The 111,906-nt window shown below is 71.0% G+C and carries 112 protein-coding genes (2 of these 112 running past the window's edge); 57 read left to right on the plus strand and 55 right to left on the minus strand.

The genetic code is table 11. The features are described 5' to 3' along the window. Both FHU30_RS09125 and FHU30_RS09130 read right to left on the minus strand, forming a co-directional pair. Positions 1–1,003, minus strand: partial view of a CPBP family intramembrane glutamic endopeptidase gene (locus FHU30_RS09125; protein WP_253874018.1) — the 5' portion only. Its footprint begins 191 nt before the window's first position; 1,003 of the gene's 1,194 nt are visible here — the first part of the coding sequence; its start codon is at positions 1,001–1,003; the stop codon falls past the left edge of the window. Between the two features lie 639 nt (positions 1,004–1,642). Then, positions 1,643–2,584: an HpcH/HpaI aldolase/citrate lyase family protein gene (locus FHU30_RS09130; RefSeq protein ID WP_253874020.1), complete on the minus strand. Its 942-nt coding sequence runs from the start codon at positions 2,582–2,584 to the stop codon at positions 1,643–1,645. Between the two features lie 369 nt (positions 2,585–2,953). Here FHU30_RS09130 and FHU30_RS09135 point away from each other — a divergent pair, with 369 nt between their 5' ends. Next, positions 2,954–4,480, plus strand: coding sequence for an APC family permease (locus FHU30_RS09135; protein ID WP_253874022.1), 1,527 nt, complete (start codon positions 2,954–2,956; stop codon positions 4,478–4,480). Between the two features lie 169 nt (positions 4,481–4,649). Beyond that, positions 4,650–5,165: a hypothetical protein gene (locus tag FHU30_RS09140; RefSeq protein ID WP_253874024.1), complete on the plus strand. Its 516-nt coding sequence runs from the start codon at positions 4,650–4,652 to the stop codon at positions 5,163–5,165. A 112-nt stretch (positions 5,166–5,277) separates the two neighbouring features. Here the strand turns inward: FHU30_RS09140 and FHU30_RS09145 are convergent, their stop codons facing one another. Next, the gene (locus tag FHU30_RS09145) at positions 5,278–6,216 is read right to left on the minus strand and encodes an RNA polymerase sigma-70 factor (protein ID WP_253874026.1); all 939 of its coding nucleotides are present in this window, start codon (positions 6,214–6,216) and stop codon (positions 5,278–5,280) included. After that, entirely contained in the window at positions 6,194–6,751 is a 558-nt protein-coding gene (locus tag FHU30_RS09150; protein WP_253874028.1) for a carboxymuconolactone decarboxylase family protein, read from the minus strand. Before FHU30_RS09150 ends, FHU30_RS09145 begins: the two co-directional genes overlap by 23 nt. 196 nt (positions 6,752–6,947) lie before the next feature. Between FHU30_RS09150 and FHU30_RS09155 the strand changes: the two genes are divergently transcribed. Both FHU30_RS09155 and FHU30_RS09160 read left to right on the plus strand, forming a co-directional pair. Then, the gene (locus tag FHU30_RS09155; protein ID WP_253874030.1) at positions 6,948–8,252 is read left to right on the plus strand and encodes a magnesium transporter MgtE N-terminal domain-containing protein; all 1,305 of its coding nucleotides are present in this window, start codon (positions 6,948–6,950) and stop codon (positions 8,250–8,252) included. Beyond that, positions 8,249–8,737: a DUF1003 domain-containing protein gene (locus tag FHU30_RS09160; protein ID WP_253874032.1), complete on the plus strand. Its 489-nt coding sequence runs from the start codon at positions 8,249–8,251 to the stop codon at positions 8,735–8,737. The genes FHU30_RS09155 and FHU30_RS09160 overlap by 4 nt, the downstream gene beginning before the upstream one ends. Before the next feature lie 6 nt (positions 8,738–8,743). On the opposite strand, the gene FHU30_RS09165 is transcribed toward FHU30_RS09160, so the two are convergent. Beyond that, positions 8,744–9,310: a dihydrofolate reductase family protein gene (locus tag FHU30_RS09165; RefSeq protein WP_253874034.1), complete on the minus strand. Its 567-nt coding sequence runs from the start codon at positions 9,308–9,310 to the stop codon at positions 8,744–8,746. 261 nt (positions 9,311–9,571) lie between these two features. On the opposite strand from FHU30_RS09165, the gene FHU30_RS09170 reads away from it, so the two are divergent. The 8 genes from FHU30_RS09170 to FHU30_RS09205 all read left to right on the plus strand — a co-directional run bounded on the left by FHU30_RS09170 (position 9,572) and on the right by FHU30_RS09205 (position 16,025). Next, positions 9,572–10,753, plus strand: coding sequence for a helix-turn-helix domain-containing protein (locus FHU30_RS09170; protein WP_253874037.1), 1,182 nt, complete (start codon positions 9,572–9,574; stop codon positions 10,751–10,753). 199 nt (positions 10,754–10,952) lie between these two features. Continuing rightward, positions 10,953–11,420: a glycine-rich domain-containing protein gene (locus tag FHU30_RS09175; RefSeq protein WP_253874038.1), complete on the plus strand. Its 468-nt coding sequence runs from the start codon at positions 10,953–10,955 to the stop codon at positions 11,418–11,420. A 12-nt stretch (positions 11,421–11,432) separates the two neighbouring features. Continuing rightward, positions 11,433–12,266: a phosphotransferase gene (locus tag FHU30_RS09180; RefSeq protein ID WP_253874040.1), complete on the plus strand. Its 834-nt coding sequence runs from the start codon at positions 11,433–11,435 to the stop codon at positions 12,264–12,266. 80 nt (positions 12,267–12,346) lie between these two features. After that, on the plus strand, positions 12,347–12,778 hold the full coding sequence (locus FHU30_RS09185; protein WP_253874042.1) for a hypothetical protein: 432 nt from the start codon (positions 12,347–12,349) through the stop codon (positions 12,776–12,778). After that, positions 12,766–13,224, plus strand: coding sequence for a hypothetical protein (locus tag FHU30_RS09190; RefSeq protein ID WP_253874043.1), 459 nt, complete (start codon positions 12,766–12,768; stop codon positions 13,222–13,224). Before FHU30_RS09185 ends, FHU30_RS09190 begins: the two co-directional genes overlap by 13 nt. Before the next feature lie 77 nt (positions 13,225–13,301). Beyond that, positions 13,302–13,775, plus strand: a complete 474-nt coding sequence (locus FHU30_RS09195) for a TIGR00725 family protein (protein WP_253874045.1) — start codon at positions 13,302–13,304, stop codon at positions 13,773–13,775. Positions 13,776–13,868: 93 nt separating this feature from the next. Further along, on the plus strand, positions 13,869–14,042 hold the full coding sequence (locus FHU30_RS09200; protein WP_253874048.1) for a hypothetical protein: 174 nt from the start codon (positions 13,869–13,871) through the stop codon (positions 14,040–14,042). Positions 14,043–14,171: 129 nt separating this feature from the next. Next, the gene (locus tag FHU30_RS09205; protein WP_253874050.1) at positions 14,172–16,025 is read left to right on the plus strand and encodes a bifunctional metallophosphatase/5'-nucleotidase; all 1,854 of its coding nucleotides are present in this window, start codon (positions 14,172–14,174) and stop codon (positions 16,023–16,025) included. A gap of 130 nt (positions 16,026–16,155) precedes the next feature. Here the strand turns inward: FHU30_RS09205 and FHU30_RS09210 are convergent, their stop codons facing one another. Next, positions 16,156–16,962 carry an AraC family transcriptional regulator gene (locus FHU30_RS09210; RefSeq protein WP_253874052.1) on the minus strand — a complete coding sequence of 269 codons (807 nt, stop codon included), beginning with the start codon at positions 16,960–16,962 and terminating at the stop codon, positions 16,156–16,158. Positions 16,963–17,026: 64 nt separating this feature from the next. Between FHU30_RS09210 and FHU30_RS09215 the strand changes: the two genes are divergently transcribed. Beyond that, positions 17,027–18,001: an alpha/beta fold hydrolase gene (locus FHU30_RS09215; protein WP_253874054.1), complete on the plus strand. Its 975-nt coding sequence runs from the start codon at positions 17,027–17,029 to the stop codon at positions 17,999–18,001. A gap of 51 nt (positions 18,002–18,052) precedes the next feature. Here the strand turns inward: FHU30_RS09215 and FHU30_RS09220 are convergent, their stop codons facing one another. Beyond that, positions 18,053–19,495 carry a purine-cytosine permease family protein gene (locus tag FHU30_RS09220; RefSeq protein ID WP_253874056.1) on the minus strand — a complete coding sequence of 481 codons (1,443 nt, stop codon included), beginning with the start codon at positions 19,493–19,495 and terminating at the stop codon, positions 18,053–18,055. Positions 19,496–19,720: 225 nt separating this feature from the next. Between FHU30_RS09220 and FHU30_RS09225 the strand changes: the two genes are divergently transcribed. Beyond that, positions 19,721–20,638 carry an aldo/keto reductase gene (locus FHU30_RS09225; protein WP_253874058.1) on the plus strand — a complete coding sequence of 306 codons (918 nt, stop codon included), beginning with the start codon at positions 19,721–19,723 and terminating at the stop codon, positions 20,636–20,638. 199 nt (positions 20,639–20,837) lie between these two features. Here FHU30_RS09225 and FHU30_RS09230 read toward each other — a convergent pair whose 3' ends face one another. Next, on the minus strand, positions 20,838–21,338 hold the full coding sequence (locus tag FHU30_RS09230) for a MarR family winged helix-turn-helix transcriptional regulator (protein WP_253874060.1): 501 nt from the start codon (positions 21,336–21,338) through the stop codon (positions 20,838–20,840). Between the two features lie 122 nt (positions 21,339–21,460). Between FHU30_RS09230 and FHU30_RS09235 the strand changes: the two genes are divergently transcribed. Next, positions 21,461–22,600: an Mrp/NBP35 family ATP-binding protein gene (locus tag FHU30_RS09235; RefSeq protein WP_253874063.1), complete on the plus strand. Its 1,140-nt coding sequence runs from the start codon at positions 21,461–21,463 to the stop codon at positions 22,598–22,600. A 199-nt stretch (positions 22,601–22,799) separates the two neighbouring features. On the opposite strand, the gene FHU30_RS09240 is transcribed toward FHU30_RS09235, so the two are convergent. The 5 genes from FHU30_RS09240 to sigE form a co-directional block, all read right to left on the minus strand. Next, positions 22,800–23,153: a sec-independent translocase gene (locus FHU30_RS09240; RefSeq protein WP_253874065.1), complete on the minus strand. Its 354-nt coding sequence runs from the start codon at positions 23,151–23,153 to the stop codon at positions 22,800–22,802. Positions 23,154–23,348: 195 nt separating this feature from the next. After that, the gene (locus FHU30_RS09245) at positions 23,349–25,508 is read right to left on the minus strand and encodes a S1C family serine protease (protein ID WP_253874066.1); all 2,160 of its coding nucleotides are present in this window, start codon (positions 25,506–25,508) and stop codon (positions 23,349–23,351) included. A 177-nt stretch (positions 25,509–25,685) separates the two neighbouring features. Further along, positions 25,686–26,789, minus strand: a complete 1,104-nt coding sequence (locus tag FHU30_RS09250) for a sigma-E factor regulatory protein RseB domain-containing protein (protein ID WP_253874068.1) — start codon at positions 26,787–26,789, stop codon at positions 25,686–25,688. Continuing rightward, positions 26,786–27,766, minus strand: a complete 981-nt coding sequence (locus tag FHU30_RS09255) for an anti-sigma factor family protein (protein ID WP_253874070.1) — start codon at positions 27,764–27,766, stop codon at positions 26,786–26,788. The genes FHU30_RS09250 and FHU30_RS09255 overlap by 4 nt, the downstream gene beginning before the upstream one ends. A 56-nt stretch (positions 27,767–27,822) precedes the next feature. Then, a complete protein-coding gene (sigE, locus tag FHU30_RS09260; protein ID WP_253874072.1) occupies positions 27,823–28,485 on the minus strand; it encodes an RNA polymerase sigma factor SigE in 663 nt (220 codons plus the stop codon). Between the two features lie 234 nt (positions 28,486–28,719). Here sigE and FHU30_RS09265 point away from each other — a divergent pair, with 234 nt between their 5' ends. Together FHU30_RS09265 and FHU30_RS09270 are read left to right on the plus strand one after the other, a co-directional pair. Continuing rightward, on the plus strand, positions 28,720–29,325 hold the full coding sequence (locus FHU30_RS09265; protein ID WP_253874074.1) for an O-methyltransferase: 606 nt from the start codon (positions 28,720–28,722) through the stop codon (positions 29,323–29,325). 3 nt (positions 29,326–29,328) lie between these two features. Beyond that, a complete protein-coding gene (locus FHU30_RS09270) occupies positions 29,329–30,216 on the plus strand; it encodes a hypothetical protein (RefSeq protein ID WP_253874076.1) in 888 nt (295 codons plus the stop codon). A gap of 36 nt (positions 30,217–30,252) precedes the next feature. On the opposite strand, the gene FHU30_RS09275 is transcribed toward FHU30_RS09270, so the two are convergent. After that, the gene (locus tag FHU30_RS09275) at positions 30,253–31,713 is read right to left on the minus strand and encodes a leucyl aminopeptidase (RefSeq protein ID WP_253874078.1); all 1,461 of its coding nucleotides are present in this window, start codon (positions 31,711–31,713) and stop codon (positions 30,253–30,255) included. 192 nt (positions 31,714–31,905) lie between these two features. Next, positions 31,906–32,073, minus strand: coding sequence for a DUF3117 domain-containing protein (locus FHU30_RS09280; protein WP_083952185.1), 168 nt, complete (start codon positions 32,071–32,073; stop codon positions 31,906–31,908). Positions 32,074–32,500: 427 nt separating this feature from the next. Here FHU30_RS09280 and FHU30_RS09285 point away from each other — a divergent pair, with 427 nt between their 5' ends. Beyond that, positions 32,501–33,298, plus strand: a complete 798-nt coding sequence (locus FHU30_RS09285; protein WP_253874080.1) for an enoyl-CoA hydratase-related protein — start codon at positions 32,501–32,503, stop codon at positions 33,296–33,298. A 47-nt stretch (positions 33,299–33,345) separates the two neighbouring features. Here FHU30_RS09285 and FHU30_RS09290 read toward each other — a convergent pair whose 3' ends face one another. The 7 genes from FHU30_RS09290 to FHU30_RS09320 form a co-directional block, all read right to left on the minus strand. Next, complete coding sequence (locus FHU30_RS09290) at positions 33,346–33,921, minus strand: DNA-3-methyladenine glycosylase I (RefSeq protein ID WP_308211243.1); 576 nt, start codon at positions 33,919–33,921, stop codon at positions 33,346–33,348. Positions 33,922–33,955: 34 nt separating this feature from the next. Further along, positions 33,956–34,693: a FliH/SctL family protein gene (locus tag FHU30_RS09295; RefSeq protein ID WP_253874082.1), complete on the minus strand. Its 738-nt coding sequence runs from the start codon at positions 34,691–34,693 to the stop codon at positions 33,956–33,958. Positions 34,694–34,741: 48 nt separating this feature from the next. Further along, positions 34,742–36,079, minus strand: coding sequence for an alkaline phosphatase PhoX (locus FHU30_RS09300; protein ID WP_253874084.1), 1,338 nt, complete (start codon positions 36,077–36,079; stop codon positions 34,742–34,744). Between the two features lie 149 nt (positions 36,080–36,228). Next, positions 36,229–36,819 carry an LOG family protein gene (locus tag FHU30_RS09305; protein ID WP_253874086.1) on the minus strand — a complete coding sequence of 197 codons (591 nt, stop codon included), beginning with the start codon at positions 36,817–36,819 and terminating at the stop codon, positions 36,229–36,231. Continuing rightward, complete coding sequence (locus FHU30_RS09310) at positions 36,819–37,625, minus strand: LOG family protein (protein ID WP_253874088.1); 807 nt, start codon at positions 37,623–37,625, stop codon at positions 36,819–36,821. The genes FHU30_RS09305 and FHU30_RS09310 overlap by 1 nt, the downstream gene beginning before the upstream one ends. 4 nt (positions 37,626–37,629) lie before the next feature. Then, positions 37,630–38,688 carry a succinyl-diaminopimelate desuccinylase gene (gene dapE, locus FHU30_RS09315; RefSeq protein ID WP_253874090.1) on the minus strand — a complete coding sequence of 353 codons (1,059 nt, stop codon included), beginning with the start codon at positions 38,686–38,688 and terminating at the stop codon, positions 37,630–37,632. 101 nt (positions 38,689–38,789) lie between these two features. Then, entirely contained in the window at positions 38,790–39,626 is an 837-nt protein-coding gene (locus tag FHU30_RS09320; protein ID WP_253874092.1) for a 2,3,4,5-tetrahydropyridine-2,6-dicarboxylate N-succinyltransferase, read from the minus strand. Between the two features lie 44 nt (positions 39,627–39,670). Between FHU30_RS09320 and FHU30_RS09325 the strand changes: the two genes are divergently transcribed. Further along, complete coding sequence (locus FHU30_RS09325) at positions 39,671–40,561, plus strand: hypothetical protein (protein WP_253874094.1); 891 nt, start codon at positions 39,671–39,673, stop codon at positions 40,559–40,561. 114 nt (positions 40,562–40,675) lie between these two features. Here FHU30_RS09325 and FHU30_RS09330 read toward each other — a convergent pair whose 3' ends face one another. Further along, the gene (locus FHU30_RS09330; protein WP_253874096.1) at positions 40,676–41,479 is read right to left on the minus strand and encodes a polysaccharide deacetylase family protein; all 804 of its coding nucleotides are present in this window, start codon (positions 41,477–41,479) and stop codon (positions 40,676–40,678) included. Between the two features lie 179 nt (positions 41,480–41,658). Further along, positions 41,659–43,179, minus strand: a complete 1,521-nt coding sequence (locus FHU30_RS09335; protein WP_253874098.1) for an MFS transporter — start codon at positions 43,177–43,179, stop codon at positions 41,659–41,661. Positions 43,180–43,392: 213 nt separating this feature from the next. On the opposite strand from FHU30_RS09335, the gene sigJ reads away from it, so the two are divergent. Next, the gene (gene sigJ, locus FHU30_RS09340) at positions 43,393–44,355 is read left to right on the plus strand and encodes an RNA polymerase sigma factor SigJ (RefSeq protein WP_253874100.1); all 963 of its coding nucleotides are present in this window, start codon (positions 43,393–43,395) and stop codon (positions 44,353–44,355) included. 34 nt (positions 44,356–44,389) lie between these two features. Here the strand turns inward: sigJ and FHU30_RS09345 are convergent, their stop codons facing one another. Next, positions 44,390–45,001 (minus strand): TetR/AcrR family transcriptional regulator, encoded by a 612-nt coding sequence (locus FHU30_RS09345; RefSeq protein ID WP_253874102.1) that lies wholly within the window; start codon positions 44,999–45,001, stop codon positions 44,390–44,392. Between the two features lie 71 nt (positions 45,002–45,072). On the opposite strand from FHU30_RS09345, the gene FHU30_RS09350 reads away from it, so the two are divergent. Together FHU30_RS09350 and FHU30_RS09355 are read left to right on the plus strand one after the other, a co-directional pair. After that, positions 45,073–46,278, plus strand: a complete 1,206-nt coding sequence (locus tag FHU30_RS09350; RefSeq protein ID WP_253874104.1) for a cytochrome P450 — start codon at positions 45,073–45,075, stop codon at positions 46,276–46,278. 75 nt (positions 46,279–46,353) lie between these two features. Beyond that, positions 46,354–47,082, plus strand: coding sequence for a TetR/AcrR family transcriptional regulator (locus FHU30_RS09355; protein WP_253874106.1), 729 nt, complete (start codon positions 46,354–46,356; stop codon positions 47,080–47,082). 7 nt (positions 47,083–47,089) lie between these two features. On the opposite strand, the gene FHU30_RS09360 is transcribed toward FHU30_RS09355, so the two are convergent. Genes FHU30_RS09360 through FHU30_RS09370 form a run of 3 tightly spaced genes read right to left on the minus strand, consistent with a single transcriptional unit; the run spans position 47,090 to position 49,772 of the window. After that, positions 47,090–47,758 (minus strand): response regulator, encoded by a 669-nt coding sequence (locus FHU30_RS09360; RefSeq protein WP_253874108.1) that lies wholly within the window; start codon positions 47,756–47,758, stop codon positions 47,090–47,092. Further along, complete coding sequence (locus FHU30_RS09365) at positions 47,755–48,882, minus strand: sensor histidine kinase (protein WP_253874110.1); 1,128 nt, start codon at positions 48,880–48,882, stop codon at positions 47,755–47,757. Before FHU30_RS09365 ends, FHU30_RS09360 begins: the two co-directional genes overlap by 4 nt. 35 nt (positions 48,883–48,917) lie before the next feature. Further along, positions 48,918–49,772: a helix-turn-helix domain-containing protein gene (locus tag FHU30_RS09370; RefSeq protein ID WP_253874112.1), complete on the minus strand. Its 855-nt coding sequence runs from the start codon at positions 49,770–49,772 to the stop codon at positions 48,918–48,920. Between the two features lie 79 nt (positions 49,773–49,851). Here FHU30_RS09370 and FHU30_RS09375 point away from each other — a divergent pair, with 79 nt between their 5' ends. The 6 genes from FHU30_RS09375 to FHU30_RS09400 all read left to right on the plus strand — a co-directional run bounded on the left by FHU30_RS09375 (position 49,852) and on the right by FHU30_RS09400 (position 55,355). Continuing rightward, positions 49,852–50,667: an alpha/beta fold hydrolase gene (locus FHU30_RS09375; protein ID WP_253874114.1), complete on the plus strand. Its 816-nt coding sequence runs from the start codon at positions 49,852–49,854 to the stop codon at positions 50,665–50,667. Between the two features lie 20 nt (positions 50,668–50,687). Next, positions 50,688–51,929: a hypothetical protein gene (locus FHU30_RS09380; protein WP_253874116.1), complete on the plus strand. Its 1,242-nt coding sequence runs from the start codon at positions 50,688–50,690 to the stop codon at positions 51,927–51,929. Then, positions 51,929–52,702: an SDR family oxidoreductase gene (locus FHU30_RS09385; RefSeq protein ID WP_253874118.1), complete on the plus strand. Its 774-nt coding sequence runs from the start codon at positions 51,929–51,931 to the stop codon at positions 52,700–52,702. Before FHU30_RS09380 ends, FHU30_RS09385 begins: the two co-directional genes overlap by 1 nt. Positions 52,703–52,714: 12 nt before the next feature. Continuing rightward, positions 52,715–53,851 (plus strand): sulfotransferase family protein, encoded by a 1,137-nt coding sequence (locus tag FHU30_RS09390; RefSeq protein WP_253874120.1) that lies wholly within the window; start codon positions 52,715–52,717, stop codon positions 53,849–53,851. Positions 53,852–53,995: 144 nt separating this feature from the next. Continuing rightward, positions 53,996–54,439, plus strand: coding sequence for a hypothetical protein (locus FHU30_RS09395; RefSeq protein ID WP_253874122.1), 444 nt, complete (start codon positions 53,996–53,998; stop codon positions 54,437–54,439). Between the two features lie 100 nt (positions 54,440–54,539). Further along, a complete protein-coding gene (locus FHU30_RS09400; protein WP_253874124.1) occupies positions 54,540–55,355 on the plus strand; it encodes an SAM-dependent methyltransferase in 816 nt (271 codons plus the stop codon). Position 55,356: 1 nt separating this feature from the next. Here the strand turns inward: FHU30_RS09400 and FHU30_RS09405 are convergent, their stop codons facing one another. From FHU30_RS09405 to FHU30_RS09415, 3 genes are all read right to left on the minus strand, one after another. Further along, positions 55,357–56,313: a hypothetical protein gene (locus FHU30_RS09405; RefSeq protein ID WP_253874126.1), complete on the minus strand. Its 957-nt coding sequence runs from the start codon at positions 56,311–56,313 to the stop codon at positions 55,357–55,359. A 275-nt stretch (positions 56,314–56,588) separates the two neighbouring features. Beyond that, on the minus strand, positions 56,589–56,816 hold the full coding sequence (locus FHU30_RS09410) for a hypothetical protein (RefSeq protein ID WP_253874128.1): 228 nt from the start codon (positions 56,814–56,816) through the stop codon (positions 56,589–56,591). A 138-nt stretch (positions 56,817–56,954) separates the two neighbouring features. Then, a complete protein-coding gene (locus FHU30_RS09415) occupies positions 56,955–57,374 on the minus strand; it encodes an ATP-binding protein (protein WP_253874130.1) in 420 nt (139 codons plus the stop codon). Between the two features lie 343 nt (positions 57,375–57,717). Between FHU30_RS09415 and FHU30_RS09420 the strand changes: the two genes are divergently transcribed. Then, complete coding sequence (locus tag FHU30_RS09420) at positions 57,718–58,599, plus strand: helix-turn-helix domain-containing protein (protein WP_253874132.1); 882 nt, start codon at positions 57,718–57,720, stop codon at positions 58,597–58,599. Then, positions 58,596–58,784: a DUF397 domain-containing protein gene (locus FHU30_RS09425; RefSeq protein WP_253874134.1), complete on the plus strand. Its 189-nt coding sequence runs from the start codon at positions 58,596–58,598 to the stop codon at positions 58,782–58,784. The genes FHU30_RS09420 and FHU30_RS09425 overlap by 4 nt, the downstream gene beginning before the upstream one ends. Here FHU30_RS09425 and FHU30_RS09430 read toward each other — a convergent pair. From FHU30_RS09430 to FHU30_RS09450, 5 genes are all read right to left on the minus strand, one after another. Beyond that, positions 58,762–59,634, minus strand: coding sequence for a thiopeptide-type bacteriocin biosynthesis protein (locus FHU30_RS09430; RefSeq protein WP_253874136.1), 873 nt, complete (start codon positions 59,632–59,634; stop codon positions 58,762–58,764). The genes FHU30_RS09425 and FHU30_RS09430 overlap by 23 nt on opposite strands. Beyond that, positions 59,631–62,018 carry a lantibiotic dehydratase gene (locus FHU30_RS09435; RefSeq protein ID WP_253874138.1) on the minus strand — a complete coding sequence of 796 codons (2,388 nt, stop codon included), beginning with the start codon at positions 62,016–62,018 and terminating at the stop codon, positions 59,631–59,633. Before FHU30_RS09435 ends, FHU30_RS09430 begins: the two co-directional genes overlap by 4 nt. Before the next feature lie 11 nt (positions 62,019–62,029). Further along, entirely contained in the window at positions 62,030–63,559 is a 1,530-nt protein-coding gene (locus FHU30_RS09440; protein WP_253874140.1) for an MBL fold metallo-hydrolase, read from the minus strand. Next, positions 63,546–65,300, minus strand: a complete 1,755-nt coding sequence (locus tag FHU30_RS09445) for an amidohydrolase family protein (protein WP_253874142.1) — start codon at positions 65,298–65,300, stop codon at positions 63,546–63,548. The genes FHU30_RS09440 and FHU30_RS09445 overlap by 14 nt, the downstream gene beginning before the upstream one ends. Positions 65,301–65,433: 133 nt before the next feature. Beyond that, positions 65,434–65,760, minus strand: coding sequence for a hypothetical protein (locus tag FHU30_RS09450; protein WP_253874144.1), 327 nt, complete (start codon positions 65,758–65,760; stop codon positions 65,434–65,436). A 304-nt stretch (positions 65,761–66,064) separates the two neighbouring features. On the opposite strand from FHU30_RS09450, the gene FHU30_RS09455 reads away from it, so the two are divergent. Beyond that, positions 66,065–68,914: an AfsR/SARP family transcriptional regulator gene (locus FHU30_RS09455; RefSeq protein WP_253874146.1), complete on the plus strand. Its 2,850-nt coding sequence runs from the start codon at positions 66,065–66,067 to the stop codon at positions 68,912–68,914. A gap of 54 nt (positions 68,915–68,968) precedes the next feature. On the opposite strand, the gene FHU30_RS09460 is transcribed toward FHU30_RS09455, so the two are convergent. The 4 genes from FHU30_RS09460 to fdxA form a co-directional block, all read right to left on the minus strand. Then, positions 68,969–69,712: a class I SAM-dependent methyltransferase gene (locus FHU30_RS09460; protein WP_253874148.1), complete on the minus strand. Its 744-nt coding sequence runs from the start codon at positions 69,710–69,712 to the stop codon at positions 68,969–68,971. A 113-nt stretch (positions 69,713–69,825) separates the two neighbouring features. Then, entirely contained in the window at positions 69,826–70,968 is a 1,143-nt protein-coding gene (locus tag FHU30_RS09465) for an acyl-CoA dehydrogenase family protein (protein ID WP_253874150.1), read from the minus strand. Between the two features lie 188 nt (positions 70,969–71,156). Further along, the gene (gene dapC, locus FHU30_RS09470; protein ID WP_253874152.1) at positions 71,157–72,242 is read right to left on the minus strand and encodes a succinyldiaminopimelate transaminase; all 1,086 of its coding nucleotides are present in this window, start codon (positions 72,240–72,242) and stop codon (positions 71,157–71,159) included. Positions 72,243–72,381: 139 nt separating this feature from the next. Further along, entirely contained in the window at positions 72,382–72,708 is a 327-nt protein-coding gene (gene fdxA, locus FHU30_RS09475; RefSeq protein WP_253874154.1) for a ferredoxin, read from the minus strand. A 111-nt stretch (positions 72,709–72,819) separates the two neighbouring features. On the opposite strand from fdxA, the gene FHU30_RS09480 reads away from it, so the two are divergent. After that, positions 72,820–73,074, plus strand: coding sequence for a putative acetyltransferase (locus FHU30_RS09480; protein ID WP_253874155.1), 255 nt, complete (start codon positions 72,820–72,822; stop codon positions 73,072–73,074). Positions 73,075–73,276: 202 nt separating this feature from the next. Here the strand turns inward: FHU30_RS09480 and FHU30_RS09485 are convergent, their stop codons facing one another. The 3 genes from FHU30_RS09485 to FHU30_RS09495 form a co-directional block, all read right to left on the minus strand. Beyond that, positions 73,277–74,050, minus strand: coding sequence for a polysaccharide deacetylase family protein (locus FHU30_RS09485; protein WP_253874157.1), 774 nt, complete (start codon positions 74,048–74,050; stop codon positions 73,277–73,279). A 616-nt stretch (positions 74,051–74,666) separates the two neighbouring features. Then, on the minus strand, positions 74,667–75,539 hold the full coding sequence (locus FHU30_RS09490; RefSeq protein ID WP_253874159.1) for an enoyl-CoA hydratase-related protein: 873 nt from the start codon (positions 75,537–75,539) through the stop codon (positions 74,667–74,669). Positions 75,540–76,276: 737 nt separating this feature from the next. After that, the gene (locus FHU30_RS09495; protein WP_253874161.1) at positions 76,277–76,657 is read right to left on the minus strand and encodes a hypothetical protein; all 381 of its coding nucleotides are present in this window, start codon (positions 76,655–76,657) and stop codon (positions 76,277–76,279) included. Between the two features lie 68 nt (positions 76,658–76,725). On the opposite strand from FHU30_RS09495, the gene FHU30_RS09500 reads away from it, so the two are divergent. The 4 genes from FHU30_RS09500 to FHU30_RS09515 all read left to right on the plus strand — a co-directional run bounded on the left by FHU30_RS09500 (position 76,726) and on the right by FHU30_RS09515 (position 80,894). Then, entirely contained in the window at positions 76,726–77,502 is a 777-nt protein-coding gene (locus FHU30_RS09500) for a class I SAM-dependent methyltransferase (protein ID WP_253874163.1), read from the plus strand. 1,348 nt (positions 77,503–78,850) lie between these two features. Continuing rightward, complete coding sequence (locus FHU30_RS09505; protein WP_253874165.1) at positions 78,851–79,489, plus strand: cysteine--tRNA ligase; 639 nt, start codon at positions 78,851–78,853, stop codon at positions 79,487–79,489. Positions 79,490–79,689: 200 nt separating this feature from the next. Next, complete coding sequence (locus FHU30_RS09510; RefSeq protein WP_253874167.1) at positions 79,690–80,208, plus strand: hypothetical protein; 519 nt, start codon at positions 79,690–79,692, stop codon at positions 80,206–80,208. Between the two features lie 203 nt (positions 80,209–80,411). Continuing rightward, positions 80,412–80,894, plus strand: a complete 483-nt coding sequence (locus FHU30_RS09515) for a hypothetical protein (RefSeq protein WP_253874169.1) — start codon at positions 80,412–80,414, stop codon at positions 80,892–80,894. A 256-nt stretch (positions 80,895–81,150) separates the two neighbouring features. Here the strand turns inward: FHU30_RS09515 and FHU30_RS09520 are convergent, their stop codons facing one another. Then, positions 81,151–82,314, minus strand: coding sequence for an FAD-dependent monooxygenase (locus tag FHU30_RS09520; protein ID WP_253874171.1), 1,164 nt, complete (start codon positions 82,312–82,314; stop codon positions 81,151–81,153). Between the two features lie 111 nt (positions 82,315–82,425). Between FHU30_RS09520 and FHU30_RS45915 the strand changes: the two genes are divergently transcribed. The 10 genes from FHU30_RS45915 (at position 82,426) to FHU30_RS09565 (ending at position 92,086) form a co-directional block, all read left to right on the plus strand. Next, on the plus strand, positions 82,426–83,151 hold the full coding sequence (locus FHU30_RS45915) for a TetR/AcrR family transcriptional regulator (protein ID WP_308211247.1): 726 nt from the start codon (positions 82,426–82,428) through the stop codon (positions 83,149–83,151). Between the two features lie 576 nt (positions 83,152–83,727). Beyond that, positions 83,728–84,291, plus strand: coding sequence for a thioredoxin family protein (locus FHU30_RS09525; protein ID WP_253874173.1), 564 nt, complete (start codon positions 83,728–83,730; stop codon positions 84,289–84,291). A 155-nt stretch (positions 84,292–84,446) separates the two neighbouring features. After that, positions 84,447–84,809 (plus strand): hypothetical protein, encoded by a 363-nt coding sequence (locus FHU30_RS09530; protein ID WP_253874175.1) that lies wholly within the window; start codon positions 84,447–84,449, stop codon positions 84,807–84,809. 285 nt (positions 84,810–85,094) lie between these two features. Continuing rightward, positions 85,095–86,150, plus strand: a complete 1,056-nt coding sequence (locus tag FHU30_RS09535) for a trypsin-like serine peptidase (RefSeq protein WP_253874177.1) — start codon at positions 85,095–85,097, stop codon at positions 86,148–86,150. Between the two features lie 216 nt (positions 86,151–86,366). Beyond that, positions 86,367–87,851, plus strand: a complete 1,485-nt coding sequence (locus FHU30_RS09540; protein ID WP_253875280.1) for an alpha/beta hydrolase — start codon at positions 86,367–86,369, stop codon at positions 87,849–87,851. A gap of 91 nt (positions 87,852–87,942) precedes the next feature. Next, the gene (gene ybiA, locus FHU30_RS09545) at positions 87,943–88,497 is read left to right on the plus strand and encodes a riboflavin biosynthesis intermediates N-glycosidase (RefSeq protein WP_308211248.1); all 555 of its coding nucleotides are present in this window, start codon (positions 87,943–87,945) and stop codon (positions 88,495–88,497) included. A 304-nt stretch (positions 88,498–88,801) separates the two neighbouring features. Then, positions 88,802–90,001 (plus strand): alpha/beta hydrolase family protein, encoded by a 1,200-nt coding sequence (locus FHU30_RS46960; protein WP_253874179.1) that lies wholly within the window; start codon positions 88,802–88,804, stop codon positions 89,999–90,001. Further along, a complete protein-coding gene (locus FHU30_RS09555) occupies positions 89,998–90,330 on the plus strand; it encodes a YnfA family protein (RefSeq protein WP_253874181.1) in 333 nt (110 codons plus the stop codon). Before FHU30_RS46960 ends, FHU30_RS09555 begins: the two co-directional genes overlap by 4 nt. A 430-nt stretch (positions 90,331–90,760) precedes the next feature. Then, entirely contained in the window at positions 90,761–91,534 is a 774-nt protein-coding gene (locus FHU30_RS09560; protein ID WP_253874183.1) for a transposase family protein, read from the plus strand. 48 nt (positions 91,535–91,582) lie between these two features. Continuing rightward, complete coding sequence (locus FHU30_RS09565; RefSeq protein ID WP_253874185.1) at positions 91,583–92,086, plus strand: hypothetical protein; 504 nt, start codon at positions 91,583–91,585, stop codon at positions 92,084–92,086. A gap of 55 nt (positions 92,087–92,141) precedes the next feature. Here the strand turns inward: FHU30_RS09565 and FHU30_RS09570 are convergent, their stop codons facing one another. After that, complete coding sequence (locus FHU30_RS09570) at positions 92,142–92,684, minus strand: hypothetical protein (protein WP_253874187.1); 543 nt, start codon at positions 92,682–92,684, stop codon at positions 92,142–92,144. Between the two features lie 205 nt (positions 92,685–92,889). On the opposite strand from FHU30_RS09570, the gene FHU30_RS09575 reads away from it, so the two are divergent. The 6 genes from FHU30_RS09575 (at position 92,890) to FHU30_RS09600 (ending at position 98,590) form a co-directional block, all read left to right on the plus strand. After that, on the plus strand, positions 92,890–93,489 hold the full coding sequence (locus FHU30_RS09575; protein ID WP_253874189.1) for a hypothetical protein: 600 nt from the start codon (positions 92,890–92,892) through the stop codon (positions 93,487–93,489). Between the two features lie 64 nt (positions 93,490–93,553). Then, the gene (gene pip / locus FHU30_RS09580) at positions 93,554–94,504 is read left to right on the plus strand and encodes a prolyl aminopeptidase (protein ID WP_253874191.1); all 951 of its coding nucleotides are present in this window, start codon (positions 93,554–93,556) and stop codon (positions 94,502–94,504) included. 153 nt (positions 94,505–94,657) lie between these two features. After that, positions 94,658–95,278, plus strand: a complete 621-nt coding sequence (locus FHU30_RS09585; RefSeq protein ID WP_253874193.1) for a hypothetical protein — start codon at positions 94,658–94,660, stop codon at positions 95,276–95,278. Between the two features lie 152 nt (positions 95,279–95,430). Then, a complete protein-coding gene (locus FHU30_RS09590; RefSeq protein WP_253874195.1) occupies positions 95,431–96,201 on the plus strand; it encodes a hypothetical protein in 771 nt (256 codons plus the stop codon). Positions 96,202–96,242: 41 nt separating this feature from the next. Continuing rightward, positions 96,243–96,938: a hypothetical protein gene (locus tag FHU30_RS09595; protein WP_253874197.1), complete on the plus strand. Its 696-nt coding sequence runs from the start codon at positions 96,243–96,245 to the stop codon at positions 96,936–96,938. Then, positions 96,935–98,590, plus strand: coding sequence for a serine/threonine-protein kinase (locus FHU30_RS09600; protein WP_253874199.1), 1,656 nt, complete (start codon positions 96,935–96,937; stop codon positions 98,588–98,590). Before FHU30_RS09595 ends, FHU30_RS09600 begins: the two co-directional genes overlap by 4 nt. On the opposite strand, the gene FHU30_RS09605 is transcribed toward FHU30_RS09600, so the two are convergent. After that, positions 98,558–99,331 (minus strand): transposase family protein, encoded by a 774-nt coding sequence (locus FHU30_RS09605; protein WP_253874200.1) that lies wholly within the window; start codon positions 99,329–99,331, stop codon positions 98,558–98,560. The two genes, FHU30_RS09600 and FHU30_RS09605, sit on opposite strands and share 33 nt — an antisense overlap. Before the next feature lie 162 nt (positions 99,332–99,493). Here FHU30_RS09605 and FHU30_RS09610 point away from each other — a divergent pair, with 162 nt between their 5' ends. Further along, positions 99,494–99,676: a hypothetical protein gene (locus FHU30_RS09610; protein ID WP_253874202.1), complete on the plus strand. Its 183-nt coding sequence runs from the start codon at positions 99,494–99,496 to the stop codon at positions 99,674–99,676. A gap of 66 nt (positions 99,677–99,742) precedes the next feature. On the opposite strand, the gene FHU30_RS09615 is transcribed toward FHU30_RS09610, so the two are convergent. Continuing rightward, entirely contained in the window at positions 99,743–100,105 is a 363-nt protein-coding gene (locus FHU30_RS09615; RefSeq protein WP_253874204.1) for a DUF6210 family protein, read from the minus strand. Between the two features lie 141 nt (positions 100,106–100,246). On the opposite strand from FHU30_RS09615, the gene FHU30_RS09620 reads away from it, so the two are divergent. Beyond that, on the plus strand, positions 100,247–101,020 hold the full coding sequence (locus tag FHU30_RS09620) for a transposase family protein (RefSeq protein ID WP_253874200.1): 774 nt from the start codon (positions 100,247–100,249) through the stop codon (positions 101,018–101,020). 68 nt (positions 101,021–101,088) lie between these two features. Here the strand turns inward: FHU30_RS09620 and FHU30_RS09625 are convergent, their stop codons facing one another. From FHU30_RS09625 to FHU30_RS09655, 7 genes are all read right to left on the minus strand, one after another. After that, complete coding sequence (locus FHU30_RS09625) at positions 101,089–102,339, minus strand: RNA polymerase sigma factor (RefSeq protein WP_253874206.1); 1,251 nt, start codon at positions 102,337–102,339, stop codon at positions 101,089–101,091. After that, entirely contained in the window at positions 102,336–102,659 is a 324-nt protein-coding gene (locus FHU30_RS09630) for a YciI family protein (RefSeq protein WP_253874208.1), read from the minus strand. Before FHU30_RS09630 ends, FHU30_RS09625 begins: the two co-directional genes overlap by 4 nt. 45 nt (positions 102,660–102,704) lie before the next feature. After that, entirely contained in the window at positions 102,705–103,328 is a 624-nt protein-coding gene (locus FHU30_RS09635) for a dihydrofolate reductase family protein (RefSeq protein ID WP_253874210.1), read from the minus strand. A 126-nt stretch (positions 103,329–103,454) separates the two neighbouring features. Then, the gene (locus FHU30_RS09640; RefSeq protein WP_253874212.1) at positions 103,455–103,955 is read right to left on the minus strand and encodes a DinB family protein; all 501 of its coding nucleotides are present in this window, start codon (positions 103,953–103,955) and stop codon (positions 103,455–103,457) included. Between the two features lie 9 nt (positions 103,956–103,964). Beyond that, positions 103,965–105,470, minus strand: a complete 1,506-nt coding sequence (locus tag FHU30_RS09645) for a flavin-containing monooxygenase (protein WP_253874214.1) — start codon at positions 105,468–105,470, stop codon at positions 103,965–103,967. Between the two features lie 376 nt (positions 105,471–105,846). Next, the gene (locus FHU30_RS09650) at positions 105,847–107,154 is read right to left on the minus strand and encodes a GH1 family beta-glucosidase (RefSeq protein WP_253874216.1); all 1,308 of its coding nucleotides are present in this window, start codon (positions 107,152–107,154) and stop codon (positions 105,847–105,849) included. Between the two features lie 99 nt (positions 107,155–107,253). Further along, positions 107,254–107,967, minus strand: a complete 714-nt coding sequence (locus FHU30_RS09655; RefSeq protein ID WP_253874218.1) for a TetR/AcrR family transcriptional regulator C-terminal domain-containing protein — start codon at positions 107,965–107,967, stop codon at positions 107,254–107,256. Positions 107,968–108,035: 68 nt separating this feature from the next. Here FHU30_RS09655 and FHU30_RS09660 point away from each other — a divergent pair, with 68 nt between their 5' ends. Next, positions 108,036–109,865 carry an FAD-dependent monooxygenase gene (locus FHU30_RS09660; RefSeq protein ID WP_253874220.1) on the plus strand — a complete coding sequence of 610 codons (1,830 nt, stop codon included), beginning with the start codon at positions 108,036–108,038 and terminating at the stop codon, positions 109,863–109,865. Positions 109,866–109,911: 46 nt separating this feature from the next. Next, the gene (locus FHU30_RS09665; protein WP_253874222.1) at positions 109,912–110,979 is read left to right on the plus strand and encodes a tetratricopeptide repeat protein; all 1,068 of its coding nucleotides are present in this window, start codon (positions 109,912–109,914) and stop codon (positions 110,977–110,979) included. Here the strand turns inward: FHU30_RS09665 and FHU30_RS09670 are convergent. After that, positions 110,881–111,393 (minus strand): PadR family transcriptional regulator, encoded by a 513-nt coding sequence (locus tag FHU30_RS09670; protein WP_253874223.1) that lies wholly within the window; start codon positions 111,391–111,393, stop codon positions 110,881–110,883. The genes FHU30_RS09665 and FHU30_RS09670 overlap by 99 nt on opposite strands. Before the next feature lie 80 nt (positions 111,394–111,473). Between FHU30_RS09670 and FHU30_RS09675 the strand changes: the two genes are divergently transcribed. Continuing rightward, positions 111,474–111,906, plus strand: the 5' end (the start) of a protein-coding gene (locus FHU30_RS09675) for an alpha/beta hydrolase (RefSeq protein ID WP_253874225.1). 509 nt of this gene lie beyond the right edge of the window; only the first 433 of its 942 coding nucleotides appear in the window; the start codon lies at positions 111,474–111,476; the stop codon falls past the right edge of the window.

Raw genomic sequence — 111,906 nt, forward strand, 5'->3', positions numbered from 1 at the left:
GGGTGTCCTCGGCGGCGGCGCTCGGTGAATCCTGGGGGTCGGCGGACGGGGTGCGGTTCGCGATGCCCATGCGGCGGGCCAGCCACAGGACGGCCAGGGCGTACAGGACGAGGGCCGACACGTCCACGACGACCGGCTGCCATCCGACGCTGCCCTGGTCGAGGTCGAGCGTCCCGAGCGCGGCCGGGAAGAGGAACGACATCAGGTTGTTGAAGGTGTGCACGGCCATGCCGGACTCCAGGCCGCCCGTCCTGACGGCCAGGAACCCGAGCACCGCACCGAACATGAAGATGTCGACCGGGCCCCAGCCGGTGTAGTCGTGTCCGGCGGTGAACGCGAGGCCCGCGACCACGATGCCGGGCCACGGCGTCCGCAGCACCCTGCTCAGCGCCCGCGCGATCGCCGGACGGCGCCCCTCCAGCGTGTACGCGCCGACGGCCTGGATCAGCCAGCCGCGGAACACGACCTCCTCGGCGGTCGCCTGGAACGGCACGAGGACGAGCGCCAGCACGGCCGGAACGAGGAACCTCTCCCAGCCCACCCAGTGCCCGTCGTCCCCTCCGCCGCCGTCCCCGCCCAGCGCGCCGACGCCGACCGAGAGGCCGAACGACACGACGAGGAAGGCCAGCGACAACCCGCAGCACGCCAGCAGCCAGCGCCACCGGATCCGGCCCGCCACCGACAGCAGCGTCCCCGGGCGGCGGCGCTGGATCCACCACGCCGCGAACAGCGCGACCGGGGTCATCAGCGCCAGCCCGGCCAGGTTGAAGCCCAGGTCGGCGTTGGTGCTCCCGAAGATCGAGTCCTTGCTGCCCGAGTCGTCCATGTCGTGCCCGGTCGCGGCCCAGACGATCATCATCGGGACGATCAGGACGATCATCGCGAGCAGCGCACCGGCCCCCAGGAACAGCGTCCCGACCAGGGGCCGCCACCACCGGTTCCGCGCCGTCCGCGCGAGCTGGTGGAACCGCTTCCCGGGCGGCGGCTCGTCCGCCCAGGGCACCTTGGGCGCCTGGTACGGCTGCCCGTACGCATAAGGCTGCTGCCCCCACCCCGGAGGCCCATATCCCCACGGCCCCTGCGGCTGCGGCTGCGCAGGCCACTGCGGCCCCGCCGGCCACTGCGCTCCTTGAGGCGCTGAAGGCCGCTGCGCGCCATGCGGACCGGAGGGCCACTGCGGGCCGGAGGGCCACTGCCCTACTTGCTGAGCTTGCGGCCCTTGCGCACCCTGCGCGCCTGAGAGCCACTCCGAATCCTGCGGGCCTTGCGGCCACTCCGCATCCTGCGGGCCTTGCGGCCGCTGCGGATCCTGGGCCCCTTGCGGGCCTTGCGAACCCGGCGGGTCCTGGGGCTGATGTGAGGCTTGGGGGTGCTGCGAGGCCGCGTGGGCGCCGTTCTGCGGTTGCGGGTCGTCCGCCTGCGGAGGGTCGGCGGGCGGACGGCCGGAGTCCTGGGGCGCGGGATCAGGGGGTGCCCAGCCAGGACGGTCCGGCTGCGGGCCGTGTCCGGACGGCGGCCCTGAATGCTGCGACACCTGCGTCTCCCCCGGTCAGCGCATGAAAGGTCCCGGGACGATAGTACGGTCGCGGCGTCCCGGACCCCGGCCGAAGCGGCGAGCTCTCAGCAGGTTCGCAGGTACGGTTCAGCTTTCGGGCGGCTCGAAGGTCCGGGTCCGGGCGAGTCCGGCGGCGCGTCCCTTGGCGGCGATCACGAGGGCCATCTTCCGGGACGCCTCGTCGATCATCTCGTCCCCGAGCATCGCCGCGCCGCGTCCCTCCACGGACGTCGCGTGCGCGTAGGCGTCCAGGATCAGCTCGGCGTGGTCGTAGTCCTCCTGGGACGGGGAGAACACCTCGTTCCCCGCGTCCACCTGGGACGGGTGCAGCACCCACTTGCCGTCGAAGCCGAGCGCCGCCGAGCGCTGCGCGACGCGCCGGAACGCGTCCACGTCCCGGACGTTGAAGTACGGGCCGTCGATGGCCTGGAGATCGTGCGCCCGCGCGGCGAGCAGGATCCGCATCAGGATGTAGTGGTAGGCGTCGCCCTCGGTGTATCCGGGCGGCTGCTCCCCCACGACCAGCGTCTTCATGTTGATGGACGCCATGAAGTCGCCCGGCCCGAACACCAGCGTCTCCAGCCGGGGCGAGGACGCGGCGATCGCGTCGATGTCCGTCATCCCGCGCGCGTCCTCGATCTGCGCCTCGATGCCGATGCGTCCCACCGGCAGGCCCGTCGCGCGCTCGATCTGGGTGATCAGCCGGTCGAGCCACTGGACGTGCGAGGCGTCCTGGACCTTGGGCAGCATCACGCAGTCGAGGTTCGCGCCCGCGCCCTCGACGACCTCGATCACGTCCCGGTAGGCGAACGGCGTGTCCAGGTCGTTGATCCGGACGACCCGGACCTTGCCCGCCCAGTCCCCCTCGTTCAGCGCCGCCACGACGTTCTTGCGGGCGTCCGCCTTGGCCGAGGGCGCGACGGCGTCCTCCAGGTCCAGGAAGATCTCGTCCGCCGGGAGCCCCTGCGCCTTCTCGATGAACCGCGGGTTGCTGCCCGGGACGGCCAGGGTGGTACGTCGCGATCGCATGGCGCGGATGCTACCCGCGGGCCCCTCCGGCCACCGTCCGCGGGTCCCTCCGGCCACCGTCCGCGGATCCCTCCGGCCACCGTCCGCGGGTCCCTCCGGCCACCGTCCGCGGGTCCGCCCGGACCGCCGACCGAGAGGCCGGCTCGACCACCGGCCGGGGCCGCGAGGATGGCCGTCAGGGGCGGTTGCGGTAGTGGTTCGGGGGTACCGCAACGGAATCCGCACGAACAACATGTAAACAAAACGCAAAGCAAAAGTCTTGTGTGTTCGCCGCCGCGGCTGCTTGCATCCCCGCCAAGCCTCTCACCCCACCGTTCTGCGACGGTCCCCCGGCCGCCGCGACGCTCACCCCCGGAGGGCGGCACAGCCGTGAGCACAGTCGAGAGCAATCCCCCGAAGACCGGACAGGGCGAGATCCAGCGCCTCCGCAAGGACGCCGTCGGCCTGGTCGGCGTCATCTTCATGGCGGTCGCGACCGCCGCACCCATCACCGCCATGGTCGGCAACGTGCCGATCGCGGTCGGCTTCGGCAGCGGCACCGGCGCGCCGGCCGGATACATCGTCGCGACCGCCGTGCTGACCGTCTTCTCCGTCGGCTACGTCTCGATGGCCAGGCACATCACGGCCGCGGGCGCGTTCTACGGGTACATCTCGCACGGCCTCGGCCAGGTCGCCGGGATGGTCGCGGGCCTGCTCGCCAGCCTCGCCTACATCGTGTTCGAGGCGTCCATCGTGGGCGTCTTCTCCTACTTCGCCCACGGCACGGTCTCCGACCTGCTCGGCGTGGACGTGCCGTGGATCGTGCTGGCGCTGGCGATGCTCGCGCTCAACGCCGTCCTCACCTACTTCGACATCAACCTGACCGCGAAGCTGCTCGGCGCGTTCCTGGTCACCGAGATCCTCATGCTGGGGCTGCTGGCCTGCTCGGTGCTGTTCAGCGGCGGCGGCCCGGACGGCATCCCGCTCTCCCCGGTGAACCCCGCGCACGCGTTCTCGGTGAACGGCCTGGCCGCCGGGTCGGTCGGGCTCGGCCTGTTCATGTGCTTCTGGTCGTGGGTCGGGTTCGAGTCGACCGCGATGTACGGCGAGGAGTCGCGCGAGCCGAAGAAGATCATCCCGCGGGCGACGCTGCTGTCGGTGGTCGGCATCGGCGTGTTCTACGTGTTCGTGTCGTGGATGGTCGTCTCCGGCAACGGCCTGCACCAGGTCGTGAAGATCGCGTCCGGGAACGACCCGGGCCAGATCTTCTTCGCCCCGACCAAGGACCTGCTCGGCACCTGGGCCGTGGACCTGTTCAAGGTGCTGCTGATGACCGGCTCGTACGCGTGCGGGATGGCGTTCCACAACTGCGCGGCCCGCTACCTGTACGCGATGGGACGCGAGGACCTCGTCCCCGGCACCCGCCGCACCCTCGGCGCGACGCACCCGAAGCACGGCTCGCCGCACATCGCGGGCTTCGTCCAGTCGGCCGTCGCGACCACGACCGTCCTGGCGTTCTGGGCCGCCGGGAAGGACCCCTACATCCACCTCTACACGCTGCTCGCCGTCCTCGGGACGATGGCGATCCTGATCGTCCAGGCGATGTGCTCGTTCGCGGTGATCGGCTACTTCCACGTCCGGAAGATGCACCCGGAGACGGCGAGCTGGTGGCGCACGCTGCTCGCGCCGCTCGCGGGCGGGATCGCGATGATCTACGTGATCGTGCTGCTGTTCCAGAACCAGAAGACCGCCGCCGGAGCCGCGTCCACCGGGCTGTTCTTCAAGCTCATCCCCTACATCGTGGTCGGCACGGCCGCGCTCGGCGCCGCGCTGGCGCTGTACCTGAAGTACCGGCGCCCCGAGCGGTACGCGGTGATCGGACGGGTCGTCCTGGAGGACACGGCCGAACGCGACTAACCAAGCGGCCGGGCGGTCGCGGCCCCTCGGCCGCGGCCGCCGGGCTCCGCGGCCGCGGAGCCCGGCTCCGCGGCCGCCCGGCTCCGCGGGCGTGGCCGCCCGGCTCCGCGGGCGAGGCCGCCCGGCTCCGCGGGCGAGGGCACCCCCCGCGGTGTGAGACGCTGACTGCATGGGTGATACGCGATCGGCTCTGATCGAGGAGGCCCTCAAGAAGTCCGGCATGCTGTGGCTCGTCCTGTCCGGACTGCCGCAGCCGCGCGCGGCCTGGCACGTCTGGCACGACGGGTCGGCGTACGTGCTCACCGGCGGCGAGGGCGAGCAGCCCCTTCCGGGCCTGCCGGACGCGACGAGCGCCACCGTGATGGTCCGCAGCAAGGACAAGGGCGGGCGCCTCATCACCTTCACCGCGTCCGTCGAGATCGTCGAACCGGGCACCGGCCTCTGGGACGAGATCACCCCGGTCCTGGCGAAGGAGCGGCTCAACGCGCGCTCGCACGAGGGCCAGATCGACCGCTGGGCCACCGACTCCTGGATCGTCCGCCTCACCCCGACCGAGGAGGTCGAGGAGGAACCGGGCAACTACGACGAGTCGTACGCCGTGGTCCGTCCGATCACGACGCCCGCGACGACGGCGGGCACCCCGCCCCGCATGTTCGGCGCCCGCCGCCGCCGAGCCGACCGCTAAGGTCCGCCCGGCCGCCGACCTCCGCGCGCCCGCCGACCTCTGCGAGCCCGCTGCCCCGGCCGCCGACCTCCGCGCCGGGCCGGTCGAATCGCCGTCCCGGCGCGGGTTCCGGTCAGTCGGTCAGGGTGCGGCCGCCCTGGACGGCGTGGAGTTTGTCCGGGTTGCTGACCATGTAGGCGGTCGCGATGCGGTCCTGGTCGTCCAGCACGACGCCGATCGTGGCGAGGACGCGGTCCGGCCCCTCCAGGACGAGCCCGGGCGCGCCGTTGATGTCGGCCCACGACAGCCGCCACTCGTCCGGCGGGACGCCCTGGTACGGCCGCCCGATGATCCCCAGGAAGAACCGGACGACCTTCTCCGCGCCGTGGATCACCCGCAGCGCCGCGCGGACCTTGCCGCCGCCGTCCGTCCAGAGCGCGATGTCCGGGGCGAGGACGGCCATCAGCTCGTTGATGTCGCCGCCGACCGCCGCGTCCAGGAACCGGTCGACGGCCGCCCGGCGCGCGTCCGGCCGCGCGTCGAACCGGGGGCGCCGCGCGTCCACGTGCTTGCGGGCGCGCGTCCCCACCTGCCGGACGGACGCCTCGGACCGTCCGAGCGCCGCCGCGATCTCGGTGTACGGGAACCCGAACGCCTCGCGCAGGACGAACACCGCGCGCTCCAGCGGCGACAGCGTCTCCAGCACCACCAGCAGCGCCATGGACACCGACTCGGCGACCTCCGCATGCGCCGCGACGTCCGGCGTGGTGATCACCGGCTCGGGCAGCCACGGCCCCACGTACGCCTCCCGCTGGACGCGGACGGACCGCAGCCGGTCCAGCGCGAGGTTCGTCGCGATGCGCACGAGGTACCCCTCGTCGTCCTGGACGGCCTCCCGATCGTGCGCCGACCAGCGCAGCCAGGCGTCCTGCACGACGTCCTCGGCGTCGGCCACGGTCCCGAGCATCCGGTAGGCGACCCCGAAGAGCCGGTCCCGATGCGCCTCGAACCGCCCCGCAACGGTGAGGGCTTCCCCCTCGGAGGAGGGTTCAGGCCTTGTCGGCAGGGACATCGCACCGGTCCTTGAAGCCCTGGCCGGTCAGCCCGGCGGCGGCGTTGAAGCGGGATCGCAGGTTCTCCACGGCCACCATCATCGTCAACTCGACGATCTGCTTCTCGCTCAGGAACCCCCGGAGCCGGTCGGTCAGCTCGTCCGTGACCTCGGGCGGGTCGGCGCACATGGCCTCGGCGTACTCCAGGACGGCCCGCTCCTCCGCATTGAACAGGCCGGACTCGCGCCAGGCCGGGACGGCCTCCAGCTTCTCCAGCGGGATCCCGTGCGTCGTCGCCGCCCAGGTGCCGAAGTCGACGCACCACGAGCAGCCGATCCGCACGGACGCGGCCATCTCGGCCAGGTCCTTGTACTCGTGCGGCAGCGACCTCCAGCGCTGCACCTGCATCTCGAAGATCGAGTACGCGGTCGCGACGCCCATGTGGTGCCCCATCGCGCGGGCCGGGTCGAGCTCCTTGCCGTACATCCGGCGGGTGATCCACGCGGCCGCGCGGTAGCGCAGCGTCTTCGGCGGGTTGAGAGAGATGCGTGCCATGTCGGTCCTCCTTGCCTTCACTGGGGGGACGAGCCGGCGGACGCGAATGTGACATCCCGCCGCCGCGAAGGCGAGCCGCCGAGCCGGACACCCCCGGCATCGGGGGCCGCGCGAACGCGACATCGCGGGGAAAACGCGTGGTTAACGTTGGTAAGGCGGCTCGGATGAGGTCGAAGATCATGGGTAGGCTCCGGGCATGAGCGGAGTTCCCAGCAGGGTCTTCATCGCGCGGCTGGCGGGGATCGCCGTGTTCGACCCGGCCGGTGACCAGGTCGGCAGGGTCCGCGACGTGGTGGTCGCGCTGCGCCCGGACGACCGCCCGCCCCGCGTGCTCGGCCTCACCGTGGAGGTCGCGCCGCGCCGCACCGTGTTCCTGCCCATCACCCGGGTCACCACGATCGAGGTGGACGCGATCATCTTCGACGGCCGGCTGAACGTCCGCCGGTTCCAGCAGCGCGCGGCCGAGACGCTCGTCCTCGCCGAGATGATCGACCGGACCGTCCGGCTGCGCGAGTCCGGCGACCCCGTGCTGGTCGTGGACGTGGCGATGGAGCCGACCCGCACCCGCGACTGGCTGGTCGGGAAGGTCGCGGTGCGCCGCGCCACCAGCCGCGGCCTGCGCCGCCGCGGCGAGACGTCGGTGGTCGAGTGGGGCGCCGTGGAGGGCTTCCGGACGACCGAGCACGGCCAGGGCGCGGGCGCGCTGATCGCCGCGTTCGAGAACATGAAGCCCGCCGACCTCGCCAACTTCGTCCACGACCTGCCGGAGAAGCGCCGCACCGAGGTCGCCGTCGCGCTCGACGACGAGCGGCTGGCGGACGTCCTGGAGGAGCTGCCCGAGGACGACCAGGTCGAGATCCTCGGCAAGCTGGAGGTCGAGCGCGCCGCCGACGTGCTGGAGTCGATGGACCCCGACGACGCCGCCGACCTGCTCGGCGAGCTCCCGACCGACCAGCGCGAACGCCTGCTGACCCGGATGGAGCCGCACGAGGCCGCGCCCGTCCGCCGCCTGCTCACCTATGCCGACAACTCCGCCGGCGGCCTGATGACCACCGACCCGGTCGTCGTCCCGCCGGACGCCACCGTCGCCGAGGCCCTCGCCATGATCCGCAATCCCGACCTGAACCCGGCCCTGGCCGCCCAGGTGTACGTCTGCCGCCCGCCCACGGCCACCCCGACCGGCCGCTACCTGGGCACCGTCCACTTCCAGCGGCTCCTGCGAGAACCCCCGCCGACCCTGGTCAGCGGCATCGTCGACGCCGAGCTCGACCCGCTCCGCCCGACCATGTCGCTGGAGGCCGTCGCGACCTTCCTCGCCACCTACAACCTGGTCGCGGGCGCCGTCGTGGACGAGAACGGCCACCTGCTCGGCTCGGTCACCATCGACGACGTCCTGGACCACCTGCTGCCCGAGGACTGGCGCGAGAACGTCATGCACGGCACCCCCGACGAGTCCGCCGACCCCGAAGAGGAAGCCCTGCGCGCGGGAGGCATCGCATGACCTCGCGCCTCGACCAGCCCCGCGACGTCCGCCGCACCGTCCTGCCCCGCCCGCACTACGACCCCGAGTCGTTCGGCCGCCTCTCCGAACGCATCGCCCGCTTCATGGGGACGGCCCGCTTCCTCGTCTACATGACGATCGCGATCGTCGCCTGGATGCTCTGGAACATCCTCGCCCCCGGCTTCCTGCGCTTCGACTCCTACCCCTTCATCTTCCTCACCCTGATGCTCTCCCTCCAGGCGTCCTACGCGGCCCCCCTGATCCTCCTCGCCCAGAACCGCCAGGACGACCGCGACCGCGTCCAGTACGAACAGGACCGCTCCCGCAACGAACGCAACATCGCCGACACCGAATACCTCACCCGCGAAATAGCCGGCCTCCGCATGGCCATCTCCGAAGTCGCCACCCGCGACTTCCTCCGCTCCGAGCTAGAACGCATGCTCAAAGAACTGGACACCCGGGACGGCCAGAAAGACCCCGCCTAACCCGGCTCAGCGCTTGGTCTCGTACCTGGTCAGCAGGACGCTGTCGGGGAACGCCCGCGTCTCCACCAGGCTCAGGTTCACCCAGTTGTCCAGAGCGGTGAAGAACGGCGTGCCGCCGCCCACCAGGACCGGATGGGTGGCGATCACGTACTCGTCGATCAGCCCCGCCCGCATCGCCGCCGCAGCCAGCGTGGCGCCGCCGATGTCCATGTGCCCGTCATCGTCCTCGGCCTTCAGCCGGGCGATCTCGGCGACCGCGTCACCGCTGACCAGACGGGTGTTCCAGTCGACCGTGCTGATCGTCGAGGAGAACACCACCTTCGGCATGTCCCGCCAGCGCCCGGCGAACTCGATCGCCGCCGACGTGGCGTCCGGCTCCTTGTCAGCGGCGGGCCAGTAGGAGCTCATCGTCTCCCACAACCGGCGCCCGTAAAGCGCCAGCCCGGTCTCCCCCACCCGATCGGACCAGAACTGGAACAGCTCGTCACTAGGCACACTCCAGCCAAGGTCATCGCCCGGCGCAGCGATGTAGCCGTCCAAGCTGACATTCATCCCAAAAGTCAGTTTCCGCATAGCCCCAGCTCCCAAGAGTCCGTCCTTGCCATACGGACCAACACACAACCCAAAACTCATCGCCAGCCCACCCCGCACCAACCAACTGCAAGGCCCTCGCTACGCTCGGACTCCCTCCTTGGGGCTCCGCCCCAAACCCCAACCCGGGGGCTCCGCCCCCGGACCCCCGAATAGCCTGAGCCGCGAAACCCGCCGACAGCTGCGTTCTTTCTTCTGTTGATGGGCATGAGGGTTCGGCTCATGGATACCTACGATGGACGCATGAGCACGCCCACCGTTGGTGATCGTCTCCAGTCCGTCAGGAAGCGCAGGGGCCTCACGCAGAGGGAGCTTGCGGAGGCGTCCGGCGTTTCCGTCTCGTTGATCCGGCAGTTGGAGCAGGGCGTTCGGGACGACACGTGCCTGGAGACCGCCCGCAAGCTGGCAGTCGCCTTGCAGGTTCGGACGAGTGAACTGATCGTCCGTCCGGATGCCGACGACGCCGACGCGGTCACCGTTGAACACTGGGCTCAGGTCAGGCGGGCGCTGGAAAGGCTGCCGGAGGATCAGCCGTCCGAGCCTCCGACCGTGGAGGGGATCGACGGCGTTCTTCTACGCGAGGCCGTTCCGCTCTACCGGGAGACTCGCTGGAAAGAGCTCGCGCTGATCTTCCCCACCCTCCTGAGAGACGCTGATGTGCTGGCAGATGAAACACCCGAGGCGCGATCGCTGCGCTTCCGTCTCTTCTACATGGTCGGGACGGTCCTGACGCAGACCAGGCAGTACCGGGCTGCGGAACTCGCTTTGCAGCGTGCCCTCGACAGCGCGACCGGACGGCTGGAGAGCGCTGCGGTCGTGAACACGATGGCCTGGCTCCTGATCCGCCAGGGCAGGCTCGCCGAGACGCGAGAGCTTGCTACACGCTGGGCGGACGACATCGAGCCCAGGATGTCCAGGGCGACGCTGGATGACCTGGCCGCGTGGGGCATGCTGCTGATCCGGATCTCCACATCAGCGGTTCGCGACAACCGTCCGGGCGAGGCGGAGGACACCATGCGCTACGCGCGCACGGCGGCCGTCGCGATGGGGCACGAGTACGCGCCGCACGCCGACTACCTCCGAACGTTCGGCCCGACCACATGGCACTTCAAGCGGGCCGAGAACCTGATGATCACCGACCGTCCCGACCGCGTGATCGCCATGGCCGGCCACGAGCCGAGGAGCACCCAGCAGGTGACGGCCAGCAACCGGAACCGCCATCGGCTCGATGTCGCCAACGCCCACGTCCGGCTCAGGCAGTACCCGGAGGCCTTTCAGATCTTGCAGGACATCAGGCGCGACAACCCCGAATGGCTGCCCCACCAGAGGTACGCGCGGGACGTGATGGGAAGGATCGTCGACAGAAGGCGCACCCTAACGCCCGAAATGCGAGATCTTTCCGACTTCATCGGCCTACCCTACTGAGCTGCCGACATAGCGCTCATTGTTACTTCCACACCTGGGGCACCCGAACAGCTAATGACAGAGGATTAACACGCCCTTAGCGTTTCTGTCATGCGCCCCGGACAGACCACGCCACGAACGGACGGCGGACCCGCCGTTACGAAAAAGGGCTGGACTTTCGCCTGGGCTCCCCAAGGCTCAAGGAGGAGCCATGACCCTCATGTCCGAACGAACGTCGCAGATCGCGAAGGACCCGCGGGAGCTGGTCTCATCGGAGGTGTTCGACCTGCTCGTGGCCGACATCATGCGCTACAACCACGTCACCCGGCACTACGCCGAGCGGTTGATGGGCCAGGCGCTGGTGTTCCTCAAGGCGCACGCCGACCTGATCAAGCAGGCCGGGAACGACCCGGACGCCTGGATCAGGATCGTCCCTTCGGTGCCGGTGGACGAGGGCTGGCATGCCTTCCTCAAGCGGACGAAGCCCTACTTCGAGTTCGGTATGGAGCACGCCGGGTCCTACCTGCATCATGTGCCGGTGATGGACGACGACATCCGCTCCGGCGCCGCTCTCGCCCGGACCGTCCCGATCCTGGAAGCGACGGGCTACCAGGTGGACATGGAATTCTGGGAGGCCGGCGCGGGCGCGGGATGCTGCCCGCCTGAGTGCAGCACCATCGGCGACTGACGGAGGGCCTGCATGCGTTGCGCCTGGACGGACCTTCCGGCCGAGCTGCGGACGGCGATCACAGCGCATACGGGCGCCGTCCGCGACATACGAGCGGCGCCCGGTGGCAGCAACGCCGCCTTCGCCGCCACGCTGACCGGCCGGACCGGTCCGGTGTTCGTCAAAGCCGCACCGACCCGACCGGACGGCCGAGACGGCCCTCAGATCCGGGCGCTACGCCGCGAGATCGCCGTCAATCCGTGCGTACCCGAGTTCGCCCCCCGGATTCTGTGGAGCACAGAATCCGGGGGGTGGCTCGCAGTCGCCTTCGAGCATGTCAACGCACGTCACGCCGACTATCAACCCGGATCCCCCGATCTGGATGCGCTCGCCGGACTCGTCCACCGACTTCAGCGGACTCCGTGCCCACCGGTCGTCGGATTGGCCATCGAACGGCGATGGGCAGCCCTGGCCGATGATGTGTCCGCGTTCGCGGGCGGGGCTCTTCTCCACACCGACCTGAACCCGCATAACGTGCTCATCACCGAGGATGGACGCGTCGTGCTGGTGGACTGGGCCTTCGCGTCCAGAGGCGCGGCCTGGGTCGAGCTGGGCCAGACAGTCCCATGGCTGCTACGCGCCGGTCACGAACCGGCCGCCGCCGAAAACTGGGCCGGTCAGTTCCCGTCCTGGACGAATGCCGAACCAGCAGCGATCACGCTTCACGCACGCCTGTCAGCCATCCGCTGGCAACACCGCCACAAGAATCACCAATCACCAGCCATCAATGCTTCAGTAGCCGTCGCCCAGCAGTGGGCCGACTACCGAATGGCGGGAGTCCCGGCCGCAGGTTCAGCCTCTTCGTAGACGAACAAGCGCGTTACCAACCCGCCGTGCAGCCAGGGGCAGGCCGGCAGCACGAGAGCGCCTAGTCGGGAGAACGCGAAATGAGAAAACCGCATTGGGAGGGCCTGCCCGATTTCACGCGCGCTGCTATCGAAGGGCGTTGCGGGGAGATCGCGAAGGTTGAGCCGGTGAGCCGCGGGATCATGCCCGGCCTGGCGGCGCGGCTCCACACCGTCGGCGGCGGCCGGTTCTTCCTGAAGGCTGTACCCGACGACAGTCCGGCGAAGGACCTGTACCTGCGTGAGCGGAAGGCCAATGCGGCGCTCACGGTGACCGAGTTCGCTCCCGTGATGCTGTGGTCGTCGACGGGGCACGGTTGGGTGGTGATGGTCTTCGAGTACGTCGACGGACGCGAAGTCGACCTGTCGCCTGGCTCGCCTGACCTTCCCAAGGTCGTGTCCCTTCTTCGGCAACTCGGCTCCTTGCCTACGTGGCAGAATGCGCGCCCGTCGCCCTCAACGTGGACACGCTGAAGCGGACCGCCGAAACGTTGCTGAAACAGTGCAACAGCGGCGCCCACCGCGAGATGTACTCCCGGGCCCTTGACGGGTTCGACCTGGACGGTCTCGCGGGTGACTCGCTCGTCCACTATGACCTGTCGCCCGGCATCCTCCGGATCAGCGCCGATGGCCTCAAAGCGATCGACTGGTCGTTCGCGTGCGCGGGGGCGGCATGGCTGGACGCTGCCCTGTTGCTCCCCAGGCTTATCGAGGCCGGTCACACTCCTGCCCACGCGGAAGCGCTCATGGAGGAAGTGCCTGCCTGGTGCGCTGCACCCGGCGACGGCATCACCGGTCTCGCCACGCTGTGGACGATGTTCCGCGAGTACAAGTCCATCAATGGCCCAGCCGAGCTACGCGGCTCACGCGCTCAAGCCGCCAAAGCCGGACGAGCCTGGATCAAACACCGGACTCACTAACGACGAACGCTGCCCCGCCGAGATGTGCGGCGGGGCAGCGCCTTGGGCATGAGTCGGGTCGTGCCGGAAGGAGCTGGATGGTTGTGCAGGTTTCGGTTTGCGGGCCTCGGGATTGTTCGGACGGGGAGTGGCGGGACGCGGTTGAGGTTGGGCGGTTGCTGGCTGAGCGGGGGGCGGTGGTGATCTGCGGTGGGTACGGCGGGGTCATGGCTGCTGTGGCGGCCGGTGCGCGGTCAGCGGGCGGGACGGTGGTGGGGATCCTGTCGCGCGACGACGCCGACGGCGCCAACCCGGATCTGTCCATCGTCATCCCGACGGGCTTGGGCGAGGCGCGCAACAACGTCATCGTGAACTCGGGCGACGCGGTGATCGTCGTCGGGGGTTCGTGGGGCACCTTGTCGGAGGTTGCGCTGGCCGTGCGCGGGGGGCGCGTTCCTGTTGTCCAGCTCGGCGGCTGGACGGTCCTCGACCAGGACGGCACCACGGTCGATGGCGTCCGCCACGCCGCCACGCCGGACCAGGCGCTTGGGCTTACTGGTCTCTGGCCCTGATGGCGGCACCGAGCGGGCCGCCTTGCTTTGAGTCGCCCAACAAGCGCGGCGAAGTCGGCACTGCTGACCGGCAGGTGACCCGAGGCAGGAGCCTTGCTGTCCCGGATTGTGAACAACGCGGACGTAGGCGGACGCTTCTGCGAGGACGTCACCGTGGGCGGGGTTCGGCGGTTCCTCTGGTCCTGGGGTGAGGCGGTCGCAGAGGTGGACGAGGCGGACGTCGCGGGGGCGCGGGTTGTTCACGTGATGGTCATGGGACAGGGGTGATCGGGGGTGGGGTGGCGGGACAAGGTGTGACAACTCGGGGTGGTGAAGATTGCGGGATACCGCCAGGTTGTCGGGGGTGCGGGGCGGCTATTGTGTCGCCTTGCCCTCAGAAGATAAGGAACGTGAGATATGGCTGATTCGGGTAGCGGGCCTGCGCCGCGCTGGTGTTCGTGCCGGGTGCCGGACGACGCGGAGCGGTCGTCCGGGGTGAGCCGGCGCGCGGTGCTCGGCGGGCTGACCGCGGCCGGGGCGCTGGCGCTGGCGGGGTGGCCGGGGTCGGCGTCGGCGGAGGCCGCGGCGGCCAAGGACAAGTCGGTCACCATCACCGTGATGGGGACGTCCGACCTGCACAGCCACGCGGTGAACTGGGACTACTACACCGACGCGGCCTACAAGGACAGCGCCGGGAACGTGGTGGGCCTGGCGCGGGTGTCGAGCCTGGTGGAGCAGATCCGCGGGACGCGCGGGCGCGACCGGACGCTGCTGTTCGACGCGGGCGACACCATCCAGGGGACGCCGCTCGGGTACTACTACGCCACGGTCGAGCCGATCACGAAGACCGGTGACGTGCACCCGATGGCGCGGCTGATGAACGAGATCGGGTACGACGCGGTCGCGCTCGGCAACCACGAGTTCAACTACGGGCTGCCGCTGCTGGAGAAGTGGATCGGCCAGATGGACGCGCCGGCGCTCGCCGCGAACGCGGTGCACGCGGGGACGACGCGTCCGGCGTTCGAGCCGTTCATGATCAAGCGGATGCACGTGCCGGGGCACCCGCCGATCCGGGTCGGGCTGCTGGGCCTCACCAACCCGGGTGTCGCGATCTGGGACAAGGCCAACACGTCCGGCAAGCTGGAGTTCCTGGACCTCGTCGAGACCGCCAAGCGGTGGGTGCCGGTCATCCGCGCGCGGGGCGCGGATGTCGTGATCGTCAGCGCGCACGCCGGGGACAGCGGCCTGTCGTCCTACACCGGGGACATCCCGGTGGAGAACGCGTCGGCGATGGTCGCCGAGCAGGTGCCGGGCATCGATGCGATCCTGTTCGGGCACGCGCACCTGGACATCCCCGTCCGGTACGTGACGAACAAGGCCACGGGGCAGTCGGTGGTCATGAGCGAGCCGAAGTGCTGGGGCGAGCGGCTGTCGGTGTTCGACCTGACGCTGGCGCACGAGAAGGGCCGCTGGAAGGTCACCGGGAAGTCCGCCACGACGGTGAACACCAACACCGTCCAGGAGGACCCGAAGATCGTCGGGCTGGTGAGGAAGCAGCACGACGCGGTGGTCGCGTACGTGAACCAGAAGGTCGCGACGTCCACGCAGGCGCTGTCGGCGGCGGAGTCCTGCTGGAAGGACACCGCGATCCTGGACTACGTGCAGCTCGTCCAGACCGCGAAGGTCACCGAGGCCGTCAAGGGGACCGAGTACGCGTCGCTGCCGGTGCTGTCGATCGCCGCGCCGTTCAGCCGGGCCGCGACGTTCCCCGCCGGGCAGGTCACGATCAGGGACATCGCCGGGCTGTACATCTACGACAACACGCTGCTCGGCAGCGTCCTGACCGGCGCGCAGATCAAGGACTACCTGGAGTACTCCGCGCAGTACTTCAAGAAGACCGCGCCGGATGCCCCGGTCGACCCCGCCTCCTGGACGAACGAGGCGAACCGTCCCGACTACAACTACGACCAGTTCGCGGGGGTCGACTACGACGTCGACATCTCCAAGGACGCCGGGTCGCGGATCGCCAACCTGAGCTACGACGGCGCGCCGATCGACCCGAACCAGAAGTTCGTCGTGGCGGTGAACAACTACCGCCAGTCGGGTGGCGGCGGCTTCCCGCACATCAGCAAGGCGCCCGTGGTCTACAACGCCCAGGTCGCCATCCGCGAGGCCATCGTCGCCTACGCGTCGGCGGCCGGGACGATCGACCCGGCCACCTTCCACAAGGAGAACTGGCGCCTCGTGCGCAACGGCACCCCGGTCTTCTAAGGCTGTTCGCAGCGGCGGCCGCGTGGGCGATTTGTCGCCTGCGCTGCCGCCGCTGACGTTTCACTGCTGCGCGGCCGCCGCCGACGATTTCGCGCCTGCGCGGCCGTTCGGCTGCTCGGCCGTTCGGTGTTTACGCGCGGGGACGCCAGGCGTAGTCGTCGACCGCTAGGAACGGCTCGCGGGCCACGGTCACCGGGGTTTCGCCGGAGAAGGCCAGGACGTCCCGGTGCAGGTGGGATTGGTCGGCGTAGCCGGAGTCCGCGGCGACCCGCGCCGGGCTCTCCCCCGCGACCAGCCGGTGGACGGCGTGGTCGAAACGGACGAGCTTCGCCGCCTGTTTCGGCGGTAGCCCGATCTGGTTTCGGAACCGGGACCACAGGCGCTGGCGGCTCCACCCGAGTTCGGTCGCCAGCCCGTCCACGCGGACCGTCCCACGGCTGTGGACGATCTGCCGCCACGCCCACGCGACCTCCGGGTCCGGCGCCCTCGCCGTGCTTCGCCGGGCGATTTCGGCGTCCGTTATTGCGAAGCGGTCCTGCCATGAGGACGTTTCGGCCAGCCGGGCGCAGATCCTCTCCGCGGAACGGCCCCACAGGGCGTCGAGGGGCACCATCGCGCCGTCCAGCTCGGCCGGCGGGACGCCGAGGACGGCATGCACGACCAGCGGCGACAGACGAACCTGCACGACCTCGAAGGCCCCGCCCCGAATGCGGACGCCGCCCAGCGCCAGCCCCAGCCCGGCGACGAGGTTGCCTCGATGCGGACCGGTGGCACCGTCCACGATGAGCGACCCGCGGCCGAACTCCAGGACGAGCGTCACGCTCGGATGCGGGATCGCGCGCCGGCTCGCCGCCGACAGGCCCCGATCCCGGAATCCGGCCATGCTGATACCGGTTGTCCGGGAGGGCCGTTCGGGACGGGCGACCTCCCACTGCATGCCCTCATGCTAAGCGCGACATTTGTTCAATCGCGGACACGCGTCGCCGCTGGACCCTGGTCTCATGACCACCTCTCCGAAGACAGAGCCCGCCCCCTCTCCGCAGTCCGGGCGAGGTCGCAAACGGCTCGGCATCCTTGCGGGTACCGTCGTCGCGGTCGCGGGGGTCGTGCTCGCGAACGCGGTCGTGGTGTCGCGGCAGAGCGCCGGGGCCGCGCGGAACGACGTCGTCCCGGTCGATGGCGGGAAGGTCCATGTCGTCCAGGACGGTCCGCGCGACGCGCCGGCGCTCGTCCTCCTGCACGGGCGAGGCGGGTCGACGCGCTGGTGGGACGCGGTGGTACCGGCGCTCGCGCAGAACCACCGCGTCGTCCGGATCGACCTGCTCGGGCACGGGTTGTCGGGCAAGCCGTCCGGCGGCGCGTACTCGATCCCCCAGCAGGGACGGCGGGTCGGGCAGGTCATGGACCGGCTCGGCGTGCGGCGCGCCGTCGTCGTCGGGCATTCGACCGGCGGCGCGGTCGCGACGTCGGTCGCCGAGCAGCGGCCTGACCTGGTGACCGCGCTCGCGTTGATCGACACGGGCCCCCGCATGAGCGCCTTCGCCTCGGGCGGCTTCGTCGGACATCTCCTGTTCGTCCCGGGCGTGGGGCAGCTGCTGTGGCGCATCCGGACGGACCGGCTCGTCCGCAAGAGCCTGAGCAGTGCGTTCAGCCGTCCCGGGTTCGCGATCCCGAAGGCGCTCATGGACGACGTCCGCAGGACGACCTACCACTCGCTGACCGCGACGTCCCGAGCGTCCGACGACTTCCTCAAGCAGCGCCCGATCCCCGACCGGCTGAAGCCCCTCGGCAAGCCGCTGCTGGTGATCTTCGGCGCGGACGACAAGCGGTGGCGCGTGTCGTCCGCGAACGACTACCGGGCCGTCCCGGACGCGAAGATCGAGGTGATTCCCGGTGTGGGGCACTCGCCGATGCTCGAAGATCCGGCGAAGACCACCGCACTACTACTCGCCTTCAGCCCAACGCCGCACGCATAGAAGAACCCGGTCCGGACGCTGGGCAGCGCGTCCGGACCGGGAGAGCGGGGATCAGCCGGTGGGCTGCGGCTCGGCGGCGGGGAGGAAGCCGTCCGGGTAGATCATGTCGTCCGGGGCCTGGGAGCGCGGCCGGGCCAGCGGGTAGTAGAGCGCGGCGGTGAGGACCAGGCCGATGATCCAGGAGATGTCCGCGCCGCCGATCATCTTGGTGACCGGGCCCGTGTAGAGGGTCTGGCTCAGGAACGGGATCTGGGCGACGATGCCGACGACATAGCAGCCCAAAGCGACGATGTTCCAGCGTCCGTAACGTCCGTTGGGGTCATACAGGGCCGGGATGTCGACGCGCTCCTTCGAGACCAGGTAGTAGTCGACCAGGTTGATCGCGCTCCACGGCGTGAAGACGGTCAGCAGCAGCAGGACGAAGTTCTTGAAGTTCGTGAGGAAGTCGTGGCTGGCCAGCAGCGCGACGAGCACCGACAGCGCCAGGAACCCGGCGATGTACAGCGTCCGCGCCCACTGCGACACGCGCCGCTCGCTGGTGAACGCCGACACGGTCGTCAGGATGGACATGAAGCCGCCGTAGGCGTTCAGCGTGTTGATCGTCAGCTTGCCCACGATGATGACCAGGTAGATCAGCACGGCGATCGCGCTGCCGCCGAGGTGGCCCATGAAGCCGACCTGGTTGTCCAGGAAGCCCGCGCCGGACGCGGTGGGCAGCGCCGCCAGCAGCACGCCGAACACCATCGACCACTGCGACCCGATCACGCTGCCCCACAGCGTGCAGTGGAACGTCGTGCGCGCCGAGGTCAGGCGGGGCAGGTAGCGCGAGTAGTCCGCGACGTACGGGCCGAAGGTGAGCTGCCAGCCCGCGCCGAGCGAGATCGCCAGCAGGAACGTCGCCGCGTCGAACGGCTTCGCGCCGAACAGCCCGCCGAGGTCGTGCGTGGACGCCAGCCGGATCATCAGGTACGTGAACCCGACGACGCCGAGGACGGTGGCGACACGTCCCAGGTTGTGGATGTAGCGGTAGCCGAGCACCGCGACGACGGCGGTCAGCGCACCGAACACTATGATCCCGACGGGCTTGGAGTCGGTGTGGACGATCTCGTCGACGGCCTGGCCCGCCAGGACCGTCCCGGTCGCGGCGAAACCCAGGTACATCAGGATCACCAGGAGTAGCGGGAGGACGGCGCCGAACACGCCGAACTGCGCCCGGCTGGAGATCATCTGCGGCAGGCCGAGCCGGGGGCCCTGCGCCGAGTGCAGCGCCATCACCGCGCCGCCGAGCAGGTTGCCGATGAGCAGGCCGACGACCGCCCACAGCGGGTCGGCGCCGAACACGACCGCGAGCGCGCCGTTCACGACGGCCGTGATCTGCATGTTCGCGCCGAACCAGAGGGTGAACTGGTTGAGCGGCGTCCCGTGCCGCTCGGATTCCGGCACCACGTCGATGGTGCGGCGCTCCAGCAGGCTGGGAGGGGGTTCAGGAGCCATGCTGTCCGGTCCCTTCAGGGGTTCGCAGGGGTCGGGGGGAGAAGGGTTCGAGGGAGAAGGGGTCGCGAGGAGGCAGGTGGCGGAGGGGGGTTCCGGGCATGCTCAAGGTACTCCCAGAACCGCCCAAAACACCGCCCCCCATCCGGACATCCGACCAGGCCCGGGTTGTTTCGCAGGGGTGCGAAGGTGTCGCCAAGCGCCGCCGCCGGACGGGAGGATTCGGACATGACGATTGAGGACATCAACGCCGCCGCATCCGGGACGTGGAAGCTCGGGGACATGCCGGTCCACCGGGTCGGGTTCGGCGCGATGCGGCTGCCGCAGACCGGGGGCGCGCTGGTCGCGGACGCCGTGCCGCGCGACCGCGCGCAGGCGGTCGCGGTGCTGCGGCGGGCCGTCGAGCTGGGCGTGAACCACATCGACACGGCCGCGTTCTACTTCTCGCCGCTGCGGTCGGCGAACGAACTGATCAACAGCGCGCTCGCGCCGTACCCGGACGACCTGGTCATCGCGACCAAGGTCGGGCCGGCGCGCGACGCGTCCGGGGAATGGGCGACGCACGCCATGACGGCCGCGGCGCTGCGCGGCCAGGTCGAGGAGAACCTGCGCCAACTGGGCCGCGACCACCTCGACCTGGTGAACCTGCGCATCGTCCGGGACGACGCGTTCGAGGAGCGCTTCGGCGCGCTCGCCGACATGCAGAAGGAGGGCCTGATCAGGCATCTGGGCCTGTCGAACGTCCGGCCCTGGAACCTTGAGAAGGCGCGGGCGATCGCGCCGGTCGTGTGCGTCCAGAACCCGTACGGCTTCGGCGTCTTCCCCGAGCAGGACGAGATGCTGCGGCTGTGCGGCGCGCACGGCATCGCCTTCGTGCCGTTCTACTCCCTGGCCGGGACGGGACGCGAGGGAGGCGCGTCCGGCGCGGAGGAGGCGCCCGAGATCACCGCCGTCGCGCGGGCGCACGAGGCGACCCCGGCGCAGATCCGGCTCGCCTGGACGCTGCACCAGGGCGAGCACGTCCTCGCCATCCCGGGCACCGGGGACCTCCGGCACCTTGAGCAGAACATCGCCGCCGGAGCCGTCCGCCTCACGGACGACGACCTCGACGTCCTCAGCGAAGCCGCCCGCCCCACCGACCAGTAAGCCATCAGCCCCCGGTCAGGCCGCCACGCCGTCAGCCCGCCACGCCCTCAGCCCCTCACGCGGCCAGCCCGTCCCCCGGTGCCGCAGTCAGCCCGTCACGCGGTCACGCGGCCAGCCCGTCCGCCGGTGCCGCAGTCAGCCCGTCACGCGGTCAGGTCGTCCCGCCGTCGGGCGGTCCCGCCGTCGGGCGGCCAGGGGGTCAGGAGATCAGGCGGTTGAGGATGGCGCCGAAGACGCGCAGGTCGTTCTCGTCCAGGCGGCTCAGCACGTACTCGCGGACGCCGCGCTGGTAGGTCGGGGTCGCCTCGGCGAGGCGGGCCCGGCCGGACGGGGTGAGGGCGGCGAACAGGCCGCGGGCGTCGCTGCTGCATGACTGGCGGCAGACCAGGCCGTCCCGCTGCAGCCGGTCCACGAGGCGGGTCAGGCCGCTGCGGGACAGCAGGACCCGGTCGGCCAGGTCGTTCATCCGCAGCCGTCCGTCCGGGGCCTCGCCGAGGTGCATCAGGACGTCGTAGGAGCCGAGGGCGAGGTCGTGGTCGGCGAGCAGGTCGGCCTGGAGCCGGCGGGAGATCTTGACCTGGGCGCGCAGCATCGTCCGCCAGACCGTCAGCTCGGCCGCCGTGACCTGCCCGTCTGCGGGAGCGGCGGACGGCTCGGCGGGCGGCTGCGGGACCGGCGGGGCGGCGGACGGCACTGTCACGAACCCGATGGTACGCCTGCCCCCGGCCGGTGACCCAGCCCACAGAAACCGCTGTGACCTGCGGCGACAGGGATCACACCCCGGATTCGCGAGCGCCGGTGTGGAGTTCGTAGCATGGGGGTATGGCCTCCCCATTGACAATCGAGCAGGTGACCGCGGCCCTCGCCACGGTGAACGACCCTGAGATCCGCAAGCCCATCACCGAGCTCGACATGGTCAAGAGCGTCGACATCGCCCCGGACGGCTCCGTGCGCGTCGGCATCTTCCTGACCGTAGCCGGTTGTCCCATGAAGGACACCCTCACCAAGAACGTCACCGAGGCCGTCTCCAAGCTGGACGGGGTCGCCTCCGTGCAGGTCGAGCTGGACGTGATGAGCGACGAGCAGCGCAAGGCGCTGCGCGCCAAGCTCCGCCCGGACGAGGCGGCGAAGGAGATCCCGTTCGCCAAGCCGAACTCGCTCACCAAGGTGTACGCGGTGGCGTCCGGCAAGGGCGGGGTCGGCAAGTCCTCGGTCACCGTGAACCTGGCGGCGGCGCTGGCCGCGCAGGGCCGCAAGGTCGGCGTGGTGGACGCCGACATCTACGGCCACTCGATCCCGCGCATGCTCGGCGTCGAGCACCCGCCGACCAAGGTCGAGGACATGATCATGCCTCCGACCGCGCACGACGTGAAGGTGATCTCGGTCGGCATGTTCACCGCCGGGAACCAGCCGGTGGTGTGGCGCGGGCCGATGCTGCACCGCGCGCTGCAGCAGTTCCTCGCCGACGTGTACTGGGGCGACCTGGACGTCCTGCTGATGGACCTGCCGCCCGGCACCGGCGACATCGCGATCTCGGTCGCGCAGCTGCTGCCGTCCGCGGAGATCCTGGTGGTCACCACGCCGCAGCAGGCCGCCGCCGAGGTGGCCGAGCGGGCCGGCGCGATCGCCGCGCAGACCCACCAGCAGGTCGCCGGCGTGATCGAGAACATGTCCTACCTGACCTGCGCGCACTGCGGCGAGCGCCAGGAGATCTTCGGCTCCGGCGGCGGCGCGACCGTCGCGGACGCGCTGACCCGCACGCTCGGCACCCAGGTGCCGGTGCTCGGCCAGGTCCCGATCGACGTCCGGCTCCGCGAGGGCGGCGACGAGGGCAAGCCGCTCGTCCTGTCCGACCCGGACGCCGAGGCCGCCAAGGAGCTGCGCGCCATCGCCGACAAGCTCGGCGCCCGCTCGCGCGGCCTCGCCGGAATGTCCCTGGGCATCTCCCCCAAGCGCCGCTGAGACGCGAACAAGCGCACAAGAAAGGCCCGGCCGATTCGGCCGGGCCTTTCTTCATTTCATCTCGCAGCCCCGGAATCGTCACCGAGCTGCCCCGGCGTTTCACCTTGCGGTCCGGGAAACGTCATCGGGGGGCGCCGGCGTTTCACTTCGGGGACTCGAAGAGTTCGGCGGGAATTCTCAGGTGGCCTCGGTGCCGAACTCAGGTGGCTTCGGTGTCGAAGGGGGGACGCTCGCCGTATTCGAGCTGGCTCGCGGCGGCAGCGGCGTAGGAGGTGTCCGCCAGGGACGCGCCGTTGCGGTGCTCCGGTTCGGAGTCGAGGTCTTCCAGCAGGTGCTTGCGGACGAACGTCTTGGGGTTCAGGTCGGCGATGTCGAAGTCCTTGAACTCCGGCCCGAGCCCGTCCTGGAGGTCGGCCTTGGCGCTGTTGGCCATCTCGCGGAGCTGCCGGAGCGCCCGTCCGGCCTGGCCGGCGACGGTGGGCAGCTTGTCCCCGAAGATCACCAGGGCGAGCACGACGAGCACGACCATCTCGCCGAGTCCTACGTCGAACAACCCGTCCTCCAACGTGCCAGGGGACCGGACACGTCCCGCGGCCCGGTCACCTCAGCCTATCTCCACTCAGGTGAACGCAAGCTCTGCGTCTCCGGCCGGTCAGATCCCGCAAAACCAGCTCGGCCCCGGCATGCGGGCACCAAGCCGGACGGGGAGGACGCGCGGCCGGCGCGCGTCCTCCCCGTCCGGGAGCGGTCAGTTGGTGGAGCCGAGCGTGACGTCCACCGTCGTCTCCTTGCCGCCGCGCTGGTAGGTGACCTTGATCTGGTCGCCGGGGGCGTGGCTGCGGACCTGGGCGAGCAGGTCGGCGGAGGTCTCGATCGGCTGGGTGCCGATCTTGACGATCACGTCGCCGGGCTTGAGGCCCGCGCGGTCGGCCGGGCCGCCCTTCACGATCGCGGGCACGTTGCCGCTGCCCTGCGGCGGGATCCGCACACCGGGGCCCTCGAACTGCGGGTCGATGGCGATGCCGAGCTGCGCCCGGCGCACCTTGCCGGTGTTGATGATCTCCTCGGCGACCCGCTTGGCCTGGTTCACCGGGATCGCGAAGCCGAGGCCGATGGAGCCCTGCGACTCGGTGCCGCCGGTGAGGATCGCGGTGTTCATCCCGATCACGCGGCCCTTGGCGTCCACCAGGGGGCCGCCGGAGTTGCCGGGGTTGATCGCCGCGTCGGTCTGGATGGCGTTCATCACGGTGTTGTCGCCGCTGCCGCCCTCGCCCTTGGTCGGGACGGCGCGGTTCAGCGAGGACACGATGCCGGTCGTCACCGAGCCCTGCAGGCCCAGCGGCGAGCCGATCGCGATCACCGGGTCGCCGACCGCGATCTTGTCGGAGTCGCCGAGGGTCAGCGGCGGCAGCGGGTGGCTGCCCTCCGGCTTGATCACGGCCACGTCCGAGGACGGGTCGGTGCCCTTGACCGTGGCGGGCAGCGACGTCTTGTCGTTGAACACCACCTTGATGCTCGCGCCCGCGCCGAGCCCGGCCACCACGTGGTTGTTGGTGATGATGTAGCCGTCGTTGACGATGAACCCGGTGCCCGCGGCCTCGCCGCTCTGCCCGGTCACGCGGATCATGACCACGCTCGGCAGCACCCGCTGCGCGACGCCCGCGACCGAGTCCGGCGGACGGTTCTGCACGGGCGCGTTGTCGTTGCCGCTGCCGAGCTTCACCGACCCGCCGTTGTCGTTGTTGCGGTCGCCGGTGCTCAGCGCGACGATGCCCGCGCCGAGTCCGCCCGCGACCAGCGCGATCAGCAGCCCGATGACGGCCAGGGCGCCGAGGCCCGGCCCGCCGCGCCCCGCGGACGGCGGGGCGGGCACCGGCGCCCAGTTGGGGCCGCCCGGAGGCTGCCCGAACGTTCCCGGGCCGCCCGGAGCCGTGCCGGGACCGCCGGGCGCACCCGGCCCTCCCGGCGCGGTCGGTCCGGCCGGCCCGCCCGGCATCGGCTGCGGAGCGCCCGGAGGCGGCGGACCGCCCGGGGCGCCCATCGGCGGGCGCGCGCCCGGCGGAGCCGGCTGGGGCGACGCCTGCGCGGCCCAGCCGAACTGCGCCGCGGCGGCGGCCCGCGGGTCCTGGTCGTGCGGCGCGAACGCCGGCCGCTCCACCTGCGGCATCTCCTGCGCGACCGGCCCGGCGGACGGGTCGTGCGCGGCGCCGGCCGACGCGTAGGGCTCCTGGCCCGAAGCCGCGAACGACTCCGGCCCGGCCGCGTACGCGCCCTTCCCGGACGGCCCGTAAGCATCGTGCCCCGGCGCCCCGTACGCCTCCTGAGCGCCCGACGAAGGCGCCCCGTACGGCTCAGCGCCGTGCGTCTCCTGGCCGCCCCCCTGGCCGCCCGCACCAGACGATCCGTAAGGCTCCTGCCCGCCCGCAGCGGACGATCCCTGGCCGCCCGCACCAGACGATCCGTAAGTGTCCTGGGCGCCTGCACCGGACGATCCCGAGGCGCCTGCACCGGTCGGGCCCTGGGCGGACGCGGCGGAGGTGCCGTAGGACGGCTCGTCCGGCGCGTCCGGCGGGGCGAAGCCGGACGGCTCGCCGTCGGTCATCGTCGGGAGCGGTCCGGACACGCCCTCGGAGCGCGCCGGCTCGGCGCCGGGCTCCGGGTCGTCCGCCGGCTCGGGGTCGTGGTCGGTCAAGGTGTCCCGCGTGGCCGCACCGGCCACCGGACGGTCGCCGGGCGGCGGGGAGTCGTCGGCGGAGCCCGCCGCGGCGGTCCCCCGGCCGTTGGCCCGCTCGGCCGCGGCCCCCGCGGCGCTCCCGGCTCCGGAGGCGTCCGGCCGCCCGTCCGCCTGGCCGGGGGCGGGCTCGTCCCGCTCCGTCCCCTCGACAGGTCCGCGGCTGTCTTCGGTCATCCCCACTCTCCTACCGGGCATGAATCTCGTTGATCCGCGCTCATCGTCGCCGAGGCGGCATGTGATGAGCGTAAAGCTCCGGACAACCCCCACCGACCGTCCAATTGTCCCGGATCCCGGGACCGCACGCCCCCATCACCCCCTGCCTCACGGGCACCAGGAGGCGCACTGACGCTGTCAGTCGAAGGGGTTGGCCCAGGAGGTCAGGCGGCCGAAACCGCGGCGCATGCGCGGCCAGAACGCGGGGTGGCCTTCGGGGAAGGCCTCCGCTGCGGCCGACGCGGTGCTCTCCGGAGCGTCGGTGAGGACGGTGTAGACGTACCCGCCGCGCTGCTCGACCACCCAGTTGCGGACGGTGTCGCGCCGGTAGGCGGTGCGGCCGTCCAGCCGCTCGCGGGTCCAGCCCTTCATGCGGCTCTTGTCGAGCCCGCCGTGCTGGACGAACACCGAGACGACGGCCAGGCCGTCGGAGTAGCTGAGGTGCAGGATCTGGTCGCCGGACGGCCCGTCCGAGCGGCGCACGTCGTACAGCGCGAGCCTGCCGGGCAGCGTGCGCGGCATCGGCCAGCCGTCCTCGCGCAGCTGCTTGACCTGCGCGGACGTGAGCGACTCCTCGCTCGGCAGCCTGGTCATCGGGCCGGAGGCGGGCTGGTAGGGCTCGGCGTCGCCCGGCTCGTCCGCGCGGACGGACGAGCCGCGCACCGGCACCGGCGCGGGCGCGCGCTCCGGCGTGGCCGGTCTCACAATCTGGAAGTTGTTGAACCCGACCACGACGACCGCGCGGCCCTCGGTGTCGAGCAGCTCGCGGTGCAGCATCAGGCCCGTGTCGGCGTCCAGCCAGAAGCGCCCGGCGGTCGAGCCGTCCGACCGGCGGGCCTCGACGACGGCGGCGCGGCGGCCGCACATCGTGCCGTCCTCGCGCCGGACGAGCGAGTAGTTCCGGACGAGCAGCGCGAGCGTGCCGCGCGTCACGCCGAGCGGGACGTCCGCGCCCGGCGCGTGCTCGACCTGCGCGGTCGTGGTGTGCGTGCCGTGCCGTCCCCAGGTGGTCAGCACCCGCTCGCCCTGGTAGGACACCGCGCCCGCGGCATCGGCGGCGGCGCGCAGCAGGCGCAGCGCGTCCGGGTCGCTCGGCGCGGGCCGGTCGCCGTGCGCGTCGCCGGCCAGCACCGCCCCGGCGCACAGCGCGCCGGCGATGCCGACGGCGGTGAGGGCGCGGCGGCCCCGGCACCGGGCGTCGCCGCGCGGACGGCGCGGACGCGGGCGGACGGGCCCGATCACGGCTCCGGGGCGGCCGGGACGGCCGTCCGCAGCGTGTCCGGGTCGGTCAGCGGGTCGGTGATGGGCGTGTCGCCCGAGGTCAGGGCGTGCTCGACGGCGAACCGGTCGAACGCGGGCGTGACGGTCGGCGCGTCCTGGTTGCCGCCGGCAACGTAGGACGCGACGCCGAGCCCGAGGAACAGCGAGGCCGCACCGGCCGCCAGGTAGCGCCGCCGGGGCGCCCGCCTGGACCGCGCCGGGCCCGTCCCGGCCGGGCCGGAACGCATGGCCGCCGCTGCCATTGCCGGGGCTCCCGCGCGCCGTCCCGCGGCACGCCCCGCGGCGACCGGCGGACGGTTGTCACGCGGACGGCCCGCGCGCGGCGTCCCGGCAGAAGGCGATACCCAGGGCCCGCGGCCCTTGGGCGCTTCCCACCGGTCACCGGTCCGCCCGGCCTGCTCGTCCGGACGGGTGGCATCGGCCGGACGCGCGCTCTCCCCGGCGTCCGCGCCGTCCGAGGCGGCGAGCGTCTCGCCCAGGCCGCGCAGCCGGGCGAGGAAGTCAGGAGTCGGAAGATCGTCCGGAACCCGTGAGGAAGCGGCGTCGCCGCCCGCCCCCAGCGCCCCGTCCAGGCCGCGGAGGCTGTCTGAGCCGCGCGGGCCGTCCAGGCCGTCTGCGGCGCGTGGGTCGTTGAGGCCGCGGGGGGCGTCCGGGGCGCGGAGGGTGTCGGGGGTGCGGGGGCCGGGCGGGGTGCCGGGGCCGCGGCCGGGGAGGCCGGGGGCGGGGGCTCCGGCGGTGGGTGACGCGGGCGCGGGCACGCTCGGCGCGGACGCGTCGGGCGAGCCGAGGCCGCGGAGGCGGGCCTTCAGGCGGCGCAGCCCGTCGGCCTCGGCGCGGCACGACGCGCAGCCCGCGAGATGGCGCAGGGCGCGTTCGCGCTCCTCATGCCCCAGCTCGCCGTCGACCAGAGCGGTCAGACGCTCCCCCAGACAACTCACGCGGCTCCCTCGTCGATCATTCCAAGCTGTGGCGCTCCGCCGCGCCGGGCCGCCCGTCAGCGGCCCTCCGCGGCCGCCGCCGGCTCGGCGGCGTCCGTGGTTCCCCTGCGGCGGGGCGCCCGGTGCTCCAGTGCGGCGCGCAGCTGCGCCCGTCCCCGGTGGATGCGGCTGCGCACGGTTCCCAGTTTGACATCCAGCGTCGCGGAGATCTCCTCGTAGGAGAGCCCCTCGATGTCGCACAGCACCACGGCGGCCCGGTACTCGGGGGCCAGGGCGTCGAGCGCGGCCTGGACGTCGGAGTCGAAGTTGCGGTCGTCGAACGCCTGCGCCGGGGTGGGCTCGCGGCCCTGGAGGCGCTCGGCGGCGTCGTCGGCCAGCCCCTCGAACCGGATGCGCTGCTTGCGCCGCGCCTGGTCGAGGAACAGGTTGGTGGTGATGCGGTGCAACCAGCCCTCGAACGTGCCGGGCGTGTAGTTCGAGAGCGAACGGAACACCCGGACGAAGACCTCCTGGGTGAGGTCTTCGGCGTCGTGCTGGTTGCCGGTCAGCCGGTAGGCCAGCCGGTAGACCCGGCCGGAGTGCTCACGGACGACCTCGTCCCAGGACGGCGGGGCCCATTCGGCCTCGGGTGCGTTCTCGCGCGCACGCGCCGCGTCGGCCCGGCCCCTACTGGAGCCGACCCCGACAGCGCTCTTGAAGGTAAGTGCTGCCACTCCCATGGTGCCGGGCTGTTCCTCTCTCCACATGGTGGAACGACACGGTCCTGCCTGGGCTGGGGCGGTTGCCGTACTCGCGATCCGCACCCGCCCCGACCGGGGCGAGCGCCATCGTGGTTTAGAACGCGCTGGAACTCCGGTTGGTTCCCCGTCAGCGATATTGTCTTTCCAGCATGAGCCAGGCGGGGGTCCCGCGAGGAGGCAGCCATCGACGCCATTGAGGCCACCCTGTCCTACGTGGAGGACTTCCTCCCCGAGGACGAGGCGATCGTCAACGCCCGGCAGCGGGGGGAGGAGGTCGGCGCCACGCCGATCGGCCCGGCCGGCGGGGCGGCGCTGCGCTTCCTCGCCACGCTGATCGGCGCGCGGACGGTCGTCGAGGTCGGCACGGGCTGCGGCGTGTCCGGAATCTCCCTGATGCGCGGCATGCCGCCGGACGGCGTGCTCACCAGCGTCGACGTCGACCACGAGAACCAGCGCCTGGCGAAGCTCGCCTACCGCGAGGCGGGCCTCGGCTCGTTCCGCACCCGGATGATCGTGGGACGCGCCCTGGAGGTGCTGCCGCGGCTCACCGACGGCGCCTACGACATGGTCTTCTGCGACGCCGTCAAGACCGAGTACCCCGAGTACTTCACCGCCGCGCTGCGCCTGCTGCGCCCCGGCGGCGTCATGGCGTTCGACAACGCCCTGCTGAACCGGCGCGTCGCCGACCCGTCCTACCGCGGCGACCCGACCACCGAGGCCGTCCGGGAGATCCACCACCGCGTCCGCGAGGACGAGCGCCTCGTCCCGCTGCTGCTCCCGGTCGGCGACGGCCTCCTCTGCGCCGTCAAGCGCGACTGACCCATGCCCGCCCCCCGGGACACCGACCGCTACGGACGCCCCGTCCGCGGCGGCCGCAAGCCCAAATGGGCCGACACGGCCCACGACGTCCCCCCACCCGTCCCCGACGACACCCCAGAGCCCCTGGACGTCCCGGGCGAGGCGTCCACGTCCCGCGAAGCGCTGGACGAGCCGGGCGATGCGTCCGAGACCACGTCCACACCCCGCGAGGCGCCCGAGCCGCTTGAGCCCGCAAGCGCCGACAAAGCCGACAACCCCGCGAGCGCCGGCTCAGAGGACGCCAAGCCGCACGGCGTGTTCGCGGTTCGGGCCCGGATGACGTGGCGGACGGCCTGGCGCGCGCTCGCGTTCGGCATCCTGCTGCTGGCGTCGGCCGGGTTCGTGGCGGGCGGCGTCATGGGCGGCGGATCCGGCGTCGGGAGCCTGGTGTTCATCGTGCTCGGCGCGGTCGGGCTCGTGGCCTTCGGCGGCGGGTTCGTGGCCGCGGTCGGCGGCCCGCTGGCCAAGCGGCCCGTCCTGGAGATCGCGGACGAGGGCGTGCGCCGTCCCGCGAGCTGGCCGCTCCCCCGCTCCCGCGACCGCGTCCTCCCCTGGACGGACGTGACGGCCCTGCTGGCGCTGCGCCGCGGCGTGGCGGGCACCAAGCGCGGCGAGCAGGACTTCCTGGTCTTCCTGAGCACGGACGCCGTGGTCGAGCTGGCTCGCGAGGCCGAGCGCGCCGCCCTGATCGTCTTCACCCTCGCGGACGTCCCGGCGACCACCCCCGGCATGCCCGAGGCCACCCGCTGGAGCTTCGCCGTGGACCAGAGCTGGGACACCACCCTCCCGGCCCTGGTCAAGCAGATCCGCCGCCGCCACAAGATCCCCGTAGTGGACCGCCGCACCCGCTGACCGGCGGGTGCGGACGCACGGTCGGCAGGACGCCCGTCAGCCGGTCAGCCACTCCAGGAGGAGGCGGGTGGAGAAGCCGGTGGCACCCTTGCTGATCTCCAGGTCGTCGCTGGTGGATCGGGCGGGGCCGGCGATGTCGAGGTGGGCCCAGGGGCGGTCGCCGACGAACTCGCGGAGGAACAGCGCGGCCATGATCGAGCCGCCGCCGTAGCCGCCGCGCTCGATGTTGGCGACGTCCGCGACGTCCGACTCGATGCCCTTGCGGTACTCCTCGACGAGCGGGAGCCGCCAGAGCGGCTCGCCCGCGGCCGTCCCGGCCTCGGTGAGGGCCGCGGCGAGGGCGTCGTCGTTGGCGAACAGGGCGCCGTGCCGCAGGCCGAGCGCGACCTTGGCCGCGCCGGTGAGGGTCGCGACGTCCACGACGAGGTCGGGGTCCAGCTCGGCGTCGGCGTAGGCGAGCGCGTCGGCGAGGACGAGCCGGCCCTCGGCGTCGGTGTTCAGCACCTCCGACGTCCTCCCGCCGAAGTGGGTGATCACATCGCTCGGCCGCATGGACGACCCGGACGGCATGTTCTCCGCCGCCGCGACCAGCCCGGTGACCTTGGCGCGGACGCCGAGGCCGCGCAGGGCGGACATGACGGCCATGACGATGCCGCCGCCCTGCATGTCGGTCTTCATCGTCTTCATGTTGTCGTTCGGCTTCAGCGACAGGCCGCCGGAGTCGAACGTGATGCCCTTGCCCACCAGGACGATGTGCCGGTCGGCGCCGTCCGGCGCGTAGGTGAGCTCGATGAGGCGCGGCGGGTGCAGCGGCGAGCCGGAGCCGACCGCGAGGAGGCCGCCGAAGCCGCCGTCGGCGAGGTCCTTCTCGTCCCGGATACGGACGGAGAGCCCGCTTTCGGCGGCGAGCTCGCGGGCCCGCTCGGCCAGCCACGCCGGGGTCTTCTCCGAGGACGGCGTGTTGGCCAGGTCGCGGGAGAGCGCGGTGGCCTGGGCGAGCGCGATTCCCCGCTCGATCTGCGGCGCGGCGGCGTCCGGCCCGGACTCGGTGAGGACGGTCAGCGCGCCCAGCGGGCCCTTCTTGGACGCCTCGCCGATGCGGAACTCGTAGGACGCCAGCAGCGTCCCGACGACGAACGCGGACAGGTCGCCCTCGGGGACGCCGACGACGAGGTTCGCCCGTCCGCGCGCGCGTCGGGCGAGGGCCGCGCCCGCCTTGCGCAGGTCGTCCGGGGACGCGTCGCCGACGCCGTAGAGCAGCAGCTCGCGGACCTTGTCACCGACGCGGACGGGTGTGGCGACGATCTCGCCCGGCTCGCCCTTGGCGCGGTGCAGGGCGAGCACCTCGTCCAGCGCGAACGGGAGCGCGGCGGCGATCTCGGCGGCGGGCGCGACCGGGCCCTGCCGCACGGGGACGGCGGCCAGCTCGGCGTCGAGCTCGGTCACGGCCTGCGAGACGGTCCCGCCGGTGGGCGCGACGCGGGTCTGGATGGGCATGCTGAACGCTTCCCCCTGTGCTGCTGCTCTGCTGCTGGTCGGGCTGCTCTTTGCGCTGCCGGATGGGCTGCTCTTTGCCTGCGCCGCCGGACGGTCGGCACGGCCGCCGGCGGGTCCGCGAGGGGCCTCGGGACGGCGAAGGCCCCGGCGTCTCCGCCGGGACCCGCCGTCACGCCGAAGCGAGTGGGGAGGTCAGCCCACGACCTGCTTCAGGGCTTCGCCGAGCTCCTTCGCCTCGTCGGCGGAGAGCTCGACCACGAGGCGGCCGCCGCCTTCGAGCGGGACCCGCATGACGATGCCGCGTCCCTCCTTGGTCACTTCGAGCGGACCGTCTCCCGTCCGCGGCTTCATCGCCGCCATGCGTGCATCCCCTTCCTGCCCAGGACCGCGTGGGGCCTTTCGGGCACCGTTGGCCGCGTGGCCGCCTGTGCTTCCGCGTCATCAGTAGTAGTGGTCCATTATCTCGCCTTCCGAGCGCGAAGTGGTAACGATCAGCCTCCAGATCGCGGGACTCGCCCCAAAAAGTCCCCTTTTGGGGCGGTGACTACCAACCGTTTCGTCCGGGAATCCCACTCTCGGCCGGAGGTCCTCCCCCGGCAGGCCGCCGCGTCCCGCCCGTCCGGTCCGACAGGCCCGGTGAAGCCCGCTACGGCAGGCCCGGCACACCGCCTGGACGTCCCTTCCACGCGGGCCGAGGGCGCGCGGAAGCGGCCGGGGACTTGCCCTCCGGGGGCATGGTCGTCAAAGGTGGCGGAAGCGAGACCGTGAGCAGATTGTGAGGACGACGATGTCCGAGGCGACGACCGAACCGGTGCGGTACGGCGTGGACGGCGGTGTGGCGACGATCACACTCGACCGCCCCGACACCATGAACGCGCTGACCGTGGCCATGAAGGAGGCGCTGCGGGACGCCGTCGAGCGCGCCGCCGCCGAGGCCGCGGTGCGCGCCGTGGTGCTGACCGGCTCGGGGCGCGCCTTCAGCGCCGGGCAGGACCTCCGCGAGCACGCCGGGAACCTGGCCGCCGGTCGCGGCCTGGACGGCACCCTGCGCAAGCACTACAACCCCATCGTGGAGGCGATCACGGGCATGCCGAAGCCGGTCGTCGCGGCCGTGAACGGCACCGCCGTGGGCGCCGGGATGTCCCTCGCCCTCGCCTGCGACCTGGTCGTGGCCTCGGAGAAGGCGTCCTTCGCGACCGCGTTCAGCAAGATCGGCCTGGGCCCGGACAGCGGCCTGTCCTGGACCCTCCAGCGCCTCGCCGGCCGCGCGAAGGCCGCCGAGCTGCTGATGCTCGCCGAGCCGCTGCGCGCCCCGGACGCGCTGGCCCTCGGCCTGGTCAACCGGGTCGTCCCGGCCGAGGAGGTGCTGTCCGCGGCGACCGAGATCGCCCGCACCCTGGCGTCCGGGCCCACGGTCGCCTACGCCGCGATCAAGACCGCCCTCGCGCACGCCGCCGCGCATGACCTCCCGTCCGCCCTGGACCGCGAAGCCGAGCTCCAGGACGCCCTGGCCGAGACCGCCGACCACAACAACGCCACCGAAGCCTTCCTGAAGAAGCAGAACCCCACCTACGAAGGCCGCTGATCCGAGGCCGCAGGGTCTGCTTGCAACTGCAAGCAGACCCTGTTCGCTCAGGTGTAGGCGCCCCGGCGGTGGCAGGCGGCGAGGTGGTCGTCGACCAGGCCGCAGGCCTGCATCAGGGCGTACGCGGTGGTCGGGCCGACGAAGCGGAACCCGTTGCGCTTCAGCTCCTTCGACAGCGCCTTCGAGCCCGGCGTGGTCGCCGGGACGTCGTCGGTCGTCTCCGGGACGGGCGCGTCGGGGTCGGCGAACTTCCAGATCAGCTCGGCCAGGCCGCCCGGCACCTCCAGGGCGGCGCGGGCGTTGCCGATGGCGGCGTCGATCTTGGCGCGGTTGCGGACGATCGACGCGTCCGCCATCAGCCGCGCCACGTCGTCCTCGTCGAACGCGGCGACCTTCTCCATGTCGAAGCCCGCGAACGCGGCGCGGAAGCCCTCGCGCTTGCGCAGGATCGTGATCCAGCTCAGCCCGGACTGGAACGCCTCCAGGCAGAGCCGCTCGTAGAGGCCCTGGTCGTCCCGGACGGGACGCCCCCACTCCTCGTCGTGGTAGGCGACGTACTCGGGCGCCGAAAGGCCCCAAGGGCAGCGGGCGAGCCCGTCCTCACCGATGACCGCGGTATTCACCAGCCCTGTCTACCGCACCCCGCCGACAGAACCGCTAGCGCTTTTGCGACTTCTCGTCTTCCAGCAGCTCACGGCCGCTTTCGAGCAGCTCGTGCCCGCTCCCGAACCCGTCCGGCCCGCCCTCGAACGGCTCCCGCCCGTCCGAGTCGCCGCCGCCCTCGAACCGGTCGCCGCCCGCATCCCCGAACGCCTCGCGCCCACCCTCGTAGCCGCTCTCGCGCCCACCCTCGTAGCCGCTCTCGCGCCCACCCTCGTAGCCGTTCTCGCGGGCTTCCTCGAAGCCGTCCCCGCGCTCGCTCTCGTAGCCTTCGACCTGGCCGTTCTCGCGGGCGGTGCGGGGCGGGGCCGACTCGTCCAGCCGGCGCTGGAGGTCGGCGATGTGCTGCTCCAGCGCGGCCATCCGGGCGTCCCGCTCGGTGAGCGCGTAGGCGAGCCGGTGCAGGGCCTCGTCCGTGATGCCCATCTGGTAGCCCCAGAGCGCGCGCGGCAGCCGCAGCATCGCCACCTCGGGCCCCGTGACCGGGACGCCGTTGATCAGCGGCAGCGGCGGGACGTCCGGGTGCGTGCGGGCCAGCTCGCCACCGCGCCCCATCGCGAGCACGACGACGGCGGCCAGCACGGCGACGCCCGCCAGCACGAGGACCACCATCACCACGGTCTTGCTCCGATCTGTCGACACGGCCGCGTCCGCCGACACGTCCGCACTGTCGATCGTGCCATGACCGGGGCGGTGCTCGCGCGTGACCGCGTCGATGCCGGACGGATCGGGCACCACCGCGAGCGCCCCGGCACCGGTGCCGGGGGCGCCTCACGGGCCGGGTCAGCGGTGGAGGTGGTGCCAGGGGCCGGTGATCGCGAAGGTCACGCCGGGGCCCTCCTGGCGGTTGGCGAACAGGATCCGGCCGTCCGGGGAGAACGTCACGCCGGTGAACTCGCTGTCGTTGAACGCGTTGCGGGCCAGCGCGAAGGGCCTGCGGTCGGACGTGGTGCCGACGAGGTAGTTCTCGCCGTCGCCGTCCTCGGCGAGGATCACGCCGCCGCCGTACGGCGAGACGGTGATGTTGTCCGGGCCGTCGAACCGCCCGCCCGGCTTGAACACCAGCTGGAGCTCGATCTCGCGGCGGTGCGGGTCGTAGGTCCAGACCTGGCCCGCGTGCTCGGCGGCCGCGCCGTCCTTGGTGTGGGAGAAGCTGCACACGAAGTACGCCTTGCCGTGCCCCCACCACGCGCCCTCGATCTTCTGGCTGCGGGTGATCTGGCCGTCCTCGAACTGCTTGCGCGTGGAGACCGTCGCGGCGGACGGGTCGGGCACCTTCGTCCACTGCACCCGCAGCCGGGTTCCGGGCTCCTGCACGACCGACAGGTCCCGGACGTCCGGGACGTACATGGCCTCAAGCGTCCCGCCGGCGAGGTAGGCGTGGTAGTCGCCGCGGTGCGAGCGCGGGGTGAAGCGGTAGAACAGGCCGAACGGGCCCTTCGCGTCCTCGGTGAGGTAGGCGGTGTGGGTGTGCGGGTCGACGGCGACGGCCTCGTGCGCGAACCGGCCCAGCGCGGTCAGCGGGACGGGCTCGGTGCGGCGGCCGGTCGGGTCCACCTCGAACACCCAGCCGTGCGACTTGGTCTGCCCGCTGAAGCCCTCGGTCTCCTCGCAGGTCAGCCAGGTCCCCCAGGGCGTGCGGCCGCCGGCGCAGTTGGTGGCCGTCCCGGCGAGGCTGACGTACTGGGAGATCAGCGTGCCGTCCCGGTCGACCTCCAGCGTGGTGGTGCCGCCGTTGGCCGCCGGGTCGTAGGTGAGCTCCGGCGCCGCGACCGCGCGGGTGCCGTTGTTGCTCTGCTCGTGGTTCCGGACGAGCCGGGTCCGGTGCGGACGGCTTCCGGGGAACGTCGCCGTCCCGTCGTGGTGCCCGGGGACGACGACGCCGTCCTTGATCGGCTCGCCCTCGGTGGACAGCGTCTTGTAGGCGAACCCCTTCGGCAGGTCGAGCACGCCCTTCGGGTCGGCGACCAGCGGCCCGTACCCGAACGCCTCCCCGCCCGCACCGGTTCCGGCGGCGCCCGTCTCGGCGGACGCCCCGGACTGGAAGATCGAGTCGACGCTGCCGGCCAGCGCGATCGAGAGCGCGCCGGCTTTCATCACGCCACGACGGGACACGGCCATGATCAGGCTCCTTCGGGGAGGGCGCCCGTCCAAGAGGGCGCGGATCTCCCCGGAGCCTGGCGACCCCACTTGAATGCAAGGTAAACGGCCCGCTTACCTTGCACGAACCTCCCCGCGCCCGCCGCCCGCGCGCGGAGGCCGGCGGACGTTTACGGTTCGGCTTCGATGTAGTCCTCGGCGGTGGGCTCGACCTGGGGGCGGCCGCGTTCGAGGAGGTCGAAGGCCTCGCCGAGGTCGGCGGTCCAGCCGATCGCGTCGAAGATCTTCGGGCGGGCGAAGCCCAGCTCGGTGAGGTTCTCGGCCAGCTCGCGCAGCGGGGCGAACACGCCGTACGGGTCCAGGACGACCAGGGGCTTGTCGTGCATGCCGAGGGTGCGGGACGTCCAGATCTCGAACAGCTCCTCCAGCGTGCCGATGCCGCCGGGAAGGACCAGGAAGGCGTCGCTGCGCCGGTCCATCTCGCCCTTGCGGGAGCGCATGTCGGGCGTGATGACCAGCTCGTCGCTGTCCTCGTCGGAGACCTCGACGTGCCGCAGGCCCTCGGGGATCACGCCGACGGTGTGCGCGCCGCCGGCCCGCGCGCCGCGCGCGACGGCGCCCATGGAGGAGATGCGCCCGCCGCCGCTGACCAGGGTGTGGCCGCGCCGGGCCAGCTCGGCCCCGACCTGCTCGGCGAAGTCGACGTGCTTGGGATCGATGCGGGTGGACGAGGCGCAGAACACGCAGATCGCGAGCCCCATCACATGCCGTTCCCGGCGCGGCGGGCGGTCTCGGCGCGGGCCTCGGCCTCGGCCTCGGCGAGCTGGCGCGCGGCGGCCTCGTGCGCGTCCGCGATGATCGCGACGACCTCGTCCGGGTCGTCGGTGAGGTGGATCAGGTCCAGGTCCTCCGGCGAGATCTTGCCGGACGGCACCATCACCTTCCTCACCCAGTCGAGCAGCCCGCTCCAGAACTCGGTCCCGACCAGGACGATCGGGAACCGGGTGATCTTGCCGGTCTGGACGAGCGTGATCGCCTCGAACAGCTCGTCCAGGGTGCCGAAGCCGCCCGGCAGGACGACGAACGCCTGGCTGTACTTCACGAACATCGTCTTACGGACGAAGAAGTAGCGGAACTCGACGCCGATGTCGATGTGCGGGTTCATCGACTGCTCGAAGGGCAGCTCGATGCCGAGCCCGACCGACAGCCCGCCCGCCTCGTCGCAGCCCTTGTTCGCGGCCTCCATGATGCCCGGGCCGCCGCCGGTGATCACCGCGTAGCCGGCCTCGTGCAGCTTCGCGCCGATCTGCTCGCCCAGCCTGAACTCGGGCGAGTCCGGCTTGGTGCGCGCGCTGCCGAACACGCAGGCGGCCTTGGGCAGCTCGGCGAGCAGCCCGAAACCCTCGACGAACTCGGCCTGGATGCGCAGCACCCGCCACGGGTCGGCGTGCACCCAGTCCGCGGGACCGCGCCGGTCGAGCAGCCGCTGGTCGGTGGTGGTCGACGGGATGGCCTTGCCGCGCAGGGTCGCCGGGCCCTGCCTCCTGGTGCGGATCTCGCGCTTCATGGCCTCACCTTAGCCAGGCGAGCAGGCGGTTCTCGGCGTCGGTGATGAGCGGGAGGTCGACGAACTCGTCCTTGGTGTGGGCGAGGGTCGGCTGGCCGGGGCCGTAGTTGACGGCCGGGACGCCGAGGGCGTCGAACCGCGCGACGTCGGTCCAGCCGAGCTTCGCGCGGACGTCCGCGCCGGTCTCGGCCACGAACGCGCGCGCGGCCGGACGGTCCAGGCCCGGCCGGGCGCCGGGCGCGGAGTCGACGAGCTTCACCTCGAAGCCGTCGAAATATGACCGGACGTACTCCTCGGCTTCGTCCACCGACTTGTCCGGCGCGAAGCGGTAGTTCACGGTCACGACGCATTCGTCCGGGATGACGTTGCCCGCGACGCCACCGGAGATGAACACCGCGTTCAGGCCCTCGTGGAACTCCAGGCCGTCCACGACGGGCTTCGCGGGCTCGTAGGCGCGGAGGCGGTCGAGGACCGCGCCCGCCGAGTGGATGGCGTTGGAGCCCATCCAGGCGCGCGCGCTGTGCGCCCGCTCGCCGCGCGCGGTGACCTCGACGCGCAGCGTGCCCTGGCACCCGCCCTCGATGAGCCCGCCGGTCGGCTCCATCAGGACGGCGAAGTCGGCGGCGAGCAGCTCGGGACGGTTCTCGGCGATCCGCTTGAGGCCGTTGCGTGCCGCCTCGACCTCCTCGCACTCGTAGAAGACGTACGTGACGTCCCGGGACGGCTCGGACAGCGCGGCGGCCAGCTTGAGCTGCACGGCCACCCCGGCCTTCATGTCCGACGTGCCGCAGCCGTAGAGCCGGTCGCCCTCGCGCCGGGACGGCAGGTTGCCGTTCAGCGGGACGGTGTCCAGGTGCCCGGCGAGCAGCACGCGCTCGTCCCGGCCGAGGTCCGTCCGCGCGATGACCGAGTCGCCGTCCCGGACGACCTCCAGATGCGGCAGCGCCCGCAGCGCCGCCTCGACGGCGTCGGCGAGCGCCTTCTCGTTCCCGCTCACCGACTCGACATCGACGATCGCCGCCGTCAGATCCGTCACGTCCATCTGGAGATCGAGAGAGGTCATGCGGGAAACCCTATGCAAAAGGAGCGGCCCGTGGGCCGCTCCCCCGCCGCGTCCGGCGCGTGCCTAACGCGCCCGCGTCCGGCGCGCGCTTTCGGGCCTGCTCAGGTGTTGATGCCGTGGTCGCGCAGGATGTCGTTCAGCTCGGCCTTGTTGTGGCGCTGGCCGGGCTCCAGGCGCTTGAGGATCAGGACGGCGGGCAGCCCGAAGCTGCCGCCCTTGAACTCCTTGATCCGGGTGCCGCCGACCGCGACGCACCAGTCCGGGATGCGGCCGCGGGCGATCTCCTCGCCGGTCTCGACGTCGATGACCGGCATGGACGCCGACAGGTTCGTCCCGGAGCCGACGACCGCGCCGGTGCCGACCCGCGCGCCCTCGACGATCATCGAGCGGGAGCCGATCATGGCCTCGTCCTCGATCACCACCGGCTTGGCGTTCGGCGGCTCCAGCACGCCGCCGATGCCGACGCCGCCGGACAGGTGCACGTTCTTGCCGATCTGCGCGCAGGACCCGACGGTCGCCCAGGTGTCGACCATCGTGCCGGAGTCGACGTAGGCGCCGATGTTGGTGAACGACGGCATCAGCACGACGCCGGGGGCCAGGTAGGAGCCCCAGCGGGCGATGGCGCCGGGCACGACGCGGACGCCGTCCAGCCGGCTCTTCAGCGGGATGCGGTCGTGGTACTGGAAGTCGCCGACCTGCGACCGCACCATGCCGAGCACCTTGAAGCTGAGCAGGATCGCCCGCTTCGCCCGCTCGTCGACGACGACCTCGCCGTCCGCCGGGTCGATGAAGGCGACCCGGGCCTCGCCCGCGTCGATCTGGTCCACGGCGGCGACGATCGCCGCGCGCGCCTCGGTGTCGTCCGGTCCGAGATCGGCGCGGCGCTCCCAGAGCTCGTCGACGGCGGCGGAGATCGGGCTGGTGAACGTTTCGCTCATGGGCATTGAGCTTACCGACGGCCGGAGCCCGGTACGGTCTTCGCGTGGCTGTCTGGGCGAAGCTGGGTTCCGGTCCCCGGGAGGGATCCGGCGGCGGGCGGGTGGGACGGCGGCGGCGCTGGTGGATCGTGGCGCTCGTCGCCCTCCTGGTGCTGGGCGCCGGCGGCTGGGTGCTCTACACCCGCGCCCGCCCCTACCTGCACGGATCGGGGTGCGAGGTGCGCACCGGGCAGGGCAAGATGCCGCTCGACCTGGACCAGGCCGCGAACGGCTCGACCATCGCCGCCGTGGCCGTCCGCAAGGCGCTGCCCGAGCGGGCCATGGTGATCGCCTACGCGACCGCCATCCAGGAGTCGCACATGCGCAACCTGGCGGGCGGCGACCGCGACTCGGTCGGCATGTTCCAGCAGCGCCCGTCGCAGGGCTGGGGCTCGCCGGACAAGCTGCGCGACCCCGTCCAGTCGACGAGCAAGTTCCTGGACGCGCTGGTCAAGGTGAAGGACTACCTCGACCTCGACCTGCACGACGCCGCGCAGCGCGTCCAGCGCAGCGCCGACGGCAACGCCTACGCGCAGCACGAGGGCGACGCGAAGGTGCTCGCGCAGGCGTTCGGCGGGCGGTCCGCCGCGTCCGTCCGGTGCTGGTACCCGCCGAACAAGCGCACCGCGCCGCGCCGCGCGGACGCCGTCCGGGAGATGCGCCGCGCGTTCGGCAGCCGCCTCCAGGTCGCCGCCCCGGCCGCGCCCGACTACGACGCGGTCAAGGCCCCCAACGAGCGGACGGGCTGGGCCGTCGCGTCCTGGGCGGTCACCCACGCCCAGGTCTACGGCCTGAGCGAGGTCCGCTTCGCCGGACGGCACTGGCGCGCCACCGAAGGCCACGACGGCTGGACCCGCGACGCCAAGGCCCCCACCACCATCGTCATCATCCGCTGACCCGGCGCGCCTCCTCCCGGGGCGCTTCCTGCCGCGCGGCTCCTCCAGGGCCACGAACTGCCGCGCGGCTCCTCCCGCGCGCCTCCTACAGGGCGACGAACCGCCGCGCGGCTCCTACAGGGCGACGAACTGGAGGCCGCGCTGCTTCAGCTGCGGCAGGACGGTCTTGAGCGCGTCGATCGTCTGGACGCGGTCGCCGCCGCCGTCGTGGCAGAGCAGGATGTCGCCGGGCTGCGCGGCGAGCATCGCGCTGGTGATCTTGGCGATGCCGGGCCGGGCCCAGTCGCGCGGGTCGATCTTCCAGTCCACGCAGATGAGCTGGTGCTGCGCGGCGACGTCGAACACCGCCGGGGACCAGTTGCCGCCGGGCGAGCGGAAGAACTTCGGCGCGACACCGGAGACCTGCGCGATCTGGTCGTGCGCCTCGCCGATCTCCCTGGTCATCCGGGCCGTGTCGAGCTTGGGCAGGTTCAGCGGGTGGGTGACGGTGTGGTCGGCGATCTGGTGGCCGTCCGCGACGATCCGCTGGACGATCTTCGGCTGCTCCACCACCTGCTCGCCGATCATGTTGAAGGTGGCCTTGACGCCGTGCGCGGCGAGCAGGTCCAGCATCATCGGCGTGTACTTGGGGTGCGGGCCGTCGTCGATGGTCAGGGCGATCGCGTTCTGCGGCGCGGCGGGAGCGAGGTCGTACAGGCTGCGGACGGGCTTGTGCAGCGCCTGCATGGGCTGCCCGTGCGCGTAGCCCGGGTCCGGCGGCGGCTCGGGGGCCTTGCCGTGGTGGCCGCCGTGTCCGGACGCGCTGGCCGAGCGCGGCGAACTCCCCGCGTGCCACAGGTCAGGCGCCGCCGCGGCGGCGATGCCCGCCGCCCCGGCGGCCAGCAGCCCGAGGGCGCGGCGGCGGTCCACGTTCGGCATGTGTACTCCGTGTCTGTCCGAGTGACGGTCCGTCCGGGCGGCGACGTCCGTCGAAGGTTGGCTGGGCGTTGGCTGAACACTGACTTTGACGCCGCCCCCGGCGCATGTGTTCGATCACCCGGAGGTGTTCGATCGCCCGACATCGTGACAGACCTCACCCGGACAGGTCACGCCGCCCCTCAGCGCACGTCCGCGACACCGCCCCGGGACGCGCCCGCAAAGCCTTCGGCCCCTGCGTCCGCCGCGACGTCCTCCGGGAGTTCGGGACGCGCATCCTCGGCGGGGGCCTCGTCGCCCCGGGTGTTGCGGACGCCGAGGCCGACGACGGCCGCCGCGACGGCGAACAGGGCGCCGGCGAACAGCGCGCGCTGGAAGCCCTCGGTGGTCGCGTGCTGGACGTCCGTCCCGAGCTTGACCAGGTGGGACGAGCGGTCCGCGGCGAGCACCGCCATGATCGCGAGGCCCAGCGCGGTGCCGAGCTGCTGGGACGAGTTGAGCAGCGCGGCCGCGATGCCCGCACGGTTCGCCGGGACGCCCGCGTTCGCGGCGGCGGTGACGGACACGAACACCACGCCGAGGCCGAGCGCGACGACGATCAGGCCGGGCAGCAGGTCCGAGACGTACGAGCCGCCGACCGGGACGCGGGACAGCAGGTAGAGCCCGGCGGCGCCGATCAGCGCGCCGACGGCGATCAGCGGACGCGTCCCGAGCCTCGGCAGCAGCTTGGACGTGATGCCCGCAGCGACGCCCACACAAGCGCACAGCGGCAGGTAGGCCGAGCCGGTCTGGAGCGGCGAGTACCCGAGGATGCTCTCCATGTAGAGGCTGAGGAAGAAGAACATGGCCGCGCCGCCCGCAAGGACGAGCAGCTGGGTGACGTTCGCCGCCGCCAGCCCGCGGATGCGGAACGTGTCGAGCGGCAGCAGCGGATGCGCCGCCCGCATCTCGTTGAGGACGAACAGCGCCAGCAGCACCGCCGCCCCCGCGAGCCCGCCGATCGTCCGGGCCGCGCCCCACCCGGCGTCCGGGGCCTTGACCAGCGTGTACACCAGCAGCAGCATCGCGCCGGTGACCAGGAACGCGCCGGGAATGTCGAACTCGCGCAGCCGGGCCGTCCGGCGGTCGTCGGGCAGCAGCATCGGGACCACGACGAGCACGGCGGCGACGACCGGCAGGTTCACCAGCATCACCCAGCGCCAGCCGAGGCCGTCGGTGAGGACGCCGCCGAGCAGCACGCCCGCGCCGGACGCGGCGCCGGCCATGCCGCCCCAGACCGCGAGCGCGCGGTTCCGCTCCGGGCCCTCCCGGAAGGACGTGGTGAGCAGCGACAGCGCGGCCGGGAGCATCATCGCCGCGCCGAGGCCCTGGACCATCCGCGCGGCGACCATCACCGGCGCGTTCTGCGCGAGCCCGCCCGCCGCGGACGCCGCGCCGAACAGGACCGTCCCGGCGACGAGCACGCGGCGGCGGCCGAGCAGGTCCGCGACGCGCCCGCCGAGCAGCATGAACCCGCCGTACGCGAGCAGGTAGCCGCTCGGCACCCACTGGAGGCCCTCGACCGAGAAGCCGAGGGCGCGGCGCATCGCGGGCAGCGCGATGTTGACGATGGACGCGTCGATGAAGTCGAGGAACGCGACGCCGCAGAGCAGCGCGAGCGTGAGCTTGCCCCGGCGCGTCGCCAGGAACGAGCTTTCGGACATGAGGATTTCGCCTCCGGCATCGGATGGTGCGCCGCGATGGAAGAACCGCGGCGGGTGCGCCGCGAGGGAAGGACTCCGCGGCGGGTGTGTCGCGATCCAAGAGCCGTCCGCGCCCGCGGGATGTGACGCGGTGAGAGACGAATCCCATTTGCCCGGGGGATGTCACACTTCGGGGGTCGCCGCACCTCACGGGGGTGGCGAACAGGAGGAACCATGCCCCACGACACTTCGACCGGCGCACCGGACGGCGGCCGATCGGCCGGCGTTCCGACCGCGCGGGCCTCCGACGAGGCGACCCGCGTCTACGCCGAGCACCGGGAGCTGCTGTTCTCGATCGTCTACAACCTGCTGGGCAGCGTCGCCGACACCGAGGACGTCCTCCAGGACACCTGGCTCGCCTGGGCGGCCCGCGGCCCGCACGGCGTGGAGAGGCCGCGCGCGTACCTGGTGCGCATCGCGGTCAACACCGCGCTCGCGCGGCAGGCGGCGGTCGCGCGGCGGCGCGAGTCGTATCCGGGGCCGTGGCTGCCCGAGCCGCTGGTCGCCGGGTCCGGGGAGGACGCCGCCGAGGACGCGGCGCGCGGCGAGGCGGTGTCGCTGGCGATGCTGGTCGTGCTGGAGACGCTGACCCCGCTGAGCCGGGCGGTGTTCATCCTGCACGAGGTGTTCGGCTACCCGCACACCGAGATCGCCGAGATCCTGGGCCGGTCCGCCGCGTCCGTCCGGCAGGTGTCGCACCGCGCGAGGCTGCACGTCCAGTCCCGGCGGACGCGCCGGACCGTCGACCGCCGCACGCAGCGCGAGGCCACCGAGCGGTTCCTGGACGCGGCGCTCGGCGGCGACCTGGCCGCGCTGATGGAGATCCTCGCGCCGGACGTGACGATGTGGACCGACGGCGGCGGCCACGGCCGCGCGGCGCTGCGCCCGATCCGCGGCCGCGACAAGGTCGTCCGGCTCATCACCGGCGCGAACTTCCGCCGCCCGGACGACCTGGACATCCGCTACCGCACCGTCAACGGCGACCCGTCCGCGGTCCTGTTCGACCACGACGCGCCGTTCGCCGTCATGGTCCTCGACATGTCCGAGGACGGCGAGCGCGTGGACGGCATCTACGCCGTCACCAACCCGGAGAAACTCACCCACATCGAAGACGGCGACGAAGACGGCGACGCGTGAGGCGTGAGGCGCGTCAGGACCCGCCGTCGGTGCGTCAGGCGCAGTCGGTGCGGAGGCCGCCGAGGATCTCGGTGAGGACCTCGGCGTACTCGCCGCGGAGGCGGTCCTTGTCCTCGTCGGGGGCCTCGGCGACGGCGGTGCCGGCCGCGCCGAGGACGTGGAAGGCGACCCGGGCGAGCGCCCCGCGCGGCAGCGGCGGCAGGAGCCCGGCCTCCTGCAACGACGCGACCATCTGCTCGACCACGCCGTAGCCGAACCGCTCCTCGCACTCGCGCCAGCGCTTCCAGCCGAGCGCGATCGGGCCCTCCTGCCAGACGATCCGGCCGTAGACGGGCTCGCGGCAGTGGTCGAGGAAGGTGTTCTGCGCGATGACCGCCGCGGTCCAGGCGTCCGGGGCGTCCGCGGCGGCGCGCAGGATGGCCTCGGTGGACCGCTCCTCCAGCCGCTCGAACACCGCCTGGAACAGCGCGGTCTTGCTGGCGAAGTGGTGGTAGACCGCGCCGCGGGTGGCGCGGATGTCGGCCGCGACGTCCTCCAGCGACGTGCCCGCGAAGCCGTGCTCGGCGAACCGCCGGGTCGCCGCGTCCAGCAGCGCGTTCCGCGTCTCCTCGGAGTACTTCGCCCGGCGGCTCTTGACGTCTGGCATGCGCGGAGCATACTACATACACAGCGTATGTAACCGACACAGCGTAGGTGGCAACCACCCGGGAGACCCCCATGTCCGAACCGGAACTGCTGTTCAACCCGTTCGAGCCCGGCTTCACCGACGACCCGTACCCGGCGTACCGGCGGCTGCGCGAGGCCGACCCCGTGCACGAGAGCCCCATCGGGATCTGGCTGCTGACCAGCCACCAGGACGTCACCGACCTGCTCCGCTCCGACCAGTCGGTGGACGAGCGGCAGGTCAGCGAGGGCCTGTTCGTCGCGCAGATGCGCGAGTTCGAGAGCGCGCTGAGCGGCCGCGGACGCTCCATGCTCGACCTCGACCCGCCCGACCACACAAGGCTGCGCGGCCTGGTGTCCAAGGTGTTCACCCCGCGCCGCATCGCCGCGCTCGAACCGGAGATCACCGCGCTGGTGGACGCCGCGCTCGACGAGATCGAGGACGCCGGGACGGCCGACCTGGTCGAGACCCTCGCGTTCCCGCTGCCGTTCACGGTCATCTCGTCCATGCTGGGCATGCCGCCGACCGACGCCGCGCGCGTCCGGGAGCTGAGCGGCTGGGTCGTCCGGTCGCTGGAGCCGCTGCCGGACGACGAGGCCGTCAAGCGCGTCGGCGCGGCCGGCGTGGAGCTGTACGAGCTGGTCCGCGGGCTGATCGCGGACAAGCGCGCGAACCCCGGCGACGACCTGCTCAGCGCGCTGATCGCCGCCGAGGCCGAGGGCGACCGGCTCACCGACGACGAGCTGGTCGACCAGGTCGTCCTGCTGTACGTGGCGGGGCACGAGACGACCGTCAACCTGATCGGCGGCGGGACGGTCGCGCTGCTGCGGAACCCGGCGCAACTCGCGCTGCTGCGCGAGAACCCGGACCTCGCCGCGAACGCGGTGGAGGAGCTGCTCCGGTTCGTCAGCCCCGTCCAGCAGAGCCGGCGCGTGACCGTGACCCCGTACAAGGTGCGCGACAAGGAGATCCCGGCGCAGCGGTTCGTCGTCGCCGGGCTCGCGGCCGCCAACCGCGACCCCGAGTTCTTCGGCCCGGACGCCGAGGAGCTGCGGCTCGACCGTCCGAACGCGCGCCAGCACGTCGCGTTCGGCGGCGGCCCGCACCACTGCCTCGGCGCCGCCCTCGCGCGGCTCGAAGGCCGGGTGGCGTTCGAGCGCCTCGTCGCGCGGTTCCCGCACCTGGCGCTCGACGGGGACGTCACCTGGAACGGCCGGATCAACCTGCGAGGGCCGTCCGCGGTCCCGGTCGGTGTCTGACGGTTTCCGGCGACGTGCGGCCCGGCTCGGGCGGGGGTGCTCCGGGCCGGGTCAGCGGTGCCTTATCGTGAACAGATGCCCCAGTCAGCGGAGGAACGCACGGCCGAGTCGGCGCCGCGTCGTCTGCCCCGGGGACGTCACGCCCTCGCGCCCGAGGTGGTCGAGCGCATCCACCGCGACCGGCTGTACGCGGCGATGGCCGAGGCGATGGCCGAGCGCGGGTACGTCCGCACGTCGGTGGAGGACGTCCTCAAACGCGCGGTGGTGTCCCGGCAGAGCTTCTACCGGCTGTTCGAGTCGAAGCTCGACTGCTTCATGGGCGCCTTCGAGCGCGCCGGCGAGATCCTGGTCGCCCACGTCCTGAACGCCCTCGACCCGAACGCCGAGCCCGCCCCCGCCTCCGGCGACGCGCCGGGGAACGGCGGCGCGGTGGCGGCGCGTCCGGCGGACGACCCGCTGCCGACGATCGAGCAGGCGATCACCGCCTACCTGGACGTCCTCGCGCAGGAGATGCCGTACGCGCGGCTGTTCCTGGTCGAGGTGTACGCGGCCGGGGCCGAGGCCGTCGAGCGCCGTACCGCGCTGCAGGCCAGCCTCGCGCAGGTGTTCGCCGACCTGATCGGCGCGAAGGACGACGCGGGCCGCTACACCTGCCACGTGATCGTCGCCGCGACCAGCGCCATGGTCACCCCGGCCGTCGCGGCAGGCGACCCCGACGCGCTCCGCGCCCTCGGCCCGCCGCTGGTCGACCACATCCGCCGCCTCTGGCACGCCGGCATGTTCGACGGCGCCTCACCCGAGTAGAGGCCGGTCAGTCGGTGAGCCAGCCGGGGCTGACCAGGCCGGACTCGTAGGCCAGGACGACGAGCTGGGCGCGGTCACGCGCGCCGAGCTTGGTCATGATGCGGCTGATGTGCGTCTTGGACGTCGTGGGGCTGAGCACCAGGTGCGCGGCGATCTCGTCGTTGCTGAGCCCGGCGGCGGCCAGCCGCAGCACCTCGCGCTCGCGGTCGGTCAGCGCGGCGAGGCGCGGCCCGGGATCGGGCGCCCGGACGCGTCCCGCGAACTCGCCGATCAGCCGCCTTGTGATCCGCGGCGTGATCAGCGCGTCTCCCCGGTGCACGACCCGGACGGCCTGGATCAGCTCCTCCGGCTCGGTGTCCTTGAGCAGGAAGCCGCTCGCGCCCGCTCGCAGCGCGCCGTAGACGTACTCGTCCAGGTCGAAGGTGGTCAGGATGACCACGCGGACGCCGTCCAGCCGCGCGTCGGCGGAGATCGTCCGGGCCGCTTCGAGGCCGTCCATGCCGGGCATCCGGATGTCCATCAGGACGACGTCGGGCCGCAGCTCGCGGACGCGCTCGATCGCCTGCGCGCCGTCGCCCGCCTCGCCGACGACCTCGATGTCGTCCTCGTCCGACAGGATCGAGCGGAAGCCCGCGCGGACCAGCCGCTGGTCGTCGGCGAGCAGAACCTTGATCATGCCGTCCTCTTCCCATAGGGCAGCCGAGCGCGCACGCGGAACCCGCCCTCCGGCCCGGCCTCCGCGCTGAACTCGCCGCCCAGCGCCCGCACACGTTCCCGCATCCCACCGATCCCACTCCCCGTCCCATCGTCTTGGCTCGGGGCGGGGCCGTTGTCGGTGATCTCGATCAGCACGGCGTCCGGGGCACGCTCGATGCGGACGGTGGCGTGTGACGCGTGCGCATGCTTGACCACGTTGGTCAGCGCCTCTTGGACGATCCGGTAGGCGGCGAGGCCGACCTCGGCCGGTGGCGGAGGTCCGTCCCCGGACGTCTCCTGCCGCACGTCGAGCCCGGCCGAGCGGGCCCGCTCGATCAGCTCTCCGAGCCGGTCGAGGCCCTGGACGGGCGCGGTAGGCGCGTCCTCGCCGTCCTGCCGCAGGACGCCGAGCATCGCGCGCAGCTCGCGCAGCGCCTCGATGCTCGTCTCGCGGATCGCGGTCAGCGACTCCTCGGCATGCTCCTCGCCGCGCCTGCGGTCCTTGGCGAAGCGCCGCAGCGCCGCCGCCGACTGGACGCTGATCAGCGACAGGTGGTGGCCGACGACGTCATGCAGTTCGCGCGCGATACGCAGCCGCTCTTCGGTGGCGGCGCGCTGCTCGGCCTCGTGCGCGTGCGCGGCGGTCGTGTGCCGCAGCCATCCGATCAGGACGACCGCGACGAGCCATCCGGCGAGCATGAACAGCGCGACGCCGTTGACGTCGCCGTTGCCCGCGAGCGTCCCGAGGCCGGTGAGGCCGAGCGCGACCAGGCCCAGCGCGACGGCCGCGCTGTGGCGTCCGCGCTCGGCGACCGAGTACAGCGCGACCATGAACGCCGCTAGCAGCGGCCCGTCGTACTCGCTGAGCAGGTAGTACGCGATCGTCAGGACGAGCATGAACGCCGCGACCGCGACCGGGTACGCGCGCCGCGCGACCAGCGCCCCGCACACCGCGACGAGCAGCACCCAGGACAGCGCGGTGACCGACCACGGCTCCTCGCGCGGGCCGAACAGCGACCGCGAACTCCCCACCGCGACGAGCAGCAGCACACCGAGGGCGACCGCGACGTCCGCCGCCCGCCCGCGAGGCCACCCGATCACCATGCGCCCAAGCCTAGAGTCCCCCGCCCGCCCCCACTTCAGCTCGTGGTCTCGGTGCGGAAGGCGCCTGGGGGCATGCCTGTGTGGCGTTCGAAGAACTTGGCGAAGTTGGCGGCGTCGTCGAAGCCGAGGCGGGCGGCGCAGCGGGCGGCGGGGAGGTCCGCGTCGATCAGCAGCCGCCGGGCCTCCAGGGCGACGCGCTGGTCGATGAAGCGCTTGGCGGTCTGCCCGGTCGCGGCGAGCGTCGCGCGGGTCAGGGTGCGCGGCGCGTAGCCGAGCTGCGCGGCATAGTGCGCGACCTGCCGCGAGCGCCGGAAGTCGCGCTCGACGGCCGCACGGAAGGCGGCGAACACCTCGTTCGCCGCCGGGGACGCGCCTCCCGCGCGCACCGAAGCCTCCGGCAGCAGCCGCAGGATCAGCACCGCGAGCAGGTGCCGCAGCACTTCCGCGTCCGGCGAAGGCTCCATGTATTCGGCGCGCAGATGCTCCAACGCCGTCCGCAGTGGACGCGTCGGAGGTGCCGTCCAGCAGGACGGCCCGAACGGGTCGTCGGCGGCCGTGCGCGCGATGCCCGGCGGCGGGAAGTCGGAGCGGAAGAGGATGAGGGCGCCGTCGATCTCCTCCACGCCGTCCAGCCGGTGGACGACGCCGGGCCTGATCCAGAGCACGGAACCGGGGCCGAGCGGGTGGCGCACGAAGTCGACCGTGTGATGGCCGGTGCCGCGCTCGACGACGCCGAGCACATGGAACTCGGGACGCTGGGCGGCGGAGCGCCGCTCTCGGGGGCCCAGCTCGCGCAGCCGCGCGAACGACATGACCTCGATCCCGTACGGCGCGTCCACGGGGCCGAGGTACGGGATCGTCGCGATCGCTTCGTGTCCGTTTTTCACCATGTCCAGCCCGGATCTTACCTCGCTGTGAGATAGGGGATCCCGCCAGGCTGTCGTTATCCACCACGAAGGAGAACGCGCGATGCCTTACGCCGAGATCGACGGCCAGAAGATCCACTACCTGGACACGGGCGGGGACGGCCCGGCCGTGGTGTTCAGCCACGGCAACCTCATGGACGCGGGCATGTGGGAGCGGCAGATCGCCGCGCTCCCCCGCGTCCGCCGCATCGCCTGGGACGCGCGCCTGCACGGCCGCACCTCCGACGACGGACGCGTCCCGACCTACTGGAGATCCGCCGAGGACCTGCTCGGCCTGCTCGACCACCTCGACTTGCCGCGCGCGGTGCTCGTCGGGCATTCGCAGGGCGGTTTCGTCTCGCTGCGCGCCGCGCTCACCGCGCCCGGACGCGTCGCCGGACTCGTCCTGATCGACACGGCCGCCGATCCGTGGCCGCCCGAAGCGCTGGAGCAGATGACGCACGTCCGCGACGGCATGCGGAACGCCGGACCGGAGGCGGTTGCACCCGCTTTGCTCCCCTTCCTGCTCGGCGACGAGCCCGACCTGCACGAAGAGTGGCTTGCGCGTTGGCGAATGCAGCCGCGCGCCCGGCTCGCGGACGCGGTCGCGATGCTCATGGCCGTGGACGGCGTCCGCGACCGGCTGTCCGAAATCGACGCGCCCGCCCTGGTCGTCCACGGGACCGAAGACGGCCCGGTTCCGGTGGCCGCCGGGATCGCGCTGCATGCGGGCCTGCCGAACACCATCGCCGACCCGGTGCTCATCCCCGGCGCCGCGCACACGCCTCCGCTCACGCATCCGGACGCCGTGACGGACGCCGTTGACCGGATGGTGGAACGGGTTCTAGTCTCGGCGGAGCGAAACCAAGCTAACGCTTGACCGAGACCTCGGGAGGCCCGGTGGCCACGGAGCCGTTCGAGCGCGCGACCACGGAACCGCCCGCCACCGAGGCGGTTGCGTCGGGGGCGGCCACGGAGGGGTTTGCGCGGGCGGTCGCGGAGGCGGAGGGGATCATTCGGGCCGCGCCGCACGTCCGGTCGGAGCTGGATCTCGCCGAGGGCCTGGCATACCTGGCCGGGAGCGTCCGGGCGTCGCTGCACATGGCGTGGGCGTACGAGCGGGACTTCCCGTTCTTCGCGCGCTCGACCGGGCCGCACTCCAAGCTCGGCCTGGACAATCCCGACACGCTGTACTTCAACGCCTACCTGCGCGACAACGCCGAGTACGTGGTGACCGGACGGCGCGGAACCACCGCCGACCTGAGCTTCCAGGTGCTCAACGGCGACTACACGCCGTCCGCCTCGCCGGACAGCCTGAACGCGTTCGACGACCGCGCGTTCGAGATCGCGCCGAACGGCGAGTACGAGCTGCGTTTCGGTCCGCCGGACCCGGACCGCAAGGACGACCCGAACTACGTCGCGCTCGGCGAGGGTGCGGCGATGCTGCTCGTCCGCGAGGTGTACAGCGACTGGGCGGACGAGCGGCCCGGCGAGATCCGCATCCACCGCGCCGACCGGCTCGGAGCCGCGCCCGCAGCGCCGACGCCCGAGCGCGAGGCGAGGCGGTTCGACGTCGCCGGCAAGATGCTCGTCAACCGGATCAGGACGTTCCTGGCGTTCCCCGAGTGGCACTACCTGAAGCTGCCGGTCAACACCATGACCGAGCCGCGCCCGACGCCCGGCGGCCTGACCACGCAGTACTCGTCCGTCGGGCACTACGACCTCGCCCCGGACGACGCGCTGGTGATCACCGTCCCGCGCTCGGACGCGCCCTACCAGGGCTTCCAGCTCGGCAGCATGTGGTACATCTCGCTCGATTACGTCAACCACCAGACGAGCCTCACCGCCGACCAGGCCGTCCCCGACCCGGACGGCATGATCCGCCTCGTCGTCGCCGAGCGCGATCCCGGCCTCGCGAACTGGATCGAGTGCACCGGCCACGACCGCGGCTTCCTCCAGATCCGGTGGCAGCGGCTCTCCCGCGAACTCACCCCCGCGGACGGCCCGCAGGTCGAGGTCGTCCCGTTCGACGAACTTCCGGCGCGGCTGCCGTTCCACGAGCGGCAGCGCGTGACCGGTCCGCAGTGGGCGGAGCGGATCGCTGCCCGCCAGGTCTCGACCGCGCGAAGGATGCTGGGCTGATGCTGGACGGACGGGTCGTCGTCATCTCCGGGGTCGGCCCCGGCCTCGGGCGCGGGCTGGCGCTCCAGTGCGCAAAGGCGGGCGCGGACGTGGTGCTCGCCGCGCGCACCGAGAAGCGCCTGGACGAGGTGGCTGAGGAAGTCCGCGCGCTGGGCCGCCGCGTCACCGCTGTCCGGACCGACATCCGCGACCAGGCGTCCTGCGAGCGGCTCGTCCGCGAAGCGCTCGATGCGCACGGACGCGTGGACGGCCTGGTCAACAACGCGTTCGCGATCCCGCCCCTGCAAGACCTCCTGGACGTGGACATCGCGGCCGTCCGAAAAGGCTTCGAGACGAACGTCCTCGCGGCGCTGAACCTGACCAGGCTGTTCGTCCCCACGCTCGTCGAGGCGAGGGGGTCGGTGGTGATGGTCAACTCGGCCGTCCTGCGGCACTCGAAGCCGACGTTCGGCGCGTACAAGATGGCGAAGTCGGCGCTGCTCGCGCTCGCGCAGGGCCTGTCCACCGAGCTGGGGCCGCGCGGCGTCCGGGTGAACACGGTCGCGCCCGGCTGGATCTGGGCCGACAACCTGAAGTGGTACTTCGACCACCTCGCCAAGGAGCGCGGCACGACGTCCCAGCAGGTCTACGACGAGACGGCCGAGACGATCGACCTGCGCAAGCTCCCCGAACCGGACGAGATCGCCGACGCGGCCGTTTTCCTGCTGTCCTCGTACGCGCGCGCGATCACCGGCCAGTGCCTCGACGTCAACGGCGGCGAGTTCCACCACTGAGGAGTGAGCCCTATGGACGGCGGGACGACCACCGTAGGCACGGTCGAGGATCTGCACGCTTCGGCTACGCGCATGACCGGCCTCACCGATTTCGGCGAGGACGACTACACCGACGGTCTCGAAACGCTTCTCGCGTCCTACCGCGAGGAGGCGCGCCTCACCCCGCTCGGCAGCAAAGTGCAGCGCGCGTTCCTTCGCGGTGCATTGACCGCGCGCCTGTTCGCCGAGGACGCCTGGAAACGGAACCCCGCCTACACCTCCGTGCCGATCGAGCGCCCGATCTTCGTCACCGGCCTCCCCCGCACCGGGACGACCGCGCTGCACCGGCTGCTCACCGCCGACCCGTCCCATCAGGGCCTCGAACTGTGGCTGACCGAGGTCCCGCAGCCGCGCCCGCCACGCGCCACGTGGGCGGACGATCCGGTCTTCCAGGCCGTCCAGGCGAGCTACGAGCGGCACCACGTCGAGCATCCGGAGTTCATGGGCGTCCACTACATGTCGGCGGACATGGTCGAGGAGTGCTGGCAACTGCTGCGCCAGTCGATGCGGTCGATCTCGTTCGAGTGCCTGGCGCACCTGCCGTCCTACTCCGCGTGGCTCGCCGGGCAGGACTGGACGCCCGCGTACCGCCGCCACCGCCGCCTGCTCCAGCTCATCGGCCTGAACGACCCGGGACGCCGCTGGGTGCTGAAGAATCCGAGCCACCTGTTCGCGCTGGACGCGCTGTTCGAGGTGTACCCGGACGCGCTGGTCGTCCAGACGCACCGCGACCCGCGCACGGCGATGGCGTCGATGTGCAGCCTCGCCGCGCACGCGACCGACGGCTGGTCCGAGCTGTTCCGCGGCGAGGTGATCGGCCGCGACCAGCTGGACCTGTGGTCACGCGGCCTGGACGCCTTCCGCCTCGAACGCACCCGGCACGCCCCGTCCCGCTTCTTCGACGTCCAGTACGAGGACTTCGTCCGCGACCCGCTCGGCACGGTCGAGGCGATCTACACGCGTTTCGGCCTGCCCCTCACCGACGATGCGCGCGCCGCAATGAAGAACCTCCACACCGCGTCGAACGAGGGCCGCGCCCGCCCGTCCCACCACTACACCCTCGCCGACTTCGCCCTCACCCAAGCCCAGGTCGACGCGAAGTTCGCCTGACCCTGTGCCACTGACGCCCGCTTCACCTGATCCTGGTCGTGCGGCTGAATCCTCCCGAAGGAGGAAACGCGGTCGTACGACTGGCCGCACGGACGGCCCGGACGCCGGAGGCGCGTTCCGCTCGCCGCGCCCGAAGCTGGACGCATGACGACGACGAACGTCCCGCGTCCGCGACCGCGCCATCGCGTCGGCCGGGTCCCCGCCTCCGAACGCCTGCTCGCCGGGGCGCTCGCGATCGGCGCCGCCGTCCTCGTGGTCTGGACGGTCGGCATGGCCTTCTCCATCCCGCCCGCCGAGCCGCGCCCGGTGAACTGGGCGCTGCTGTGGTGCGGATTCGACGCGATCGAGGTCGTCGCGATGGCGATCGCGGCGGTGCTCGTCCGGCGGCGCGACGCGCTCGCGCCGATGGCGCTGTCCGCGCTCGCGACGCTGATGGTCGCGGACGCCTGGTTCGACATCATGACGGCCCGTTCCGGCTACCTCCCAGCGGCCCTCTCAATGGCCGCATTCCTGGAACTCCCCCTGGCCGCCGCCCTGACCGCCTTCGCCGTCCGCATCACCCGCCGAGGCGCAACGCAGGCTTCGTGAGCGGCGCATCGCAGCCATCGTGACCAGCGCATCGCAGACGTCTTGGAACCGTCCTGATGAAAGATCGCGAAGATCGCGGCGGGTGTGGTTGTCTGGGCGCATGAACGAGATTCGGCCGGTGCCGCCCGGTATCGACCCCTCGGTGCCCAGCGTGGCCCGGATGTACGACCACTACCTCGGCGGCAAGGACAACTACGCGTCCGACCGGGAGGCGGCGGCCGCGGTGATCGAGGCCAGCATCCGGACCGGCACCGACATCAGGGTGGCGGTCCGGGACAACCGCGCGTTCCTCGGCCGGACGGTCCGGGCCCTCGCCGAGGCGGGCGTCCGGCAGTTCATCGACATCGGCGCGGGCCTGCCGACGCAGGAGAACGTGCACCAGGTCGCGCTGCGCGCCGCACCCGACGCCCGCATCGTGTACGTGGACAACGATCCGATCGTCCTCGTGCACGCGCGCGCGTTGCTCGCCGACAACCCGCGCACGCGCGTCATCGAGGGCGACCTGCACGACCCGGCCGCGATCCTGGACGACCCCGAGGTCACCCGGCACATCGACTTCGGGCAGCCCGTCGCGGTCGTGTTCTGCGCGATCCTCCAGTTCATCCCGGACGACGCGGAGATCGCGGCCATCCTGGAGACCGTCCGCGGCCGGCTGGCGTCCGGCAGCCACCTGGTGATCTCGCACCCGTTCCCCGGCGAGCAGCCGGACGAGGTGTTCGACACCGTCAGCGACGTCTACACCCGCACCCGCTCCGGGTCGTTCACGATCCGCGGCAGCAAGGCCATCACCTCGTTCTTCGCCGGCACCGAGCTGCTCGAACCCGGCATCGTGCCCGTCCAGAACTGGCGGAACGGCGACACCGAGCCGGACTTCACCGTCCCGTCCTACCTGGGCGGAGTCGGCCGCCTCATCTGAGTCAGCCGATATAGCCGAGCTTGTACGCGCCGACGAGGGCCGCGACCGCGAGCAGCACTCCCAGGACCAGCGAAGCGATCTTGGCGGCGCTGTACGGGCGGCTCCCGTGCACCACGCCCGTGACGCCGTTCACCACGAGGTTCCAGGGCTTCCCGCCGTACATGTACGACCCGATCCACACGGGCAGCAGCACCAGCTTGTACGTCACGTCCGCGTAGCTGATCTCGATGTGTTCGAGGCGCTGCTCGTTGCCGCCGATGTCGTCGACGCAGGCCCGGTGGATGACCTTGCCCATCCGCTGCTTCGCGAGATCAAGGCCGGTCTCGGGCTCGACGTCGTAGCGCAGCGACTCGTGTCCGGCGATGTATCCGGCCTGGAACGGCACCACTTCATCGAGCGGCCAGCGGCCGAGTTTGCTGAGCGTCTTCTCGTCCATCCGGCGCGTCCCCGGGACGAGGACGTCGTCGAAGTTCCGCGCGACCGTCCCGCTGACCCGCCGCCACCGCGTCTTGCGGACCTGCCGGGACCGCTGCTCGGACTTCCCGTTCACGGTCTCGGTGTAGTACTCGGTGTCGTAGTAGTGGTCGCCGCGCTTGCCCCGGTAGCGCGTGACCGTGCAGGCGTCGAACGTCCAGTGCGGCAGGTAGGTGCTCGCCATGGTCTCCGCCTCGGTGATCCTTTTGAGGCGGTTGGGTGCGAACCAGCGGGATCCCGTCCATTCGGTCAGCGCGTCCGTGGCCGCCGCGCGGTCGAGCCTGAACGGCAGGACGGCCTCGGGCGCGACCTGGTGGTCGACGCCGTTCTCCACCACGAGCGGCGCGGTGCAGAACTGGCAACTCTGCGAGACGGCGTCCCCCTGAAGCTGGGCCCCGCAGCTCCGGCACGCGTACCGCTGCCCGGCGAACGTCCGCGCCGGCACGCGCGGCCCACCCGTCAGCTCCGCAATAGGATGCTCCACAACCAAACGATCCGCTTCGGGAAGTTCTTCTTCGACGCCGCAGGTCGGGCAACGCAGAACGGACGTCCCCGGCGCATACTCCGTAGCGGACCCGCACTCCTCACAAACCGCGCTCATCGCACGGAACCCCGCAGCAACCCGTCCGCAATGAACCGCCCGAACAGCCCCATACTGACTCCTCGTCTGACAACCCACCCGAACTCGGGTTGGACGCGCCGGTCGCCGATCCGGTTTCGCCCGGCCCGCCCCGCGGAGTCACTCCAGGTCGTCGGGCCTCACCGTCGAAGCGGCCCTGACCTCGATGCCGACGACCTGCCCCCGCCGTTCTCCAGCACCGCGTCCACCTCGCCCTTGTCCTTGGTGCGGTCCGGACGCGGGTCCGCGTCGACCTCTTCCTTGATCGCCAGAAGCAGCTCCGGGACGCACTGGTTCTCATCGATCGCCATCCGGTCCGCGCCGGCGACGAACCCGGTCGGATCGGCGAGCCCCCCAAGCCGTCCCACTGGCCGTCCCATTGGTCGCGAGGTCGCTGACACGCTGGTCGCTACTGACCTGACACGCTGGTCGCAAGATCGCTGACACATGGGTCGCGTGATCACCGTCGCGCCCGCCGGATTATCGCCCGGGGCGGCCCGGACTGGTCAGCTTGCGGGGAAAGCGGCGGTGACGGTGCGGGACCGGTCGGTGCCGGACCAGCGACACCGATCGGCGAGCGCCGCGACGAGGATGAGCCCCCGACCGGATTCGGCCAGCTCGTCGGACGCCCCGTCCGCCGGAACCTTGGGCCCGCCCTGGTCGGTCACCGAGACGACGACGCGCTCCGCCTCGACCAGCACGCCGACCTCGAACACGCCGCCGTCCTCGCCGGACCGCGTGTGCTGGACGGCGTTGGCGGCCAGTTCATCGACGACGAGAAGCATGTCGTCCAGCGAAGGGTGAGCGGGAAGCAACGCCCGCAGAAAAGAACGCGCCTGCCTGGCCTGGTCGGGACGACCGGGAAAAGCACGCTGCCAGTACATCTGCGCGCTGGACGGACGGGACTGGGGTATCGCGAGCAGCATCGGCCTACTCCGTGGACACGAGCGAGGTTCAACCGGTAACCCGGCGTGGTCGCAATCCAGTCCACTGCGCTGAACGCCCCGAGTCTCGGTTTCGACCTCCCTGTCCGCCTCTCCGGCCGATTCCTACACTGCGCCAGGCGACCGCAACCGCCCCGCACGTTCAGCACCGGAACGTTCCCCACACGAACGTTCCCGCGCGGGACACGACCGTCCGCAAAAAGCCCAGGCAAGAACGAGAATGACCACCGTGCGTCACGATTCGTCGCCTATCGTGCTGATCAGGTCTGACCGATCACGTGGCCGAACTTGACCCCCCGGCCGGTTCGTTCAAGGGAGAACGCGCGTGAGCAGCCCCTATGTGCGTCGCCGTCGACTGGCCATCGAACTCCGCGACCTCCGCGAGTCCCATGGCCTGACCGCCGACGACCTCGCCGCCCGCATCCACCAGTCCCGCGTCAAGATCTCCAAACTGGAGAACGCGCACGGCCGCCCCGACCTGGCCGACGTCATGAACATCCTCCGCGCCCTCGAAATCCCCGACAAGGAGTGGCGCCACTACATGGAACTCGCCACCGACGCCGCCCGGAAGGGCTGGTGGGACAAGTACGGCGACACCATGGGCGACCGCCAGCGCATCTACGCCGACCTCGAATCAGGCGCGGAATCCATCCGCGAGTACCAGCCCGGCATCCTTCCCGGCATCCTCCAGACCGAGGAGTACATGCGCGAGCTCGTCGACCGGAGTCGTGGGGGCGGCCCGATCAAATTCGTACCGGAGCGCATGATCAAGGCTCGCCTTCAGCGGCAGGAGACCGTACTGCGCCCGGACGGCCCCCACTTCGAAGCCATCCTCGATGAAGTGGGCCTACGCCGTTACCACTCGTCCGCCGAGGTGTACGTCCCCCAGCTGCATCACATGGTCACGCTGGTGGAATCCCACCCTCGCGTCTCGCTGCGCATCCTCCCGCTACGCACCGAGCCCATCGCCGGCCTGATGCCCCGCGCACCCATGTCCATCTACACGTTCCAAGACCCCGAGGACCCGACCGTGCTGGTGGAGCCCACCGTCACCACCGACCTCATCTCCACGCTTCCGTCGGAGACCGCCCATGCCCTGAAACTGTACGAGCACGTACGCAGCGCGGCACTATCGGAAGTGAGCAGCCTGGGCTTCCTCAGTTCGCTCGCCGATGAGATCGGCGATACGGCAGGATCGACCACATGACCACGAAGTACTACGGCTGGCGCAAGGCCACGCGCAGCGAACCCGGTGAGAACTGCGTCGAGGCGGCTCGCTCCACGACAGGCACAGTCGGCGTACGCGACACCAAAGCCAAAGGACGAGGCGCCATCCTCGACTTCACTCGGGTCGAATGGGCCGCCTTTCTCACGGAGCTTCGCCACACCTAGACGCTCCTTGGAGGTCTGGTTGGAGTAGGCGGGTCATCGCGCTGGTGACGCTCCTAAGCTCCTTGGGGCGGAGGCCGAGGCCCCAGCGGTTGCATTGGAACGTTGCGTTGGCGGTCAGCCAGGAGCGCTTTCCGACTGTGAGTGCGCCCTCGAAGGCGAGTGGGGTTAGCTCGCGCGCGGTTTGTTCGTTGGCGTTGATTGCTTGGCGTAGGAGGCGTATCTCGGCGGGGGCGAGCTGTCCGGTCAGGGCTGGCGAGAGACTGTAGATGCCTTGTGCGAGCTTGGGGTCGATGCCTTCCGAGTCGTCTGGGGCTACGGGTGCGATGAGGGCGTCGAGGCGTTTCCAGACGTCCCAGACCTCGGCCGAATCCTCCAGGCAGAGCATGAGCAGGTGGTTGACCATCGCTGCCCAAAGGACGGACGCGGCGACAGTGGCTTCCTGCGTCGCCTCGTAGCGGAGGGCGAGTTGGGTGTCCTGGTCCCAGTGGCGGTGGGCGAGGGCCATTCCGGCTTGGCCGCCGAAGCGGTGTTGTTCTGGTTCGTAGACGGCGAACCGGTGTCCTACGAGTTTGCCATGCTTGGTCTCGTTCTCGATCCAGGCGGTCAGGTCCGGGGTTAGGCGGTCGGCTAGGTCTGGGCCTTGGAAGCGCAGGCGCAGGCCCGGGTATTTGCGGACGAAGAAGCTCTGTTCGAAGCGGCCTTCGGCGCGCCAGCGCTCGAAGGCTTCCGCGAGTCGTGCCCACGGGATTCGCGGGCCTCTGGTGGTGGGGTCGGTGCCTATGAGTAGGCGCACTTCGAGCCAGGGGGCGCCTTCGTCCACTGGTTCGTGTAGCTCGGTGACGTCCCTCATGGCTTGCGCACCTTTTTCCAGTAGCGGGTGTCGTGCCAGGTCACCGCTAGTTCGCAGGCGTACCGGTGGCCGGTGTCGGGGCATTCGATCCAGGGCTGCGCGGCGCCGTGGGCCTCGAAGAACTCCACGGGACGCGGCTGTTCCTCCAGCCTGTGCAGCATCGCCGCGACCGCGAACGGGCCGGTCGTCATGAAGAACAGCGGCGCGGCTTCCGGATCGTCCTCGATGACCGTCCACACCGCGTCCGGGAGGCCGAGGTCCTCTGCGCGGGCGCGCCAGGCCAGGTAGCGATCCGCCTCGTCCAGGTCGAGGATCTCGTTCAGGTCCCGCTCGCCCAAGGTCCAGCGGGCGGGCGACAGCGCGGCGGACGAGGGCAGTTCGATCCTCGGGATGCGGGTGCCCGGCGCCGGCCGGGGCAGCAGGCGGCGGCAGATGAACTCCCAGCCGTGGCCGAGCGCGAGCCGGTGCAGGACGAAGCCGCGCAGGTCCCATCCGCCGACGCCCGCTGCCGAGTTGCAGACCGGGACGAGCGCGTCGCCTCGCCCCGGGTCTTCGAGCCAGGGACGTAGGGATTCCGTCCGGACCACCGTCTTCGTCGTGTCGTCCGTTGAGATGAGCCGCCGTTCGGTCACGGTGGGACGGGTCGCTACGTTGAGGCTGGGCGGGTCGGCGGCCGCGACCTCCATCGCCTGTGCCGTTCGCGGCGGCCAGGACGCATACCAATTCCGGACGGCGACGGCGAGGGGGGAGGACGCATCCGGCTCGCTCAGCAGTGGCTCGAAACGGGCGGACAGTGCCAGGGGTTGCGGCCTCCCCCATTCGACGCGCAGGGCGCCGGAACCGGCCACGGCCAGCACGACGGCTCCGCCGGGACCGGCGATCGGGTCGGAAGGCAGTTCTTCCGCCGGTATCCGGTACGGGATGTACGACAGGGGCGACGTGCGCAACCGGTCGCGCCAGCGGCGCGCGGGCGCGTCCCTGTGAATGCGGAGGTCCGAGTGGATGCGTGCCGCCGCGCCGGTCGGCCGTCCCATGCCGGTCATCACGCGGTACGCAGCGCCCGCGTTCCGGACGATGTGGTCGAGCGGGATTTCCGTCTCGTCGCCGAGCAGGAGTCGCATGGACGACCTTCGGAGCAGCTCCGGGCCCTGGTCCTCCTCGTAGTAGGCCAGCGTTTCGGCAACGGCGCGTCTGACCGTTTCCCGGAATGTGGGGTCCCAGGTCGCCGCGAGCCCCGGACGGTAGTCGACGCGTATCGGCCATCGCGGGACGCCGTCCTCGATGCCCGCTCGACCGGCGAACGCGCGGATCTCCTCCCCGATGGCCGTCAGGCATCGGCGGAGTTCGTCCACTCCTGTCCGCTCAAGGCGTTCGGCCAGATCACGGCAGGACGCGCGCAGTCGCATCACGGTCGCCGTCCAGCGTTCCCGGTCGTCGTGCAGGAGGTCGTCGCCTACCTTCGCGAGTGCGGCCCAGGGATCGGTTTCCGCTGGTGGTAGCCGGACGGGCGCCTTCCCGCGATACCTGGGCTCTCGCGTGAGGGCGTCCAGGATCGTCCGGAAGACGGTCAGGTCAGGGGCGACCGCATAGCGGGGCTCGGCGGGGTGGAGGACGAGCCGCCCCGACCGTCCCGATTCGTCCATGGCTACCGGGACGACGCCCGCCCACAGGCCGTGCGGCGTGGGACGGGTCGCCGCACGGACGAGGTAGGCGAACACGCCGCGTTCCATGCGTTCGGTCCGGACCGCCGATCGGGTGCTCGCGCTTCCGGTGCGGACAGACGATCGCGTGGTCACGCCTTCGGTCCGGACGGTCGATCGGGTGGTTGTGCGTCCGGTGGCCGCCTCGGTCCGCAGTTCGGCTTCCCAGCTCGCCGAAAGGTCGGGGCTGGCCAGCAGGAGCGCCTTCCGGAAGCGTTCGCCGGCTCCGATACAGCGCAGGAGGAGGCGGTGCCGTCGCAGGGCGGCGGCGTGTTCGGCCGCGAACGCGGCGCGCAGTTCCGCGAGCCTCAGCCGGGATCGCTGTTCACCGAGGAGCGCCTCCGCAAGCTCGCGATCGACCGACCGGAGCACCTCATCGAGGTTGCCGATCGGTTCGGTGTCCCTGTGGATCTGGCGCTTCACGCCGAGCAGCAGATGGCGGGCCCGGCGGTCCGCTGTCGCCGGAACCGCCGCGTGCAGGAGCGCGTCCAGCCGCGGGCGCCGCGCGATGATCCGGTTTCGTACGGCGCCGACCAAGCGCGCGGCCGCGGCCAGCGCCGGAGCGTGGAAGGGATCGAGAGCGTGTGCCGGAAGAGCCGCGCAACGAAGCACCGCGTCGGGGAAGACCTCGATGGCGGCGGCCACCGGGTCCGGTTCGTCCGGGGCGGGGTTCGTGGGTTCCATTTCGCGTCCCGTCAGCCGAACGGCCACTCGTGGCCCGGCGCGCGGACGGTCTCGAAGGACGCCGGGAGCCCGGCCAGCGAGTCCCCCGGACGCAGGACGACGACCCGGACGGGCGAGCGTCCGTCGAGCCCGCCGGGCAGCCGGATCCGGCGCGACGCCGCGTCCACCACGCGCTCAGGGAACGGGTCGAAGTCGACATCCTCGGTGCCCGTCCCGTCCAGGCGCGGCCCGAGGCCGGCGGACCAGTACCAGGGCGCTCCGCCGTCGCCGTACGGGATCAGGTAATGGGCGCCGAAGCGTTCGGCCAGGTCGATCGCCTCGTCCGGGCCGTTCATCAGGCGGCACCGCGCGGCCCACAGGTCCGGCGGGACGAACGGCAGGTAGCTGCCCACCGACGAGAACAGCAGCTGGACGGGATAGGTGATCCACCCGCGGTACCCGCTGAACACCAGGTCGACCGGGCCGTGCTCGGCATGCCAACGGGACGCGACAGATCGGACATCCCCAAAGGCGTCCCGCCCGCTGTCCGAAACGAACGCGGCGCTGAAGTCGGCCGTCTCGACGATGTAGGTGTTGCCGCGGTTGCGGATCTCCGGATGCAGCGTCGTCTCGTCGGTCGGCTGCTCGCCGTAGAACGGCAGCGCGTGCACCCGCGCGTCACCGATCTGGATGGACGACCACCAGTTCAGCGTCGTCACGTTGGTGAAGCCCAGTTCGCGGAGCCGCGCGGACATGTCGGCGCAGAGCAGCGTCTCCGGGCCCGAGTTGGGGACGATCACCGGGGTGTCCGGCGGCAGCCGCAGCAGGGACGCCGCGTCGAAGTGGTCCGGATGCGAGTGGGTGATCAGGACGGTGTCGAGCCGTCCGAACGCCGACAGCGCGAGCGGCTGGTACGCGTCGGGGTACTCCGGGCTCCGGGAGAACTGGAACGGGTCGATGACCAGCCGCGCCGCCCCCGAGCGGATCACGACGGTGTTGTGCCCGACGAAGGTGACCTGCGACCGGTCGAGGGCGCGGGCGGCCTTGGGGCATCCGTCGTCCGAGCCGGTGACGACCATGCCCGCGTTCACCAGGGCATCGAGCAGGCCGCGCGCCCGGCCGCCTGGCGCGGCGCGTCCGTTCGGTCCGAAGCCCGCCAGGCCGCCCGCCTGACCGGCCAGCGTCGCGACCAGCGCATGAACCTCGGGCCAGGCCTCCGGATCCACGGTCGTCCGGAGGCGTCGGCCGGACTTCCGGTGCTCGAACGACAGCAAGCGAGGACGCGCCAACCGCGGGTCCGGATACAGCACATCATTGTTGAGGCGCCATTCCCGTCCCGCGCGACTGGCGATACCGGCGAACTCGCGGCTCCCGACCACCTCGCGCAGCAGCAGCGGGCCGGCTTCGACGACCGCGTCCAAGCCGTGCTCCCGCGCGTGCTCGATCACCGGCCTGAACACCTTGCGGACCGACTCGCTCGGACGCATCGTGACGGGACTGCCGAAGCGCGTCCTGTCGTCGTAGCCGACGGCGAGCGCGACGTACGGATCAATGGTCTGCATGAGCCGGGTCGCCTTTCCGATGCGCCGGATCGCTCTCGCCATGGGGCTTGTCGGCCGTCCACGTGCGGGCGGTCGAGATGCGCAGCTGCGTCGCGGTCTCCTCGCCAAGGCGTTCCGCGTGGATCTCCGCGAGTCGGCCGAGCAGCCGGGCGTCCTCAAGGAACCGCCGGAACGTCTCGTCGGTGACGCCCTCGTGCCGCATCCAGGTCAGCGTCTCCTCCAGCGAGCCGAGCCCGGTCTGCCGGACGAACCCGTGCAGCTCCTCGGTGATCTCCTCCCGGCTCACGGCGACGCCGGCGCGCTCGGCGACGTCCCGCGCGAGCAGGCGGAACAGCGCCTTCTTCTGCAGGACGGCCAACGTCTCGCCAGTCCGCGCAACCGCCGCGTCCTCTTCCTCGGTGCGCCCGACGAGCGCGCCCTCTTCTGCGCTGCGCCCGACAAGCGCGCCCTCTTCTGCGCTGCGCCCGACAAGCGCGTCCTCTCCTGCGGCGTCCGCGACAGCGGCGTCCCCTTCTGTGGTCTTCGAGAGAGTCGTCGTGGTGCGCGCGACCGCCGAGTCAGGTGGACGGGGCGTCCCCGCGAGGGAGCAGGGCACCGGCCGGCCCATCAGCACTTCGAAGTTGCGGCGGTAGAAGCGGTCGCGCTCGTCCTCGCTCCGGCCGGTGAGGGACGCCTCGACGCGTCCGAGGGGATCGTCCCCGCCCTCGTCGTGCGGGTAGTCGCTGCCGAACATCAGCGCGTCCGGGCCGAGTTCCCCGATCAGCCGGCCGACGTCCTCGAACGGGAAGGGCGTCAGCTTCACCTGCCGCCGGAAGTACTCGCCGGGCGCCATCGACAGGCGCTCGCCGTGGCTGTGCGGGGCGAAGGACGGCGCGAGGTCGAGCCACCGCTGGAACCCGGGCGCCCACGTCGCGCCCTGCTCGATGATCCCGCAGCGGAGGCCGGGGAACCGCTCGAAGACCCCGTCGAAGATCAGCGCGGCGACCGCCATCTGCACCGGCGCCGGCATGCCGATCAGGGTCAGCTCGGCGAGCGTCGTGTCATGGCCGGTCGATCCGTCCCGGTCGGCGAGCCCGTTGTCGGCATACACACGATGGACGAGCGGCCCGCCGCCCCCGACATGGAACACCAGCGGACGCCCGGCCTCCTCCAGCATCCGGTAGACAGGATGCAGTGCCGGATGGGTGAGGCTGAACGGTCCGACCGGATAGGTCGGGACCTCGATCGCGGCGCAACCCATCGCGAGCGCCTCCGCGCACGCCTCGATGGCACGCTCCGGATCGTCAAGTGCGACCCAACCGACAGGCAGAAGGCGCGGATCGCGGCAGAAATCCACCATTCCCCGGTTGTGCGCCCGGACCGCGCCGTACAGGACGTCCGGGTCGAAGTCGATGCCGCCCGGCACGCCGGGGCAGTCGATCAGCGCGACATGGCTGTAGGTGGAGAACACCAGCTGGGACCGGAAACCCAGCACGTCGAGGGCCGCGGCGCGCTCGTCCGGCCGGAAGGCGCCCCGCGCGCGCCAGTTCTTCTCCGCCATCACCGCCTTGCCCGAACTCGTCCCCTCCGGGGTGTCCGCGGCGACGGCGGCTTCGGCCAGCGGCTCCAGGCCGTGCAGGTCGAGCGGCCGCAACCTGTCGCGGATCGCGGTGTCGGCGTATCGGATCAGCCAGTCCGGAGTCTCCATGAGGTGACTGTCAGCGTCGTTGATGATCCGGCCGCCGGTGTACGTTCCCGTCACTTGCCTTCCCCTTCCGTCCTCGGCGCCGCCCCCGCCGCCGGGCGGAGCGCGGCACCCTTCGAGGAAGAGCGGAGCCGACCGCGCGGTCTCCCAAGCGCACGGACGGCCCCGCTCCGGTCTTCGGTTCGTCAGATCAGCAGAACCAGGGGCACATCACGGTGACCGGCGGGAGGACGAGCGACTGGAACTCGCCCATCTCCTCCGGGTTCTGCGGCACGATGCCCTCGATCTCGTCCCGCTGGACGCGGTCCACGATCTGGAAACCCCGGCCGCCGGCGGCGCCACCGTTGCCGTTCAGGAGCGCCGTCATGCGCTCCAGGCCATCGCCCTTGATCCGGAGGGCCTCCAGGAAGCTGTCGCGGATGAAGTACAGGGCGCCCTGCTCGTCCTTCAGGACCAGGCCGCCTTCCGCGCCGGTGTCCGCCTCCGTGGTCGCCGTCGCCACTGTCTGGGTCAGCACTTGCTACCTCCCGTTTCGCTCGGTCGAGCCGTTCTGGAACCGCGTCCCCGGGAACGCGGAGCCGGTCAGGCGGCCACCGGTTCGGCACCGGTGCTGCGACCCTTCGCCGCCGCGAGATCGGCTGTGTCCTCAGACTCGGCGGCGGATGTACAGACCCCGCATAGAGAGCGCATATTGACGTGACACCGCGCTCGGACGGCACGACCGGCGCGATCCGGGGAAGGTGTCGCGGCCGGGTTCGGACATTCGGGGCGTTCGGTCGAACGCGGCGCGCGATGTATCCGTGCACCTCGGGGAGGTGGCGATGGAGTTCCGGGTGCTCGGTCCGCTGGAGATCTGTTCGGCCGGGGCGGTGGTGCCCGTGCGGTCGGGCGCCCAGCGGGCGCTGCTGGCGGCCCTGCTGCTGTCGGCGAACCAGGTCGTCCCGGCGGATCGGTTAGTGGAGCTGATCTGGGGCGCCGAGCCGCCGGCGTCGGCCGAGGCGAACCTCCGGACGCACGTGTCAGCCTTACGCCGCCTGCTCCAGGCGTCGGGGGACGGCTCCGCGCGGCTGGTCACCAGGCCGGGCGGCGGCTACCTGATCGAGGTCGGGACGGACGATCTCGACCTGCTCGCCTTCGACGCGCTCGTCCGCGAGGGACGGCGCGCCCTGCGCGAGGACAAGCCCGGCACAGCGGTCCGGCGGCTGTCCAGGGCGCTGGGGTTGTGGCGTGGACGTCCGCTGGAGGACGTCGTCCTGCACGGCGACGGCCATGCCGAGACCGCGCGGCTCGCCGAGGTCAGGCTGGGCGTCGTCGAGGACTGCCTGGTAGCCAGGCTGGCCACCGGAGAACACGCGGACGTCGTCGGCGAGCTGAGCGGCCTCGTCGTCGAGCACCCGCTGCGGGAGTCGCTGTGGGCCCTGCTCATGCTCGCCCTGCACCGATCCGGACGGCAGGCGGACGCGCTGGCCGCATACGAGCGGGTAAGACTCCTCACGGCCGAGGAACTCGGCGCCGATCCCGGCCCTGAACTGCGGAAACTACATCAGCGACTCCTCACCGGCGAGCTCGCCACGCCCCCTCCGACCCCGGCCCCGGGCGGACGCTGCGACCTGCCCGCCGACCTGTCCGACTTCACGGGCAGGCGGCAGGAGCTGAACCGGGTGATCGCCGGGCTGGAGGCGGACGGCGCGTGCGCGATGGTGATCTCCGCGATCGACGGCATGGGCGGTGTCGGGAAGACCGCCCTGGCCGTCCATCTGGCGCACCGGCTCGCCGAGCGCTACCCCGACGGCCAGATGCTGATCGACCTGCAAGCCCATCACCAGGCGAAGGCGCCGCTCAGCCCGTCCGACGCGCTGGAGCGGCTGTTGCGCGCGGCGGGCGTGCGCGGCGAGCAGATCCCGCCGGACGAGGCGGACCGGTCGGCGCTGTGGCGGTCGACGCTCACCGCCACCCGCACCCTGGTCGTCCTGGACAACGCGACCGACAGCGCCCAGGTCCGTCCGCTCCTGCCCGGAGCGCCCGGCTGCCTCGCGCTGGTCACCAGCCGGCGGCGGCTCGGCGGCGTGGACGGCGCGCAGCACCTGTCCCTGGACGTCCTGCCGCCCGCCGACGCGACGGCCCTGCTCGAACGGATCGTCGGTGACGCCCGTCCGTCCATCGAACCGGACGCGGTGGCCGAGCTGCTCGCGCTCTGCGGCCACCTCCCCCTCGCGATCCGGATCGCGGGCTCCCGCCTGCGGAACCGCGCCACCTGGACCGTCGCGCACCTCGTCGAACGGCTCCGGGACGTCCGCGTCCGGCTGGCGGAACTGCGCGCCGAGGACCGCGACATCACCGCTGTCTTCTCGCTCTCCTACCAGTGCCTCACCGGCCCGCAGCAGCGCCAGTTCCGCCTGCTGGGCCTGTCTCCCGGCCCGGACATCGACCTCCGCGCCGCAGCCGCCCTGGCCGGCCGTCCCGAACCCGAAACGGAGGACCTCCTCGAAGACCTCGTGGACGTCAACCTGCTCCAGCAACCCGAGCAGGGCCGCTACCGCTTCCACGACCTCGTCCGCGCCTATGCGGCGAGCTTCGCCACCACCGAAGACTCCGCCGCCCTAACGCGCCTCTTCGACCACTACCGCGACACCACGGCGACCGCCGCGTCCCTACTGGCCCCCGCCGAACGCAGGCACGACACCATCGAACCCGGCGCGTCCTTCACCGGCCCGGACGACGCCCTCACCTGGCTGGACGCCGAACGCGCCAACCTCCTCGCCGCCGCCGCGCACGCCGCCGAGCACGGATGGCCCGGCCACGTCCGCGACCTGTCCGCGGCCCTGGCCCGCTACCTCAACGCCCGCGCCCGCCACACCGAGGCCCTCGCCCTCCACACCGCCGCCTGGAACGCCGCCCGCCGCGACGACGACCCGGCCGGCGCAGGCCACGCCCTGCACGACCTCGGACGCGTCCACTTCTTCATGGGCTGCTACGACCGGGCCGTCCAGCACCTCGACTTCGCCCTGGACATCGCCCGCCGCACCGGCGACCGCACCGCCCAGAGCCACGCCCTCAACGGCCTCGGCTACGCCCTCTGGCGCCTCGGCCGCCACGACGAGGCCCTCGGCAACCTCCTCCAAGCCACCGCCATCGCGGGCGACCTCGGCGACCGCATCGGCCTCGGCTACATGACCTGCGCCCTGGGCGGCGTCCACGGCGACGCGGGACGCTACGACGAAGCCGTCCACCACCTCGAACGGGCCCTCGCCCTCACCGAGGAAACCGGCGACCAGATCACCCGGAGCAACGCCCTGGGCCTGCTCGCCAACGCCCACGAGCACCTCGGCCACCACACCGAGGCCCGCCACCACTACCGCCAGGCCCTCGCCACGTCCGAAGCCATCGGCGAACGCGGCGCCCAGGTCTTCGCCCTCAACGGCCTAGGCGAAACCGCGACCGCCACCAACGCCCCCACCGCCGCCCTGACCCACCACCAGGCCGCCCTGACCCTCGCCACCGAAATCAACGACCGCCACGAGCAGGCCCGAGCCCACCACGGCCTCGGCAACGCCCACCAGGCCCTCGGCAACCCCCAGCAAGCCAAAACCCACTGGTACGAAGCCCTCAACCTCTACACAGCCCGAGGCGCCTCCCAAGCCGCCCTACTCTCCCAGGTCATAGCCACCTGACTCCGTTGAGGACGCATGAACGGGTTTCCCGCCCATACGTCCCAACTCGTCCTGCTACGGCTTGTGGGTCACCCAGATCATTTCGGACGGCCAGTGGTGGGCCCAGTCGGGCGGGTCGGTCTTGTTGAAGCCGTTGAGCGACCCGGCCCCGGGACGCGGCTCGATGAGGTCGTCGATGACGAGGCCCGCGCCGCGCAGGACCCTGATCCAGTCGCCGTAGGTGAGCTGGTAGCTGATCGCGCCGTCGCCCTCGGCAATGGTGTTCATCCCGAAGTAGTCGCGCTGGAACGTGGTCGTGACGCGCTCGGCTTCCTCGTCGTAGCAGGCCTCGAACCACGGGCTGGTCACGTTGAAGACCAGCCGCCCGCCGCTGCGCAGGACGCGCGCCACTTCCGGGACGGCCTGGTCCGGCGGCGCCCAGCTCAACCCGCCGTGGTCGCAGAACACCAGGTCGAAGCCGCCGTCGGCGAACGGAAGCCGTTCGGCGGCGCCCTGCACCAGCGAGTAGCGGTCCGTCCCCATCGCGCCGGCCGCGGCGGCGAGCTGGGCTTCGGACAGGTCGAGCCCGACCACCGACGCGCCCTCGGCGGCCAGCGACCTGGCCCACTGCCCGGCCCCGCAGCCGAGTTCGAGGACGCGCTTGCCCGCGACGTCGCCCAGGGCGTTCAGCTCGTCGTCCGGGATGGCGTACATCCCCCACAGCCGCGGCGCCGCGCCGATCCGCGCGTCGTGCCTGTCCTGGTAGGCACCGCTGAGCTGATTCCAGAACCGCCGATTGGCGGAAGTGCTGTCGTCCACCCGCCGACTCCAGCACCACCCGCCGAGGGTGGTCAACTCGATATGGACGCCACGCGGCGCGCGCGCTGCGCTTGGCCGCGACCGTGGGCCGCGGCCGTCGTCCGGACGGGGTGCTAGATGCCGAGGCCGCGGCCGATGATCTCTTTCATGATCTCGGTGGTGCCGCCGAAGATGGTCTGGATGCGGACGTCCTGGTAGGCCTTGGCGATGGGGTACTCGTTCATGTAGCCGTAGCCGCCGTGGAGCTGGAGGCAGCGGTCGACGACGGACTTGAGCATCTCGGTCGTCCAGTACTTGGCCATGGACGCCTCCTCGGCGTCCAGCTCGCCGCGGGACTCCTTCGCGAGGCACTGGTCGAGGAAGGCGCGCGCGACGGTGATCTCGGTCTTCATCTCGGCGAGCGTGAAGCGGATGTGCTGGAACTTGCCGATGGGACGTCCGAAGGCCTCGCGGTTCTTGCAGTAGTCCAGCGTCATGTCGAAGGCGGACTGGGCGCCCGCGACGGCGGAGACGGCGATGCAGAGGCGCTCGCGGGCGAGGTTCTGCATGAGGTAGATGAAGCCCATGCCCTCCTCGCCGAGGAGGTTGGCCTTGGGCACGCGGACGTTGTCGAAGAACAGCTCGGCGGTGTCCTGCGCGTGCATGCCGATCTTGTCGAGGTTGCGGCCGCGCTCGAAGCCGTCCATGCCGCGCTCGACCATGAGGAGCGAGACGCCGTGCGCGCCGGCGGACGCGTCGGTCTTCGCCGCGACGATCACCAGGTCGGACAGGATGCCGTTGGTGATGAAGGTCTTCTGCCCGTTGATGATGTAGTCGTCGCCGTCCTTGACGGCGGTCGTCTTCATGCCCTGGAGGTCGGAGCCGGCGGCGGGCTCGGTCATCGCGATCGCGGTGATCAGCTCGCCGGAGCAGTAGCCGGGCAGCCAGCGCGCCTTCTGCTCGTCGTTCAGCAGCTGCACCAGGTAGCCGCCGACGACGTCGTTGTGCACCGAGAAGCCCGGACCGGACGCGCCGGCCTTCGCCAGCTCCTCGTTCAGGACGGCGTAGTAGCGGTAGTCGGAGTCGCCCCCGCCGCCGAACTCCTCGGGCATCTCGATGCCGAGCAGCCCCTGCCGTCCGGCGGCGAGCCACACCTCGCGGGAGACGATCTCGTCCTTCTCCCACTGGGCGTGGTACGGCTCGATCTCCTTCGCGATGAAGGAGCGCACCATGTCCCGGAAGGCCTCGTGCTCCTCGGTGAAGATGTCGCGTGCCATGCGCCGGAGCTCCTCGATGTAAGTGCGTACTGACCTGCCCACAATGTAGCGCAGCCGCGTCCGTCACCCCAGGTGGCAACCCTGTGACCTACGCCAAAGGCCCACCACCGGGAGGGGCGGCAGGCCTTCATTCGCGCGCACGGCGTCCTGCCGCGCGGGTGCGGCGTCCACGCGCAGGCGGACGGGCTTCAGAGGCGGGTTGTGGCGGCGCCCACGCGGTCGTCGGTGGCTGTGAAGGCGATGCGGACGTGGTTCGCGCCCGCCTGGCCGTAGAAGTCGCCCGGGCCGACGAGGATGCCGAGGTCGGCGAGGTGGCCGACGGTGTCCCAGCAGGACTCGTCCCGCGTCGCCCACAGGTAGAGGGACGCCTCGGAGTGGTCGATGCGGAAGCCGTGCCGCTCGAACGCCTCGCGGAGCGCGGCGCGGCGGCGGGCGTAGCGGGCGCGCTGCTCGCGGACATGCTCGTCGTCGTCGAACGCGGCGCGCATCGCGGCCTGCACCGGCGCCGGGACGATCATCCCCGCGTGCTTGCGGACCTCCAGCAGCCGCTTCACCAGCGCCAGGTCGCCGCTGACGAACCCCGCGCGGTATCCGGCCAGGTTGGACCGCTTGGACAGCGAGTTCAGGACGAGCAGGCCCTCGTGGGAGCCCTCGCAGACGTCCGGGTGCAGGATCGAGACGGGCGGGTTCGACTCGTCCCAGCCGAACTCGACGTAGCACTCGTCGCTCGCGACGACCGCGCCGCGCGAGCGGGCCCACGCGACGACCTTGCGCAGGTGCTCGGCGGGCAGCACCTTGCCGGTCGGGTTGGACGGCGAGTTCACCCAGACCAGCTTCGGCGTCTCCGGGCCGAGCGACAGCAGCGAGTCGGTCGCGACCGACCCGGCCCCGGCCAGCCGCGCACCGACGTCGTAGGTCGGGTACGCGAGGGTCGGAAAGGCGACCTTGTCACCGGCGCCAAGGCCGAGCAGCGTCGGCAGCCAGGCGACCAGCTCCTTGGTGCCGATCACCGGCAGGACGGCGTCCGGATCCGCGTCCAGGACGCCGAGACGGCGGCGCATCCAGCCCGCGACGGACTCGCGCAGCTCGGGCGTCCCGTACGTCTGCGGGTACCCGGGCGCGTCCGCGGCGGCGCGCAGCGCGTCCTGGATCGGCTCGGGGGTGGGGTCCACCGGCGTGCCGACCGAGAGGTCCACGATCCCGTCCGGGTGTGCGGCGGCGCGCTCCTTGTAAGGCGCGAGCCGGTCCCATGGGAAGTCCGGCAGCGAGAGCAAATCCCACCCCTCCTGTCACATCACGAAACGACGAGGGCCGCGGCCTCCGCTCGGAGACCGCGGCCCGACGGCTCAAACCTGACCGGGAGCCCCGGCTGACCGGGGAGTCCCGGCGCCGACCGGAGAGCCCCGGCCGCCGCTAGTCCTCCTGCGTCTGCGGGGGCAGCGCGGCGACGATCGGGTGGTCCTTCTCGATCTTCCCGACCTTCGAGGCCCCGCCCGGGGAGCCGAGGTCGTCGAAGAACTCCACGTTCACCTTGTAGAAGTCCTTCCACTGCTCGGGGACGTCGTCCTCGTAGTAGATGGCTTCAACCGGGCAAACCGGCTCACACGCACCGCAGTCGACGCACTCGTCCGGGTGGATGTAGAGCTGGCGCTTCCCCTCGTAGATGCAGTCGACCGGGCACTCCTCGATGCATGCCTTGTCGAGCAGGTCCACGCAGGGCTGCGCAATGACGTAGGTCACGTCAGTGACTCCTCTCGGGTTACCGGCCCCGCCGCACGTCACGGCTCACCGCAAGCTCGCTGTGAATAGTATGGCCATCACCGCACGGTCGATTCGACATGGGGGTCGCACATGCCAGGGCGTATCGGCGCGCGTCTGGTGGTCTCCGTCACACCGGCCGACGTCGGCGAGCGGGTCTCGCTGCGCCGCCGTCTGCCAACGGGAGAGTACAGCGACGTGGTCGGAGTGCTCGAATCCTGGTCCGGCGGAAGGCTCCAGGTCCGCCGCCGGAACGGCGAAACTGTCGACGTCCCCGAGTCCACCGTCGTCGCGGGCAAGGTCGTCCCGCCCACCCCGCCCCCCAAACGCCGCCCCCGCCAGGACTGACCACTCCAGAATTGCGCGCCCGGAACGACCACGCCCCGAATCCGCATGAGCGGGACGCTCACGCCCCGAATCCGCACGGGCTGGACGGCCGCGTCCGAACCGCACAGGCGGGACGGCCGCGTCCCGAAACCGGGCGGGCGGGACGGTCGCATCGCGAAGCCACACGAGCGGGGACGGCCACGTCCGCTGGCGAACAGGACCCCTAGGACCAGTTCGGGAAGGTGCGGCCGGCGGCCAGGCTCTGGTTCTCGGTCAGCTCGCCGACCGTGACGAACGTGAAGCCGCGCTTCTGGAGCCCCGCAAGGACGCGCGGGATCGCGTCCACGGTCGTCTTGTGGATGTCGTGGAACAGCACGATGCTGCCCTTCTTCGGCTCCCGCGTCCCGACCCGGACATTCCGGGCGACGTTGGGGTAGCGCCAGTCCATGCTGTCCACGTCCCAGACGATCTCCGGCATCCCGACGGCCTTGCCGACCCGCGCGTTCGTCGCGCCGTACGGCGGCCGGAACAGCGTCGGGGTCACCCCGCCGGACGCGTCGTAGATCGCCTTCTGCGTCCGTCGCACCTGCGAGCGGACGGCGTCGGTCGACAGGGACGGGAGCTCCGGATGCGACCAGGTGTGGTTGCCGAGCTGGTGCCCCTCCAGGGCCATCCGCCGCACGTCCGCTTTGTACTCGCCGACGTTCTCCCCGAGCATGAAGAACGTGGCGCGCGCGCCTGCGGCCTTCAGCACGTCCAGCAGGTGCGCGGTGTACGGGCCGGGCCCGTCGTCGAAGGTCAGCGCCACGCAGTTGAGGTGCGCGCAGTCCATCGTCCGCTGCGGTGGAGGCGTGGGCGTCGGGCTCGGCGCGGGGGCGCGCTTCTTGACGGCGGCGGCCTGCTGCCGGAGGTCCCCGGCGTGGACGGATCCGCAGGCCGCGATCACCGCCGCCGCCAGACCGACCATCGCGCCCTTCGCCGCCCTTGTGCCCCGCATCTCGCGCACCTCCGCTCCGTCCCCCTTGAGCCCTCGTCCCTCTGGCGTGCCCCGGAACAGATCATGTGTCGTCTCGGATCCCGTCCAGAAAAGGCAAAACCCCCGGCGAACCGGGGGTTCCCCACCAAACCCACCCCACCCCGACGAACACCCGCGCCACACAACCCCACTCACGAACTCGGAGTGCGGCCTGCCGACTTTCGGGCTTGCCGAGAGGCCCGTCGGCCGACGACCTTGCCCGGCCGCCGCACGGCTTACGGCCTCTCTACGAGTCACCAGCAGACGGGCTCGCAGCGAGGGCCAGTGCGCTCACCGGCTTGTCGACCGGGTCAGCGGCCGACGGGCTTGCCACGGGCCGCCGACTTGCGGGCCTGCCGAGAGGGCGTCGGCCGACGACCTTGCCTCGGCCACCGCACGACTTACGGCCTCACCATGCGAGCCACCAGAAGACGGGCTCGCAGCGAGGGCCAGCGCGCCTACCGGCTTGCTGTGCGGAACAGCGACTGCAGGACTTGCCGCGCGGGCGTCGGCTTACAGGCTTGTAGCGCGGCCCGTCTGCATACCGGATTTGCCCCGGGCCGCACGCCTTACGGGTCTGTCGTGGAGGGCCTTGGGATCAGCGGAGGGGCCAGTCGGGGACCTCGGCCGGCAGGTCCTTGCTGACGCGCATGGGGAACTCGGCGGGACGCTTCTCCAGGAAGGACGTGACGCCTTCTGCCGCATCCGGGGCGCTGCCCAGGGCCGCCATCAGGCGCGAGTCGTTGGCGTGCGCCTCCCACGGGGACGGCGCGGACAGCCCCGACCACATCAGCCGGCGGATCGCCGCGACCGACACCGCCGAGGTGTTGTCGGCGATCTCGCGGGCCAGCTCGTACGCGGCGGGCAGCAGCTCATCCGGGGCGTACACGCGCGAGACGAGCCCACCGTCGAGGGCCTCCTGGGCGTCGAAGACCCGTCCGGTCGCGGCCCACTCCATCGCCTGCGCGATCCCGACGAGCCGCGGCAGGAACCAGGACGAAGCGGCCTCGGTCACGATCCCGCGCCGCGCGAACACGAACCCGAACTTGGCCTTCTCGCTGGCCAGCCGGACGTCCATGGGAAGCGTCATCGTGATCCCGACGCCCACGGCGGCGCCGTTGAACGCCCCGATCACGGGCTTGAGGCAGCGCGCGATGCGCAGCGCAACCGTCCCGCCGCCGTCGCGCGGAGTGCCGTCCTCCAGGACGTCGTCCTCACCGGCGAACATGTCCTGCGACTTGTCCTTGTTGAACGTGTCGCCCCCGCCGCCGAGATCCGCACCGGCGCAAAACGCCTTCCCCGCGCCCGTCACGACGACCACGCGCACGTCGTCGTCCGCGTCGATCCGGTCGAACGCGTCGAGCATCTCGGCGCGCATCGTGTACGTGTAGGCGTTCATCCGTTGGGGACGGTTCAGGGTGATCGTCGCGACCCCGTCCCGCACCTCGTACTCGATCTCCGTGTACGTCACCCTGCCGCCCCTTCCTACGTTTTGGAACCCGATTCTAGAACGTCCCTCATCCCCGACCCCACCCCGGGACACCCCGTCTACCCCGCGCCCCGAACACCCCGTCCACCAAGCACGCCCCGAGAGGCTCCAGCACCGCCGAAACGCCCCGCCCATCCAGGACGGGACGAGCCACCTCGCGCCGACGCGTGGCGTGGTCTTGATGGTCGCGGACCTCGCCTGGATCGCCTGCAATCGCCCGCCCACTGGTAGAGCCTCGCGCTGGGCGCCGATTATCCGGGCCGCCCAGGCGGCCTCGTTTACACGCCAAGGCACCCGCGACTCAGCACGAGCCAGCGGGGAGCCCTGGCCCACCGAACCAGAACCCCCACACTCAGGACGAGATGCAACGGGACGAAATCCCCGCCGACTCCGTGCCGGTCTCCTAGCAGTTCCGCGCTGGACGCCCGCCCCCTCAAGACGAGCGCAATCCGCTTGGGCGCCCCTACAACTCGACACAAACCGGAAGGACTCCACCGCGCTCCGTGCCGAGTGGCGCGAAGGTCGCAGGACAAGGCCGGCAGGGCTCCGCCGTCCCGCGGCAGGCCCAACACGAGGCCGAGGCCCAGAACGGGCCGGGGCCCAGGACGGGCCGGGGCCCAGGACGGGCCGGGGCTCAGGACGGGCCGGGCCCCAGAACGAGCCGAGGCCCAGAACGAGCCGGGGGGCAGGACGAGCCGGGGGGCAGGACGAGGCGCGGCTCAGGACGAGGCGGAGGGGAAGAGTTTCTCGACGATCTCGCGGCGCCAGTCGGCGATGCCGAGGGGCTCGCCGGGCGGCGGGTGCGGGGCGAGGAAGTCGCCATCCGGGACGAGGTTGACCGTCACGTCCTCGGCGAGGTCGAAGGTCGCGGGGTGGGACGGTCCGGCGGCGGCGATGCGCCGCGCCAGCTCGCCGAGCACCCGGGACCAGCCGGATCCGAGGTACCAGGCGAGCCCGGTGACCCGCAGCTCCGGCAGCCCGCGCTCCGCCAGGCCCGCCGTCCGCAGTTCCAGCCCGCCGGGACGCTCGGCCCCCACGATCCGGACCTCGCCCCGTGTCCGCTGCCGTTCCACGCCTTCGTCCTCCTCCGGTCGGTTCACGTCACGATATGGCCGCGCGGGCGGGGTCGAGCGTCCGGCCGAAGTGACAAGTCCGATAAATTGCGACAGTGAACTGGTCCGTGTCGACGTACGACTCAGCCTTCGGGTACGTCTCCGCACACGGCGCTCCGCTGGTCGACCTGCTCGACCCGCAACCCGGCGAGAAGATCATCGACCTGGGCTGCGGGACGGGCTCGTTCACCGCGGACATCGCCGAGCGCGGGGCCGAGGTGCTGGGCATCGACGGCGCGCCCGAAATGGTCGCCCAGGCGTCCGCACTGAACCCCGGCCTGTCGTTCACGATCGGCGATGCGCACGACTTCACGATCAGCGAGCCGTTCGACGCAGTGGCGTCCAACGCGGCCCTGCACTGGATGACCCGCGACCCGGACGCCGTGATCGCCCATGTCCACGCCGCGCTCCGTCCCGGCGGACGCTTCGTCGGCGAACTCGGCGGCGCCGGCAACTGCGCCGAGCTGATCGCCGCTATGCAGACCGCGTGGCGCGTGTTCGGCCTCGGCGAGCCCGAGCTGCCCTGGTACTTCCCCACGCCCGCCGAGTACGCAGCGCGCCTGGAGGACGGCGGCTTCACGATCCGCCTGCTGGAGCACGCTGACCGGCCGTCCCGCATGACCGAGTGTCCGGACGGCGCGGCCGACTGGGTCCGCATCTACGCGCCGAGCACCCTCGCGGACGTCCCGCCCGAGATGGTCGACCCGCTTCTGGCCCGCGTGAACGAGCTGGCCGCCCCGGCCCTCCGCCGCGAATCCGGCTGGGTCGCCGACTACGTCCGCCTCCGCTTCGCCGCCATCCGCAAGCCCAACAGCTCAACCACCCTCCCCTAATCCCTTCACCCTGGCTCGTCCGCACAAGCCAGTCACCTTGCCTCAACCTTCTCACGCCAGTTAGAGGGTCTAACTCAAGTTCGAGCCCATCACCTTCGTTAGCAGCCGTCCCCACAGCAAGCACCCTTCACACCCGCACACGAACATCCCCCTCACTCAAGCCGCTCACCCGAGCACAACCCCCTCACCACCCGCCCGGCCCATCACCCGAGCGCGCCCTCTCACCACCCGCCCAACCCATCGCCCAGGCACGCCCCTCTCACCAGCGATCCACCCCCTCACCCCGGCACGCGCTCCACACCATCCATCGAGCCCGCGTCCCCAGCACGCACCGCGCACCACCCCTCAAGCCCGCAACCCCAGCGCGCACCACTCACCACCCGTCCAACCCATCGCGCAGGCAAGGCCCCCTCATCACCGGTCCAGCCTCTCCCCCAGGCACGCACACATCCCGCACACCCCGTCGACTCCGTAGCCCCGGCACACATCGCGCGCACCCTGTGCAACCGGTCGCCCAGACACGCACTCCTCGCAGCCGTTAAGGTCGCAGCCCAGCCCCCGCCGCTCACAACCCGTGAGGCCCGTCGCCCAGGCAAGGCCCCTCGCCACCGGTGCAGCACGTCCCCTACACGCGCGCCGCTCACCTCCCGCCCTGCCCATCGCCCAGGCACTCAGGCCTCACCCCGGCTCGCGCCCCCACATCCATCGAGGCCGCGTCCCCAACACGCACCGCGCACCACCCTCAAGCCCGCACCCCCAGCGCGCGCCCGTTCACAGCCCACACCCAACCCGCCGCGCAGGCAAGGCACCCTCACCGTCGGTCCGGCTCTCCCCCGGGCACGCACGCATCGCGCGCTCACCCCGTCGAGTCCGTAGCCCCGGCACTCATCGCGCACACCCCGTCCAGCCGGTCGCCCAGACACGCACACCCCACACCCGTCGAGCCGCAACCACAGCGCGCACCACTCACAACCCGTCCAGCCCGTCACCCAAGTACGGACCCCTCACCACCCGTCGAATCCGCCGCTCAAGCACACACCGCCCACAACCCGTCGGCCGGAGCGCCAGACGCTCGGGTTGAGTGCTCGGGCGAGGAGCGCTCAGGCGACGCGTGCTCGGACCGCGAGCGCCCCGGCGAGGAGCAGCGCCCGGACTGGGGCCCGCACGGGAACGCACGCATGGGGAACGCCGGACCGGGGGCGCTCGAACGCGGGGGGGCGGACGCGGGGAGCGCCCGGACGGGGGGAACGTTCGGGCGAGGGGCGCTTTGGCGGGCTCCGGTTGGGGCCGCGGAGCGGGCCGGGGTGGCGGGGCGGTGGTTTGGAGGGGATCGCTTAGGGTGCGAGGCATGCTGCGTCTGTTTGACCCTCGGTCCGGACGGCTTGAAGGACTGCCTGGCGGGGAGGTGGTGCGCGTTCAGGTGCTGGACGGGACGGACCTTCGCGGGCTGGTCATCGCGGATCTTCTGCGACGGGTTGCTGAGCGCGGCAGGCGCCGCGTCCTCCTGTCGGGTCCACAAGAGGACGCCTCGGACTACGGCGTCGCTCCTCTGTTTCCCGAGGCTGCGCAGCCAGCCGACCTCTACGTGGGTCCGTCCGCGCACGAGGGCGATGCTTGGACGCTTGTTGTGCCGCCTGCCTCCGGGACGGCCGAGGGCGACGCATTGGCGATGCGGCTGGCGTATTTGTCGGGGCACTATCGCGAGCCGTTGACGCTGGACGCGGAGGCTGCCGCGACGCGGTTGCAGGGGTGGCGGACTGATGTTGCGACCTGGGCCAGCGCTCCCGGGCGTCCACTGGATCGTGCTTCAGTGACCGAGGCCGAAAAGGCGCTGGCGGACGACCTGAACACGCCGGCCGCGCTCGCCGTTCTGGATCGGGTCGCGTCCGATGACTCGCTCGCGTCCGGGACGAAACTGGAGACTTTCATCCATCTGGACCTTCTCCTCGGCCTGAACGTCGTCGCCGACATCGGTCGCGGCGGCTGAAACCAGCGCGAGCAAGGCCCACCGGGACGTTCTCCAGAGCCCCGGCGGCCGTCCTCACCACGCCATTAACCTGCGAGCCCCCGCGTGCAGAGGAGGGTTCGATGAGGGGCTTGGCGTCCGCGAGAGGCTCGGCATCCGCGAGGGGCTCGGCGTCCGCGAGGGGCTTGGCGTCCGCGAGAGGCTCGGCATCCGCGAGGGGCTTGGCGTCCGCCGCGCTGGTGTTGTGCCTTTCCGCGACGGCCTGCACCAAGGCGGCCGGTGCGTCCGGCGGGCACCTGAATCCGACCGGTCGCTTGCCGACGGCATCTCCGGTCGCCGCTCCGGTTTTCCAGCCGGACGTCCTGGCCCAGTACCGCCGCTTTCACCAGGTCGTCGAAGCGGGCTTGGCGACAGGTGATTCGTCCCAGGTTCCGCTGGTCGCGACCGGTTCGGAAGCCGCGTTTCTTAAGCACGAGGTCGCCGAGAACGAGCGCGAGGGCGTGATCGTCCGAGGGCATGCGGTGCCTCATCCGCATCTGGCATCCGTCCGCCCGGAGGAGGCGCAGATCGTCGACTGCGTGATGGCGGCGGGCCCGTACACGTTCCGCCGCGATACGGGGAAGCGTGTCGGCGGCGAACCGCCCGCTCCGCGCCACTACCTGATCTACGCGGCGATGACGCATTCCGACGGCACCTGGAAGGTCTCTTCAGTGGCCACGCCGAAGGACAACCGGTGCTGACCGCGTCCGTCGCCGCCTGGACGATCCTTGCTGGCGGCTGCACCAAATCGACATCCTGGACGTGCACGGTCTCCGCGTCCTCAAGTCATGGAGGCAGCGGGCCCCGATCGGCCTCCGCCGGCGCGCCAAGCTCGGCTGGAGAGCCGCCCGCAGGTGTGCAAGTGGAGCCGATGTGCCAGGTGACCGGCGGTGCGGACCATTGCATGACACTTCCGGAGAAACCGGCCAAGACTCCGACCGCCGATGTCGTCGCGATGGCCTGGGATTCGTTCGCTCTGCCGCCGCCGAAACCGCGTACGAGCCCGTCCGGGCGCTCCTTCGTCTCGCTTCCGACCTATTTGTGGGTCGATTCGTCCTCCTGGAAACCGCGCCACGCCCAAGCCTCTGTGGACGGCCAGACCGTCACCATGACCGGCGTCCCGCAACGCGTCGACTGGTCGCTGGGCGAAGGCGGGACGACCTGCATCGGTCCGGGCGTCCCGTACCTGAGCGGCGGTCCGCCGTCCGGGTGCGCGTACACGTACCGGCGCGCCGGGTCCTACGCGGTCACCGCGACGGTCTACTACACGGTGAACTGGCTCTGCTCCGGCGCATGCGACGCTCCGAGCGGCTCCTACGGGACGTTTCCGACATCAGGCTCGACCCGCCTGACCGTCCGCGAGATCCAAACCCGCACCACCAGCTGACCCGACGAGATCGAGGGTCCAGTGAACCTGGACCCCGGAGGCGCGAGGATCGTTGAAGGCCAGCTCTGGCCTCACTCGCCTCCGTCCAGGCCGAAACGAATGGCGCAGGCCATCCCTGGACGGAGTTGCTCGCGGCGGGCCCGCCAGGACATTGCCGAGCGGAGTTGCTCGCGGCGGGACGCGCCCGGGACGTTGCCGGACGGAGTCGGTCGCGGCGGGACGTTGCCAGGCGGAGGTGGTCGTGGGCGGACGTGCGTCAGGACGTTGCCGGGCGGAGTTGGTTGCGGAGCCAGGAGCCGGCGGCGGCGGTCGACCAGAGGCGGGTGGCCATGTTGCGGGCGGCGATCCCGGCGCGGCTGCTGGGGACCATGAGGGCGCCGGCCATCGCGACGTTCCCCTGTTTCGGGTCGACCAGAAGCCGGTGCCGCGCCTCGTAACGAGCGAACGCGGATTCGGGCGCTGCAGGGGTTGCGGCCAGTTCCTCGGCCAGCGTGTGCGCGCCCGCAATGGCCAGCGTCGAGCCCTCGCCGAACAGCGACACCGACGACGCGGCATCGCCCAGCAGTGCGACGCGTCCCTGCGCCCAAGAGTCGATCCGCACCTGGCTGACGGAGTCGAGCCACAGGTCGTCGGCGTTCTTCACCCGGTCGAGGAGCTGCGGGACGAGCCATCCGTCGCCCGCGTACGCCTCGGCCAGGATCGCCTTGTGCTGGTCGAGCGCACGGTGGTCGAAGCCGTCCACCGCCGTCCGCCGGAAGATCAGCGCCGCGAGCGCCTGCCCGTGCACGGGGTGGATGGACGCCATCCGGCCCGGCGCGTTGTGGATGACGACGTGGTCCGGGTCGTCCGCCGGGCCGTTAAGCGGCAGCGTCGCGACGTACAGACCCATATGCCGGACGAAGCGTGACTCGTCCCCGAAGGCCAGCCGCCGCGTCGTCGAGTGGAGCCCGTCCGCCCCGATGACCAGGTCGAACCGTCGCGGCGCGGCCTTGGCGAACGTGACGTCCACCCCGCCTTCGTCCTGCCGGAGGCTCGTGATCGTGTCGCCGAACAGCACCTCGGCCGAGTCGCGGCTCGCCTCGTAGAGGATCGCGGCGAGGTCGGTGCGCGTCACCTCGACCTCCCGGCTCGCGGACGCCCGCCGCAGCGCGCGCATGTTCACCCGTCCGACCTGCCGCCCGGACGCGTTGACGAACCGCATTCCGGTCACCGACGTCGCCGCCTCGCGCAAAGCCGGCATCACGCCCATGGCCTCGGCAACCGCCACAGCAGGACCGCGCACATCCACGGGGTTTCCGCTGGACCGCAACCCCTCCGCGCGCTCGACGACGGTCGTCCGGAACCCGTGCCGTCCGAGCCAGTACGCCAGCGTCGTCCCGGCGATCCCGGCGCCGGAGATCAGAACCGTCTCGTTGCTCATGTCGTGCCCCTCTCGCAGTTCAATGAGAGCAAGATATGACTGATTTTGAAATCTAGTCAACTACTTGGCACAGGTTGACCAGAAGTCACATCAGGTCATACGGTGCCGAGCGTGAGCGCCAACGGTGAACGCCTCCGCGATCCGCAGCAGCGGGCCGAGCGGGCCACGCGAATCCTGGACGCGGCGGCCGACCTCCTCCTCCGCCACGGCTACCGGCGGGTGACCATCGACGACGTCGCCGCCGAGGCGTCCATCGGCAAGGGCACCGTCTACCTGCACTGGAAGACCCGCGAGCAGCTCTTCCGGACGGTCTTCGCCCGCGAGGTCGTGCACGCGATCGACGAGCTGCGCGACGCGATCGAGCAGGACCCGACCACCTGCCTGCCGCACCGCTTCGCGTCCACCTACTTCACGGCGATCACGAACCGTCCGCTGCTACGCCGCTTCCTCCTCGGGGACCCCGACCTCCTCGGCAAGCTCACCAGCTCCCCGGACACCGACCGCGACACGCGCCACGCGCAGGTCTCCCAGAGCTACTTCCAACTCCTCGCCAAGCACCACCTGCTCCGCGACGACCTGACGCCGGCCGAACTCGCCTATGCCTACCAGGCCACTTTCGAAGGCTTCCTCAGAGCCGAAGCCGCCCCGGCCGCACCGAATCCGGCCCGCCAAGCATCGTTGCTGGCCCAAACCGTCCAACGCGCCTTCGAACGCGAAACCCCACCCCCCGCCAAGGCCGTCGCCGAAGTAGCCGCCGCCACGGCAACCCTGCTCACCACCCTCACCACCGCCGACCGCAAAGACTTCGCCCTCCCCTCCCCCAACCCACCCGCCTAACCCAAGCCCAACGGCCCCAGTTACCAACCGCCTTCCGTACGCCCGTCCGCGTCCTGGCCTCCCGCTCGCCGCACGCCGAGGCCGCAACCTGCCCGCACGCTTGCCGCACATCCGAACTGCGCACCTCATCCGCGCTTGCCGGACGCCATGTCCTGCGCCTGCCGAACCCCTGCAGCACGTCCGACCACGCTGGCCCGGCAGGCTTGGCACACCCGCGCTCCGCGCACCGCCCAGCGCCCGCCGCCCGCCGCCCGCCGCCCGCCGCACCCTCACCCCGCGCTGCGCGCTCTGCCCAACGCCTGCCAAACCCTCACCCGCGCCTGCCGCCTGGCCGCGGCAGCACTGACTACGCGTCCAGCCCACAGCCCTGACCGTGCGCCTGACCTTGCATCCGCCGGACGGCTCGCCTCGCGCTTGCCGAGCACGTGCAGCGTGACCGGGTCGTGGACGTCCCGCGACTGACTGGTCAGGTTTACGCGGGCGGACGGGTTGGCCGGATCCGGCAGCAAGGCGCGCCGCTCCCCAGATCGGGCGCTACTGTCGTCCCACGATTTGATCTTGAGGAGCCCGTCCCCCATGCCCGCGAAACCCCTCGTGCTGGCCGTCGCCTCGCTCCTGGCGGTGGCGTCCTGCGGAACCGCCGCCTCCCGCAAAAGCGTCGCGGATCGGGCGCCCGTACCCGAAACGCCGGCGTCCACCGCTCCGCCGAGCCTCTCCCCGAGCCAGTTGGCCAAGGTTCTCAAGGACACGCCGACCGGGTACGACCCGTCCCGCAACGCGCCGTCCGACATCTCGGCCGCGCTCGTGAAGGCCCGGACCGACAAGCGGCCCGTCCTCCTCGACTTCGGCGCGGACTGGTGTCCGGAATGCCGGGCCATGCTGCGCGTCTACCGGGAGGACGAGGTCCTGCCGATGCTCAGCCGCTATCACGTGGTCGCGGTCAACGTCGGGCGCTTCAACCGGAACCTGGACGTGGCGCACCGCTACGGCCTGTCCGTTCAGCGGACGGGCATCCCGGCGTTCGTCGTCCTGGCGCCGTCTGGGGAGGTCAAGGTCGTGACGGAGGAGAGCGCCTTCACGGGCGAGGAGTCCGTGACACCTCGGAAGGTGAACACCTTCCTGAGCCACTGGTGGCAATGAACCTCTCCTGGGCGGCATCACTGAAGTTCCGTCCGCCGCGAGCAACGCTTCGAACGTGCTCGGCCGTTTCGGCGGCAGCGCTGCTTCTCGCGGGCGCCGCTTGTTCGGCATCGCACGGGGCGACGTCCCAGCACTTCGCCGAGGGCGGCGTCGAGGTGACGATCACGGTGGACGCGTCCAAGGCCACTGCGGTCTTCCGGCCGACCCGGCCCGGGTTCCACCTGTACAGCAGCGACCTTCCACCGGACGGCGTCCAGGGTTTGGGTGTTCCGACACGGTTCCTTGTGGGCGGCGGACTGGCCGCAACGGCGCGTCCGACCGCCGACAAGGCCGTCCGGCCACTTCTGCTCAGGGAGCTGAACGTGACGTTGCGGGTCTATCCGGACGGTCCGGTCACGTTCACGCTTCCCGTGCGCCGCTCCGGCCATTCGGGCACTGCGACCGTTTCCTATGGAGCGTGCAGCGCCACGACCTGCATGGCCCCGGTCACGGATCACATCACCCGCTTCACCTACTGACGGTGGCCTCTTCCGGTCCCGGATGTCGCGGAGCGTGCGGACGACGGCACCAGGGGTGGACGGTCCGATCTCACGGAATCGGCGCAACGCGCGCGCAAAAGGCACGTCCCACCAGGCCAGCGGCCCAGGGCCAGCGCATCCGGGACAGGTGAACGCGGCGTTCACTTTGGTAGTAATTCATCGCATGTGGCGCGATTGGCGTAAGTTGACGCACGTGCCCCAGGTCGGTTGGCTTGGGGCTTTCATCACGGCTGTCACCGATCCCTCTACGGAAAGGCCAGTTGGGTGCGTCCCTCCAAGACCCGACTTCTCATCGCGGGCGGCGCCGCCGGCGCGCTCGCCATCGGCGGCGGGGTGGCTTACGCCGCCACCGGCTCCTCGCCCACGCACGACGCCGGGAAGGTGTCGGCGCCGTCCTCGACCGGCCCGGGCATCATCTCCAAGGACTTCGGCTCGGGGATGTCCGCGCAGGCGAACCTCGACATCTCGAAGATGAAGCTGAAGCCGATGCCGGTGCCCGCGGGCCAGGCCGGCGGCGTGACGGCCGAGTCGGCCGACTCGCAGACGCTGAACGTCGACGGCTCGCTGCCCGAGAACTCCCCGGACTCGCTCAGCGCCCAGGGTTCGGTCACCGCCGCCAGCTCCACCGCGAAGGTCTGGACGCGGCACGGCAAGGCCCCCGCGCGGACGATCGGCCGCCTGGTCGCCACCGACGACGGCAAGACCGGCTACTTCTGCACGGCGACCGTCATCACGTCCCACAACAAGTCCACGGTGTGGACGGCCGGACACTGCGTCCACAAGGGACACGGCGGAGCGAACGGGTTCTTCAAGTACTACGCGTTCCAGCCCGACTTCAACCAGGGCAAGAGCCTCGGCACCTACTACCTCAACGCCATCCGCGTGATGGCGCCGTGGGCGAACAACCGCGACCTGCACTACGACTTCGCCGCGTTCACCGTGAAGAAGCACGGCCGGACGCCGATCCAGTCGGTCACCGGTGCGCAGGGCGTGAGCTTCGGCTACAAGCACCGCAAGTACCCGTTCGTGTCGTTCGGCTACCCGGACCACGCGCTGCCGTCGGGCAAGCACCTCGGCATCGACCGGCTCTGGTACTGCTCCGGGACGAGCTTCGCGTCGAACTACCCGTCCGGCGGTCTCGGCATGTGGTGCAGCATGGGTCCGGGCGCGAGCGGCGGGCCGTGGCTGTACGGGATGAAGAGCAACGGGATCGGCCGGGTCGCGGGCATCAACAGCACGCACATGACCAAGACGCTGCAGATGAACTCGCCGTACCTCGGGTCGGCGGCGATCAAGCTGTACAAGGCCATCCAGGGCTGACGTCCCCAGAGCGGACGTTCTGAATGGCGGAGTCCCGTCGCCCCTTCGCGGGCGGCGGGGCTCTTCATTTGCGCGAGGCGGACTCGGATCTGCGCGCCGGGGCTCTGGTTTTTCTTTTCGGACGTCCGGTGATGACCCAATCGTGACCTCGTCCCGAGATCATCTCCGTGTCCCCGCAGGCCCCCATCCCACAGGGAGTCCTTTTCCGTGACCCGAATGGGCCGCACGGCGGGATTCGCCGCGGCAGCCGCCCTGGTGGCGGCGGTGCCGCTGGTGTCCGCGCCGGCGCAGGCCGCGTCCCCCGCCAAGATCACCTGGAAGCGCTGCGCCGACGACCACTCCGCGCAGTGCGGCACGCTCACCGTTCCGATCGACAGGGCCCGTCCGAAACTCGGCGGCATCAAGCTCGCCGTCGCCCGGGCCAAGGCCACCGACCCCCAGCACCGCCTCGGGACGATCTTCGTCAATCCCGGCGGACCGGGCGGGTCGGGCATCGACTTCGTGCTCGACCGCGCCGGACTGTCCCGTGAAGTGCGCAAACACTATGACATCGTCGGGTTCGACCCGCGCGGTGTCGGCGGGAGCCATCCCGTCAAATGCGGCAAGCTCGGCAAGGCCCCGGCGCTGTACCCGCAGAACGAGGCCGAGTTCCGGAAGCTGAAGTCCTACCAAGGCGCGCTCTACAAGGCGTGCCGCAAGAACACCGGTCCCATGTACGACCACATGGGCGCCACCGATTTCGCGCGCGACATGGACGCCGTCCGCGCGGCGATCGGCGAGCAGCGCATCACCTATTACGGCGTCTCCTACGGGACCTGGCTCGGGCAGCGGTACGCCGAGCTGTTCCCGGGCCGCCTGAAGGCGATGGTCGTGGACGGCACGATGGACCACACCGTCGTCGGCGCGTCCCGTTTCACCTCGGACGAGTCGCGCGGGCTGGAAGCGGCATATGCGCAGTTCGCCCGCTGGTGCCCGACGTCCAAGTACTGCGCCATCCGCGGCAAGAACCCGTGGAAGGTGCTGGACTCGCTGATGAAGCGGGCTGCGGCGGGCACGCTGCACGACATCGACTCGTCCAAGATCCGGCTCACGCCTGCCGGGATCGCCCAGATCGTCCGGACGACCATGTACGACCCGATCGCCTGGAACGAGCTGAGCGAGGAGTTCCGCGAGCTGTCCCGCCAGAAGGCCCGCAAGGTCAAGGGTGCGCGGACGGCCGTGTCCCCGGACGGGCGGTTCGCCGGGATCATGTGCTCGGACTGGACGTTCCCGGTCCGCAGTTACAAGGACCTGGCGGGCATGTGGTCCGCCAACCGGAAGGCCGCGCCGCACCTCGGGACGAGCCCGCTCGGCTACGAGGCGGTCGTCGCGTGCCTGGGACGTCCCGGCGGTGCCGACCGGCAGCGCCCGTCCCGCATCCCGGCGTCCGTGCCCGTGGTGGTGCTCGGCGGGATCGGCGACCCCGCGACCGTCTACCCGTGGGCGCAGGGCGTGAACCGGCAGGTCACGGGCTCGTCCCTGGTCACCTACCAGGGCGCCGGGCACGGTTCGTACGGGCTCAGCCCGTGCGTCCGGAAGTCGGCGGACGCCTACCTGCTGGCCGGGACGCGTCCGGCGGCGGGTGCGCACTGCCCGCCCGTCCTCCCGGACTACAGCTCGCAGAGCGCGCGCCGTCCCGCGCCGGAGCCGCTGCGGTTCTGACGCAGGTCGTACGAGCCCCCGGCCGGTTTTCCGGCCGGGGGCTCGCCTTATCCGATTGCGCCGGTCACGGCTCGTCCGCCAGGCTCGGGGGATGACCATGGACGAGCTCCTCGAACTGGAGAAACGCGATGAACTCCCCAAGTTCGTCCTGTTCTGGGGAGGGACGCAGCCGAAGGGGTGCCTGAGCCAGTGGTACCCGTCGCCGTTCACGGTGGACGGCGTGGAGTACCCGACGGCCGAGCACTACATGATGTGCGAGAAGGCGCGACTCTTCGGGGACGAGGAGTCCGTCGCGAAGATCCTCGAATCGCCCGATCCCGGACGCGCCAAGGCGATGGGCCGCAGCGTGCGCGGGTTCGACGAGGACATGTGGGTCGCGAACCGCTACGACATCGTCCGCCGCGGCAGCTTCGCCAAGTTCGACGCGAACCCTGACCTGTGCGGCTTCCTGCTCTCGACGGGCGGGAAGGTACTCGTGGAGGCCAGCCCGCTGGACCGAATCTGGGGTATCGGCTACGACGAGCACGCCCCGCAGGCGGTGCGCCCGTCGCAGTGGCGCGGGCTGAACCTGCTGGGCTTCGCCCTCATGGACGCCCGCGAGGAACTCCGCCGCACCTCCCCCGACCGCCTCCGCCGCAACACCTGACCGCCAAGCCTCCAGCAACACGCGAAGCCTGACGGCGGGGGTCTGCGGCACCGCCGCGACGCTTGGCGTCCGGACTCCCGACAGCGGCGCGAAGCCTGACGGCCGGGCTTCCGGCACCGCCGAGACGCTCGGCGGGCAAGCTTCCGGCGGCGGCGCTACGCCTTACGGCGGGGCCTGCGGCACCGCCGCGACGCCTCACGCCCGGGGTTCGGGCAGTGGCGCGAAGGCCGACCTGCCAGGCTTCCGGCAAGGATCTTCGGGCGGGGGGACGCAGCATCGGCTGACCTCCGTTAACGTCAGGTTCGTGTCACTCCGAAACGCCGCGTCCGCCGCCAAGCCCGCCAAGCCCTCGCGCCGCCGGAGCCCGGCGCGGCTCGCGGTGTCGGGGGTGGTCGCCGTGCTGCTCCTGGCGTTCGCGGCGTCCATCGCGATCGGCTGGTACTTCTCGGGCGTGGCCACCCAGGTGACTCACGAAACCCCCTACGACCTGCGGGTCCGTGCCGTGGCGGACGGGACGGTCACGCTCCCCCGGACGCCGGCGACCGAGCGGCGCGGCGTGTTCGGGCTGGCGTGGTCGGGCGGCGGCCGGGCGATCGTCGGCGACGTGGTCAAGAAGGGCGAGTCGATCGCGGGCATCGACACGGGGACGGTCGTCCGGAAGGTGCTGTCGGTGCCGTCCGGAAAGCTGGAGTCGGGCCTGGCGGTCGGGCTGGACCACTGGGTCTACGGCGGCGACCCCAAGTCGGCGCTCGGCCTGGACTTCCAGAACGTCACCTACCCGTCGCAGGTCGGCGCAATGCCCGCGTGGCTGCTGCCGGGCCGGACGAAGAGCTCCACGTGGGTGATCGCCGTGCACGGCCGCAACGCCGACCGCGCCGAGACGTTCCGCGTGATGAAGACCGTCCATGACACGGGCATGCCGATGCTTTCGATCGCCTACCGGAACGACGAGCACGCGCCGTCGGCTCCCAATGGCCGGAATCTGCTCGGCTCGAAGGAATGGAACGACGTCGCATCTGCCGTCGCCTATGCACGTTCACAGGGCGCAACAGGCGTAGTCCTATACGGATGGTCCATGGGTGGGTCGATGGTGATGTCCACCCTCCGCAACGCCCCGGACGCGTCGTTCATCCACGGCGTCGTGCTGGACTCGCCCGTCCTCGACTGGAAGGCCACGCTTTACAAGCAGGGTGCGTCGCGCCACCTGCCGAGCATGGAGACCAACGTCGCGATGCGGATGCTGAAATGGCGTTACAGCATCGACCTCGGCGCCATGGACATGCGCCCTTACGCGCCGCACCTGAAGACCCCGGTGTTGCTTTTCACCGCCGATGACGACGAGACCGTCGACAACGGCCCGTCAGACGAGTTCGCCCGCAAGGCCCCCGCCGGAATCGTCACCCACCTTTCGGCGTCCGGAGCCGACCACACCGAAGCCTGGAACGTCGACTCGTCCGTTTACGAGAAGGCGCTGACCGGCTTCCTCGGAAAGACCGCGGCGTGACCGTCCTGCGGTCGCTGGCACTGTTCGCCCTGGCCGCAGTCGCCGAGATCGGCGGTGCATGGCTGGTCTGGCAGGGCGTCCGGGAACACCGCGGCGCGGCCTGGATCGGCGCAGGCGTCATCGCACTCGGCCTTTACGGATTCGTCGCCACGCTCCAACCGGACGCCCATTTCGGCCGCATTCTCGCCGCCTACGGCGGCATCTTCGTCGCCGGCTCCCTGGCCTGGGGAATGCTGGTGGACGGCTATCGCCCCGACCGCTACGACATCCTAGGCGCCCTGGTCTGCCTGATCGGCGTAGCCGTAATCATGTACACCCCACGCCCCTGAACTCCTGCTACTAGCCACTCGCCCGCTCCGTTCGAGAGGGTGGCGGTCAATCCCAGGAGGCTGTGGTCTACGAATACGGCTACCTCGGCGGAGTGCAGAAGGTGGGGCATCTCGACGGAGTGCAGAAGGTGGGGCATCTCGACCTCCCGGCACCGATGTTACGGGGCGCGGTCGTCGGTTTCTGAACCTTGGCGTGGTTCTGGGCGTCCTAGATGGTGTGCGGGATCTTTTGAGGACGCTCGCTCCGGGGGCGACGGCGCTGGTCGCGGTGGCTCTCGTTCTCGGGCTGGCCAGTGAACCTTTTCCAGCAGCCTCTTCAAGGCTGCTGATCACAGCATGATCGCGGGCGGCGTGGCTGGCCGTGGACGTGAAGAAACCCCTGGTAGGAGAGGGGTCTCTGACCTCCGCCCCCCACAACCAGAGGTTTCACGTGCTTTTCTATCGTGCTTCGCTGCCGTTGTCGCGTTCGACTCTGAACTACCTGACCGGTCTCGTCCGGCGGGAGCGGACGAAGCTGAAGAGCAAGGGCCGGGCTTTGAACGCGGGGCAGCAGGCGCTGATGACGCTCGCATACTTGAAGAAGGGCGATACGTTCGCGCAGCTCGCGGCAGGTTTCGGGGTCGGGACGACGACCGCGTGGAGGTATGTGAACGAGGTCGTGGCTTGGCTGTCGGCCCGCTCACCCAAGCTCGGCACCACACTCGCCAGGGCGAAGAAAGACGGGCTGGGACATCTGATCCTGGACGGCACTCTCATCGCGACCGACCGCCTCCGCGCCGACCGGCTCTTCTACTCGGGCAAGCATCACAAGCACGGCGTGAACCTGCAGGTAATTGCCGGCCCGTACGGGCAGATCGTGTGGGTGTCGGGTGCGGTACCCGGCTCGATCCACGACCTGAAAGCGGCCCGGAACTGGGGAATCATCCGCGCCCTGGCAGCGTGCGGGCTGCCGGTCCTGGCCGACAAGGGCTACGTCGGCGCCGGTCCCGCGATCATCGTTCCTTACAAGGGCAGGAACAAGCCCGCCTCCCAGAAACAAGCCGACCGGGCCCACGCCAAGCTCCGCGGACCAGGTGAACGCGGAAACGCCCAGCTCAAGTCATGGAAGATCCTCACCAAGCTCCGCTGCTGCCCCTACCGCGCCGGCCACCTCGCCAAGGCCATCAGCGTCCTACAAAACCGCGAGGCCGCCCTCGCCCCGTGATGGAAAAGGCTCAGTCTGCGCGCCGACGGGCCCTCCGGGTGGTATTGGGTGCCGCTCGAAATCCTGATGTTCGTGCTGGCGTTTCTCCTCGGCACGATCGGCATTCTCGGAACGGCGCTGGAGTCTGATCTCAGCGTGAGCGCCTGGGTACTGATCGCCGTCACCTTCATCAGCGGCATCGCCCTTTACGTCGCGGTGACCGACAGCGCGCTCGCCCACCGCGGGACGGTTCAGGTCTGCCAGGTCACGGACGTGAAGGAGCGTGTCCGGGTCGAATCCGGTGGCGACAATGCGACCACGACCACCGACTACGTCCACAAGCTGCGGTGCCCGTCCGGCGGGCCGTCCCAGGTGACGACCAGCCGGCGGGAGGCGTCCGCCGGGGACCGGATGTCGGTCACCTCCGACCCGCGCCACCGCATCCCGCCGAAGCCGACGAAGGACGTCTGGCACTTCGCGATCCCGCTGTGGGCCTGGTTCCTCGCGGGAACCGGAATCCTCTTTCTGGCTCCTCTGGAGGCGGCCGTTCGCGCCGCTTTCCGGCGGCGATGACCGGAAATGCGAACGCCCCGTCCGCGCCTGGACGGGGCGTTGCGCAGCGCGAGGGTCAGCTGCCCGCCCAGACGCGGTAGCTGCCGTTGAAGGCGCCCATGACGTCGGCGTACGGGCGGTAGTTCCTGCCGTTGCCGGTGTAATAGAACTTGTACTGCGACTTGGCCAGCACGGTCGCCCAGGTGCTGTCGTGCGTGAGCGAGTGCTGCGTCCAGCCGCGCATCCGCCAGACCCGCTTGTTGTAGGTGTAGGCGGACCGGTTCACCCGCGCCGAGTTGACGTGCAACCCGTCGTAGCACCAGGTCAGGCGGGTCTTCACGTAGATCAGCCAGCGCCCGTGCCGGGACGACTTGCGGCCCTGCGTCCGCTCGACCCAGCGGCAGGACGCCGCGTGCACCGGCGCTGCAGCCAGCGTCATCTGACCGGAACCGCGGGCCAGCTTCTGCGCGGCGGCACCGGTGATCGTGCCGTGCGTGACCGTCGTTGCCTCGACCCCGGAACCGCCGGTGGGCGTGGCCGCGCCCGCCGGGAGGGCCGTCCCGGCGACACCGGCCACGATGGCCCCGGACGTGACGGCGACTGCGGCGAACTTTCGCATGTGCATCTCTCCTCGCAAGGGGGGACGGCGCGTCACGCAGACGATAGCGTTTGTTTGAGCGGACGCGAGGGTGTCGCTCCCCACACCCGAATCACCGAACCGGGCCGTCCGGATCCGCGTCTAACGCTCGCGCCGGAGATCGTCCATCCGTCCCGCGGCGCACCCGACGCAGCCCTCTGCCCCGCCACGCCGAACGGAGACCGACGTGGACAGGACCCTCCCCCTCCTCCGCGCGACCGGCGTCGTCGCCGTCGGCGCGCTCGCCATCGGTGGCCTCGTGCTCGTCGGCTGGCTCGACTATTTCGGTCCGCACGTCCCTCTGCTCGGACCGGTCGCGGGACTGCTCGCGATCGCCCTCGGCGTCGTCGGACCGGCGCTGCTCGGTCGCCAGCCCTTCACGTCCATCGCCCTGCTCATCGCGCTGCCGCTCGCCGGGTTCGCCTTCCACAACGCGGCCGAGGGCCACGTCCTGCCGGCCCGCGGCGTCACCGCGTCCTGCCAGGTGGACGACGTGAGCAGCAAGTCCGCCGAGGTCCAGGACGGCTCGGTCGAGAACGGCACCAAGACCGTGACGCGGCACCTGCAACGGCTGCGCTGCCCGTCCGGCGGCCCGTCCAGCCTGAATTCGGACAAGCCCCTCGCCGCCAAAGGCTCAACCGTTTCGGTCACCTGGGACCCGAAACACCGGGTTGCGGCTCGTCCGGCCCGCGACGTCCACGGTTCGCTGCTCTGGCCGTCCGTCCTGGCCGTCGCGCTGTTCCTGCTGACCTGCACCGCCATCCCCGGCGCCCTGCGGCGGAACTGATACCGGCACTTCCGGCACATCACCAACCGTTGTCCCTTCGACCCCAAACGAGAGGACGCGCGCGATGTATCCCCCGATCGAACCGCACACCCACGGCATGCTCCCGGTCGGCGACGGCCAGGAGCTGTACTGGGAGGAATGCGGCAACCCGGACGGCAAGCCCGCCCTCTTCCTGCACGGCGGCCCCGGCGGCGGCCTGCTGCCGAACGCGCGGTCCTGGTTCGACCCCGACGCCTACCGGATCATCCTGTTCGACCAGCGCGGATGCGGTCGCAGCACACCGCACGCCGGGGACGTCCACACCGACCTCACGACCAACACGACCGCGCACCTGCTCGCCGACATCGAACTCCTCCGCGGACACCTCGGTGTCGACCGCTGGCTACTGTTCGGTGGCTCCTGGGGTAGCACCCTCGCCCTCGCCTACGCCCAGCGCCACCCCGATGCGGTCAGCGAGATCGTCCTACGCGGCGTCTGGCTCCCCGACCTCGCCGCCGACACCGCCTGGGCGACCGGCCCGCACGGCGCGGCCCGCCTCTTCCCCGAGGACTACGCCCGCCTCCGCGACTACCTCCCGCTCGCCGAACGCGACGACCTCACCACCGCCTACGGCCGCCGCCTGAACGACCCCGACCCGTCCGTCCACGTCCCCGCCGCCCGCGCCTGGGGCGCCTGGGAGATCGCCGCGAACACCCTCCTGCCCGTCCCGCCCCCGATGCTGGACGACGCGACCCTCATCGCGTTCAGCCGCATCCTGCACCACTACTTCAGCCGCCAGTGCTTCCTCGGCGCGGACGAGCTGTTCGACGGCATCGACAAGATCCGCCACATCCCGGCCGTCATCGTGAACGGCCGCTACGACATGAAGACCCCGCCGGACGCCGCGTTCGCCCTGCATCGCGCCTGGCCCGAAGCCGACTTCCACCTCGTCGAGGACGCCGGCCACGGCGGCTCCGAACCCGGCACCCGCGACCTCCTCGTCCAGGCCACCGACCGCTTCCGTCCACCCGCTTGACCCCTCACCGGCATGCCCGAGGTGCCCGGCTCCCACCCTCGTGACCAGCTCGTGGAAACCTTTCGGCAACGGAACTCTTCACTCGCAACATGCACCTCTGTAAGCTTTCGCGCGTACTCCGCCCCGTTGTCAGCAATGCGGCCAGGGATAGCGATGCACAGCCGGTCGGTACGTTCGTCCCCCGCAGGGACCCCCCGAGCCGTCCGCCGACGCGCCGGCCTCACCGCGGTCGCGGCCGCCCTCCTGCTGGCCTCGGCCTGCGGCGGCTCCCACAAGGACGGCGGCTTCGCCCCGAACGGCAAGTTCGACAACGCGGGCCGCACCTCGTCCCCGGACCTCCCGTCCGCGAGCGGCCCCGGCCTCCCGCCGACCCTCACCCCGCAACAGGTCGACCAGGCCGTCCTCGACGCCTACCGCCGCTTCCAGCAGACCTACCAGCAGGTCTACCAGAACAACGACCCCACCCCCCTGGCCCAGGTAGCCGCCGACCCCCTGCTGACCAAGGTCACCAACGACGTCCAGGCCACCAAGGCCAAGGGCGAGATCTGGCGCTTCGTCAACATCTCCAACCCCCGCATCTACGCCCGCACCAAACCCGGCACCAAGGTCTTCATCATCGACTGCATGCGCACCCTCGCCGCGTATCGGTTCTCCGCCGCGACCGGCAAACGCATCGGCGGAGGCGATGGCGCCGCCTTCGTGCAGCGGACGGGCCTCAAGTACGTGGACGGTGTCTGGAAGGTCTACGACAGCGTCCGGGACAACCAATGCTGAAGCCCCCGTTCCTTCGTCCGGCCGCTCCCCGCAACTCTGCCCTTGCGTGCCAGGACGTTCCCCACAGAAGTACCGCCCGGACCAGCTCGAATCCGGACCCGCATGCCGCACCGCGCCGCCCCCGCCCGGCGGTAGGCAGGTAAGGAGCCCTCATGTCCCCCACATCCTTCGCGGCACGACCAGCCGTCCGCGCGGCTTCTCTCTGCGCCGCCGCCGTAACGGCCGGGGCTCTGCTCTTCTCCGGCACGGCTTACGCCGACCCGTGCGGTAACGGCGGCGGCGGCAAGTTCGGATGCGACTGGGGTTCGCCCGGCGGGGGCTCGGGAGGAGGCGGCGGTGGAGGGGGAGGCGGTGGAGGCGGCTCCACTGGCGAAATCCCTACCGCGCCCGGAGCGAACGCCGGCGGCCTCCCTGGCGCCAACGGCAACGGCCCCGCCGCGGGCCCTGCCCCTGTCAGCACGCTCGACCTGGCCCAAAGGGCCGCGAACAGCGCCGAACTCCATACCCCGAAAGTGCACACCGCCCCCTCCGGGAAGACCTACGTCAAAGTCAAGACGGCCTTCTGGGTGGACGGGTTCGAGCCGGTCTCCACGCCTCCGCAGACGGCCGCGAACCAGACCGTCACGGCGGTGGCGACACCGGCGCGTGTCGAGTGGCAACTCGGGGATCCGGTGCAACCGCATATGACTTGCGACGACGGCGGAACCAAGGACGGCAGCACCTGCAGCCACACCTACGAGCGTTCCTCGACCGGAGCGCCGGGCGGCGCTTTCCAGATCACGGCGACGATCGTCTGGACGATCCACTGGACGTGCGAAGGGACCGGCTGCGCCCAACCTGGAGGCGATCTGGCCCCGATGCAGATGACCTCGCCCCAGACACCGCTGACCGTGGGCGAGATCCAGACCGGCAACCGCCAATGAGGCCGTCCAGCACCGCAGGCATCACGCTGGCCCTGGTAGCCGTGACGGCAGTGTCCGTCAGCGGATGCGGCGGCGGCCACCACAAGGCCAGCGCCCCCCGCACCTCGGCGTCCACGTCGGCGCCGCCGCCTCCACCGCCCACCTACGCACAGGCACAGGTGAGCGCCGCCTTGCTGACGCCGAAGGAGATCGGCGGGGACATCTCCCGGATCGAGCTCGCGGTGGACGCCCTCAAGCACGACCAGTTCCCCTCGTGCTCGTTGTCCTCCCTCAAACTGCCCGGAGCCCCGAAGCTCGCGCTGCGGCAGTACACCAACAGCGCGAAGGGCAAGGGGGAGGTCAAATACGCCCAGGCGTTCGCGCTCTACGGCGACGCGACTTCGGCGGCCTCGGCCTTCGACTTCATCAAATCAAAGTCGATGGCCTGCCCTGCCAAACACCACACGCCCAAACGCCCCCTCACTGAGGACACCTTCATCCTGCCTCACGAGGACATCTGGAAGGCCACCCAGGACACCGTCGGGCAGTGGGCTCACGTACGCGGGACAGAGCAAGAGCTGTTCTCTCGCGACGTGTCCAAATACAACCTGTTCCACTATTTCTACGACTACACCCAGCGCGGAAACCTCGTCATCGGCACGCTCTACTGGGAGCGCACTGAGCCCAAGGGCTCTCCTGACCCCATCGCGCAGCGCGCCACCGCCCTCCTGACGAAGCAGCTCAACAAGCTCGGATGAATCCGTCCGAGCGAGCCGACAACGCTGCGCCCGGAGAACCGAACGGACGCGGGCTCAGCGGATATACCGAGCTCAGGGAGTTGGGCGCGGGGGCACAGGGGCGGGTCGTGCTCGCGGTGCGCGACGGGGATCGTCGGCCGGTGGCGATCAAGTACCTCACCGCGGACGGTCGTGGTGATCCGCGGTTACGGGAGACGTTCCGGAGGGAGGCGGCCCTCCTTCAGCGAGTTGTGAATCCGCATGTCGCGCGGCTGCTCGACTATGTCGAACGGCCGGAGGGTTCGGCGATCGTCATGGAAGCGGTCTCCGGGCGGTCGCTGCGGGCGGTGCTCGACAGCCATGACGGGCCGCTGGCTCCCGAGGCCGCATTGCTTACGCTCAAAGGTTCCCTGCTCGGTCTCGCCGCGGCGCATGACGTCGGTGTCGTCCATCGCGACTACAAGCCGGGCAACGTGCTCGTCCAGGACGACGGCGTCAGCAAACTCATCGACTTCGGGGTCGCGGTCCTTACAGGTCAGTCCGGAGTCGCCGGAACACCGGCTTACATGGCTCCCGAACAGTGGTACGGCCAGGCGGCGTCGCCCGCGACGGACATTTATGCCGCCACTTGCGTCTTCGTCGAATGCGCCACGGGACGCAAGCCTTTCCGAGCCGAGACTCTGGACGAGCTGCGCACGCTTCATCTGCACCAGTGGCCCGCGATGGACGAGATCCCCGAGGAGCTTCGTCCGTTGGTGGCTCATGGCTTGGCGAAGGATCCGGCAAAGCGCTTGTGGAATGCCAACACCTTCATTGGGGAGCTGGAGTCTCAAGCGGTTCGCAGGTACGGGCCAGACTGGGAGCGGCGCGGGATCATCTCGCTCGCGTCCGTGGCAGCGCTTGTCGGATCGGCGGTACCGGCCGCGCTGTTGGGCGGCGCTTTCATCGCGTCCGGAAGCACTTCAGCGGCGACCACAGCTGGAGCCTTGTCGACGGGTGCTGTCGGACAGGGCGCCTCGGCGGCTGGAGGATCCGCCCATGCGGTCGCCGGCTCACAGGCCGCCGCGAAGCTCGGCGCCTCCAGCACGAAAGGCGTGCTCTCCAAGGTCGGTGGGACGAAGGGGGCCGCTGCGATCTGCGGTGTGGGAGCCACGGCGGCGGTCGCGACGGTCCTCCTGTGGCCGTCCGGGCCGACGGTGGGAGGTCGAGAGAGCGGAACGTTCGTGCTCTCGTTCACGCACCCGGACGTCCTGCTCGGGCAGCCCAACATGCCCGCCTCCGAGACGCCGTACATGCGCTTCCAGATCACGGTCACTCCGGCCCGTGCGCGCCCTGGAAGCGAAGTCAAAGTGGTGACGGTCTTCAATGCGAGGTCACCGTTCGGAGTGGCTTACTCGCCCGGCGGGCAGCGCCGCTGCTATGGGGAGAAGAACCATCCTGCCGGGGTCGTGAAGTCCTACGACTTCGGAATCGGCCAGGGCGATGGGAAGAAACGCGCGCCGACTCAGGGGACCGTGGCTCTCTTTCCCGTCCCGCCCAACAGGCCCGGCGTGGTCCCCAGAGGCGTCGGTCAGATCATCGAGGCGGTCCGGCAGGAGAGCGAGAACCACCAGCCATATTCACTGAGTGAGCCTTTTCCATCACGGGGCGAGGGCGGCCTCGCGGTTTTGTAGGACGCTGATGGCCTTGGCGAGGTGGCCGGCGCGGTAGGGGCAGCAGCGGAGCTTGGTGAGGATCTTCCATGACTTGAGCTGGGCGTTTCCGCGTTCACCTGGTCCGCGGAGCTTGGCGTGGGCCCGGTTGGCTTGTTTCTGGGAGGCGGGCTTGTTCCTGCCCTTGTAAGGAACGATGATCGCGGGACCGGCGCCGACGTAGCCCTTGTCGGCCAGGACCGGCAGCCCGCACGCTGCCAGGGCGCGGATGATTCCCCAGTTCCGGGCCGCTTTCAGGTCGTGGATCGAGCCGGGTACCGCACCCGACACCCACACGATCTGCCCGTACGGGCCGGCAATTACCTGCAGGTTCACGCCGTGCTTGTGATGCTTGCCCGAGTAGAAGAGCCGGTCGGCGCGGAGGCGGTCGGTCGCGATGAGAGTGCCGTCCAGGATCAGATGTCCCAGCCCGTCTTTCTTCGCCCTGGCGAGTGTGGTGCCGAGCTTGGGTGAGCGGGCCGACAGCCAAGCCACGACCTCGTTCACATACCTCCACGCGGTCGTCGTCCCGACCCCGAAACCTGCCGCGAGCTGCGCGAACGTATCGCCCTTCTTCAAGTATGCGAGCGTCATCAGCGCCTGCTGCCCCGCGTTCAAAGCCCGGCCCTTGCTCTTCAGCTTCGTCCGCTCCCGCCGGACGAGACCGGTCAGGTAGTTCAGAGTCGAACGCGACAACGGCAGCGAAGCACGATAGAAAAGCACGTGAAACCTCTGGTTGTGGGGGGCGGAGGTCAGAGACCCCTCTCCTACCAGGGGTTTCTTCACGTCCACGGCCAGCCACGCCGCCCGCGATCATGCTGTGATCAGCAGCCTTGAAGAGGCTGCTGGAAAAGGTTCAGTGAATGTGCTTACCTGAGCAGGTTCGTGGAGACGAATACGTTCATCATGCCGTCCTCGAAGGTCGTGAAGCCCGGCAAGTACCTGCTTGCCGAGAGCAATGCTCCGCGCATCACGAAAACGTCCCGCGAGAACGTGACCCTCTCCCCTGAATCCGCGGGCGCCACCGCAAGCGGCAGCCTCCCGCTCTTCACGGTGCTCAAGGGCTGACCACCCGTCGCGAGGGCGGGTGCAATCGCGGCGTTTACTCCTGGAGTTGGCGGGCTGTGGGCGGGCTTAGTCGGAGTTGTACCAGAGGAGGATTCCGGGGCCGTCGGGGGTTTGGACGGGGATCCAGGCTTCGTCGGCTTCGCGGATTCGGGAGTCGTCGAGTTTTAGGGTGTGGGGCTCCTCGGTGTGGCCGTCGCAGGCCCAGTAGGTGACGCCTTCGATTGTGGTGCGGAGTTTTGCGTGCTCGTCGGCCGTCCAGGTGTGGTTCCAGGTGCCTGCGCCGCGGAAGTGGTCTTCGAACAGGGTGCGGAGTTCGGGGAGGGCGTCGCCGGCGAACAGGGGGACGAGGAATCCTTCTATCTGGCCTTGGCGGCAGGCCGTGCCGCCATATTGCTGCTGGTAGAAGACGCCGGTTTTGGCTTCGACCACTACATAGAACCTTTTCCAGCAGCCTCTTCAAGGCTGCTGATCACAGCATGATCGCGGGCGGCGTGGCTGGCCGTGGACGTGAAGAAACCCCTGGTAGGAGAGGGGTCTCTGACCTCCGCCCCCCACAACCAGAGGTTTCACGTGCTTTTCTATCGTGCTTCGCTGCCGTTGTCGCGTTCGACTCTGAACTACCTGACCGGTCTCGTCCGGCGGGAGCGGACGAAGCTGAAGAGCAAGGGCCGGGCTTTGAACGCGGGGCAGCAGGCGCTGATGACGCTCGCATACTTGAAGAAGGGCGATACGTTCGCGCAGCTCGCGGCAGGTTTCGGGGTCGGGACGACGACCGCGTGGAGGTATGTGAACGAGGTCGTGGCTTGGCTGTCGGCCCGCTCACCCAAGCTCGGCACCACACTCGCCAGGGCGAAGAAAGACGGGCTGGGACATCTGATCCTGGACGGCACTCTCATCGCGACCGACCGCCTCCGCGCCGACCGGCTCTTCTACTCGGGCAAGCATCACAAGCACGGCGTGAACCTGCAGGTAATTGCCGGCCCGTACGGGCAGATCGTGTGGGTGTCGGGTGCGGTACCCGGCTCGATCCACGACCTGAAAGCGGCCCGGAACTGGGGAATCATCCGCGCCCTGGCAGCGTGCGGGCTGCCGGTCCTGGCCGACAAGGGCTACGTCGGCGCCGGTCCCGCGATCATCGTTCCTTACAAGGGCAGGAACAAGCCCGCCTCCCAGAAACAAGCCAACCGGGCCCACGCCAAGCTCCGCGGACCAGGTGAACGCGGAAACGCCCAGCTCAAGTCATGGAAGATCCTCACCAAGCTCCGCTGCTGCCCCTACCGCGCCGGCCACCTCGCCAAGGCCATCAGCGTCCTACAAAACCGCGAGGCCGCCCTCGCCCCGTGATGGAAAAGGCTCATAGAACCAGCCGTCGGCCATGCCGTCGGGGTCGAGGAAGACGTACCGTCGGTCGGTCATGGCGGACAGTCTCTCTGGAGTTGGTTGCGGCGGCGGGTTAGGGCGGCGGTTTCGGCGGTGTTGCCGGCTAGGTCGATGGCTTTGTCGTAGGCCGCTCGGGCTTGGTCGGACTGGCCGAGGCGGCGTAGGAGGTCGGCGCGGGTTGCGTGGTAGGCGTGGTATCCGTCGAGTTTGTCTGCGAGGCGGTCGATGGTCGCCAGGGCGACCTGCGGGCCGTCCAGTTCGGCTAGGGCGATGGCGCGGTTGAGGGCGACGATCGGAGACGGGTCGAGGCGGACGAGCTGGTCGTACAGGGCGAGGACCTGCGACCAGTCGGTGTCGCGGATGTCGCGGGCGCTGGTGTGGACGGCGTTGATCGCCGCGAGGATCTGGTAGCGGCCCGGGGCCGTCCCGGCGGCGGCCGCGGCCAGGCGTTCGCGTACCAGGCGGTGTCCTTCGGCGATCAGCGCGGTGTCCCAGGCGCCGCGGTCCTGCTCGGCGAGGGGGACGAGTTCGCCGGTGGACGAGACGCGGGAGGTCCGGCGGGCCTCGGTGAGCAGCATCAGCGCCAGGAGGCCGGCCACCTCGCCGTCCTGCGGTAGCAGGGCGCGGATCAGGCGGGTCAGGCGGATCGCCTCGGTGGTCAGGTCGTGGCGTACCGGGTCGGTGTCGGGGCCGGTCGCGAGGTAGCCCTCGTTGAACACCAGGTACAGGACGGCCAGGACCCCGGACAGGCGGGCCGGGAGGTCCTCGGCGGACGGCATCCGGTAGGGGATGCGGGCCGCTTTGATCTTGGCCTTCGCGCGGGTGATCCGCTGCCCCATGGCGGGCTCGGCGACCAGGAAGGTGCGGGCGATCTCCGGCACGGTCAGGCCGCCGACCATCCGCAGCGTCAGCGCCACCCGGGCCTCGGTCGCGAGCGCGGGATGGCAGCAGGTGAAGATCAGCCGGAGCCGGTCGTCGTCGATCGCGCCGAAGGGCTCGGGCGGGGTGTCGTCGTGCACCATGCGAGCCTCCTTGTGCTTGTCGTCGCGCTTACTCTCCCGGCGGATCCGGTCGATGGCCTTGCGGCTCGCGGTGGTGGTCAGCCAGGCGCCGGGGTTGGGCGGCACGCCGTCGTCCGGCCACCGCTCGACGGCGGTCGCGAACGCCTCGGCGGCCGCCTCCTCGGCGATGTCGAGATCGCCGAATTTTCTGGCCAGGCCGGCGACCACGCGCGCCCACTCCTCGCGGTGGACGCGGGTGATCGCCTCGTGGGTGTCGCTCACTGGAACGGACGCACCTCGATCTTGCGGTCGCAGACCTTCGACGCCTCGGCCGCGAGCTTGAGCACGACGTCCAGATCGGGGGCCTCCCAGATCCAGAAGCCGGCGAGGTACTCCTTCGACTCCAGGAACGGCCCGTCGGTGAGCACCGCCTGCTCGCCGCGGTTGTCGACGACCGTGGCCGCGTCGGTGTCGGCGAGCCCGCCCGCGAAGACCCAGTAGCCGTCCTCGATGAGCCGCTCGTTGAACACGCTGATGGCGGGCTGCCGGTCCGTGCTGCCGGGGTTGCTCTTGTCGTCGATCACGGAAACCAGGTACTGCATTTTCGCCTCCACCTGTGTCGGTGCCTTCGTGTTCGCCGGTCTGGGTCAGGGCGCCGTCGGGTACTGCGGGCGCCCGGCCGGGCGGAAGGTCTGGATCGTGACACCGTTCGAGTCGACGCGCGAGTCCAGCAGGTCGAGCGCGATGTCCGGGCCGGCGTCCGGGAGCAGGCGCTTGCCCTGGCCGAGCACCACCGGGACGGTGATCAGGGTCATCTCGTCCACCAGCTCGTTCGCCAGCAGCCACTGGACCAGCGTGCCGCTGCCGTGCACCTGCAGCTCGCCGCCCGGCTTGGCCTTCAGCTCCCGGACGGCCGTGGCGAGGTCGTCCGGCAGGACGGTCGTGCCTTCCCAGGTCGGGTCGGTGAGCGTGCCCGACGCCACGTACTTGGGCTTGGAGTTGAGCGAGCGCATGACGCGCTCCCAGCCGGGGACGTCCTTCTCGGACAGCGTGCCCCAGGATGCGTGGAACAGCTCGTAGGTCCGGCGGCCGAACAGGTACGCGTCGGCGCGCTGGTAGGCCTCGTTGATGAACTCCTGGGTCGAGCCGTCGCCCTTCCCCAGGGCCCAACCGCCGCGCTCGAACCCGTTCCGGCGGTCCTCCTCCGACGCACCGCCGTTCCCCTGGACGACGCCGTCGATGGTGACCTGGGTGATGGTCGTCAGCTTCATGATCGCGAATCCTTCCCCTGGGCGCCGCCCCTTGCGGCCGGCCTCACCACTGCCACGAACGCCGCCACCCCGATCCGACAGCGCCGGCCAGAGAATTTTGAATTTCCTTGGCAGGGCGATCGCGGGTCAGGGGGAGGTGAGCTGCTCGCGGAGGATGTCGGCGTGGCCGGCGTGCCGGGCAAGTTCTTCGATCATGTGGACGTAGATCCAGCGCAGGGTGACGCGGCGGTCGTCGAAGGCGATCTCGTCGTCCAGGGCGAAGCGGGCGGCGATCGCGCGCGACTCGGCGCAGGTGGCGCAGTAGGCGGCGATCACGTCCGGTATGCGGACGTCGCCGGGGACCTGCCAGCTGGCGTCCTGGCTGCTGCGCGGTCCGTCGATCTCCTCCCAGGGACGGCCGTCCAGGACGTACTGGAACCAGCTTCGCTCGTCGGCCGCGCAGTGGCTGACCAGGCCGATCGGGGTCGTGAGGGAAGGGACGAGCCGGGTCCGCGCCTGGGTTTCGTCGAGGCCGTCGAGGCCGTTGGCGATGGTGTCGCGGTAGTGATCCAGGAACGCTTCGAGGACGTCCCTCTCATTGTTAGAGGTTGTAACTGCTGCGATACGCTCGAACGGATCCTTCACCATGGAGCGAAGCTACCGCGGTGTCGCGCTCGTTCCGGAGTATGCGTAGTCGTCCAGGGGGAAGCTTCGGCTGCGGCGTCTCGCGGGAGCGGTGTTGATCGGGCGCAGCCAGGGGGCGTCGCCGTGCTCGTCGAAGTAGTAGCTGTTGGCGTCCGCGCAGTTGCCGTTGAAGAAGACGGTGTCGGGCATGCGGCTCGCGATCCACGCCATGTACTCGTCGTGCGCGTCCTGGCGGACCTCGACGCGGGTGGCGCGGCGGCGGCGCGACTCGCCCAGGACGCGGATGACGTGCGGGACGACGGCGTCGATCATCTGGAACCAGGAGAGCCCGACGTTCCCGTAAGGGCCGGGGACGAGGAAGAGGTTCGGGAAGCCCGGAACGGCGACGCCTTCGTAGGCCTGCCGGCGGTTGCGGCTCCAGAAGTCGGACAGCTCGCCGCCGTCGCGTCCGACGATCGGGAACGTGATGTCGAAAAGTTTGAAGCCGGTGGCGAGGATGAGCGTGTCGGCGGCGTGCTCGACGCCGTCCCTGTCGCGGACGCCCGACGGCGTGACCCGGTCGATCCCCGCTGTCACCAGGTCGACGTTGGGACGGGTGAACGTCCGCCAGTAGGTGTTCGAGAAGGACGGCCGCTTGCAGCCGAAGCCGTACTGCGGGCGCAGCTTCTTCCGAAGTTTCCGATCACGGACCTGGACGCGCAGGTGCAGCAGGGAGAGCCGCTCCACGACGTCCACCATGGGCTTGGACCTGCGGTGGTGGACGACACCGGTGACCAGCGCCTCCACGAACGCGGTCGTGACCAGGCGGCACAGCCGGTGCAGCGGCGGGAAGGCCCGGATCAGCGCCTGCAGCGGGCGCGGGACGGGCGGGTTGAACTTCGGGAAGACCCAGATCGGCGTCCGCTGGAACACGGTCAGCCGCGTGGAAACATCCGCGATCTCAGGGATGAGCTGGAGCGCCGTCGCGCCCGTCCCGACGACCGCGACGCGCCTGCCGCTCAGGTCGTGGTCGTGGTCCCAGCGGGCGGTGTGCATGACGTGGCCCTGGAACTCGTCCAGGCCGTCCAGGGACGGGACGCTCGGCGTGCTCAGCGCGCCCTGGCAGGAGAGCAGGTACCGGCAGGTCAGCTCGGTGCCGTCCGCGAGCGAGATGCGCCAGTGGTCGCCCGCCTCGTCGAACTTCGCGCCGGTCACCGTGCTGTTCAGGCGCAGGTGCGGACGCAGCCCGAACTGCTCCACGACGCCGTCCGCGTACTGCTTGATCTCGCGCCCGGACGGGTAGAGCCGCGACCAGTCCGCGCGCGGCGCGAAGCCGAACGAGTAGGTGAACGCCGGAATGTCCACGGCGAGCCCGGGATAGGTGTTGTCGCGCCACGTCCCGCCGATGTCGGCGGCCTTCTCCAGCAGGACGAAGCCCTCGATACCGGCCCGTTTCAGGGCGATCGCGAGCCCGATCCCCGCGAACCCCGCCCCGACCACGATCGCCTCGTGCTCGGGCCCCTGCGCCGCCACGGCCATCTCCGCCTCCCGCCACGCCTATTGGACGCGCTGTCCACTAGACGTCGCACGACACGCTAGACGCGACCTCCCGTCCCGTCAACGCCCCCAGCACGCCCAACGCCCCGGCGCGTGGCCGCTCGGCACCCCGGCGCTCGGCGCCTCGGCGCTCGGCGCGTGGCCGCTCGGCGCCCCGGCGCGTGGCCGCTCGGCGCCCGGCGCGTGGCCGCTCGGCGCCCGGCGCGTGGCCGCTCGGCGCCCCGGCGCATGGGCGCTCGGCGCGTGAGCGCTCGGCGCGTGCCCGCTCGGCGCGTGGGGGGCTTGGCCTCGGCGCGTGGGGGCTTGGCCTCGGCGTGTGGGGCTTCGGGGTGGTGCGCCGGGGGTGGGAGCGGTTGGGTCAGGGCTTTGTGGTGCGGATCAGGTCGCGGTACCAGGCGAAGGATGCTTTGGGGGTTCGCTTCAGGGTTTCGTAGTCGACGTGCACGAGGCCGAAGCGCTGGCGGAAGCCTTCGGACCATTCCCAGTTGTCGAGCAGGGACCAGACGAAGTAGCCGCGGACGTCCACGCCCTCGTCCATAGCGGAACGGACGGCGCGGATGTGGCCGTCCAGGTACTCGATGCGGCGTGCGTCGTCCTGCGGGTCGTCGTAGGAGCAGCCGTTCTCGGTGATGAGGACGGGCGGGAGCCGGTCGGCGTAGCGGTTGCGCAGGGAGACGAGGAGGTCGCGCAGGCCCGCGGGGACGACCGGCCAGTCGAAGTCGGTGTGCGGGTAGCCCTCGATGTCGTGCAGCTCGAACGGCAGGTCGGCGGGGAGCTTGATGCCTGCGTAGGTGGATTCGCCCGGCTTCGGGATGCCGACAAGGGATGGGTTGTAGTAGTTGATCCCGTACCAGTCGATCGGGGACGAGATGACCGACAGGTCGTCCTCGACAGGGCCGGGCATCGCCTCGGCGAAGCCGTCCGGGTAGCGGCCGGTGAGGACCGGGTCGGCGAAGAGCCAGTTCATGATGCCGTCGTAGAGGTCGGCGGCGAAGCGGTCCTCGTCGGTGTCGCTCGCCGTCCAGACCGGCGTGTGGGACATCGCGACGCCGATCTGCTCCGCGCCGGCCGCGCGCAGCGCCTGGACGGCCTTGCCGTGCCCGAGCAGCAGGTGGTGCGCGACGGGCAGCGCGTCGAAGACCAGCTCCAGGCCGGGCGCGTGCTCGCCGATGGCGTGGCCGAGCAGGGTGACCTCGGCGGGCTCGTTGATCGTGATCCAGCGCGGGACGCGGTCCTTGAGGCGTTCGGCGACGACGGCGGCGTACTCGGCGAACCGGTCGGCCGTGTTCCGGTCCTGCCAGGAGAGCGAGGTCGGCGTGTCCCAATGGAAGAGGGTCGGCACGGGCGTGATGCCGTGCGCGGCCAGCTCGTCCACCAGGCGGTCGTAGAAGTCGAGGCCGCGCTGGTTGATCTCGCCCGCACCGGACGGCAGGACGCGCGGCCACGAGATCGAGAAGCGGTAGGCGTCGACGCCGAGCTCGGCGAGCAGCGCGACGTCCTCGCGGTAGCGCTCGTAGTGGCCGGTCGCGACGCGCGCGTCCGAGCCGTCCCTGGCGGTCCGCGCGTCCCAGACGGACGGCCCGCGCCCGTCGGCGTCGAACGCGCCCTCGATCTGGAGCGCCGAGGTGGACACGCCCCACAGGAAGTCCGAAGGAAAGCTGCTCACGCGCGCACCCTATCCCCAAACGCAAGAAATATTCACGTTTCGCCCGCAAGATCGCCCCAACCACGTGGCATCCCGCCGCCGGTCGCGATGGGCGGGGGGCTAGGGGTTGGCAGAGGTGGGGGTTTTGGGGATTCGGGTGGCCAGGCCGTCCAGGACGCAGGCGAGGCCGATCTCGAAGGCGGCCTTGGGAGAGAGGTCGTCGGCCTCGACGACGCGGCGGGCGAAGTGGGGGTAGTCGCCGCTTTCGACGACCTCGCGGATGTAGGGGCCCACGCTCGCGCGCCACTCGGACTCGGTCATCCCGGTGCGGCGGGACGCCTGGGCCTCGGCGACCTCGCCGCCCGCCGCGCCGAGGACGTAGGCGGTCACCGTGTCGACGGCGAGGGCGGCGAGCGTCGCATCGGACGTCAGTTGCGCGGCGGCCGCGAGGACGGCGTCGTACTGGCGCAGCGCGTTCGGGCCGAGCGCCGGGCGGCCGGTCAGCTCGGCGCCGAGCCACGGATGCCGCACCAGGAGGGCGCGCAGCCGTCGGGCGGAGGCGGAGAGGTCGGCGCGCCAGTCGCCGGACGGCCCGGGCGGCACGTCCTCGCCCTGGACGGCGTCGATCATCAGGTCGAGCAGCTCGTCGCGGCTCGCGACGTACCGGTAGAGGGACGCCGTCCCGGACCCGAGATCCTTCGCGACGCGCCGCATCGTGACCGCGTCGGCGCCCTCGGCGTCGGCGACCGCGACGGCATGCGCCACGAACCGCTCCACGCTCGGCGCCTGGCGGCGCGGGGCGCGCCGCTCCTTCGTCCACACCAGACCGTCCATTGCGAACATCGTATCCCTGTGGCTACGGTGTATCCATTACGGAAACGCTGTAGCCACAAGGGGGCAACATGATTCTGGTCGCCGGAGCCGGGACGGTCGGGCTGTCCGCCGCGCTCTTCCTCGTCCACCACGGCATGGAGGTGATGGTCGTCGAGCGGCGCGAGGGGCCGGACGTGCATCCGCGCGCCACCGGCGTCGGCCCGCGCACCGCCGAGCTCTTCCGCGAGGCCGGCATCCAGGACGCCGTGAACGCCGCTGCCATCGAGATGACGACCGGCCTCGGCAAGATCACAGCACCGACCCTGGCGTCCGCCGATCTGAAGGCCCTGGCCGCCGCCGCACCGCCGCGCCCCGTCCAGGTGGCGAACCGTTTCGGCGCCTTCTCCCCCGCCGCGCTCCGCGGCATCTGCCCCCAGAACCGCCTGGACGAAGTGCTCCTGAAGGCCGTCCTCGACCGCGGCGTCAAGGTCGCCTACTCGACCGCCCTGACCTCCTTCACGCAGGACGCGACAGGCGTGACCGCAACCCTTGAGGCGGCTGGAGGCGAAGGCGCCTCGGCGTCGGACGCGGCTTGGCGGCGGGAAGGTGAGCCCCGGCATCCGGAAGTTGCCGCTTGGCGGCGGGAAGGTGCGGCTCGGCAGCGCGAGAGCGCAACTCTGCGTCGGGAGACTGCGGCTCGGCGGCCAGAGGACGCGGCTCGCGGGCCGGTGGACTCGGCTCGCGGGCCGGAGGACTCGGCTCGGCGGCCAGAGGACGCGGCTCGGGGCCGGGAAGGTGCGGCTCGACAGCACGAGGACGCGGCCCTGGGGCGGGAGGACGCGGCCCTGGCGGCCCTGGGGCGGGAGGACGCGGCCCTGGGACGGGAGGACGCGGCTCTCGGGCGGGAGGTTGTTCGGGCGGAGTATCTCGTGGCGGCGGACGGGGCGCGGAGTGGTGTTCGCGAGGCGCTCGGGATCGGGGTGTCCGGGCCCGGCGCGCTCGGGGACGCGTTGATGAACATCCTGTTCGAGGCCGATCTCAGTCCGTACACGCGCGGCCATTCGTTCGTCAATTGCGGGACGGACGCGGGGATGCTGATGACGATCGACGGCGAGCGGACGTGGGTCCTGCACGTCCGGCGCGAGGACGGCATGACCGGCGCGCGCTGCCGCGAGCTGGTCCGAGCAGCCGTCGGGGACGACGGGCTCGACGTCAACGTGATCGGCGCGCAGCCGTGGCGGGTGCGCGGGCAGCTCGCCGACCGCTTCCGGGACGGGCGCGTCCTGCTGGCCGGGGACGCGGCGCACACCGTCCCGCCGCTCGGCGCGTTCGGCATGAACACCGGTGTCGCCGACGCGCACAACCTCGCCTGGAAAATCGCCGCCGTGGTGGACGGGACCGCCGGGCCCGGCCTGCTCGACACCTACGAGGCGGAGCGCCGCCCGGTCGGCGCGCTGGCGCTGGAGCAGTCCCTCGTCCGGCTGACCGATCCGCGGTTGCACTGGGGGACGGGCCCGGAGGCCGCCGCAGCACGCGCCGAAGCCGGGGCGGTCAACGCGCCGATCGTGCACCTCGGCTACCGGTACGACTCGTCCGCGATCACCGACGCGTGCACTGACCTGCCGTCCACCGAGGATCTCGTCCTGGACGGCTCCCCCGGCTCCCGCGTCCCGCACCTGTGGGTCGAGGACGGCGTCTCGACACTCGATCTCGTCGCGTCCCGCTTCACGGTCTTCACCAACACCGAAGAATGGGTGAAAGCCGCCGAATCCGCCGACCTCGCCGCCTACCGGATCGAGGCCGAGTGGCTGCCCGAAAACGGCATGCTCCTCGTCCGCCCGGACGGCTTCGTCGCCTTCCGCACCTCCGACCCGTCCACCGACCTGGGCAAGGTGATGCGCCGGCTCCTGGCGAGTTGATCAGAACGAACAAAAAGCCTCCCGCCCGTCTGCGACCATCGCACCCATGGACGGCCTCGAACATGCGTGCGACATGCTCCGCTACTGCTGGCGCGCCGTGGTCAACGACGGGCGCGACACCGACGATCTCGGCGACGCGTTCGAGGAGACCCGACGGCTGTACCAGGCGGCGGACCGTCCTGACGACCCGGCCCTCACGACCGGGCTGGCCGTGCTGGCCTTCACCCGCCTCCAAGCGCACGTGCAGGCCGAGACGCTCATGCCCCTCGCCTGGGGGGCGTCGTACGACGAGGGCGAGCCACTGGAGGTTCTAGACGAAGGCGACGAACCGGGCCGCTTCCTCGCCGCCGAGTCGGTCCGCGCAGCCCACCGAGCGCTCGACATCGACCCGGACGACAACCTCGCCGCCTTCACGCTCGGGCTCACCCACGAAATGCTGGGCGACACCGCCGGGGCAGTCGACGCCTACCTCCACGCCCTCCGGACATACCCAGGCGATGACGACATCGTCCTCCGCCTCGAAGCGCTCGGCGCCGAGCCGCCGCCCCTGCCGGACGACCTGGACGTCTGCCGCCACTCCCAGGGCTTCTTCCTCCTGACGATCAACGCCCGGTTCTCCAACAGCGAGTGGGGCGACTGGGTGCACCTGCTGAGCGACCAGACAAGGCTCAGGCCGATCGCCGACGAGATCACGGCCGACTACCACTGGGAGAGCTCGTTCGAGGACGGCGACGACGACCGCTGGGACCCGCGCTCCCCGGCCTTCGCCCCGTCCCCGGACCACAACGTCACCCTGATCGTCCACCGTCCCGGGACGCCGGAGACCAGCATCGACCTGTACCGCGCGCTGCGCAGGTCCCGGACGGGACGGTCGCGCTCGACTGGTCGGAACTCGAACTCCCCGACCCGCTCGCCGTCCCGCTGTCGCCGTCCAGGCCGGTGCGCACCGACTCGACGACCTACTTCCCCGGCGTCAACGGCCCCGAATGGGAAGACGCCGAACGCCCCTGACCCCTTAGTCCAGCAGGGATTTCCAGTACTCGACGTAGGACGCCTCGTGGGCGATGCCCAGGTCGAGGAGGCGCTGCCGGGCGAGGTCGTCCGGGGCGAGTGAGGCGCGCAGGTCCTTGTATCGGGCGAGCCATTTCTCGTGCTCGGCGACCTGCGCCCCGGCCAGGGCCGCCAGGTGCTCCGGGCCGGCCAGGTCGGCGAAGAACAGCTTGACCTGGGACGGATCGCGCGTCTCGGCCGGACCGGCATCGGGGTCGGCCAGCCATGACCGGAGCGCGTCCCGCCCCTTTTCGGTCAGGTGGAAGACGCGGCGGCGCCGACCGGTCTCCTCCTGCTCTTCGAGCAGGAGTCCCTGCTCCGCGAGGCGGGCCGGGATCCGGTAGAGCTGCGCGTGCGGGATCGGCCAGAAGTAGTCGACGCTCTCCTCGACCTTGGCCTTGAGCTCGTACGGCGTCATCGGGCCGTGGCGCTCGATCAGGCCCAGGACGACGTAGTCCTGCGGGCTGCTCTCCGGCATCGGATACCTCTCCTTGACATCGTCTCACTGAGACCATACATTCATACCATCGAGACCGTATCAATGAGAGGGTTACTCGGATGTACGTTCACCCCGAACTCGCGCCCGTCCTCGCCGGCCTCCCCGAGCGGGTCGACGCCGCGCGCGACATCGAGGCCGCCCGCGCGAACTTCAAGGCGCTGATGGCTCCGCGCATGGGACCCGACGAGCGGGTGACGGTCGAGCACCGGAGCGCCGACGGGGTCGACGTCCAGATCGTCCGCCCGGTGGGTGCGACGGGGACGCGGCCTGCGGTCCTGTACGTGCACGGCGGATCGTTCAGCTTCGGCGAACTGGACGGCCCCAGCCCGATGGCGCGGGACGTTTGCGCGACGACGGGCGCGGTGGTCGTGAACGTCCACTACCGCCTCGCCCCGGAACACGTGTTCCCGGCCGGTTTCGACGACTGCTACACCGCGCTGTGCTGGCTCGCCGAACACGCCGCCGAGCTGGACGTCGACCCCGAGCGGATCG

It is taken from the genome of Actinomadura rupiterrae, assembly GCF_024172125.1.
GTDB classification, from domain to species: domain Bacteria; phylum Actinomycetota; class Actinomycetes; order Streptosporangiales; family Streptosporangiaceae; genus Spirillospora; species Spirillospora rupiterrae.

Excerpts from the sequence above, each read along its gene's own strand:
- FHU30_RS09130 (WP_253874020.1), bottom strand. The coding sequence starts at position 2,584 with ATGCGATCGCGACGTACCACCCTGGCCGTCCCGGGCAGCAACCCGCGG.
- FHU30_RS09140 (WP_253874024.1), top strand. The coding sequence starts at position 4,650 with ATGGGTGATACGCGATCGGCTCTGATCGAGGAGGCCCTCAAGAAGTCC.
- FHU30_RS09145 (WP_253874026.1), bottom strand. The coding sequence starts at position 6,216 with ATGTCCCTGCCGACAAGGCCTGAACCCTCCTCCGAGGGGGAAGCCCTC.
- FHU30_RS09150 (WP_253874028.1), bottom strand. The coding sequence starts at position 6,751 with ATGGCACGCATCTCTCTCAACCCGCCGAAGACGCTGCGCTACCGCGCG.
- FHU30_RS09155 (WP_253874030.1), top strand. The coding sequence starts at position 6,948 with ATGAGCGGAGTTCCCAGCAGGGTCTTCATCGCGCGGCTGGCGGGGATC.
- FHU30_RS09160 (WP_253874032.1), top strand. The coding sequence starts at position 8,249 with ATGACCTCGCGCCTCGACCAGCCCCGCGACGTCCGCCGCACCGTCCTG.
- FHU30_RS09165 (WP_253874034.1), bottom strand. The coding sequence starts at position 9,310 with ATGCGGAAACTGACTTTTGGGATGAATGTCAGCTTGGACGGCTACATC.
- FHU30_RS09170 (WP_253874037.1), top strand. The coding sequence starts at position 9,572 with ATGAGCACGCCCACCGTTGGTGATCGTCTCCAGTCCGTCAGGAAGCGC.
- FHU30_RS09175 (WP_253874038.1), top strand. The coding sequence starts at position 10,953 with ATGTCCGAACGAACGTCGCAGATCGCGAAGGACCCGCGGGAGCTGGTC.
- FHU30_RS09180 (WP_253874040.1), top strand. The coding sequence starts at position 11,433 with ATGCGTTGCGCCTGGACGGACCTTCCGGCCGAGCTGCGGACGGCGATC.
- FHU30_RS09185 (WP_253874042.1), top strand. The coding sequence starts at position 12,347 with ATGAGAAAACCGCATTGGGAGGGCCTGCCCGATTTCACGCGCGCTGCT.
- FHU30_RS09195 (WP_253874045.1), top strand. The coding sequence starts at position 13,302 with ATGGTTGTGCAGGTTTCGGTTTGCGGGCCTCGGGATTGTTCGGACGGG.
- FHU30_RS09205 (WP_253874050.1), top strand. The coding sequence starts at position 14,172 with ATGGCTGATTCGGGTAGCGGGCCTGCGCCGCGCTGGTGTTCGTGCCGG.
- FHU30_RS09210 (WP_253874052.1), bottom strand. The coding sequence starts at position 16,962 with ATGCAGTGGGAGGTCGCCCGTCCCGAACGGCCCTCCCGGACAACCGGT.
- FHU30_RS09215 (WP_253874054.1), top strand. The coding sequence starts at position 17,027 with ATGACCACCTCTCCGAAGACAGAGCCCGCCCCCTCTCCGCAGTCCGGG.
- FHU30_RS09220 (WP_253874056.1), bottom strand. The coding sequence starts at position 19,495 with ATGGCTCCTGAACCCCCTCCCAGCCTGCTGGAGCGCCGCACCATCGAC.
- FHU30_RS09225 (WP_253874058.1), top strand. The coding sequence starts at position 19,721 with ATGACGATTGAGGACATCAACGCCGCCGCATCCGGGACGTGGAAGCTC.
- FHU30_RS09235 (WP_253874063.1), top strand. The coding sequence starts at position 21,461 with ATGGCCTCCCCATTGACAATCGAGCAGGTGACCGCGGCCCTCGCCACG.
- FHU30_RS09245 (WP_253874066.1), bottom strand. The coding sequence starts at position 25,508 with ATGACCGAAGACAGCCGCGGACCTGTCGAGGGGACGGAGCGGGACGAG.
- sigE (WP_253874072.1), bottom strand. The coding sequence starts at position 28,485 with ATGGGAGTGGCAGCACTTACCTTCAAGAGCGCTGTCGGGGTCGGCTCC.
- FHU30_RS09270 (WP_253874076.1), top strand. The coding sequence starts at position 29,329 with ATGCCCGCCCCCCGGGACACCGACCGCTACGGACGCCCCGTCCGCGGC.
- FHU30_RS09275 (WP_253874078.1), bottom strand. The coding sequence starts at position 31,713 with ATGCCCATCCAGACCCGCGTCGCGCCCACCGGCGGGACCGTCTCGCAG.
- FHU30_RS09280 (WP_083952185.1), bottom strand. The coding sequence starts at position 32,073 with ATGGCGGCGATGAAGCCGCGGACGGGAGACGGTCCGCTCGAAGTGACC.
- FHU30_RS09285 (WP_253874080.1), top strand. The coding sequence starts at position 32,501 with ATGTCCGAGGCGACGACCGAACCGGTGCGGTACGGCGTGGACGGCGGT.
- FHU30_RS09300 (WP_253874084.1), bottom strand. The coding sequence starts at position 36,079 with ATGGCCGTGTCCCGTCGTGGCGTGATGAAAGCCGGCGCGCTCTCGATC.
- FHU30_RS09305 (WP_253874086.1), bottom strand. The coding sequence starts at position 36,819 with ATGGGGCTCGCGATCTGCGTGTTCTGCGCCTCGTCCACCCGCATCGAT.
- FHU30_RS09310 (WP_253874088.1), bottom strand. The coding sequence starts at position 37,625 with ATGAAGCGCGAGATCCGCACCAGGAGGCAGGGCCCGGCGACCCTGCGC.
- dapE (WP_253874090.1), bottom strand. The coding sequence starts at position 38,688 with ATGACCTCTCTCGATCTCCAGATGGACGTGACGGATCTGACGGCGGCG.
- FHU30_RS09320 (WP_253874092.1), bottom strand. The coding sequence starts at position 39,626 with ATGAGCGAAACGTTCACCAGCCCGATCTCCGCCGCCGTCGACGAGCTC.
- FHU30_RS09330 (WP_253874096.1), bottom strand. The coding sequence starts at position 41,479 with ATGCCGAACGTGGACCGCCGCCGCGCCCTCGGGCTGCTGGCCGCCGGG.
- FHU30_RS09335 (WP_253874098.1), bottom strand. The coding sequence starts at position 43,179 with ATGTCCGAAAGCTCGTTCCTGGCGACGCGCCGGGGCAAGCTCACGCTC.
- sigJ (WP_253874100.1), top strand. The coding sequence starts at position 43,393 with ATGCCCCACGACACTTCGACCGGCGCACCGGACGGCGGCCGATCGGCC.
- FHU30_RS09345 (WP_253874102.1), bottom strand. The coding sequence starts at position 45,001 with ATGCCAGACGTCAAGAGCCGCCGGGCGAAGTACTCCGAGGAGACGCGG.
- FHU30_RS09350 (WP_253874104.1), top strand. The coding sequence starts at position 45,073 with ATGTCCGAACCGGAACTGCTGTTCAACCCGTTCGAGCCCGGCTTCACC.
- FHU30_RS09355 (WP_253874106.1), top strand. The coding sequence starts at position 46,354 with ATGCCCCAGTCAGCGGAGGAACGCACGGCCGAGTCGGCGCCGCGTCGT.
- FHU30_RS09360 (WP_253874108.1), bottom strand. The coding sequence starts at position 47,758 with ATGATCAAGGTTCTGCTCGCCGACGACCAGCGGCTGGTCCGCGCGGGC.
- FHU30_RS09365 (WP_253874110.1), bottom strand. The coding sequence starts at position 48,882 with ATGGTGATCGGGTGGCCTCGCGGGCGGGCGGCGGACGTCGCGGTCGCC.
- FHU30_RS09370 (WP_253874112.1), bottom strand. The coding sequence starts at position 49,772 with ATGGTGAAAAACGGACACGAAGCGATCGCGACGATCCCGTACCTCGGC.
- FHU30_RS09375 (WP_253874114.1), top strand. The coding sequence starts at position 49,852 with ATGCCTTACGCCGAGATCGACGGCCAGAAGATCCACTACCTGGACACG.
- FHU30_RS09385 (WP_253874118.1), top strand. The coding sequence starts at position 51,929 with ATGCTGGACGGACGGGTCGTCGTCATCTCCGGGGTCGGCCCCGGCCTC.
- FHU30_RS09390 (WP_253874120.1), top strand. The coding sequence starts at position 52,715 with ATGGACGGCGGGACGACCACCGTAGGCACGGTCGAGGATCTGCACGCT.
- FHU30_RS09395 (WP_253874122.1), top strand. The coding sequence starts at position 53,996 with ATGACGACGACGAACGTCCCGCGTCCGCGACCGCGCCATCGCGTCGGC.
- FHU30_RS09400 (WP_253874124.1), top strand. The coding sequence starts at position 54,540 with ATGAACGAGATTCGGCCGGTGCCGCCCGGTATCGACCCCTCGGTGCCC.
- FHU30_RS09415 (WP_253874130.1), bottom strand. The coding sequence starts at position 57,374 with ATGCTGCTCGCGATACCCCAGTCCCGTCCGTCCAGCGCGCAGATGTAC.
- FHU30_RS09425 (WP_253874134.1), top strand. The coding sequence starts at position 58,596 with ATGACCACGAAGTACTACGGCTGGCGCAAGGCCACGCGCAGCGAACCC.
- FHU30_RS09430 (WP_253874136.1), bottom strand. The coding sequence starts at position 59,634 with ATGAGGGACGTCACCGAGCTACACGAACCAGTGGACGAAGGCGCCCCC.
- FHU30_RS09435 (WP_253874138.1), bottom strand. The coding sequence starts at position 62,018 with ATGGAACCCACGAACCCCGCCCCGGACGAACCGGACCCGGTGGCCGCC.
- FHU30_RS09440 (WP_253874140.1), bottom strand. The coding sequence starts at position 63,559 with ATGCAGACCATTGATCCGTACGTCGCGCTCGCCGTCGGCTACGACGAC.
- FHU30_RS09455 (WP_253874146.1), top strand. The coding sequence starts at position 66,065 with ATGGAGTTCCGGGTGCTCGGTCCGCTGGAGATCTGTTCGGCCGGGGCG.
- FHU30_RS09465 (WP_253874150.1), bottom strand. The coding sequence starts at position 70,968 with ATGGCACGCGACATCTTCACCGAGGAGCACGAGGCCTTCCGGGACATG.
- FHU30_RS09480 (WP_253874155.1), top strand. The coding sequence starts at position 72,820 with ATGCCAGGGCGTATCGGCGCGCGTCTGGTGGTCTCCGTCACACCGGCC.
- FHU30_RS09485 (WP_253874157.1), bottom strand. The coding sequence starts at position 74,050 with ATGCGGGGCACAAGGGCGGCGAAGGGCGCGATGGTCGGTCTGGCGGCG.
- FHU30_RS09505 (WP_253874165.1), top strand. The coding sequence starts at position 78,851 with ATGCTGCGTCTGTTTGACCCTCGGTCCGGACGGCTTGAAGGACTGCCT.
- FHU30_RS09515 (WP_253874169.1), top strand. The coding sequence starts at position 80,412 with ATGACACTTCCGGAGAAACCGGCCAAGACTCCGACCGCCGATGTCGTC.
- FHU30_RS09520 (WP_253874171.1), bottom strand. The coding sequence starts at position 82,314 with ATGAGCAACGAGACGGTTCTGATCTCCGGCGCCGGGATCGCCGGGACG.
- FHU30_RS09525 (WP_253874173.1), top strand. The coding sequence starts at position 83,728 with ATGCCCGCGAAACCCCTCGTGCTGGCCGTCGCCTCGCTCCTGGCGGTG.
- FHU30_RS09540 (WP_253875280.1), top strand. The coding sequence starts at position 86,367 with ATGGGCCGCACGGCGGGATTCGCCGCGGCAGCCGCCCTGGTGGCGGCG.
- ybiA (WP_308211248.1), top strand. The coding sequence starts at position 87,943 with ATGACCATGGACGAGCTCCTCGAACTGGAGAAACGCGATGAACTCCCC.
- FHU30_RS09570 (WP_253874187.1), bottom strand. The coding sequence starts at position 92,684 with ATGCGAAAGTTCGCCGCAGTCGCCGTCACGTCCGGGGCCATCGTGGCC.
- pip (WP_253874191.1), top strand. The coding sequence starts at position 93,554 with ATGTATCCCCCGATCGAACCGCACACCCACGGCATGCTCCCGGTCGGC.
- FHU30_RS09585 (WP_253874193.1), top strand. The coding sequence starts at position 94,658 with ATGCACAGCCGGTCGGTACGTTCGTCCCCCGCAGGGACCCCCCGAGCC.
- FHU30_RS09590 (WP_253874195.1), top strand. The coding sequence starts at position 95,431 with ATGTCCCCCACATCCTTCGCGGCACGACCAGCCGTCCGCGCGGCTTCT.
- FHU30_RS09600 (WP_253874199.1), top strand. The coding sequence starts at position 96,935 with ATGAATCCGTCCGAGCGAGCCGACAACGCTGCGCCCGGAGAACCGAAC.
- FHU30_RS09630 (WP_253874208.1), bottom strand. The coding sequence starts at position 102,659 with ATGCAGTACCTGGTTTCCGTGATCGACGACAAGAGCAACCCCGGCAGC.
- FHU30_RS09635 (WP_253874210.1), bottom strand. The coding sequence starts at position 103,328 with ATGAAGCTGACGACCATCACCCAGGTCACCATCGACGGCGTCGTCCAG.
- FHU30_RS09640 (WP_253874212.1), bottom strand. The coding sequence starts at position 103,955 with ATGGTGAAGGATCCGTTCGAGCGTATCGCAGCAGTTACAACCTCTAAC.
- FHU30_RS09645 (WP_253874214.1), bottom strand. The coding sequence starts at position 105,470 with ATGGCCGTGGCGGCGCAGGGGCCCGAGCACGAGGCGATCGTGGTCGGG.
- FHU30_RS09655 (WP_253874218.1), bottom strand. The coding sequence starts at position 107,967 with ATGGACGGTCTGGTGTGGACGAAGGAGCGGCGCGCCCCGCGCCGCCAG.
- FHU30_RS09660 (WP_253874220.1), top strand. The coding sequence starts at position 108,036 with ATGATTCTGGTCGCCGGAGCCGGGACGGTCGGGCTGTCCGCCGCGCTC.
- FHU30_RS09665 (WP_253874222.1), top strand. The coding sequence starts at position 109,912 with ATGGACGGCCTCGAACATGCGTGCGACATGCTCCGCTACTGCTGGCGC.
- FHU30_RS09670 (WP_253874223.1), bottom strand. The coding sequence starts at position 111,393 with ATGCCGGAGAGCAGCCCGCAGGACTACGTCGTCCTGGGCCTGATCGAG.